This is a genomic window from Agrilactobacillus yilanensis (genome assembly GCF_003946725.1).
Taxonomy (GTDB): Bacteria; Bacillota; Bacilli; order Lactobacillales; family Lactobacillaceae; genus Agrilactobacillus; species Agrilactobacillus yilanensis.
On sequence record NZ_RHOY01000016.1, the window covers coordinates 1 to 81,923 of the forward strand.

Here is an 81,923-nt window from a genome sequence, read left to right on the forward strand (position 1 = left end):
CTAGAATCTTGCAGGGTGTCGTCAGACACACAAGAGATTCGTAGTTAGGTGAGAGCTTTGCTCTAGTGAACGCGTTTAAAGCATTTCAAAAACACTGCCAACTATCAATTAACCAAACTACCATCACAAAGGAGCCTGAATATGCGTACAGCAACCATTCAACGAAAAACCGCAGAAACCCAAATAGAAATCAGCTTAAACCTTGACCAACCTGAACCAATTAATATCGACACTGGTATCGGTTTTTTTGACCACATGCTCAACGCCTTTGCCAAACATGGTCGGTTTGGTCTAACCGTCAAAGCCACCGGTGATCTAGAAGTAGATCCCCATCACACCACTGAAGATGTTGGTATCGTTTTAGGGCAGTGCTTTAAAGAAGCCCTGGGCAACAAAGCTGGCATTGAACGCTTTGGTACCGCCTTTGTCCCTTTAGATGAAACCTTATCTAGAGTCGTGATTGATCTATCTGGCCGCGCTTATTTAGTTTTTGACGCAACTTTAGAAAACCCAAAATTAGGCACTTATGATACTGAAGTCACCCAAGACTTCTTCCAAGCCTTTGCATTTAGCGGTGAATTTAACCTCCATGCCAGCGTATTATACGGTCGCAATACCCATCACAAAATTGAAACTTTATTTAAAGCTTTAGGCAAAGCAATGCGCACGGCCGTCACTTTAAACCCTGAAATCAAGGGCATCCCCTCCACGAAAGGCGTGATTTAATGATTACAGTCATCGACTATGACACCGGTAATACCCTCAATGTCAAAAAAGCCTTAGACTACTTAGGCATTCCCAATGAGCTTTCCGCAGAACCTGACAAAATTTTGGCCGCTGACGGTTTAATTTTACCCGGTGTCGGCGCCTTTCAAAAAGCCATGGCCGCCCTAGATGATCGGCAACTGATTCCAGTGATTCAACAAGCTGCGAATAATGGTAAACCCATCTTAGGGATTTGCCTAGGGATGCAACTGCTGTTTGAAACCGGCTACGAGTTTGGCACCACTGCCGGTCTTGGCATCTTGCCAGGAAGCGTGATTCCCATTCCTAAAAAAGCAGGTTTTAAAGTACCACACATGGGTTGGAATCAAAATACAGCCCAGCGACGCAATGCTTTTGGCACAATTTTTGATCAAAAAAGTACGTATTTTGTCCACTCTTATTATGTTCAAACCGCTGCTAAAAATATTGTCGCAACAACTGATTATAGTGTTCAAATTCCTAGTATCGTGCAACAAAACAACGTCATCGGCATGCAGTTTCACCCGGAAAAAAGTGGTGCCGTTGGCTTAGCCGGTCTCAAAACTTTTAAGGAGGTCATTGAAGATGAACGTTTTTCCCGCAATTGATTTATTAAACGGCCAAAGTGTCCGTCTTTACCAAGGCGACTACCAAAAAGTCACCCCCATCAACGCTGACCCCGTGGCTCAAGCCAAATCTTTTGAAGCTGCTGGATTAAAACGAATCCACATCGTTGATTTAGACGGCGCTAAAGCAGGCCGCCCGCAAAACCAAGCCGTTATCCAAGCCATTCGGACCAACACCAATCTATTCATTGAAGTGGGTGGCGGTATTCGTAATTTAACCGCCATCAATACTTACTTAGATCTAGGCGTCAACCGCATCATCTTAGGCTCCAGTGCCTTAAAGAATCCAGAATTAGTCAAAACAGCCATTCAGAAATTTGGCCCTGAAAAAATTGTCATCGGCATTGATGGTCAAAACGGTCATGTTGCAACTGAAGGCTGGCTGGATCAAAGTACGATCCCAATGACCCAGCTTCTAGATGCCATGATGCAAGTCGGCGTTACACAATTTATTGTCACCGATATTAGCCGGGATGGCACCTTGACCGGTCCGAATTTGGAGCTCCTGGCAAGTCTTAAAGCCACCCATCCCACAGCCACGATTGTTGCTTCCGGTGGTGTTGCCAATTATCAAAATTTGATCGACTTAAAGCAGCACGGTTTAGAAAATGTCATCGTTGGTAAAGCCTTATTTAACGGCAGTCTTAATTTAGCGCAATTAGCGGAAGCGGAGGAAACCCTATGTTAGCCAAGCGAATTATTCCTTGTTTAGACGTGGATCATGGCCGGGTCAAAAAAGGCGTTAATTTTGTGAATCTCACTGATGTCGGTGATCCTGTAGCCATTGCTCAAGCCTATGAGCAACAAGGCGCTGACGAGCTCGTCTTCTTAGACATCACCGCTACAAATGAAAAACGCAAAGCCTTCACGGACACAATCGCAGCGGTCGCCAGTCAAGTGTTCATGCCTTTAACTGTCGGCGGCGGTATCAACGCCTTAGAAGATATGCAAGCCTTGCTTAAAGCCGGTGCAGATAAAATTGCTTTAAATTCTGCAGCCGTTCATAATCCCGATTTGATCCGCCAAGGCGCTGAGAAATTTGGTCAACAATGCATTGTCTGTGCCATTGACGTTCGTTACCAACCCGAAAAAGACCGCTATCAAGTTGTTATTAACGGCGGCCGTAAACCCACTGACCTAGATGCTTTAGATTGGGCCCAAACCGCCGTTTCTGCAGGCGCTGGTGAACTATTGGTTACCTCAATGGATTGTGACGGTACAAAAAAAGGCTTCGATTTAAAATTATATCAAGCCCTAACTGCCGTCGTTGACGTCCCCATCGTTGCCTCTGGTGGCTGCGGCCAAATTTCAGATTTTACAGAACTTTTCAAAGAAACTACAGTTGACGCTGGATTAGCCGCCTCTGTTTTTCATTTTGGAACCTTAACCATTCCCCAAGTCAAAGCTGAATTAAAACAAAACGAGGTGCCCATTCGTGAGTGAAGAAATTGCCTTAGATTTTACAAAAAATGCGGATGGCCTCATCACCACAGTCGTCCAAGATGCCCAAACAAAAGCCGTCCTGATGGTTGCTTATATGAACGCTGAAAGTTGGGCCAAAACACAAGCCACCGGCCAAACTTGGTTTTGGTCCCGCAGCCGTCAAGAACTTTGGCATAAAGGTGCCACCAGCGGCCACACCCAAACCGTCACCGACATCAAAGTTGACTGTGATGCCGACACCCTATTATTACAAGTCATCCCAGATGGCCCAGCCTGTCACACCGGCCACACCAGTTGCTTTTATCGAAATCTCAACTTCAACAAAGGATTGTGATCAAATATGTCTGAAAACCAACAAGATCTTCAAGCACTCTATGAACTTATTTTAAATCGAAAAAAAACACCCATCGCCGGCTCTTACACAGATTATCTTTTTACAAAAGGCTTAGACAAAATCTTGAAAAAAGTTGGTGAAGAAGCCACCGAAGTTATCGTTGCCGCCAAAAATGACAGTGACGCCGAATTCATCTATGAAGTCAGTGACCTCGCCTACCACGTCCTCGTTCTCATGGCCCAACGTGGTATCGACCTAGATCAAATCAAAACCGAACTCGCCAAACGTGAAGGCCTCATGAGTAAAACAAAAGAACGAAATGAAATAAAAAAATTGTAAAAACAAGAGCGTGAACTAGAGCGGGAAAGCCTCGAGCGTAACCTAGACTTACGACATAAGCCCGAACTTGGCTTGTGAGTAAGGCGTAGTTATGTGAGAGCTTTGCCCTAGTAAGCGCGTTTCAAAAACAAGAGCGCGACCTAGAGCGGAAAAGCCTCGAGCGTAACCTAGACTTACGACATAAGCCCGAACTTGGCTTGTGAGTAAGACGTAGTTATGAGAGAGCTTTGCTCTAGTAAGCGCGTTTCAAAAACAAGAGCGTGACCTAGAACGGGAAAGCCTCGAGCGTAACCTAGACTAGCAACAATCCCTAAACCCATCTACCCCCATTCGCCATAGAAAGTAGGCTAAAAATGTTTAAAAATGCCGTTGAAAATATTGAACCGTATACTCCTGAAGTGCCTATAAAAAAACTCCAACAAGAACTAGGCCTTAAAAACATTGTCCGCTTATCCGCTAATGAAAATCCGTTTGGCACCTCTTTGGCCGTTAAAGAAGCTATCTTAAATTGGGACTTTACGACCGCCCGCGAATACCCGGATAGCAATGCCAATGATTTACGCCAAGCCGTCGCTAAATTTCAAAACGTCTTACCTGAACAATTGCTCTTTGGCTGTGGTTTAGATGAAGTTATTGAATTGATTGCCCGAACTTTTTTAGATGAAGGCGATGAAGTCTTAGAACCTTGGCCGACTTTTTCAGAATACAAACTCCACGCGACTATTGAAAATGCCACAGTTGTGGATGTCCCTATCAGAACCTCTGATGGTCAGTTTGATTTAGCGCAAATGTGCCAAAAAATTACGCCTAAAACTAAATTAATTTGGCTTTGTAATCCTAATAATCCCACTGGCACATACATCCCAGTGTCTACTTTAAAGAAATTTATCGACCAAGTTCCAGAAGAAGTTTTAATTTTAGTGGATGAAGCCTATGTTGAATTTGTCACTGAACCCGGCGAAACATCCGCAATTAGCCTATTAAAAGACTGCGATCATCTCGTCGTCATGCGCACTTTTTCTAAAATCTATGGCTTAGCTAATTTTCGAGTCGGTTACGCTGTAATTCCTGAAGCTCTCATCGGTAAAATGCAAGCTGTTCGTCTCCCTTACAATTTAAACGATGTCTCGCAATTAGCTGCCAAAGCCGCTTTAAGCGACCAAAAATTTGTGCAGCAAACGCAAGCACGGGTGGCAACTGCTAGAAATCAATGGCAAGATTTCTTAAGTCAGCAAGGCTTAAAATTCTACCAATCGCAAGCAAATTTCATTTTCTTTGAAGCACCACAAGCTTTGAAATTAAAAGAAACGCTACTGCAAAATGGCTATCTCGTCCGCAGCGGGTTACAACCGGATTGGCTGCGTGTCACTTTTGGTACTACTGCGCAAAATGAAGCTATGCAACAAGTTATTAAAGATTTTTATGAAACACTATAGCTATAAAAAGCTGATCAAATTAAATTGGTCAGCTTTTTTGGTGTACTTAAATATTTAATTTACTAAAAATTTACATCTATGATGCAAAATCACCCGTGTTGGCTCACGCTCTGATTTTATAATGGCCAGCGTCCTTTTTTCATCATGGTGCCAAAATTAGCGTCTTCAAATAAAGACTTATCTGTGATTACCCGTTTCAAAACTTTTGCTCTAAAGCCACTGTATTTTTTCGTTGGACTAAGTTGGGCTACGCCGTCACCTTTGCCTAAAGAGGCTACAGTCCCCATAGATTTATAAGTAAAGTCTTCCAGCTCTCCACCAGAAATTAAAGCGGCTACATTTTTAGCAGCGACGTTGCCTTCTCGTGTTGAAATTTGGGCTGTGGTTGGATAAGGTCGTTCAGTACCTGGATCCATTACGGCAGAAACATCCCCGATAATAAAGACTTCTGGATGATCTTTTAAATTCAATTGATTACTAACCATCACCCGGTTACGCCGTTGTTCAAATCCAGATTTGGTAATGACATCACTACCAGAAACGCCTACTGTCCAAATAATGGTATGCCCATAAATCCGCTCTTCCGTATCGCTACCTTCTAATTTATAAACCACCGCATCTGGTTCAATCTTCGTAATCGCTGCACCCGTATGCATCTCTACACCTTTGCTCTTAAGAAAATTCACAGAATAATCAGCTAAACTTTCATCCAGCATCGGTAACAAACGTGTTGATCGTTCTACTGAAACAATATTTAACTTCGGTGTCCGATATTTTGTTTGTAATTCAGCGGCGGTGTGTACCAACTCACCTAATAATTCGATACCGGTGAAGCCCGCACCAGCGACAATCACTGTTAAATCTTTATGATCTTGGGAAGCTGCGTAGTTGGCCACGTTACGTTCCAACGTTTGATAAATATACTCTGCAGTCGTTACATCTTCCAAAGGTAAAGCGTTTTCCTTGGCACCTTCTAATCCAAAATCTTCAGATTGGAAACCTAACGCCACAATGATATAGTCATAGCTCAAAGTTTCATGATCTTTAAAATCAACGGTTTTTGCTTCAACATTGATTTTATCAACTTCTGCTTGTAAAAAGTGAACCTGATTTGGAATAACCTCTGCAATATGAAATGTAATTCTATTCGCCGGCATCGTTCCGGCAGCGATTTCATGAAGTTGCGTTCTTTCCTCGTGAATTGGACTTTTATCAATCAGTGTAATTGTCGTATCTCTTGGTGCCATTTTCCCCAATACTTTTGCGGCACGAATACCTGCATATCCTGCGCCTAAAATCAATACATCTGTCATTTCGACACGTCCTCTCTAGACAAGTTTATCTATAATAAAAAAATATAATTTTCGATTTAGTTCCTTCTTATATTATAACAACAAATTGCTTATCAATGTTGAAAAGAAGGCTTAAAAGAAAAAAGAAAAAGAAGTTAAAAAACAGTATTAATTTCCTGTTCCTTAACTTCTTGATTTTACCATATTTCATAGCCTGCTGAAATAACAAATAACCAATTACATATTGTAATTATAACCTATTTATTATTTAGCTGTCCAAACATTATATAAGATATTTGTTTGTTCCCGGTCTGGACCAACTGAGAAAGTTGCCAGCGGTACCCCAACCAATTCTTCAATCCGTTTGACATAATTACGGGTGTTTTCAGGTAAATCAGCTAATGTTTTAGCCCCTGTAATATCTTCATCCCAACCAGGTAATTCTTCATAGACTGGTTTACATTCTGCTAATTCCTTAAGACTAGCTGGATAATGATAAATTGTTTCGCCATTACGTTCATAAGCTTTACAGATTTTAACTGTTTTCAAACCTGTTAAAACATCAATACAGTTTAAACAAAGATCCGTTACTCCTGCAACACGTTTCGCATGTCGCAAGACAACAGCGTCAAACCAGCCAATTCGCCGAGGCCGTTTTGTAACAGTACCATATTCATGACCAGCATCGCGAATATAATCGCCTTCCGCATTAAATTGTTCTGTTGGGAATGGGCCATCCCCAACCCGAGACGTATAGGCTTTTGCAACCCCAACGACCCGATCAATTTTTGAAGCGCCGACGCCACTACCAATTGCTACCCCGCCGGCAGGATTAGAAGACGTTACGAAAGGATACGTCCCTTGGTCAATATCTAACATAACCCCTTGAGCACCTTCGAATAAGACATTATGTCCCGCATCTATAGCATCATTTAAAACAACTGACGCATCCGTCACATATTGTTTCAGCTGTTGACCGTAACCATAATATTCTTCAAAAATATCATCGTAATTTAAAGCTTCGCCGTCATACATTTTCGTGAATTGACGATTCTTTTCATCTAAATTGAATTTTAAACGTTCCGCAAAAATTTCTTTATCCAATAAATCAGCCATCCGAATCCCAACACGAGCAGCCTTATCCATATAAGCTGGGCCGATACCACGATTGGTTGTCCCAATCTTTTGATCGCCTTTGCTTGCTTCTTGTAACCGATCTAATTCAATATGATATGGCAAAATTACATGGGCCCGGTTAGAAATTCGTAAATTATCACCGGCGATACCCTGTGTTTTCAAACGAGCTAATTCTTCAACGACAGATTTAGGATTTACCACAACCCCATTACCGATAACACTTAACTTATCTGCATATAAAATACCTGAAGGAATCAATCGTAATTTATAAGTTTTGCCTTCAGATTTAATGGTATGGCCGGCATTGTCGCCGCCTTGGTAACGCGAAATTACATTTGCTGCTTCACTTAAGAAGTCTGTAATTTTCCCCTTACCTTCATCGCCCCATTGCGTCCCAACTACAACAACAGATGTCATAAGTACACCTCATTTTAATTTTCGTATATTATCAAATAATTCACACGTACAAGATAAATTGTACCAATTCTACAGACTTTTTCAATAGGTAGAACAGATAATATTCGGAAATTTTAATTTGATGCCCTGTTATGCTGACCAATGTGCTGTTAATTTTAGTTAGTGCCGTTTATTAGCCCCTTTATTTTTACCTAGGCCATTTTTCCGGCCAAAAATCATCAGTCCTAAGAAAGCGGCGACTAATAAATCTGCGCCTAACCAGCTCAAAAATCTTTGTGTCCGTTCACCGGTGTGCGGGAAACTGGCATGCTGATAAGCCCGGTGTAAATTACGATAATAATGGGTGTGGGCTTTCATTGCTGGCTGGCTCGTGCTTTCTAGAGGTACCATTGTTGCTTTTGTCAGTTTTAATGCCGTAGTGGTTGTTAGTGTCGTAGCTGATTTTGCTTTAAGCGCAACCATTTGACTTGGCTTAGCAGCTGTCGGTGTTTTACCGGTAGTTTTCGCCTGACTTGCAGTGGTTAAGGGTTCATAAACATAAACTACATTTTGAGCCTTAGCGCTAAAAGTGCCGCTGTGATTTGTCGGTGTCGTTGTCAGACTATAACCTGGCAACGCCTTTATTTGTGTTTGATAGTGTGTCCCCATTGTTCCGGTCAAAGTTAACTTTGGTGCAAGGGCTTTACCATTAGGATCCACATACTGCACTTCAATTTGGCCGACTGCTTTTATTGGTTTTTCTGTAGCTGCTATTTTCTTGTAAAGATAGGTAATTTCTTTAGGCAACCGGCTATAAACGCCTTCCATACTGCCACGATAACCAACAAGTGTATAACCGGCAATTATTTTAGGCACGGTTCGATAAGCTGTCCCAATTGATGCCGTCAGCACCCTATCCGGGGCAATAATTTGATTGTCCAAATCACGGTATTGAACGATCACTAGGCCGCTTTTTGCTGCAACTGCGGCAGGTGTTGCAGTATCCGGCGCAGTAGGTCTATTTTCAATAAATACCGGCTGTGTCGGTTTTACGGTCGGTGTGGTTGACGTCGTTGGTGTGGTTGGTTCTGTAGGTGCCGCTTCAATCTTTGAGAAATATAAATTAAGCGTTTGTGGTGTCTGCTGGTACGTCCCGGTCGTAGCACTACTAGCACCAGGTACGAACTGATAATCCTTAATTTTAGTCGTATCTGTCAGATTGAAGGCATCCCCAATCTTAGTAGCCGCCCCTAATGCAACTGCGGTCTGAATGGGCTGATTGGTTTGCCGATCTAAATAATTCACCGTGATCTGAGGATGCGCCTGCCAAACCACTGGCCGCCGAACCATCGCATCATATTTTAATTCCACCCCATTGGCATCACTGACATCAATATATTTACTAGGATCGCCATTCCCATTGACATAACCCGTTTGTGCATAGGCCAAATCATTTGTTGTATTGTTAGGATAGGCTGTCGTAATCGTATATTGATTAGGGCTTGTTTCCGTTAGTGGCGTCATCTTATTTTCCGGATCGCCATTTAAACTATACGCATATTTAGTATCAATATTTTTTCCGTTTGGCCCAATTAATTCATCCCCCGTAAACGATAAAGGTTGCCCAACAACCCCATAAACGGGTTTAGGATTGGTGACAGATTCACCAACCACTAACAACCAAATTTTCTGATTCAAACCGGATAATGGGCTAAAATCGCTGAGCTGATTATCACTCAAATTAATTTCATTAATTGGATAATTCTGGCCGTTATTCCCGATCTTCGTTAACCATGGCCCCAACGTTACCAGCTGGCTGTTCGTTAAACCATTCGTATTTTTTTGGCTGTTGGCTATCGCATCATCTGAATTACTCCCAACCATCTCAATATTTGACATATATTCCGGATCAATTTCCATAAGTTGCTGCAAACTATTATTATCCAAATTCCCTAAATTAGGTCCATCCAAACCGAGCATAGCAAAATTTAAATTTTTTAAAGGTGAAAAATCAAAACTATGCCCAGTAATATTAATATTAGCAAATAACTGAACTAGTGTATCACTAGGCAAATTTTGCAGCGCTTGGATGCCAGAAAATGAGTTAACGGCGGTGTTACCTTGATTAATATCTACCTCAAAGGTACTCCCCCCTTTATAGTCTTTAATTGCAGTCACTGTAACCGGTGCCGTCCCTAATTTCAATGTCTTTTGAACGGCAGCAGCAACGGCTGGATCTGTAAAAGTTACAACATCAGATGGCGTAGCTGGCGGTGTATTAGGTCCAATAGTGACTGTTGTTGTAATTGATGAACCGCCCTTACTTGGTGTTGTGGCCGGCGTTGTCTCACTACCACTTGGTGTTGCCACTGGCGTTGTTTCAGTACCACTTGGTGTTACCGCTGGGGTTGATCCAGTTGCTGTACCAGGTGTTGTTGGTCCGATGGTTGCCGTTGTTGTAATTGATGAACCGCCTTTACTTGGCGTTGTGGCCGGGGTTGTTTCACTACCACTTGGTGTTGCAGCTGGGGTTGTTTCAGTACCACTTGGTGTTACCGCTGGCGTTGGCCCAGTTGCTGTACCAGGTGTTGTTGGTCCGATGGTTGCCGTTGTTGTAATTGATGAACCGCCTTTACTTGGCGTTGTGGCCGGGGTTGTTTCACTACCACTTGGTGTTGCAGCTGGGGTTGTTTCAGTACCACTTGGTGTTACCGCTGGCGTTGGCCCAGTTGCTGTACCAGGTGTTGTTGGTCCGATGGTTGCCGTTGTTGTAATTGATGAACCGCCTTTACTTGGCGTTGTGGCCGGCGTTGTTTCAGTACTCGTCGGTGTACTCAGGGTAGCGGACGCAGCCGGTGCTGAAGCTGGCACTTTTACATCAGCTGTATCCGAACTTGAACTCGCTGTATCCGATGCGGTCGGTGTACTGACTGCTGGTGTTTCTGCCGCCGGTGTGACAGGCGTAATCGGTGGCGTTGTTGTATCAGAAGTTGTCGTCGCAGCCGGCGCTGTTGCGGCCTGTACTGGCGTGGCAGTCGTTGCAAAATGTATTGCTGTTAAAGTCCCAAAACTCATTAATAAACAAAGCTTTTTTGTTAGCTCACTATTTGTTGTTTTTTTCATAATAGCCTCCAAATTTACTAACGGTTTCCTTCAAAAACTACATTTAACTTGTCTTGTGTGCTGTCACAACCTTTATCTATTTTACGGACATTCTAGCAGCCCTTAATTTATTTATCAAATAATTTAACTTTTGATTCAAAAAAACAATCCACCAACGCATAATTATAAGACTATGCATCAATAGATTGCTTTTATTAAATTTATTTATTTAATTATGATTTATTTTCTTCTTCTAACATATAGCTATTTAAATAATTATAGGCAATTTCAACACAATCCTCCAGTTTTAACTGGATCGTCGACAAATGATTGGTCTCGTCCAAAACATGAAATTTGAACTGCTTCCAGTCAAAATCACTAATATAACCTAAATAACTATTTTCACGATCCGCTTTAAACCGAATTCGTAATAAATTGGCATTATTTTCAGCATATTCGACGGTGTCCTGCCACAACCGAAAACTTTTGATCGGCCAGGGCCGTCTTAAAATTGGCTGGACTAATAAGCCCCGTTTCCGGTTTTCTTGTTCATAAAAACGGATTGTCTGCACATAATCAGATTCTGATGCAATGCTGGCAATTTCAGAAAAGCGCAATAATACATAGCCCCCAAATTGCCCGGCCATATCTAATAGCGATAATAACGTGCTATTTTGATCCACCCGACTCACATAGCCCACAAAGAAATTATTCACAACATCTTTAGGTTGCACTGAAATTAACAATTGGTCCGTCATTGCCCGCTGTAAAAACAACGGCAACATGTCGTTAGCTTCAATTCGAATTAAGGGCCGATGTTTTGGTTGTTGCTCATAAAGCAACTTACCTAAATACAAATCCAAGCCACCGAACTCAATAACTTGAATTTTTCCAGCTTCAACCGACATTTTCTTAGATTTACTGTAATCAAAACGATTAAAATTATCAAAAACCAAAGGCTCTGAAAGGGATTGAATGACGCCTTCATAATAGTCCTCATGCCCTTCTAAAGCGATCAAAATCAACTGTCTTTCTCGAAAGGTCAAGGCTAATACTTGATCTAATAATGATCGTTTCGTATCAAAAGGCAATTTACGATACAAAAAATCTGGTACTAAAATATCTTTTTTGGCTACCGTCTCGATTCGAAAAGCCATTGAAGCTAAGTCCGTACTCGCAACCTCAACTTCAGTGACCGCACTTAAACTAAGCAGCACAAAACCATCTTTAATCCCATTTTCATTGTAAGTGGCTAAAACCACACTGTCTTGATCTAAACCGGCAATGACGCCCGTATAAAAATCATCACTTTCATGCTGGTAAACATTCACCAGCTCTCCTTGTGCTTTTGCTTGTTCCAAAGTTGTATATATCTCTGACATTTAACGACCCTCCTTTGAGTTTAATTTTGACTGCATCCTGACTTGCTTAACCTTCTTGGCCATAAGCAATGGATGAAAATTTATTATAGGATTTGATAAATAATAGCTTAACCGTGCCGCGAGCCCCACTCCGGTTTTTTTCAATGATGACCTCAACTTCACCAACACTTTGATCCTCATCATTACCAGGTTGAGACTGGGTATAATCATTACCGCCATTATTATCGCCATCTTCTTCTGAATCTCGATAATAGTCGTCTCGATACAAAAATGCAACAATATCCGCATCCTGTTCAATAGAGCCAGATTCTCGGATATCTGATAGTACCGGCCGCTTATCTTGCCGCTGTTCTACCCCCCGGGATAATTGAGACAATGCAATTACTGGGACATGTAACTCTTTAGCCAATTTTTTGAGCTGCCGCGAAATTGCCGAAACTTCTTGTTGCCGGTTTTCTTGACCACTGCCTTCAATTAATTGTAAATAATCAATAACAATTAACCCAAGATTGCCACTTTCTTTTGCCAAACGGCGACATTTTGCTCGAATTTCAGCCATCTTTACACCAGGTGTATCGTCAATATAAATAGACGCTTGGGATAAACTGCCCATGGCCACGATTAAATTATTCCATTCCTCATCCGTCAATTGACCGGTTCGTAAATGATTAGACTCAATACTGCCCTCTGCACAAAGCATCCGATTGACTAATTGTTCTGCACCCATTTCTAAACTAAATAAAGCAATCGTATTATCAGTTTTTGTCCCAATATTTTGGGCAATATTTAACGCAAAGGCCGTCTTCCCGACCCCGGGGCGAGCAGCTAAAATAATCAGCTCATCTTCATGCAGCCCAGCTGTGATTTTGTCCAATTCTCGATAACCCGTAGGTAATCCAGTAATATCTTGATTGCCCTTAGCTAATTCATCAATATGGGCCAAAGATTCCGGTAAAATATCTTTTAACTGACGAAATCCAGTGTTACCACGTTGCTCTGAAACCGCTAAAATATCTTTTTCAGCATCATCCAACAAATCTGCGACAAGCTCGTCACCTTCATAACCTTTAGCAACGATCTTAGTCGCCACATTAATCAATTGTCGAGTCATTGCCTTATCTTTGACAATTTTAGCATAGTAGCTCACATTGGCGGCAGTAGGCACCGCTACGGCCAATTCTGCCAAATAGCCAATACCGCCAATATCTTCTAATTGATTGCGACTTTCCAGCATGTTTTTGATCGTTACCGTATCGATCCCTTCGCTACGGTCATTTAAATCTAACATCACTTGAAAAATCAATTGATTGGCTTTTTTATAAAAATCTTCTGGGACTAAATAAGCCATCGCTTCTGCCAAAGCATCAGTACTCAAAAAAACAGCGCCCAATACGGACTGTTCGGCTTCATTATCTTGTGGTGGTAAACGATCAAAGACTTCATTATTCATTAATTTTTCGCTCCAACTTTTTCCAGTGTGTCTAAAGTTTACAGCAGCTTCGTAAATGTCACAATATAAAAAATACCACTATAAAGTTAGTGGCATTTTAATAATCTGGATGCGCACAAATTATTTCTGTGCCGTGATGTGAACCCGAATTTTAGCTTCTACACCAGGGAATAGTTTAACTGGCACATTGGTGTAACCTAAAGTACGGATGGGTTCCGGTAATTCAATCTTACGCTTATCAACTTTCATCCCATATTGTTTATCCAACGCTTGGGCCACTTGTTTACTTGGTACAGAACCAAATAATCGGCTGTCTTCTCCAGCTTTTGATTGAATTTCAACAACTGTTTTACTATCTTCTAAACGGGCTTTAAAAGCTTTAGCTTCCGCTAATTCTTCAGCTTTTTGCTTAGCTTCAGCATTTTGTTTGCCTTTTAATTCGCTCATTGCTTGTGCTGTGGCAATTTTAGCTTTTCCCCGCTTGATTAAAAAGTTTTGGGCATAACCGTCTGGTACGTCTTTAACTTCACCACGTTTACCCTTACCGCGTACGTCTTCTGTAAATATTACTTTCATATAATAATACCTCCTCATGCGTGTAAAACGGGTTTGTGCCCGTGTTCTTATTTATTATATCAGTTTTCAGCTTCTTCTTGGGTCAAAACTTTGACTAATGTTTGCCGAACTTGGGCAATACTAGCATCTTCAATTTGTGTGGCCGCATTAGATAAGTGACCGCCGCCACCTAGTTTTTCCATAATGACTTGAACGTTCACTTCACCCGTGCTGCGGGCCGAAATCCCAATTTTACCATCTGGCCGTTTACTGATGACAAAAGACGCTTCAATCCCCGACAGCGATAGCAGTGTATCTGCCGCTTGTGCCGCTGTCACTGGATCATAAGTCCTGCTTTCTTCACCGACACAAAGGGCTAAATTCGGCCGCACCATCTCCACAGAATCAATCAAATGATTCCGCTGAATAAAGTCGTCCACGTTTTCTTTCAATAAGTTCTGAACCATCAGTCCATCAGCCCCAACTGAACGCAAATAGCTGGCCGCATCAAAGGTTCTAGTTCCCGTCCGTAATGAAAAGGACTTTGTATCTACCGTGATCCCAGCCAACATTGCTGTGGCTTCTAACTTATTAATCGCTGGCATATCTTGAGGTTGATACTCTAACATTTCCGTGATCAATTCACAAGTAGAAGAGGCATAAGGTTCAATATAGACTAACATTGGATTTTCTGGGAACTCTTGGCCCCGGCGATGATGGTCAATGATGATCGTCCGAGATTGGAGCTGATCGTACAACTCTGGGCTCGTTGAAATCGACGGTTTTGAATGGTCTACCATCAATAGCAAACTACGGCTGTTCGTCATGGCCAGTGCTCGATCCGGTGTAATCAAACTTTTTTCAATTTCTGGAAAATCTTGGATATCCGTTAATAACCGCTTCACATCAGTGTGTACTTGGCTTTGATCCAAAACGATATAGCATTGTTTATGATTCATCTGAGCAATCCGACGAATCCCTAATGCCGCCCCAATGGCATCCATATCCGGTGCCGCATGACCCATAACAAAAACTTGATCTGCTTGTTGGAAAATATCTTGAATGGCCTGGGCAATCATTCGTGCCCGTACTCGGGTCCGTTTTTCCATTGGATTGGTTTTACCACCATAAAAACGGGCATCTTCATTAGGTGATTTCACAACCACTTGATCCCCGCCTCGACCTAAGGCTAAATCCAAATTATTCTGCGCCGTATTGGCTAAATTCACCAAATTAGCATCCCCATAAGCGATCCCCAAACTCAACGTCACTGGGTAATTCTTTTGTGATGTCTCCTGTCGAATTTCATCTAAAAATTTGAATTTATCACTTTCCATTGCCCGTAACGATTTGGCATAAGTCACTAAAATATGATGATCATCGTCAACACGCTTTAAAAAAGCTTGAAACTCAGTGGCCCAACTTGTCAATTTATTCGTGACATAATTGTTTAAATTCGCAACTTCTTGATCATCCATCGACTGCGTCACTTCATCATAGTTATCAATAAATACTTGGCCGATGACAATTTGTTCATCATAATAACGATCTTCGATTCGCGCATAACGGGTGATATCTAATAGGTAGACAACCCCCAAGCTCTTTTGACTGATGATTTCAAATTGATTTTCGCCCCAATGGACAATTTGTGTTTCTTCAGACTCTTCATTATTCGTTACAATATCTGCCAAATCCGGATCAATCTCAGCCATTGTTTTGCCCAAAACATCGGAATCATCCAAATACTGTTGAATATAAGGATTGGCCCATTGGATCTTTTGATGTTCATCGTATAACAAAATACCGATGGGCATCTTAATCAGCGCTTCTTGCTCCCCACGCTTAATGCGATAGGCTAAATTTGCCACATAGTCACTTGTCTGTTTGGCAATTCGCGTTCCCATATAATACAAACTGAATACCACAACTATCAACAGTGCAATTAATAAGAACCCCAATAAGATCCCCTTAAAAAAGGCGGCGATAATACTTGCCACAGCCAATAAGCCCACAATAATACTGAGGACTTGTAATTGCTTATCCTGAAAAAAGCCTGGCATTTGTATTCTAGAAAAAAATTTTTTCATAATTACCTCAATTTTCAGTGGTTTTCTTGATTATTTTCCTAACCTAAAGATTGTATACGTCACCCATTTTATCACAAAACTTGAAATCTCGGAAAAGTCCGTCTCAAGATGACGTTTAACAACAATAAGCAGCCTTTAGGCAAGTCATATTTTAGTAGAAATTTTTTCCAAAAAAAGCAGCTATTAACCACTATAATTTGTTATTCTATTCAATAGAACAAAGGGGGTTCCTACTTTGAAAGATTACATTGACATAATTATGGCACACATGGAAGTTAAGCCGAATCAAACTTTAGCTGAAGAAGTCTACCTTGGCATGCGTAAGGCAATCATCCAAGGGCATCTTTTATCCGGCCAGCGAATCAACGAAAAAGAATTTTCGAACCGCGCCCACATCAGTCGGACACCAATTCGTGTTGCGTTACACCGGTTAGCGGATGAACGCTTAATTGAGTATGTGACCAACGTCGGCGCTGTTGTTTCCCAAATTACTGCTGAAGATGTGGAAGAAATTTTTGATATCCGGATTGTTTTAGATAGATTGGCAACGTTCAAAGCCGCTGAAAACATGGTTCAAGCAGACTTTGATCGTCTAAATCAACTCATCACACAAACTGAAGCTTTTAATGCGAAAGGTGATGTTGCTGCTGTCATTCAAGGTGTAGAGAACTTTAATGAATTGATTTATGAATTCAGTAATATGCCCCACTTAGTCATGATTGTTGGCCAGTTAAGAGATTATTTAAAACGACTGCGGGATGTTTCTTTAAATGGCGAAGCTAGACGAGTCAAGGCTTTAGCGGAACATCGACAAATCTATGAATTAATGCTGGAAAAAAATCGGCCAGAGCTTGGACAACTACTGGCAGAACATCTCACCTATTCCAAAACATTTATCTTATCTGAAATGGCCCAAAATATTCATGAATAAAACTGCTGAACAAGTCGCCCAAATGGCCACTAATGCCTTGCTCTATGAAGTTAATCTTTACCCTAAACCGGGTTTAGTCGATCCAATAGATAATGGGGCCCATCATGATATGGATGTGAACACCTTTATCCGCAGCGCCACAGCCCTAACCCCTAGCTTTTATCAATTCACTTTAAGCGGCCTAACCTTCTCTAAAACAGCCCCATTAACCGAATTATTTGAAACAGTCCGTCGAATTGGTCAACAAGCTGAAAAAGATATGTTTGCGGCAACGCTCGGTATCAATACTCACAAAGGTGCTATTTTTAGTTTTGCCTTATTTTGTGCGGGCATCGGCTATACCTTGAACACTGAAAAAACAATCTTACCTCAGTGGACTGAACAATTAACCACTAAAACCTTTCAAACCATTCAAGCAATGACCATCCATTTAGATCAAGATTTTCAAAATTTAGACACGAAACCGAATTTAACTTATGGTGAAAAACTCTATTTAGACTACGGTATTAAAGGCATTCGAGGTGAAGCTGCTTCAGGCTATCCGGCGCTACAAACCGTTGGCCTCCCCTTCATGCGTCAAACCCAAGAAGTCGCCTTGCAGCAACGCTTATTAGATTTATTTTTGACTTTACTCGTCAATACAACAGACTCTAACATTATCCATCGTAGTAATTTAGCGACTTTAACAGCCGTTCAAAAAGACGCCGCTGCCTTAATCGCTAAAGGCGGCGCTCAAAAACTGGGCCGCCAGCCTTTTGATGCAATGAATCAAGCCTTTGTTAAATTAAACATCAGTCCCGGTGGTACCGCTGACTTAATTGCGGCTAGTGTTTTTTTCGGGTTCTTAGAACAGCTTTTCTGATTATTATCACTAAACTTGTGTTATCATAAGCTTGCTGATAATAAAAGTTAACCACACCTAAGAAAGGATGTTTTATATGGCAGATAGCCAAAACAATCAACCCATTACCTTAAACCCAAAAGAATTCGCAGAAATGATCGTCAGTTCACACCAAGTTTCTGACACTTTAGACCCTGAGGCCATTGTCAAACGTAAACTCACGATTTATTTAACTGCCCTGATGATCGCTGAAAAATTTAATAGTTTAGAAAAGAAGAATTTGGATTTAAATAATGTAGATCACGAAACTTATCAAAAAATGATTGATCAACTATCTGGCAATACTTTCACGGATTGGTAAAAAATGATGCCTTACAAACTTATTTAAGTTATAACCGAATATAAAATAAGCCAATGAACACGTAACTTTTTGTTCATTGGCTTATTTTTTTATTCGAAAATTTTACAACTTATTATTGTGCGACATACAATGGTACGCCACCTGTTGCAATTGTGACAACCATAAAGATGATAAAGATACCTAAAGCCCATTTACCGGACTCTCTTTGCCAAGCACCCATATCCAAATCGGTTAACCGAAGTAGCAAGTAGATGAAGGCAACTAATGGACTCAATAAGTGGAAGGCTTGACCCATTAAGGAAGCCACACCCATTTGCATGGCGGTGAAGCCGTAATGATACCCGGTTTCTGCCAATACTGGTAACACCCCAAAGTAAAAGGCATCGTTTGAAAGGAAGAACACACCAGGTGCGGAGATAACGGCCACAACAATGCCCCAGAAACTCCCTAAACTATCCGGAATGATGCTCCCTAATGATTTGGCAATAGCTGTTGCCATACCAGAACCTGTGAGTAAGCCCATGAAGATCCCAGCCGCGAAAATCAAGATAATAACTTGAACGGCATCGCCTGCATGTTCTTCGATTCTTTCCCGTTGTTGCTTGGAAGAACGGTAGTTTAGTAACAAAGCAACAGCTGTCCCAACGATGAATAAGAATGGTGATGGGAAGACACCCATGACTAACAAGACGATTAATAAGACTGTCATAATGGCATTTGGCCAAATCATTTTTGGTCTTCTTAATTCTAATAATTTTGGATCCGTTACAACCGATAATTCATTGATTTCTTCAGCGCTTAGATCAATGATCCCTAAACGTTTCCGTTCTTTACGCCCTAAGTAAGCTGCTACAAAAATCATATAAATAATAGCCACAACCATGCCTGGAATAACGGCACGTAAAACGGCACTTTCATCAATCTTCAAGACTGAAATTGCCCGGGCAGTCGGACCGCCCCATGGTAACAAGTTCATGATTGTGTTTTGCAAAATGACGATGACCCCTAAGTTCATCATCTTCAAATTCAATTTTTTGAAAATAGGAATAAACGCAGAACAGCAGATCAAAGTAGTTGTTGTACCATCCCCATTTAAGGAAACCATTGCGGCTACAACGGCCAACCCAACTAAGATTTTAACGGGATCCCCTTTAGCGACTTTAATAACAAAAGCCGTAACAGGATCAAATAAGCCCGCGTCTAACATAATTGAGAAATATAAAATTGCGAATAATAGCATGACCCCGGTAACAGACACACTTTGTAACCCACTAAGTGCCCAAGTCCCGATTTTTTGAGGATATAACCTCAAAGCCAATCCAATTAAGGTGAAAAGCAAAGGTATAGAAATTAATGCGATAAATGGTGATAGCCATTTTTTCATGATTAACACCATGAAAACGACAACCATCGCGTAGCCAAGTGCTGCAAGCATTTAAAAAACCCCCCTGTTTTATATGTGTTTCATTTTTATCTGACTATGATAGTTAAATTAAAATTTTACGTTTTTTTAGAAATAATAGCTTATTTTTATTTAAAAATTATAACTTTTTTTCTATTAATCTGACCAACATATTCAGGTTTATTTAATGTCTATTATATTGTTTGTTTCAACATTCACAATAGTTTCAGGGGTTAAAGAACATTCAAAAAACAATTTGACAAAGTTATTAAAACAAGTTACGCCGTTATTTGGCAACGATTTCATATTGAAGATTGACCCGATAGCCTTTCAGCAAAGAAGACCCTGTTTTTGTGAAGAACATTCAAAGAACAGGAGAAATGCCCAATTTTGTGTATAAAAGTCTTATACTAATTGATAATCGAACTTATAAGTCAGGAGGATTGAAATGTTTAATTGGTTTCGGAAAAAAAATCCGGCAACGACCCAATCAAGTGCGCCGCCGGTCGAAAAAACAGATTCTGTTGTAAAACAGGAAGGCTTACCTATAACCGATGATGAAAAACGCCTAGTCACCTTGATTTGTACCGCAATTGCGGCCGGTGATGCCCCTGAATCAAGTTTTACGGTTAAAAAAGTCACCAAGTTAAAAGATCGCGTAGGCTTACCGATGACCTTTGAAGAAAAAGAACGTGTCACCGCAATTGCCAGTGCGATCTTAGCCGGTGATCAGCCTGAAAGTCACTTTAGTGTCAAATCCATTACTAAAATCAAATAAGGAGTGTTTTAACTTATGTTAAGAAAATTCAAAATCAAAATAGACGGTAACGAATATGCAGTAGAAATGGAAGAATTAACACCAACGCCGGTTGCACCAGTTCAAGCCGCACCCGCTGCCCCAACACCAGAACCTGCCCCACAACCTGCCGCCGCACCAACGACTGGTGAAGGGACTGCCGTAGATGCCCCAATGCCTGGCAATATCATTGATATCAAAGTCAAAGTCGGTGATGCCGTTACTGAAGGCCAAACGTTATTAATCTTAGAAGCTATGAAAATGGAAAATGAAATTGTCGCACCTAAAGCGGGCACAATTACTGGCATTAACACCATTAAAGGCGATGTTGTCAGCACTGGCGATATCTTACTAACCATTCAATAATTTAAAACTTACTAAAAGAGAGGTGTTGACCTAATGGCGTCGATTATCGAAACCGCAGCGTCCATTACGTTCCAACAAGTCATCATGATGATCATTGGTGGCATTTTGATGTATCTAGGCATCAAAAAGAATTACGAACCAACTTTGCTTGTACCGATGGGTCTAGTGGCTATCTTAGTCAACTTCCCTATGACCGGGGTGTTAACGCAAACAATTAACGGTCAAAAAACAGAGGGTGTTTTAGACATTTTATTTAATGCCGGGATTACCACGGAATTGTTCCCGCTGTTAATCTTTATTGGCATTGGCGCCATGATTGATTTTGGACCACTATTATCTAATCCATTCATGCTCTTATTCGGGGCTGCTGCCCAATTTGGTATTTTCTTTGTAGTTATTGTCGCTTTATTCTTTGGTTTTAATATTCAAGAAGCGGCTTCTATTGGGGTTATCGGGGCTGCCGATGGGCCAACAAGTATCTTCGTTTCTAGTCAGCTGGCGCCGAATTTACTGGGACCGATTGCCATTGCCGCGTACTCTTACATGGCTTTAGTTCCGATTATTCAACCAGCTGCCATCAAATTAGTGACGACTAAAAAAGAACGTCGGATTCGCATGACTTATAAAGCAGAATCCGTTTCTAAAAAGACTCGTATTTTATTCCCAATTATCATTACTTTAATTGCTGGTATTGTCGCTCCCGTTTCATTGCCATTAGTTGGTTTCTTAATGTTTGGGAATCTATTAAGAGAATGTGGCGTGTTGGATCGGTTAAGCAATACCGCACAAAACGAATTAGTAAACATCGTTTCTATTTTGTTAGGGTTAACGATCTCTGTGAAATTAACAGCCACTGAATTTTTAAACGTACAAACCTTAATGATCATTGCCTTTGGGCTTGTTGCCTTCATTATGGATAGTATTGGCGGGGTATTGTTTGCCAAATTATTGAACTTGTTCCGTAAAGAAAAAGTCAATCCAATGATCGGCGCTGCTGGTATCTCAGCATTTCCAATGTCCAGCCGGGTGATTCAACAAATGGCCCAAGCTGAAGACAAACAAAATTTCGTTTTGATGTATGCCGTTGGTGCCAACGTTTCCGGTCAGATCGGTTCCGTTATCGCTGGTGGTCTGTTACTAGGATTCTTTAGTTAAGAGGAGGTCATCTTATGAGTCACGCATTAGCGCAAGGTTTTGAATTGATGGGTTTTGAATTGATGGGTTTTGGTATGGGTGGCGTTTTTGCCGTACTATTTTTAATCTATCTTGTCTGCATTGCCTTAAACAAACTCTTCCCCGGTAAAACGGATAAAAAATAATGATGGGTCAAATTCAAGAGATTTTCCCAGAGTCATTTGATCTTTATTATCCCCAATGGCAGACACTATTAAAAAGTCTGACCTTAGCGCCGGACGATCCTGTTGATCATATTTACGGCTTAATTGAAGGGGACCAGCTAATTGGTGCTGTTTCTAATCTAGGGCCCATTATCAAACAAGTAGCCATCCCCAAAGCACACCAAGGCGGTCATGTTTTTAACCAGCTTATTTCTTTTATTATGAACCAGCTGGCTGCCGAAGATGTTTTTCATTACTTTGTTTATACAACCCCTAGTCATCAAAATGCATTCGAACATTTAGGCTTTGACACGATTGCCCAAACGGATGACTTGGTTTTTTTAGAAAAAGGCTTCCATGGCTTTAAATATTATTTAGAGCAGCTGAAAACAAAGCTGCGAGATCAGCCCACCGCAGCGATTGTAATGAATGCCAATCCTTTTACATTAGGGCATTTGCAATTGATTCAAAGGGCTGCTCAAGAAAATCCACAAGTTTTGATCCTTTTAGTTTCCGCACAGCGCTCGTTATTCACTTTTGACGAACGGCTGGCATTAGTAACCCAAGGGACCGCACATTTAGACAATGTTGTGATTGCCCCAACGGATTATTACTTAGTCTCTAACGGCACTTTCCCCACCTACTTTTTAAAAGAACGTGCGCCCTTACAAGTTGCTGAAAAGCAAGCCCGACTGGATGCGGCTGTTTTTACCCAATACAGTACCGTGTTACCCATCACCAAACGCTATGTGGGCACCGAACCTACATCGGCAGTTACTGAAATCTATAATCGAATCATGGCAGAGGCGTTTAAAGATAAATTTCCTTTGGTGATTCAGCCCCGGCAGACTCTTCAGTCTCAAGTGATTAGCGCTTCGAAAGTACGGCAGGCGATTCAAACAAATGATCTGGCGTTGATTCAAGCAATCACGCCATTAACGACTTATCAGTTTATTGTTGCCCATCTCACAGAATTACAGCAAAGAAAGGAATTTTAATATGAATGTTGAGCTTAAACACCAGGCAATTGCTGGCACAACGGAATCTTCTGATATTCAAATTATGATCGAACCAAATACAAATGAAGGTATTGAGATTCAATTAGATAGCAGTGTGCAATTTCAATTTGGCAAACAAATTAAATTAGTTATCATGGATACTTTAGAAAAATTAGATATTACACAGGCTTATGTAAAAGCAACCGATCAAGGTGCGCTGGACTGCACGGTTAAGGCCCGGACACTAACCGCTGCTTTTCGGGCTGCAGATATTGACCAAGACTATGATTGGCAGGTGATTGACTAATGAAACGTTTAAGAACAACAATGATGTTTTTACCCGGTATGAATGCCGCAATGTTAAGAGATGCTGGTATTTACGGCGCTGATGCTTTGATGTTTGACTTAGAAGACGCTGTTTCAATGAAAGAAAAAGATGCCGCGCGCTTTTTAGTCCACGAAGCATTACGCACGATTGATTACGGTCAAGCAGAAACCGTTGTCCGGATCAATGAATTGGATACTTTCGGCCGCCAAGATATTTTAGCGATGGTCGATGCCGGTGTTGAAGTGATTCGGCTACCAAAAACTGAAACGGCTCAAGATATTATTGATGTGGATCAAGCCATTTCCGCCGCTGAAGACCGCTTAGGCAAAAAACAAGGTCAAACACATATGATGGCTGCGATTGAAAGTGCTGAAGGTATTTTTAATGCCCGTGATATTGCTAAAGCTAGTGATCGTTTAATCGGAATTGCTTTAGGCGCTGAAGATTATGTCACTAATTTGCAAACCCGCCGTTACCCAGATGGTCAAGAATTAGCTTTTGGCCGCTCAATGATCTTGCATGCCGCACGTGCTGCCGGTGTTGATGCGATTGATACGGTTTATTCAGATATTGAAAACGAAGCCGGTTTCCGAGAAGAAGTGCAACGGATCAAAGCCCTAGGTTTCAATGGTAAATCCGTGGTCAATCCTCGGCAAATTCCAATCGTTAAAGAAATTTTTGCACCAACTCAAAAAGAAATTTATCAAGCCAGCCGGGTGATCAAAGGGATTCAAGAAGCAGAAGCTAATAATTCCGGTGTCATTTCTGTTGACGGTAAAATGGTGGACAAACCAATCGTTGAACGGGCACAACGGGTGATGCAACTCGCTGAAGCATCCGGTTTGATCAAGAACGGAGGACAAAACTAATGGTCAAAAATGCAATTAATCGTGAAATCCCAGATAACTACGCCGCACAATACGGTGCTTTTGAAGGCGCTTGGGCCAAACAGCCTACTTACAAAACGACCTCTAGACAAGTCCACGCCATACATCCCGGTGATTCTAAACTCGTTGCTTCCATTCATGAAGCCATTGAAAAAGTCGGCTTAAAAGATGGTATGACCATTTCTTTCCACCATCATTTCCGGGAAGGCGACTATATTATGAATATGGTCCTAGCTGAAATTTCTAAAATGGGCTTCAAAAATCTTTCTATCGCCCCAAGTTCTATCGCCAATGTCCATGAACCGTTAATTGATTACATCAAAGACGGCATGATCACTAATATTACCAGCAGCGGCTTGCGGGATAAATTAGGCGCCGCCATTTCTGACGGTATTATGGAAAATCCAGTTGTCATTCGTTCCCACGGTGGCCGGGCCCGGGCGATTGCTTCCGGTGATATTCATATTGATGTGGCCTTTTTAGGAGCCCCTTCTTGTGACGAATATGGCAATATCAATGGTTCCCATGGTAAAGCCGTTTGTGGTTCACTAGGCTATGCCCAAATTGATGCTAAATATGCTGATAAAGTGGTTGCGATCACTGATAATTTAGTGCCTTATCCGAACACCCCCATCAGCATTCCCCAAACTGATGTGGATTACGTCTTACAAGTAGACAAAATCGGCGATCCAGATGGCATTGCTTCTGGTGCCACTCGTTTTACTAAAAATCCTAAAGAACTCATTATCGCTGAATATGCAGCCAAAGTAATTGAAGCTTCTAACTACTTCAAACAAGGCTTTTCTTTCCAAACTGGTTCTGGCGGTGCTTCTTTAGCCGTGACCCGTTTCTTGAAAAAAGCCATGATTGATCAAGATATTAAAGCCAGCCTAGCTATCGGTGGTATTACCCAACCAATGGTAGATTTATTAGAAGCCGGCTTAGTTGATAAGTTGTTGGATGTGCAAGATTTTGATAAAGCTTCCGCCCAATCACTTAGAGATAATGAAAATCATTATGAAATGGATGCTGAAATGTATGCCTCACCATTTTCTAAAGGCGCGGTCATTAACAAATTAGACGTGGCGATTCTTTCAGCTTTAGAAGTGGATACAGACTTTAACGTCAACGTTATGACCGGTTCTGACGGTGTTATCCGTGGTGCTTCAGGTGGTCACTGTGACACAGCAGCTTCTTGCAAAATGACAATGATCGTAGCCCCATTGATCAGAGGTCGGATCCCAACAATCGTGGATCAAGTGAACACAGTCATCACACCAGGCGAAAGTGTTGATGTCGTTGTGACAGAATACGGCGTTGCCATCAACCCAGCCCGCCAAGATTTGATGGCCATGTTTAAAGCGTTAGATGTCCCACAATTCACCATTGATGAATTACGTCAAAAAGCTTATGCTATCGTGGGTACACCGGATCCGATCGTTTATACAGATCGCGTGGTCGCTTTAATTGAATACCGAGACGGCACTTTGATCGACGTTGTCCGCAAACCAGGCCAACAAAATGACTAATCTTTTTGACACTGGTGTCGCCGTCAGCTTGCCCCAGGTCTTAGATGTAAAAGAATATTTGGCCCATCGACAACAGGAAATTCTTACGAACCACCCTAACGAAAGTCTATTATCCTTTCGCCTGAATATTCCCGGGCCGATTAAAACCAATGACGCCTTAGTGCAAGTTTTTGATCACTTTCAAAACCAATTCATTCAAGTTTTAACGGCACAACAGCACCCCTTTGTCATCGAAGAACGGCAAACTAATCCTGCTGGCGACTGGCTGTTACTACGGGTTCAAACACCCCCACTCACTTTAAAAACGATCGGTACTCAATTAGAAGAAGCCAGTGACTTAAGTCGGCTTTGTGACTTTGATGTTTTATATTTAAAAGATCAACAGCTTACTAGTGTTCACCGCACAGAAATCGGCCATGCCAAACGACAATGTTTGATTTGTCATGAAACCGCTAAGGTCTGCAGCCGCAGTCGCCGACACAGTGTCCTTGAAATGCAAACTAAAATTAATCAACTCGTGCAGCAGTTTTTGCTGACCCAGAAATGAGGTGTCCCCTTTTGAAAAAACAAGTTAAAATCATGGAAACCGTTTTACGGGATGGCCATCAAAGTCTGGCCGCCACCCGCATGTCCACCGCACAGATGCTGCCCATCTTAGATAAGATGGATCAAGCCGGCTACTATGCTATGGAAGTTTGGGGCGGTGCAACTTTTGATTCTGCCTTACGTTATCTGAATGAAGATCCTTGGGAACGCTTAAGAATCATTCGTAAACACGTTAAAAACACTAAACTACAGATGCTTTTACGGGGCCAAAATTTATTAGGTTATCGCCATTATGCTGATGATTTTGTTAAATTATTTGTCCAAAAATCCGTTGAAAACGGCATTGATATTGTCCGTATTTTTGATGCTTTAAATGACCCTAGAAATCTCAGAGTTGCGGTTGAAGCTACTAAAAAAGCGGGTGGAGAAGCCCAAACAGCAATTTCTTATACAACTAGTGAAGTTCATAATAATGCCTATTTCTTAGACTTAGCAAAACAATATGCGGCTCTAGGTGCTGATTCCATTGCTATCAAAGACATGGCTGGTATTATGACGCCAGAAAACGCTTATGAGCTAGTTTCGATGATCAAAGATGCTATTGATTTACCTTTGGAGATTCACACCCATGCTACGAGTGGTATCGCACCAATGACTTATTTAAAGGCTATTGAAGCCGGTGCCGATATTATTGACACGGCGGTCTCTCCATTTGCTGGCGGAACTAGTCAACCAGCCACTGAATCTATGGTTTTAGGTTTACGTAGTCTTGGTTATGATATTCCTGTCGACATGGATTTAATCAGTGATATTGCTGATTACTTCAAATCTATCCGTCAAGGCTTTTTAGATGACGGCACGATTAATCCAAAAGTTTTAGCTGTTGAACCTAAAGCTTTGATTTACCAAGTCCCCGGCGGCATGCTCAGTAATTTATTATCCCAATTAACCCAGCAAGGCCAAGCTGATAAATATGAGGCTGTTTTGAAAGAAGTCCCTAAAGTCCGTAAAGATTTAGGCTATCCACCACTTGTCACACCATTAAGCCAAATGGTTGGAACCCAATCCGTTATGAATGTCTTAACTAAAGAACGCTATAAAATGGTGCCTAATGAAATTAAGGAATACGTTAAAGGCTTATATGGTAAGACGCCTGCACCAGTGGATCCAGAAATTCAAGAAAAGATCATTGGCAATGAACCGGTTATCACCCAACGGCCTGCAGATCTGATCAAACCTGAATTACCTGAAATTCGTAAGGAAGCCGCTGCTTTTGCGGATACAGATGAAGATGTCTTAAGTTATGGTTTATTCCCTCAATCAGCCAAACCATTCTTAATGAAACGCAAAGATCCATTTTATGATATTCCAGTACAAAACGTAACCGTAACGACTGAATTTTAAAGCCTAATTTAACATTTTAAGTGCTGATAGCTAAAGTCTATCAGTGCTTTTTTGTGCTTATTTCTAAAATATGAGTATTTACTTTAAATTATAGTTGAAGAGAATTTTTTAATCGCTGCTTATAACTTTGATCAAAATCGTAATCAATAGTTTAAATTAGTATTAAATATATTAATTTAAACTTAAATAAAATAATTATTATCTTAAATATCTAACTTTTTTTAAACTGCTATGCTACAATACAACCAGAGCGATTCATCGATTTGAAATTATTCAGTGTGGGCTATCAGCAACTTAATTAAGGTTGTAGGTAGTCCTATTTTTATACATTGCTCTGTTACTATTAATAATAATTTTATATCTGCTGAAATCTGTTTTTTGGTGATACTCATTGATTTTATTTAAAATTATTAGAATTTAATTTTAAAATCCGCCTTGACATTAACCAAAAACAATATATACTAATCTTAACTTAATAATTATTTAATTTGACGTTGATGAGAAGAGTAGTTAATGGCGTAACTGAACAAGCGACCACCGTTAGTGTGAGGGTGGCAGTGAGAAGTTAACGAAGATGAGCTCTGAGTCTTGAATGGCAGTGCAAGCTAAAATTCCGGTAGGATCCGATAGCATCCCAAGTCTACAAATCAATGAATTTGTGTACTTTTGAGGTAGTTTTTTTAAATTACAAATTTGGGGTGGTACCACGACCACATCGTCCCCGTATCTTAATTGATACGGGGATTTTTTATTGTCATCAAAAGGAGTGATTTCATGACTGTATTTTGTACAAACGGGTTTAACAAAAAAACAAATCGAATTTTACCACTAAACAAAAAGCAAGCGACTTCCATTTTAGTTTTAAACCTAATGCCGGATAAACAAACTACCGAAACGCAACTCAGCAATCTCTGCAATGAACTAAACCGGCCCATTTCATTAACGTTCATGTATCCTAAAACCCATTGTTGGCATCATGGTGATCAAACTAGTTTAGCAAAAAACTACGTTACGTTAGATCAAATAAAAGATCAATACTTTGATAGCCTGTTAGTCACCGGTGCACCGCTGGAACGGCTTGACTTCAATGAAATCGATTTTTGGCAGGAATTTATTGCTATTCGCCACTGGGCTCAAAGTCATACTCAAACCCAATTATTTACCTGCTGGGCCGCCCAAGCCGCTTTATTTGTCGATTATGCCATTCCTAAAATTGACTTAGATGAAAAAATCTTTGGTGTTTACGTTAATGAGTTAAACGACTCAGCTTTACCGCAATGGTTCCAAATGCCACAATCTCGTTTTAGCAAAGTTGATCGGCAGACCGTTCAAAATACGCCTGGTTTACAAGTTCTAGGAGATAACCAGTCCACTGGCCCATTTTTAATGCAATCTGATACAAAGCACAGTCTTTATGTTTTGGGGCATCCCGAATACTTCATGGATACTTTAAGCAATGAATATTATCGGGATTTACACAAAAATATGGCCGTAAAACCACCCATTAATATCTCTTTAACCGCCCCACAGTTTTCTTACGCCCATTGGCGATGTTGCAGTCGTTACTTGTACCAATCTTGGTTAGATCAATCATTTACTTTAAAGGAGCAAAAAAACGATGACAAAAAACAATTACAACTTTGAAACTTTACAAATTCACGCTGGCCAAACCGTTGATGAAACCGGAGCGCGGGCCGTACCCATTTATCAAACAACTTCTTATGTCTTCGATAATCCTCAACAAGCCGCTGATCGCTTTGCACTAAGAGACCCCGGTAATATTTATACCCGCTTGACCAATCCAACCACAGCCGTTGTAGAACAGCGCGTTGCTGCTTTAGAAAACGGCACAAGTGGTGTTGCTTTAGCCACTGGCGCCGCTGCAATTACAGCCGCCATTCAAAATATTGCTGAACAAGGCGACGAAATTGTTGCTGCCAGCACGCTTTATGGCGGGACTTATAACCTATTCAACATCACCTTACCAAAATTGGGCATCACAACGCATTTTGTTAATTCCGACGACCCAAATAATTTTGAAAAAGCTATTAATGAACATACTAAAGCCCTTTATCTTGAAAGTATCGGTAACCCGGACATCAATTTAGTGGACTTACCAAAAATCGCAGAAATTGCCCACAAACATCAAATTCTATTGATTGTTGACAATACTTTTGCCACACCATACTTATATCGCCCCTTAGATTTAGGCGCTGATATTGTCGTTGAATCTGCTACAAAATTCATCGGCGGTCACGGGACAACCATGGGCGGCCTGATTGTCGAAAATGACAAATTTGACTACCGAGCTTCTGGTAAATACCCAAGCTTCACTACCCCAGATGCCCAATATAACGGCCTTGTATTCGCGGATCTAAAAGGTGGCGCCTTCACTACAAAAGTTCGGGCAGAAACATTACGGGACACTGGTGCAGCCATCAGTCCCTTTAATTCCTTCCTACTATTACAAGGTCTAGAAACCTTATCTTTACGTTTAGAACGCCACGTCGCAAATACCCGCAAAGTTATTGAATTCTTAGATGCCCATCCAAAAGTTGCTTGGATCAAATATCCTGAACTTAAAGACAGCCCTTATCACGATTTAGCTGTCCGAGATTTTCCAAAAGGCGTCGGCGCTATCTTCACTATCGGCTTAACAGGTGGCGAAGCAGCCGGCAAAGCACTGATCACCAAACTTAACATCTTCTCTTTACTCGCCAACGTTGGTGACGCCAAATCCTTAATCATCCATCCAGCCTCCACCACCCACGCACAACTTAATGAAGCCGAACTTAGAGCCACCGGCATCACCCCCGACCTCATCCGAATCTCCATTGGCATTGAAAACGCCGATGACCTAATCGCAGATTTGAAACAAGCCCTAGATCAAATTTAATCAGAGCGGGACAAAAGACGGGTTGATTTTGAGCATAAGCCTAGGCTAACGCCGTGAGCGGGCTTCGCTTACAAGTTAGACGTAGCTAAGCGCAGAAATCAGTCTTTTGGAACGCGTTTAATCAGAGCGTGAAGGGACATGATTTTGACTTCGAGCACTAACCTAGAATTATGAAATAAGTGCACTTCGCTTATGAATAATTCGTAGTTAGGTGAGAAGTCAGTGTCCCTGAACGCGTTTTAATCAGAGCGAGAAGCCTCATGGGCTGGCTTCACGTATAACCTAGAATCTTGCCGAGTGTCGCTAGACACACAAGAGATTCGTAGTTATACAAGAAGATAATGAGGCTGAACGCGTTTTTGTAGAGCGGGACAAGCTACGGTTTGACAATGCACATAACCTAGACTTACGACATAAGCCCGGTCTTGGCTTGTGAGTAAGACGTAGTTATGTAAATTGTCAGTAGCTTGGAACGCGTTTAAGCCAGAGCACGAAAGCCTCGAGCACTAACCTAGAAAACCATGGATAAACCGCTTACAAAATTTTCGTTTAACCGGGTGTTTCTCCCTAATTATAAAAACTTCATGCTATACTTAAGATAATAATTGGGGAGGTGATTGGCATGCGAACAACCGCCATCAAAGACAGTATTTTACTCAGCGCCTTACTAGCCATTACTTTAGTTGGTGTTACTTTAACAGATCTATTCCAATCAGATTTTTCGTTAAGATCTATCATCATGGTCAATTTTTACGCAATTATCCTCATCCTAGGTATCTATAGTAATTATCGCTTAAAGTACTTTAATTTGTGTCTCAATGCTTATATTGCCCAACATCACTTATCTCGTTTAACTTTAGAAGAAGTTACCGGTTTTTCTCGATTTGATTTTTCAATCAACCGTGATAAAACGATGACCTTTGCATTTGGGTTACCGAACAAACGTCGGACTGTTTTAAAGAAATTAAAAGCGACGTATGGCCCATTAGCCACTACAAATCCATGAGCGATTTGTCTAATAATTTACAATAATCAACGTGCACCGATATGAAATTTTCATTTTATATCGGTGCTTTTTTATGGTATATTCAGAGAAGTTATCATTTAAAATAATTTAAAATATTTTTTATTTTGTAAATCTGTCATTTTTAGGGGAGAAATTCATCTTGAAATCACTTAGTAATGGCCTGGATAAAGTTATTAAACTTATTTTTGGCCTATTTGCGGCTGCTTCGGTACTCACCGCTTTTAAGACACCAAATTTTAGTTTTCTACCATTTTGGGGTAAATTTTTAGGTTTACTGCTTGTTATTGGTCTCATTATCCTTTTGTTGCAGCCTAAAATCTATCAACGATTTAAAAATTTTGTCCTACCTAAACGTTATCTAGCGCTTGTTTTAGGCCTTTTATTTATTTACCAGCTCTTATTTTATTGGCAACTCACCATTCTTTCTGGCTGGGATCCTGGGGTGATCATTCAAAATGCCGGGGGTGCCTTCAGTCAAGCCTATTTTTCTTGGAACTACAACAACACCTTTTTACTATTAATTGAACACGGTATTTACCGCATGGCTATTGATACCGGCTTGATGCCAACTATTTTAAAAGCATTGCTTGTGGCTAATGCGCTTGTCTTAGATTTAGCCGTTTTGGGCATGTATTTTATCGGCAAACGCCTTAAAGATGCACACTTTGGTACCGTTCTTTTTAGTTTAGGTCTTTTATTTTGGGGCCTATCCCCATGGATTTTGGAATTTTATTCAGATACCCTAGGACTGCTTGCGGTTGTTGGCCTGAGCTTGCTTGCACTGAAAATCAGCCAAGCAACTGCCCACGGTCCGCGCAGCCTTTGGACAATACTTTATGCCCTACTGAGTATTGCCAGCTACTTACTTAAACCAACAACGCTAATCATCAGTATGGCTTTTGTCATCATTCTAATGCTACACGCCTTAAAACAACGTCTAAATTGGCGTCAATTTTTAGTTGGTCTGCTTTATACCATCGGGGCTTTAAGTATTTTTGTAATTGGCAACCAGATGTACACCCATTATGTCTATCATAATTTGACTTTTACCGTTGAAGGCAAAGCTTATAAACTGGATCCTCAACTGAAAACACCCCCTAGTCATTTTATTGCCATGGGGTTAGCGGGTATCGGCGGTTATAATGATGCCGATCCAATTGCGACCCACAATGTCAAAACCTATCAAGCAAGAGATGCCATGAATCGCCGCAAAATCAAGCAACGCTTACACAATTACGGTGTTGTAGGTTATTTAAAATTTTTGCGGGTTAAATTCAACAATAATATTGCCAATGGTAATTTTGTTTGGGACGGTGACATTAACTTTAACCATAAACAGCTGCATTACCCGATCAACTTGATCTCTCGACTCAGTGCCGCTTTTAACTTAATTGACGGTCGTTTCCGTAACCCAATGCGCTGGCTCAATCAAGTAACTTGGATCATCTTATTAAGCTTTAGTTTCATGAGTATTTTTGTGAAACCGACTGAAAAATTTAACTTTCTCCGGTTAAATCAATTGATTATTTTGGGCATGCAAATTTATCTTTTGATCTTTGAAGGGGGCACTAGCCGTTATGTTTTCATGTGGTTGCCTTGCTTTGTCATCACTGGACTTTATGGTTATCATTTCAGTCAAACCGCTCTAAAAAATTGGCGTACTAAACCACATCACTGGCGGTTTTCTAAAAACCAGACTTAAGGCCACAAAAAAGAAGCACGTTAAGTGCTTCTTTTTTTGTAACCTTTTTATAGCGTACATTTTCGATATAAGCCATCACGTAGAAAACTTTATTGATTTATGTGCCTTTTAAAATGGGCGGTCATCTGGGTTTTGAGCTAAGCCAGCAACCCCGCGTAAACCATCAATTGTGGCCATATCTGCAGCATCAATTTCAAAATCAAAAATTTCAGTATTTGCTTTAATTCGGTCAGCGTGAACTGATTTTGGCAATGGTAAGAAACCATGTTGCAAACTCCACCGCAAAACAACTTGGGCCAAAGATTTATGGTATTTGTCAGCGATTGATTTTAAGGCATCAACTTCAAAAATCTTACCGGTACCTAATGGACTGTAAGCTTCATTTAACATGCCGTGGTCTGTATTATAGGCAGTTAATTCAGGCTGTAGATCACTAGGATTTAAGAAGATTTGATTGACAGCTGGTTGAATTTTAGCAGTCTGATACAAAGCTTCTAAATGTGGTTTACGGAAATTAGAAACCCCAATTGCGCGGATTTTACCAGCTTGAACAGCTTCTTCCATGGATAACCACGATTCCGCATTAGCATCAGCCCAACGATCCCGTAAATCCACTGGGTTTGGCCAATGAATTAAATAAAGATCCAAATAATCAATACCTAAAGCACTTAAAGAAGCATCAATGGCTGCTTTTGCTGCTTTACGGCCATGATCTGGATTCCATAATTTGGTCGTTACAAAGAGCTCATCTCGTTTAATGCCACTGCGTTTGATCCCAGCACCAACTGAAGTTTCATTGCCATAAGCAGTGGCTGTATCAATATGCTTGTAACCGGCCATAATTGCATCATAAACGGATTGTTCGGCTACTGCACCGCTTGGTGTCTGCCAAGTCCCAAAACCGACTACTGGTATTTTAACGCCATTATTTAAGGTATACGTATCTGTTAAACTCAAAATAAAGCCCCCTATTTTAGTCATTGTTTTTAGTTTAACACACTTACTTTTATTTAGTAAATAAAAATCAAAAAAAGAAGCCCATTCAAAGGTTAACTTTGAATGAGCTTCTTGGATGTAGTCTATTAATCTTCTACAACGAATGGTAAAAGACCCATGATCCGTGCACGTTTGATAGCAATTGTTAATTTACGTTGGTTCTTAGCACTTGTACCAGTGACACGGCGTGGTAAAATTTTGCCACGTTCAGAAACAAAGCGTTTCAATAAATCAGTATCTTTGTAATCGATGTATTCGATATGGTTAGCGGCGATAAAGTCAACCTTACGGCGACGACGGCCACGACGTTGTTGAGCCATATTTATACCTCCCTTGAAATTTAGTTTATTTAAGATTCAATTTAAGTTTACTTTTCGTTTTGGAAACAACCTGCTTAGAATGGCAGATCGTCGTCAGAAATATCAATTTGTTGGCCATTATCTGCAAAAGGATCTTGCATATCTGACTGATTATTGTTATTTGAGACATTGTTGTTACTGTTATTAGGCATTGAATTATTGTTGTTTGATGTTGGCATACCGGTATTTTGATTGCCATTATTATTTTGATTATAACCTTGGTTCTGGTTATAATTTTGATTGTTATTACCACCGTTATAATTGCCACCGCCATTGTCGGCACCATTATCCCGTTGTTGTGTTGTTGCTCTTGACTCTAGTAAAGAGAAATTATCTACAACAACTTCAGTAACATAAACTTTTTGGCCTTGTTGGTTATCATAAGAACGACTTTGCAGCCGACCTTCTACCCCAACTAAAGAACCTTTACGTGTAAAGTTCGCGAAATTCTCAGCAGCTTTACGCCAAATGACACAGTTAATAAAGTCTGCATCCCGCTCCCCTTGAGCATTCGTAAATTGTCGATTGACCGCTACTGTGAAACTTGCCACAGCAGCACCATTATTGGTGTAACGAAGTTCAACGTCTCGGGTTAGACGACCAACTAGGACAACTCGATTAATCATTTTACAACTGCTCCTCTCCAAACATCAAATTTATCACAATTACGCTTCGCGTCTAACGATCATATGACGTAACATACCGCCATCGATTTTAGCTAAACGGTCAAATTCATCAATTGCCGTTGTATCTTCAGCATTGATATTGACGATATGATAAACGCCTTCGTTATGCTTGTTGATTTCATAAGCAAAACGACGTTTTTGCCAATCTTTAGAATCAACGATTTCAGCACCGTTATCTTTCAAGATTGTATCAAAACGTTCAACCAGTGTGCTCTTACCTGCTTCATCAAGATCAGGATTGATGATATAAGTAATTTCATAATGTACTTTAGCCACTGTCTTGCACCTCCTTATGGACTTTTGGCTGTTTAGATTTGCTAAACAACAAGGAGTTCTCCATCATTTTGACGGATACTCACAAATATTTACTTTAGCATAAATTTAAGCCTTTTACAATGAAAACAAAAAAATAATTGTGTTGCCTAACCCGTTGTTGACTTTATTACAGTCAATCTTAGATTACGCAAAACAATTATTTTTTAACGTTTTAAATTGAAATTTATTTAAACTTGAGGTGCATCATCGTCGTCAGCTTGATCTTGTTGTGCGCGATCTAACAATGCATCGATTTCTGGATGTGCTTCGTCTGTTTCTGTGGCTGGTGCTGTAGCTTCTGATTCAGCCTCATTTTTCTTTTCCGCTTCAGGATCAACTTTGGCCATTGTGGAAACAATCGCTTCATCGTCCACCCGAATCAACCGAACACCTAAAGTAGCCCGACCTGTTTGCGAAATATTTTCTGCTTCAAATCGAATTAAGACACCGGTGTTTGTCATAACCAAAATATCTTCCGTGCCATGGACCGTCGTTACGCCAGCTAATGGCCCATTTTTACTGCTGATATTAGCGGTCTTAATCCCTTTACCGCCACGGCCTTTAATTAGATATTCTGCGGCTGGTGTCCGCTTGCCATAACCTTTTTCTGAAATGACAAAGACATCATAATCTGGCCGTAAAACATCACTGCCCACAACATAATCGGCTTCTCTTAAGCGGATACCCCGGACACCAGCAGCTGTTCTGCCCATTGCCCGAACGTCTGCTTCGCTAAAGGAAACAGCGTAACCTAAGTGCGTGCCAATTAAAATATTTTGTTGGCCGTTTGTTAACAAAACATTGCTTAATTCATCATCATCTCTAAGCGTTACGGCACGCAAGCCACTCTTGCGAATATTTTCAAATTCAGAAACTGCGGTCCGTTTTACCACACCATATTTTGTAATGAAGAACAAATAACTTTCTTCATCTTGGGTCGTCTGGTGTTTTGGAATATGGACAACCGTTTGAATTTTTTCATCAGAGTCAATCCCTAATAAGTTAATAATTGGAATTCCTTTAGCCGTCCGGCCGTACTCGGGAATTTCATAACCTTTCGAGCGATAAACCTTCCCTTGGTTAGTAAAGAATAACAGCACATCATGGGTCGAGGTGATCACCAGATGTTCAATAAAGTCATCATCATGAACACCCATGCCTTGAATCCCACGGCCGCCGCGATTTTGAACTTTAAATTCAGTAGAAGGCATCCGTTTGATGTAACCATTATGGGTTAAGGTAATGGCTGATTCTTCTTCTTCGATCAAATCTTCGTCTTCAATGCTGAGCACTTCACCGACTAATAATTCCGTCCGCCGATCATCGCCATATTTCTTTTGGATTTCCAATAATTCTTCGTAGATGATTTGATTAATCCGTTCCTGATGATTCAAAATTTCTTGATAATCTGCAATATGTGCTTGTAATTCGTTATATTCAGACTCAATTTTATTTCGTTCCAAACCGGTTAACCGAACAAAACGCATATCCAAAATTGCCTGGGCCTGTTTATCACTTAAATGATATTGGCTCATCAATTCATTTTTAGCCACTTCACCCGTTGGCGAGTTACGAATTAAAGTAATAATAGCATCCACATGATCTAAGGCAATCCGCAAGCCTTCCAAAATATGCGCTCTAGCTTGCGCCTTTTTCAGATCAAATTGCGTCCGACGCCGAATAACTTCTTCTTGATGTTTTAAATAATATTCTAAAATCTGCTTTAGATTTAAGACTTTTGGTGCGCCGTCTACAATGGCGACCATGTTAAAAGAAAAAGAAGTTTGCAGCGGTGTTAGCTTATACAAATTATTCAAAACAACCGTTGCGGTCACGTCACGGCGGACATCAATCACAATCCGCATCCCATCACGATCAGACTCATCGTTTAAATCGGTAATGCCTTCTAAACGCTTGTCCCGAGCTAATTCAGCGATACGCTCCACTAATTTTGCTTTGTTCACCATGTAAGGAATTTCAGTAACGATAATCCGTTCCCGACCATTTTTTTGAACTTCTACATCTACTTTTGCCCGCAGAGTAATACTGCCGCGGCCCGTCTTATAAGCTTTACGAATGCCAGATTTGCCCATCACAATTGCGCCGGTTGGGAAATCAGGCCCAGGTACAGCCTCCATCAAGTCTTCAATGCTTGCTTCAGGGTTGTCCATCAAAATATGCAGGGCTTTGATGACTTCTGCCAGATTATGCGGTGGAATATTCGTAGTCATCCCAACGGCAATCCCCGTCGCCCCATTTACTAATAAGTTAGGGAAACGAGCTGGCAAAACAACGGGTTCACGTTCACTGCCATCATAGTTATCTGTGAAATCAATTGTATCTTTATTGATATCCCGCAGCATTTCTGTGGCAATTTTACTCATCCGCGCTTCCGTATAACGCATCGCCGCTGCACCATCACCATCGACAGAGCCAAAATTCCCATGACCATCAACTAACATGTAACGGTAACTGAAATCTTGGGCCATCCGGACCATAGATTCATAAATTGCCGAATCACCATGGGGGTGAAATTTCCCCATAACATCCCCGACAATCCGGGCTGATTTTTTATAAGGTTTGTCCGGAGTTACCCCTAACTCGTTCATTCCGTATAAAATCCGCCGATGAACTGGCTTTAAGCCATCTCGGACATCTGGTAATGCCCGGGCCACGATAACACTCATGGCATAATCTAAAAAAGAACTGCGCATGGTTTTGGATAGATTAACATCTGTGATGCGCCGATCCTGTGCATTATCCATGTACTTTTCAAACTCCCTTCAATAGCACCAAAACCTGTTTAAATATCAAGATTATCAACAAAAGTTGCATTATCTTCAATAAAAATTCGTCTTGGTTCAACTTTATCGCCCATCAACATTTCAAAAACTTGATTGGCTTCTTCCGCATCGGAAACTTGAACCCGCAATAAACGTCGATTTTCAGGGTTCATCGTTGTCTCCCATAACTGTTCTGCATCCATTTCCCCTAACCCTTTGTACCGTTGAATAACCGGTTTAGGACTGGCAGATAGTTGGCCGACAACTTCTTTTAATTCTTCATCCGAATCAATATAGCGTCTAAATTTACCTTGCCGAACTTGATATAGTGGTGGTTGAGCAATATAAACATAACCCGCATCTACAATCGGCCGCATATAACGATAAAACAGCGTTAACAGCAATGTCCGAATATGTGCCCCGTCCACATCCGCATCAGTCATGATAATAAGCTTATGGTATCTTGCCTTTTGAACATCAAATTCTGAGCCAAAACCTGTACCCATGGCTGTAAACAGGGACCGAATTTCTTCATTGCTCAAAATCTTATCCATACTGGCTTTTTCGACGTTCAAAATTTTACCTCTAATCGGCAAAATTGCTTGTGTCAACCGAGACCGGCCAGATTTCGCAGAACCGCCGGCGGAATCCCCTTCGACGATAAATAATTCTGAAATTTCTGGGTCTTTACTAGAATTATCGGCTAGTTTCCCAGGTAAATTACTAATTTCCAAGCCTGACTTTTTACGGGTTACTTCACGGGCCCGCCGTGCAGCGACTCTCGCCCGGGCAGCCAACAGCCCCTTATCAATAATTGACCGGGCAACCGTTGGATTTTCCATCAAGAACTTACTGAACGCTTCAGAAAACATGCGATCCGTTACCGTCCGCGCATCTGAATTGCCCAGTTTAGTTTTAGTTTGACCTTCAAATTGAGGATCCGGATGCTTGATACTGACAATGGCCGTCATGCCTTCTCGGACATCTTCACCAGACAGATTTTCATCATTATCCTTAAACAACCCAGTTTTCTTTGCATAGTCATTGATCACTCGAGTTAAAGCTGTCTTAAACCCAGCTTCATGGGTCCCGCCTTCATACGTGTGGATATTATTGGCAAACGTCATCAGATTACTCTTAAAGCCCATGGTGTATTGAATCGCCACTTCTAACGTAATCCCTTGCTGTTCCCCTTCCACATAAATCGGTTCTGGGAATAAAACTTCTTTATCTTCGTTCAAAAATTCAACGTAGCTCTTTAAGCCGCCTTCATAATGAAATTCCAATTTTTCTTGAGTTTCTTTACGGTTATCCGTGAAGGTTAATTTTAAGCCTTTATTCAAGAAAGCCAATTCTCGAATCCGCGTTGTTAAAATATTGTCATCATAAACCGTTGTTTCCGTAAAGATATCTGGATCTGGTACAAAATGGACTTTTGTGCCATGTTCATGGGCGCCAGCTGTCCCGATGACTTTCATTTCGGTATGCACTTTGCCCCGTTCAAAATCCATATAATATTGTTTTTCATTTTTAGTAACGGTGACATCTAGTTTAGAGGATAACGCATTAACAACAGAAGCCCCCACACCGTGTAAACCGCCGGAAACTTTATATCCGCCGCCGCCAAATTTACCCCCGGCATGCAAAATGGTATAAACCGTTTCTAACGCTGGACGGCCTGTTTTAGCTTGAATCCCTACTGGAATCCCCCGGCCATTATCCGTTACGGTAATGCTATTATCGGCCTCTACAACCACATTGATCTCATTGGCAAAGCCAGCTAAAGCTTCATCAATCCCGTTATCAATAATTTCCCAAACCAAATGGTGTAGCCCTTGGCCGCTTGTGGAGCCAATGTACATCCCTGGCCGTTTACGAACAGCTTCTAAGCCTTCTAACACTTGAATTTGGCTGGCATCATAGCGCTTAGCCAATTTTTCTAAATTAGCCGTCTTTTCTTCTGCGGCTTCAGCACTTAAATCTGGTTGTGCTGCTTCTTCTGCCTTAGCTTCAACTTCAGCCGGCAATTCTAAATTCTTATCTTCAGAATGATCTTCTGGCATTGATTTACCTCCGTTATCCGCTTAACTTGACGGTTCATCTAATACGATGCCGTCTTGAATTGTAAAAATTTTTGGTGTCTTAATAATTTCTTTGGCCACGCTATCCAAGCTCGTCGTCGTCAAAAAAGTCTGCACCTTATCTTGAAAGGCCTTTAACAAATGGGTTTGCCGGACATCATCTAATTCCGACAATACATCATCTAATAATAAAACTGGATATTCACCCGTTTGTGCTTGCATTAAATCAATTTCGGCCAGCTTCACACTCAGCGCCGTTGTCCGCTGCTGACCTTGGGACCCAAACGCCTGAACATTTTGCCCATTTACATAAAACACAACATCATCCCGATGAGGCCCAAATAATGTTGTCCCATGTTCTATTTCACGTTTTTGATTCGTTTCATAAATTGTTTTAATTGCCTGATACAAAACTTCTTCAGAATCACTTAACTGTTCCGTTTTAACAAAGGTTTGATACTTAAAAGTCAATTGTTCTTGCTGATTGGTAATCTCTTGGTGAATAATCTGAGCGAAATTTTGCATCTGCTGCAATAGCTGATGCCGAATTTTAATCACCTTAGCACCAAAAGCGGCCAACTGATCCGATAAAACTTCTAAATAAATCAAATCATTGGCCTCTTTATATTTTAAACGGCGTAAATATAAATTTCTTTGTTTTAAGACCAGCTTATATTGGCTCAGATTCATCAAATAATTCATATTCATCTGACCAAATTCCATATCAATGAATCGGCGTCGATTAGCTGGCGGTCCTTTTACAATTTCTAAGTCCTCTGGTGCAAACAAAACCACGTTAAAGTGGCCTAAATATGCTGAAAGTTTAGCCTGCTCTAAATGATTGACCTTAGCCCGCTTGCCTTGCTTGCTAATAATCAGCTCCAAGGGCAGCTTTCCGGTCTGGCGCTGAACGACACCTTCCAATCTAGCGAAATCCTGCTGCCAGCGAATTAGTGCCTTATCGTTGGCCGTTCGATGACTACGGGTTAATGCTAAAACATAGATGGCTTCCAATAAATTAGTTTTACCCTGTGCGTTCGCCCCGATAAAAATATTAATACCCTGATCAAAATTCAGGGTATTGGTTTCATAATTTCGAAAATTTGTTAATTCTAAACGTTCTAAAAACATATTAAACCTGCTTTTGGATTTCAAAAGTCTGATCTAGAACTTCTAAAATATCGCCAGGATAAAGTTTTCGACCACGACGCTGCTCAGCTTCATGGTTCACAAAGACAACATTTTCTTGTAAAAACCACTTTGCCTGGCCGCCAGTACCTATAATGCCTTCTTCTTTCAAAACTTGCGTCAGTGTAATATAAGGTTGTGAAATAACAACAGTTTTCAGCGACACTTCATCACCTCCAGTGAACAAACTTAAAACCCAATGTTTTAAGCAGCTAAAAAACCGAATATATCAGTAGGATCTCTATACTATTATAGACTTTTATATCTTAAAAAACAAACTATTTGAGGTAAAAACGTCCATTTCAGCCAATTTATTTGTAATAAGTATCTTATGACTAAAACAGGGGAAAACAATTCAAAAAGCAAAATAAGTCCATTTTAGCCAAATTAGCCTTAATTTTTCATTTTGGCTCGCTAAAAACACAAAGCAATAACTTAAATTTCAATCAATTTAAGTTCAAAGCGTTAAAAAACACCTAAAAAAGTGTCCAAACTAGCACAATTTTTCTTGTGTAGTAGGACACTTTTTCGTTATTTAATGACACTCAACTTTTAATACAAACCGCTGAATACAGCATCAGTACAACTGATATACAAGAATTTTAAATTTGGTATACCAATTAAAAAGTCCGGACAGGTGTAATTAATTGAATAAAATTGTCGTCGTCTTCAGAAGGCACTAACGTAAATGGCCGCAATGCTGAAGTGAAGGCGACTTTCACGTTAGTTTGGCCAAAGGACCGCAATGCGTCTTTCATATAATCCGGATTAAATGAAATATCCAAACGTTCACCAGATAAATTTTCGAATTTTAAAGCTTCTTCCACATTCCCGAGTTCTGGGGAATTACTGTAAATCGTTGCCACTTGATCAGCAGGTTCAAAGACTAACCGGACTACGTTGTTTTGACTCGCATGAGACAGTAAAGAAGCCCGTTCAATCGAAGCTAATAAGACATTAGACTCAAATTCAACTTGCGTCGTTGACTCTGTTGGAATTAAACGATCTGTATCCGGATAAGTGCCTTCCAAAAGCCGCGAATAAAATTGAATCGTCCCTGCGGTAAATAAAACTTGGTTTTCGGTAATTCTTAAGTCGACTTCTTCGATATCTTCTGTTAAAATTTTAGCCAGTTCCGTTAAACTTTTACCAGGAATAATGACATCATATTCTAGATTTTGCGTATTTTCTAAAGTCAGCTTCCGTTGAGACAACCGATGACTGTCCGTTGCCACGGCTGAAAGCAATTGATCATTGACTTTCAAGTGAACCCCGGTCAAAATTGGCCGACTTTCTTGGTTTGAAACTGCAATAACCGTTTGAGAAATCACTTGTTTTAAAATATCTGCAGAAAGTGTCAGTTTTTGGGCCGCATTAACTTCTGGCAGTCTAGGATAGCTGTTGGCATCTAAACCATTAATATTAAATGAAGCAGGCCCTGAAGTGATCGTTGTTTGGAAGCCTTCTTCAACAATAATTGTCATTAAGTTATTCGGTAATTTTTTAACGATTTCGCCAAAGAACCGGGCAGGTAACACAATATTGCCGGTTTCTGCAATCACTAATTGGGCATCGGGATCATTAACATCAATGATGGCCTCAATGGAAATGTCCGCATCACTACCCGTTAAAGTAAGGCCATTATGCGTTAATTCTAATTTAAGTCCGGTTAAAATTGGAATGGTAACTTTATTGGAAATAGCCCGTTGAACATCATTTAAAGTTTTTATGAATCTTGAACGGCTAATTGTAAATTTCATGAAGCATCCTCCTAGGGTACAACTTGTTTTTTAGATAAATCTATTAATTAATAATGTAGTAATAGTAGTAGAGCGGTGAATACTGTGGAAAACTAAAAAAAAGAAGGCCTATTTAGTTTTTCACATGTGGATAAAAAAAGGATAACCTTGAGGAAAAGCCAAAAGTTATCCCCAGATCAATTTTTCAAAAGATTCTTTAATTCTGCAATATTATTCTTTAAATCTTGATCATCGCTAAGACTTTGATCAATTTTTTCATGGGCATGGATAACGGTGGTATGATCTTTACCGCCAAACTCCATGCCTATTTTTGGTAGCGAACTATCTGTGAGTTCTCGAGATAGATACATAGCAATTTGTCTTGGCACAACAATGCCTTTATTGCGTTTTTTACCTTTAAGATCTGTCAAAGAAATATGGTAATATTTGGCTACGGTTTCTTGAATTTTAAGAATAGATAAGCCGTTAGCGGCGTCACTCAACTTCAGGCTCTTCAAGGCATCAGCCGCCAGACTAGTGGAAATAACTTCATTTTTCATATTGGCGTAAGCATGTACTCGAATTAAGGCGCCTTCTAGTTCCCGAATATTGGAATCAATCTGGCCTGCGATATAAGACAAAGTATCATCTGGAATGTCCAGTTGGTCCGCATCGGCTTTATTGCGTAAAATAGCAATCCGAGTTTCTAAGTCTGGCGGTGTAATGTCAACAGATAAGCCCCATTTAAAGCGAGAAACTAAGCGGTCTTGCAGTTTTGGAATTTCATTTGGCAAACGATCAGAAGTGAGGACAATTTGTTTTTTTTCTTCATATAAATCATTAAATGTATGGAAAAACTCTTCTTGTGTCGCTTCTTTATCCGCAAAAAACTGCACGTCATCTACCATTAATAGGTCCACGCTACGATATTCTTCACGGAATTGTTTTTGTGTGTTGGTTTGAATCGCACTGACAAGGTCATTCGTAAAAGTTTCGCTGGTTACATATTTGACTTTTGCGTTGGGTTTATTGGTTAACAACTGATGGCCGATAGCTTGCATCAAATGGGTTTTACCCAAACCCACGCCCCCATATAAAAATAGTGGGTTGTATAAAACGCCAGGCTCTTCTGAAACAACTAACGCCGCTGCATGGGCCATTTGATTACCGGTACCCGTGACAAAAGTTTCAAAAGTGTATTTGCTGTTTAAATGCGTATTCGTTAAGAATCGATTGGTTTCGGTCGCTGCTTCAGTTGTTTCTTTTTTGGCCGGTTCTGTGGTGGCTTCCGGTGCTGTTAAATCAGCATCATCTTCAGCGGCAACGATCAAAATTGGATTTAACTCGACGTTAAAATGCGCATAAATGATTTCGACGATTTTTGTTAAAATATTGCTCTCCCAATAATCCTTATGCAATTTCGAAGGTACAGAAATCTTTAGGTTATTACCGACTAAGGCCACAGGTTTTGCAGATTGAATCCAAGTTCGATAACTGACTAAAGTGAAACTTGCTTGAAATTGCTGATCAATGTAGTGCCAAAGCTCCTCTAAATTTGGCAACGATTTTTCCCTCCCCTTCAACTTGATAAAGTGTATTCTAAAAAGTTATGCACATTTTTAGTGTACTGAAATATTTTAGCATTTATAAAAAAAGTTTTCCACAGGAAGATCGCTAAGATTTATTTAAATCACAATTCCCAAAAACAAAAATATTAATGACTGTGGATAGTGGGGATTTTAATAAAATTTTTGAGTTATCCACAGATGACATCTGAATACAAAAGCCTATAGTATACCATTATTAATGGTTATTAACACACAAAAAACGAAGCTGTGGATAGTTTAAAATTAACAGCGTTAACTTGTGGATACTCCTCAAAAAAGGCTGTGGAAAACTTTTAAACTAAAAAATTATATTTTTTTGATAGGCACATCTTTTTAGTGAGCTGTGGATAAAATTGCGCCACAGAATTTAAAATTTTATTTGCGTTCTATCAAAAATGTGATATTATAGGCTAGTGATTGTATTTAACGGTGTATTTCTATGATCTAAACTTAAATAAATTTTCACCGTATCATCCGAGGAGGTGTAGTTTTGACAACAAAACGGACTTATCAACCTAAGAAACGTCATCGTGAACGTGTCCATGGTTTCAAGAAGAGAATGAGTACTAAAAACGGCCGTAAGGTATTAGCTAGACGCCGTGCAAAAGGCAGAAAGGTATTGTCTGCATAAGGCCACTGATGATTCAGTGGTTTTTTATTTAGCTTTTTTAATCATTTCCTATTAATATAGGTAAATTTAGTTAGGATAAGGATAATTATGCGTAAATCGTATCGGATTAAAAAGGAGGCCGAGTTCCAAAACGTTTTTACAACTGGAGCTTCGATGGCCAATCGGAATTTTGTTGTCTGTCATTTAACGGTGCCTGCACAAAAGCATTTTCGTGTCGGCATTTCCGTTGGTAAAAAGGTTGGCCATACTGCGGTCTTACGTAATCAAATTAAACGTTATATTCGACAAAGCTTGTTAGAATTGAAACCTTATCTAAAGCAAGATGTTGATTTTTTAGTGATCGCCCGTAAACCAAGTAAAGATTTAGACTTTTTTGAGACGAAAAAAAATTTGATTCATGTCTTCAAACTGGCGGGCTTGCTAGACAAAGATTTTGAAATGACAAAATCTTAATTGAGACGGGTAATCAAGAAAATGATGAGGGAATGCTTTTGAATAAACGACAACTTAAACGCTTAGCTTTATTTGGCTTTTTGGCGCTACTAATTGTAGTATTATCTGGCTGTACCAATATCACTACGCCAGTAACGAAGGATAGTACAGGTATTTGGGATCATTACATAGTTTATAACTTCTCACAGTTTATTTTATGGATCGCACATATCTTTAATAACAGTTTTGGCTGGGCCATTGTGATCTTTACGATTATTATTCGGTTGGTTTTATTACCATTAAATCATTTCCAAATGAAGAGTATGCGGAAACAAATGGAAATTCAGCCAGAATTAGAAGCACTACGTAAGAAATATGATGCTAAAGATGCGGACACACAGCGTAAATTGCAGACGGAAACGCAAAAGTTGATGTCTGAAGCTGGCGTTAATCCACTGATGGGTTGTTTACCGTTAGTGATTCAGTTACCATTTATGTATGCGTTGTTCCAGGCGATTGCCAGAACGAAAGCTTTAAGTGAAGGTAGTTTCTTATGGATGCAGCTTGGGGCTAAAGATCCGTACTACATTATGCCAATTTTAGCGGCGCTGTTCACTTTAGCCACTTCTTATCTTTCTAGTTTGTCACAGCCAACGCAAAATGCGACAACGCGGATGATGACTTGGGGGATGCCAATCATTATTTTGTTCACCTCCTTGAATTTCCAGTCAGCGATTACCTTATATTGGGTAGTTTCTAACGCTTTCCAAGTTGGGCAGACACTATTATTACAAAATCCTTATAAGATCATTCGAGAAAGAGAAGCAAAGGTACAAGCGAAAAAAGATCGCGAAAAAGCATTACAGAAGGCACGAAAGAAAGCTTATCGGCGAAAACGATAGTAAAGAGGAGGTTTATCCATGCCAACTTTTGAAGGTTCAACAGTTCAAAAGGCCATAAAAAAGGGTTTAAAAGCTCTGAATTTGACCGAAGTAGAAGTTACAGTAAAAGTGGTTTCTGAAGGAAAACGGGGCGGCTTTTTGGGCTTAGGCGGTGATCCAGCAGTCGTTCAGGTGGAAAAAATTCCAGAGCCTGTACCTGAAGCAGAATTAGAACCAGACCGTCAAGCGCAGCCGCTACCAACACCAGCTGTTCAAGATGGGGATGACGTCATTCCCAAAACCCAGTTAACTGAATCTAAAAAACCAGAGACAGCTGAAAAACCAGCTGCTCAACCTGCAACCGTTGTTGACAACGATGAGGTTTTAAAAGATTTAGGTGTTTATATTACCAGTATTTGCGCCACCTTAAAAACACCGGTTTTGATTAAGTTATCTCGGCAGCAAAATGAAGTTGTGTATCAGCTGGATACCAATAAAGAAGGTTTGGTCATTGGTAAACATGGACGGACCATCAACTCTTTACAATATTTAGCGCAGACTTATTTTAATCATTATGGCAAAGGCAAGTTTCGGATTACTTTAAATGTGGGTAATTACCGGCAACGCCGTGAAGAAACCTTAAAACACTTAGCGGATAAGGCCGCGCGAGAAGTCATCGCTTCGGGCAAACCTTATTTGTTAGATGACATGCCTTCTTTTGAACGGAAAGTCATTCATCAACAATTAGCTGATAATACGCATGTTGATACGATTTCAGAAGGTAAAGAACCTCATCGTTATGTGATTATTAAAAGTAAGTTTAATTAAGTTTTGACAAATTGATTTAAAATTAGTATATTATAGACATTTAAATACGGACGAAGTAGTCAAAGTGCTTTCTCCATTGCAAATTGCTTGTTTAGCCTTGCGTTTGTGATGGATTGGCACTTTTTTTATGTTTTGAATCTCGTTGAAAGAAATTATGGAGGTTATTATGGCACATACAGTAACAGAATATGATACGATTGCCGCGATTTCGACACCGATTGGTGAGGGTGCAATTTCAATTGTGCGTCTATCTGGTGAACAAAGTTTAACAATTGCGAATCGAATTTTTAAAGGCAAAGATTTGGCGCAAGTTGCCAGCCATACGATTCAATACGGTCATATTGTGGATCCTGAAACAGATGAAGTGATTGACGAAGTGATGGTTTCGGTAATGTTGGCACCAAAGACTTTTACCCGTGAAGATGTTATTGAAATCAACTGTCACGGCGGCCTCTTGGCAACGAATCGTATTTTACAGTTATTGTTGGCCAATGGTGCTCGGGCGGCAGAACCTGGAGAATATACAAAGCGGGCCTTTTTAAACGGTCGAATTGATTTGACGCAAGCAGAATCGGTGATGGACTTGATTCGAGCTAAAACGGATAAGGCAATGCATGTGGCTTTGAATCAGCTGGACGGAAATTTAGCCCATTTAATTCAGAATTTGCGTCAAGAAATTTTGCAAGTTTTAGCGCAAGTTGAAGTGAATATTGATTATCCAGAATACGATGAAGATGAATTAACGACGAAGATGCTGCTGGAAAAAGCAGATATTGTGGATCAAGCCATTAGTGAGCTTTTGAAGACTGCACAACAAGGTAAAGTTTTGCGGGAAGGCCTAGCGACGGCGATTATTGGCCGGCCGAATGTGGGGAAATCCAGTTTATTAAATTATTTATTACACGAAGATAAAGCGATTGTAACCGATGTGGCCGGGACAACTCGAGATGTGATCGAGGAATATGTCAATATTAACGGGGTCCCGCTAAAATTAATTGATACTGCGGGGATTCACCACACAGAAGATAAGGTTGAAAAAATCGGGGTTGATCGCAGCCGGCAAGCACTGGAGGCGGCTGAATTAGTGTTACTAGTCCTTAACCAAAGCGAAGCCTTAACCCCAGAAGATCAAGAGCTGTTAACTTTAACAAAGGCTAAAAAACGGATTATTTTGTTAAATAAAACAGATTTACCAACGGCACTGACGAAAACAATGTTGCAGCCGTATTTGCATGAAGGCGAGCAGCCTTTAGAAATTTCAATTTTAACGCAGTTAGGCACTAAGGCCTTGGAACGCCGGATAAACGCTTTGTTTTTTGCAGGGATTGAAACCAATCAAAATACGGTGATGGTTACGAATGCCCGGCAAATTGGGCTGTTGCGCCAGGCACAACAGGCTTTAAATGATGTCCGTCAAGGCATTGCTGCCGGGATGCCGGTGGATTTGGTTCAAATTGATATGACAAGCTGCTGGGATAAATTAGGTGAAATTACAGGAGATAGTGCACCAGATGAATTAATTACGCAATTATTCAGTCAATTCTGCCTAGGTAAATAGGTTAAAAGCCTTAAAGGAGTATTTTTAAATAAATGAAAACTTACGATTCTAAAACTTATGATGTGATTATTGTTGGTGCCGGCCATGCAGGCAGTGAGGCGGCTTTAGCAGCGGCACGAATGGGACAAAAAACATTACTGCTGACAATCAATTTAGATATGGTGGCTTTTATGCCTTGTAATCCTTCGGTAGGCGGTCCGGCAAAAGGGACGGTTGTTCGAGAGATTGATGCTTTAGGCGGTCAAATGGGTAAAAATATTGACGCCACTTATATCCAAATGCGGATGTTAAATACGGGTAAAGGCCCGGCTGTCCGGGCTTTACGGGCCCAAGCGGATAAAGGCCAATATCATCGGGTGATGAAAGATACTTTAGAAAATGAAGCCAATCTCACCTTACGCCAAGGTATTGCAGATGCATTAATTGTGGAAGATGGGGTTTGTAAAGGGGTTATCACGAATACAGGCGCCCGTTATTTAGCAGATGCGGTTGTCCTAACAGCGGGTACAGCTTCTCGGGGTAAGATTATTATCGGCGAATTGATGTATTCTTCAGGACCTAATAACTCGATTCCATCTATTAAGCTGTCTGAAAACTTAGAAACATTAGGGTTTAAATTGCGGCGGTTTAAGACCGGGACGCCACCACGCGTGGACGGCAACACGATTGACTACAGCAAGACCGAAGAACAGCCTGGGGATACAACTCCGAATGCATTTAGTTATGAAACGCCAGATGCGGCTTATTTAACCGATCAATTATCGTGCTGGATGACCTATACCAATGCGACAACCCACCAAATTATTCGGGATAATTTAGATCGGGCCCCAATGTTTTCAGGCGTCATTGAAGGGGTTGGCCCAAGATATTGTCCTTCAATTGAAGATAAAATTGTCCGTTTTGCGGATAAGCCACGGCATCAGCTGTTCTTAGAGCCTGAAGGTCGCGATACAGAAGAATATTATGTCGGTGATTTTTCCACATCAATGCCCGAAGAAGTTCAGCAAAAAATGCTGCATTCTGTGGCCGGTCTAGAGCATGCAGAAATGATGCGGCCGGGCTATGCTATCGAATATGATGTGGTGGAGCCTTGGCAGTTGAAAGCAACTTTGGAAACTAAAGTTATTGAAAATCTTTATACAGCGGGTCAAATGAACGGTACTTCTGGTTATGAAGAAGCTGCTGGTCAAGGCATTGTCGCAGGAATTAATGCTGCTTTAAAAGTTCAGGGCAAAGCACCGTTTATTTTAAAACGCAGTGATGCTTATATTGGGGTCATGATTGATGATTTAGTAACTAAAGGTACTAATGAACCTTATCGTTTATTAACCAGCCGGGCAGAATACCGTTTGATGTTGCGCCACGATAACGCCGATTTACGATTGACTCAGCAAGGTTATGAGTTTGGGTTGATTTCAGAAGACCGTTATCAAAACTTTTTAACTAAAAAAGCAGCCATCGACGCAGAATTAGCGCGTTTGGAAAATGTTCGGGTTAAACCGACACCAGAAGTACAAGCCTTTTTAGCCGAAAAACAAGTTGCACCTTTGAAAGATGGTGTTTTGGGTGTTGATTTCTTAAAGCGGCCAGAAGTAACCTATGCAGATTTAGTACGTTTTGTAGGTGCAGCACCAACGGCATTGGATCATCGGGTTATTGAACAAGTTGAAATTCAAGTGAAGTATGCCGGTTATATTCGTAAGGAAGAAGCTAAAATTGCCAAATTAAAGCGGCTAGAAGCGAAAAAGATTCCAGATCGGATCGACTACAGTGCCATTAACGGTTTAGCTACTGAGGCACGGCAGAAGCTAGAAAAAATCCAACCGGAAACGCTAGCTCAAGCCAGTCGGATTAGCGGTGTCAATCCAGCCGACATCGGTATCTTGAGTGTTTATATCCAACAAGGTAAAATTGCAAAAGTAGGTTAAACTTAAAAAACCCAGTCAACGTATTTTGAGGACTGGGCTTTTTTTGTGCACTGATTAAAAAGTCTGCTAGTTTGTATTGCAAGTTAGTTAATCTTAACGTATACTAATTTGTAAAGCAAGATAGTTAGCTAAGGAGACTTTTTTATGACATCCAAAGTGTCTTCACAGATGTTAAAAGGAATTTTATCCGGATGTATTTTAGTTTTATTAAGCCGAGAAACACTTTATGGTTATAAGATCAGTACAGCACTCATGGCGTTTGGCTTTGATGAAGTCCCCATGGGCACCATTTATCCTTTACTATTGTCATTAGAAAAAAAGGGCTTCATTCAAAGTCAGCTACAGCCGTCAGAAAACGGGCCGGACCGTAAATACTATACTTTGACGGCTGCGGGCAAAGCTGAAAAGAAGGCTTTTATCAAACAATGGCAGGTTTTAAGTACAAATGTGGCGCAATTAATTAAGGAGGATGTCTATGAAGACCTCAGCAGTGATCGCACAAAATAATCTATTACGGCAGCAATTAGACAAGGTTAATCGACGTTATTACGAAAATTTACTTATTTATTTTAGATGCCAAACTTTATTTAGAGCGGAACCCCAGGGGGAAGGGCTACTGTTAGAAATTCTGCAAGATATCATTGAGGCACAAAAACATGGGCAAAGTGCTTCAGAATATTTTGGCAGACAGCCTAAAGCCATGGTGGACGCACTCATTGATGAAATACCGCTGCAGCGTAAAAGTATTTGGCAGTTTTGTGGCTTAGTATTGGGTATTTACAGTCTAATCAGTTTAAGCGTGCAGCTGCTGACAACCGCCCATTTTTTAGATTTTGGCTTTTTATTCATTGAAACAGGGCTTGTTTTAGGCTTATGTCTTTTGATTTTTAAAAGTATTGCGGCAGCAACTTACTATTATCAGCATCGAATTTTGAAAATACTGCTGAGTTATGGTGTGATTGGTCTTTGTTTTGCGGCTTTTGTTGGTTTTACAAGCTTAAAGACTTATTTGCATTGGCAGACAGTTTTGAGTTGGCATTGGTGAAATATTATTTCTTGGGAAATAATGCAATTTGAAAATAGAGAAATAGGGGTAAATGTAGATGTATAAGTTAATTGTATGCGATTTGGATGAAACTTTATTAAATGATGCTGGTGTTTTGACAGCGGGCAATATTACGGCGATTAAAGCAGCTATGGCCAAAGGGGTTTATTTTGTACCCAATTCTGGCCGTAGCTATACGTCTTTTCAAGATAATTTAGCGGATTTAGGACTAAAAAATAAAGCCGATACTTATAGTATCAGCTACAATGGTGGTTTGATCATTGAAAATAAAGATAATCGGCCGCTGGCGCAACACACTTTAGATTTTGAGACCGCTAAAGCTGTTTTTGAATTAGCGCTGGCTAGCGGTGGTTCAGTGCATCTTTATACGGCAGATCACGGTTATTTATGTCAGCCTTCTCAATGGGATTTGGCCTATTTAAAGCAACGGGGTGTCCACTTTGAGATTTTAGAAAATCCTAATTTTGAAGATTTCAGAGACGCGTTAATTATGAAAGTGATTGTGGCTTTTCCGAAAATGGCGGACCGGCAAGCGCTAAAAGATAAAGTCTTAACGCAGGTTAAAACGCCGTTAACTGCCACTTTTTCTTCAGACCGCTATATTGAATTTAATGCCGCTGAGGCGGACAAAGGCCGTGCGACACTGGAATTGGCCGAAAAATTAGGCCTCACAGCCGAACAAGTCATTGCGGTAGGTGATAACAGTAATGATTTGGCAATGATTCAGGCAGCAGGCCTAGGGGTTTGTATGGCCAATGGTTTAGACGGTGTCAAAGCCCAGGCCCAGTATGTGACGCAAAGTGACAACAATCAAGATGCGCTAAAAGAAATTATCGAACGTTTTATTTTATAGAGTTGGTGTGGTATCGTCTGAAAAATAAGTCGGGAAGGCGGCGACTAAAGCTTGTTCTTCATCTAACATCAAATGTAGGTGATTAATTGTCAACCGCTCAGCTTCTTCTGGTTCGTGGGCTTTAACAGCGGCTAATAATTGATTGTGGTCGTTAACTAATTTGCTCCAGTTGAGACTGGCAAGATTTAGCCGTAGCCAACGGAAACGATTTAATTGAACATTAATGGTCTGGAGCCAATCCCAGACCATTTTTTTGTCGGTAATTTCATAAAAACTACGGTGAAAAGCTTCATCTAGATCAAAAAAGGCTTCGTAATCATTACTTTTAATGGCCGTATGTTGCGCTTTGACAATATTTTGCAAGGCTCTGATATCTGCAGTTTTGGCTTTAGAAGCCGCTTCAACCATCACTTTACGCTCAATACTTTCACGGACAAAACGGGCGTTGACAGCCACGTCTAAGTTGATTTTTGAAACATAGGTCCCACTTTGAGGGATAACTTCGATTAAGCCATCTTTACGCAGCCGAATTAAGGCTTCACGAATTGGTGTCCGGCCAAGATCTAAATCTTTTTCTAAAGAACTTTCAGAAATTTTATCACCGGGGGCATAACTAGAATGCATGATGCGTTTACTAATTTCTAAATAGGCTTGATGTTGCATATTGTTGCTAAAATTCATCATAAAAATAACGACCTCCACTAATAAAATACTTATGATAATAATATCACATTCACACCAGACAAGGACGGTATCTAAAAAATTCTTCAAATTATTAAAAAAATAGACCAAATCAACGGGCCTTTAATAACTTGTGAATCTGAGCGAACTGGATACGCACGAACTTGTAGCCAACATTAAAATGAGATTAGAAATATAAAAATGACTATTTAACTCATCTTAATTTAATTATATGGTCAATTTGATTAAATAATTACTTTATTATATTTATTCAAATTATTTTTTAAAATGACTATTTTCAATAATAGGCTGAATTAATGCGTTTTTCATAAATTGCAATTAAACAGCGTACAATTAAATTATGAGATTACAAACGATAAAATTAATTTTTAATGATAATATCATATGGTGCGGCTTATTATACATAAATCTCTTAATTTTTCGATATAAATGCTTCTTAATAAAGACTTTAAAACTTCATGGGTCACGCGACATGACCACCTTATTTTGCAGTATAAACAAATTATTTTGAATTTTTAATGAAAATTAGTTGATTTAATTATAATAATGTTTTAATATATTAGAAAAATATTAGAAAAACATTTGGGTGGTTATAATAATGAAAAAATCTAAGATTGCAATTTTGGCAGCTTCAGCATTGATGTTGGCTGCAACATTCACAGGGTGTGCGAACAAAGCCGCTAGTGAAGGGAACTCAGCTTCAGGAAATACGATTACGATTGGCGGGAACTTCGAATTATCTGGTTCTGCTGCCGCTTATGGCAGTGCAATGCAACGTGGGGTTAAATTAGCAGTCAATGAAATTAACAAAAACGGCGGGGTTAAAGTAGACGGTAAGAAGATGAAGTTAAAATTAGTGACGAAGGATAATAAATCCGATAACTCACAAGCTGCCTCTATTGCCACGAACTTAACGACACAGACAAAAGCTTCAGCTGTTATTGGCCCAATTACTTCTGGGGCAGGCTTAGCAGCATTGCCAAACATGACTAAGGCCAAAGTACCTTTAATCACACCCGGGGGAACGCAAGATTCATTAACTTTACAAAAGAATGGTAAAGTTCAGCCTTATATGTTCCGTTCATGTTTTGAAGATAGTTTCCAAGGGGAAGCTTTGGCACGTTACATCTATAATAATATGAACTTAAATCGGGTAGCGATTTTAGGGGATAAATCAACAGATTATGCTCAAGGATTGATCAAGGCGTTCAAGAAAGAATATAAAGGCAAAGTGGTTGTTACAGAATACTATCAATCTGGGGACAAAGACTTTAACACGTTATTAACAAAATTAAAGGGTAAAGAATTTGATGCTTTGTTTGTACCAGGTTACTACTCTGAAGCTGGGTTGATCGTCCGTCAAGCTAGAGAAATGGGTATTACTCAACCAATCGTTGGGGCCGATGGTTTCGCAGATCCTAAGCTTATCAAGATTGCCGGAAAGAAAAATGCTTCAAACATTTATTATACAACGCACTTTGATGCTAAAGCACCAGCGAACGATAAAGTCGGTAAATACTTGAAACTTTACAAAGACACTTACGGTGACGATGCCGGAACATTTGATGCTTTGTCTTACGATGCAGTTTACATGATTAAACAAGCGATTGAAGATCAAGATTCTACAAACTCTGTTAAGATTGCCAAAGGTTTGGCTAAGTTGAAGAACTTTGAAGGGGTTACTGGTTCAATTACGATTGACAAAGATCATAATCCACAAAAACCAGTTATCATTACAAAACTTGAAAACGGGGTTGAAGCAGAAGCAACCGCGGTTAAATAAAAGTTAAAATTTAAGTTTCTGTTTTTCCCAGTTGTGCAGCAATACTGTTAGGTTATTTCTGAGAAAAGCCTAGTCCAAATGATTATTGGTACTGGGCTTTTTTCAAAGTTATGAGTAAATTTAAGGAGCGTGAGCAGTGTGCAGATTTTACAACAACTTATTAATGGGCTGTCCCTAGGGAGTATTTATGCGTTATTAGCCTTAGGGTACACAATGGTTTACGGCATCATTAAGTTAATCAACTTTGCCCACGGTGATGTTTATATGTTAGGGGCCTTTTGGGGTTATTATATGATTAATCAATTCCATGTGGGCTTTTGGACGGCTTTAATTGTATCTATGATCTTTTGTGCCATCGTTGGGGTGGTCATTGAATTCTTAGCTTATCGGCCACTTAGAAATTCACCGCGGATTGTCGTTTTAATTACCGCAATCGGGGTTTCGTTCCTATTGGAAAATGGGATGAGTTATCTCTTTTCTTCTAGTCCGCGGGATTTCCCACAGGCAATGCAGATGGTTCGGTACCATTTCTGGGGCATTTCGATTTCAAATATTCAGATTTTAATTTTAGTAACTTCTATTGTTTTGATGATCTTATTGCAATTAATCATCAAGCGGACCCGGATGGGTAAAGCAATGCGGGCAGTTTCTGTGGATCCAGAAGCGGCGAAGTTAATCGGGATTAATGTGAATCATACAATTTCCTTTACGTTTGCTTTAGGCTCTGCTTTAGCAGGGGCTGCGGGGGTAATGATTGGTTTGTATTACAACTCGATTGATCCATTGATGGGGATGACACCAGGGATTAAAGCCTTTGTTGCTGCGGTTTTAGGTGGTATTGGTTTGATTCCAGGGGCTGCGTTAGGTGGCTTTGTCATCGGGATTGTGGAAACCATTGTGCAAGCATTGGGCTTTTCAGCTTTCCGAGATGCGGCGGTTTATGCCATCTTGATCATTATTTTAATTATTCGACCAGCTGGTATTTTAGGCAAGGTCACACGTGAGAAAGTGTAGGTGTCTGACATTGAAGAAAAATCTTAAATTTAATGCAATTTGGCTTTTGATCGCCATCGCTGGCTGGATTTTGATCAATGTCCTTGAAGGCGTCGGCATTATTGACCAGTTTGCGGAAAATACGTTAGTTTTGATTGGGATTAATATTATTTTAGCAACGGGGTTAAACTTAATTATTGGTTTTTCCGGACAGTTTTCTTTAGGGCATGCGGGTTTTATGGCTTTAGGCGCTTATGCGGCGGCTTTAGTCACGCAGGCGATTCCAACACCGGGTGGTTTTGTGATCGGGATGGTCGCTGGGATGATCTTGGCCGGTGTCGTAGCGTTGATCATTGGGATGCCAACATTGCGCTTAAAAGGTGATTATTTAGCCATTGCCACAATGGGTGCGGCGGAGATTATTCGAATTATTATTGTCAATCTAAAAATTACCAATGGGCCGGCGGGGCTTTATGGTTTACCACAGTTAGCGAATTGGTCGTTAGTTTATGTTTTAGTCGTGGTGACGACGATCTTTACGGTTAATTTTATTCATTCTCGTAATGGCCGGGCAGTGATGTCGGTACGTGAAGATGAAATTGCGGCTGAATCTATGGGGATTAATACGACTAAATTTAAAGTTGCCGCATTTGTCTTCGGTGGTATGACAGCTGCGATTGGCGGGGCGTTACATGCTAGTTACATTCAAACTATCGCGCCGAATGATTTCGGGATTATGCAGTCGATTAATATTTTGATTATCGTCGTTATGGGCGGTATTGGCAGTATTACCGGAACATTTGCGGCCGCAATTTTGCTAGGTATTTTGGATATGGTCATGCAAAGTTTCGGGGCGTTACGGATGGTCCTTTACTCACTGGCTTTAATTTTAATCATGATCTTCCGGCCTAAGGGCTTGTTTGGGACTTGGGAATTTTCAGTGAAGCGTTTGTTCAATCGTAAGAAAAAAGCAAAGGAGGGGGCTTAAATGGCCGTTTTATTGGATGTTAAAGATTTAACTAAAAATTTCGGTGGCCTGGCGGCAGTGTCAGATGTTAATTTGCATTTAGATGATAATGAGCTGGTGGCGCTAATTGGCCCCAACGGCGCTGGGAAAACAACGCTATTTAATTTGATGACTGGGCAGACCCCGCCTTCTGAAGGCTCTATTTCTTTAAGAACCAACGAAGGAATGCAAGTTTTGAATGGTAAAAAACCTTATCATATTGCGGATATGGGTTTAGCAAGAACGTTCCAAAATATCCGATTGTTTAAAGAATTAAGTGTATTGGATAATGTTTTAATTTCGATGACGAGCAAAAACAAAGAGAACTTCTTCGGCAGTTTAATTCGAACGCCTAATTTTTATAAAACTGAGGCGCGTTTACGTAAAGAAGCGCTGGATTTACTAGAAATTTTTGAAATGCAGGACTTAGCGGATACATTAGCTTCCAATATGCCTTATGGGGCACAGCGGCGCTTAGAGATTATCCGGGCTTTAGCAACAAAACCTAAAATTTTATTTTTGGACGAACCAGCAGCCGGAATGAATCCGGAAGAAACGGCAGCTTTAACCGCAACGATTCGACAGATTCAAAAAGATTTTGGGATTACCGTTTTGCTAATTGAACATGATATGTCCTTAGTGATGAATGTGGCGGAACGCATTTATGTCTTGCAGTACGGGAAATTATTGGCGGAAGGCACGCCTAAAGAAATTCAGTCTAACCAAGCGGTTATTGATGCTTATTTAGGAGGTGGCGTTTAATGTTACTACAGGTTAAAGATCTTTCAGTGAATTATGGCGTCATCCAAGCTGTTAAAGGCATTAATTTTGAAGTAAATGAAGGCGAGATTGTTTCGTTAATCGGTGCCAATGGGGCCGGAAAAAGTACGACGTTGCATGCAATTTCCGGTTTAATTCGGCCAAAAGCCGGTAAAATTTTGTATAATGACCGTGAGATTCAAAAAGAGAGTTCACAAAAGATTGTTTCCGGTGGGATTTCCCAAGTTCCGGAAGGTCGACATATATTTCCCGGGTTATCTGTGATGGAAAACTTACAGATGGGTGCTTTTTTACGAAAAGATCGGGATAAGGTAAAAAAGGATTATGCCAATATTTTTGAACGTTTTCCAGTTTTGGAAGAACGTAAAAATCAAGATGCGGCCACGTTATCTGGTGGTGAACAGCAGATGTTAGCGATGGGCCGAGCTTTGATGGCAGCGCCTAAATTATTGCTATTAGATGAACCGTCCATGGGTTTGGCGCCAATTTTTATTAATGAAATTTTTGATATTATTGAAGAAATCAAGCGAAATGGGACGACGGTTTTGTTAATTGAGCAAAATGCGGCTAAGGCTTTGTCAATTGCGGATCGCGGGTATGTGTTGTCGGTCGGCAAGATTGTACTGAGTGGGACTGGGGCAGAATTATTAAGTAATGATGCCGTTCAAAAAGCCTATCTTGGCGGTTAATTAAAGTGATTTAAGGCGATGGCCTGGATGCTTAAAAGGAGGAATAAGGCGATGAGTGTTTCAGATTTTATGACCACAACGTTAATTACGGTAACACCAGATGTGCGCATCAATGATGCCGTTGATTTAATGCGGACACATAAGATTCATCGCTTGCCAGTTGTCGATAATGGGCGATTGGTAGGCTTAGTAACACAGGGGATTATTGAAGCAGCTATGCCGTCAAAGGCGACGAGTTTAAGTGTTTATGAAATGAATTATTTATTAAATAAAACAACGGTTAAAGACGTGATGGAAAAAAGTGTACTGACCATTGCCCCAGCGGCTTCTTTAGAAGATGCCATTTATAAAATGCGTCAATACAATATCGGTGTTTTACCAGTTTTAGATGCTCAAGGCCATTTACAAGGTATTATTACCAATAATGATATTTTTGATGCTTTCTTAGACTTAGCAGGTTACAATGCTGGGGGCACGCAAGTAGCGGTTAAGACGGAAAAAGATGAGGTTGGTTTCTTAGCTAAAGTCGGAGCGGCGTTAGCTGAAAATAAATACAGCATTTTGACATTAGTCGTTAACCGCCGGGCTAATGAGCAGATTATTCAGATTCATGTGGCGGCGACAGATCCGCAAGGCGTTAAAACCGCTTTAGAGGCTGCTGGCTTTGAAGTCGTCCAAGCTGAGCTAGCTAAGAATGAAACAGATTAAAAAGCGCTAGGCGGCTGTTAAATACAGCAATTAAGCTTTTAAAATAATAAACTAAAAAAGATCTAGGCCGAAAAACCGACTTAGATCTTTTTTAAAGCAAAAAAATAAGACTAACAGTAATGTCAGTCTTATTGCTTATGAAATTTAGATGTTTTCAGGAACAAGTTTAACAGAAGGTGTACCGAACCATTCGATATGTTCTTCAACAGTGTTCTTGATAGCTTCTGTACCAGGTGCTAAGACTTTACGAGGATCAAAGCCTTTAGTTTCGTGGTCTTTGTTTTCTTCGATGTATTTACGGATTTCTTTTGCCCAAGCAATTTGTTGTTCAGTATTAACGTTGACTTTAGCAACACCTAAGCCAATTGCTTTTTGAATTTGATCAACAGGGATGCCAGAACCACCATGTAATACTAATGGAATAGAAACAGCGTCTGTTAATTCTTTCAAACGGTCAAAGTTTAAACCTTGCCAGTTTGCAGGGTAAACACCGTGGATATTACCAATACCTGCAGCTAAGAAGTCGATGCCAGTAGCAGCTAATTGTTTAGCTTCTTCAACGTCAGCTAATTCACCAGCGCCGATGATACCGTCTTCTTCACCACCAATAGAACCTACTTCTGCTTCAACAGAAATACCTTTAGCATGTGCTAAAGCAACAAGTTCTTTAGTCTTTTCTAAGTTTTCTTTGAAGTCTAAATCATGACCATCAAACATAACTGAGTTGTAACCAGCAGCGATTGCAGCTTTAGCAGCGTCGTAGTTACCATGATCTAAATGCATGATGATTGGGACTGTGATTTCCATTGATTTGATTGTGTCTTGAACTAAATGTTGTACAAGTTCGTAACCACCCATGTACTTAGCAGCACCCATAGAAGTTTGAATGATGATAGGCGCATTCTTTTCTTGAGCAGCAGCTAAGATTGCACGTGTCCATTCCAAGTTATTTGTGTTAAAAGCACCAATTGCGTAATGACCTTTTTGAGCACCTGCAACGATTTCTGTACCATGAACTAAAGACATTATATAGCCTCCAAATTAAAAAATTTTTATCATCGAGTTTAGTGTAGCATTTTTTTGGAAATAATGAAACAGATTTATGAAAAAACTTATTATCAAAGTCGAATTAAAGCCCTTACATGGCTAAACAACAGCGCTAAAGCCTATGAAAAGACAACACAAATGAAACAGCGTTATAAAGCGCTTAAGTCGCTGCAGATTTCAAAGTGTCTTTAATTTCCCTTTAAAGTCGGCTAATTTGTGATAACCTTTGGCGTTCATTATATCAGCTAACTCGGCAGCAAGGCGAGTAAAAACATCTGGCCCATCTTTCATCAATTGTGTGCCTACCTGGACTAAATCTGCCCCAGCCAATAAGTGGGCAAAAACATCTGCCCCATTTTCAATACCGCCGGTGCCAATAATGGCAATTTCAGGGTTCAAACGTTGTCTAAAGGCATGCACATTGGCCAACGCTGTTGGTAAGACATAAGCGCCGCCTAAACCGCCAAAACCGCCTTTAGGCTTGATCGCAACGGTTTCAGAGTCCACGTCAATATACAAGCCGTTGCCAATACTGTTGATGGTATTGATGTAAGCTAGCGGATATTGATTTAAAATTTGGGCTACAATATCGAATTGGGTTAAATCAAAGTAAGGTGGCAACTTTACCCCTAGTGGCTTGTGGAAACGCTCAAAAGCCGCAGCAAGCATCTTTTCAGTGGCTTCAAAGTCGTAAGCAACTTGTGGTTTACCCGGGACGTTGGGGCAAGATAGATTTAATTCGGTTAAACCATTAAAATCACTTTGATCGATAGTGCTCAGCATGTCCAAATCTTCGGCCATACTAATGCCGGCAACGGATAAAAATAGCGTCGGTACTGTCGGGTCGGCCTGTTTTTTAAGAACGTAGTCTAAATAATAAGCTAAACCTTCATTGGGTAGACCCATAGAATTAATACTGCCTAGGGCTAAATTACGGTAGCGAGGTTCAGGATTGCCTGCTCGGTAATTGATTGTGGCACTTTTAGTCACTAAAGTACCGGCTTTAGAAGCCAGTAAATTATCTAATTCTTCTGTGGTATAACAATAGACACCGGAGGCATTCATCAGTGGTGTTTGGAAAGTATGGTCGTGGAAACTGGCAGTTAAATCAGCCAATAGGAAAGACTCCCTTCAAAAATTAGGTTTAATTGTATTTAAGCATAATGCCCTAAGGCTTGCAATTATTGTTATAATGAAAAAACGAACAATGAAATCAGGTGAATCACAGAGTGAAAGGAAAACAGTTATTTTTAACGATTTTACTAGGGACTTTAAGTGCCTTTGGGCCATTGTCGCTAGATATGTATTTACCGGCACTGCCGGATTTACAGCAAGGGTTACAAACAACCCAATCTTTAGCACAGCTATCAATTACAGCCTGTTTGCTAGGCTTAGCCATTGGACAAGTGATTATTGGGCCAATTAGTGACCATTATGGTCGACGGTGGCCCCTATTAATTGGGGTGGCCTTATTTGCTGTGACCTCATTTGTCATCGCGGGTGTGACGCAAATCAGTACACTCTTAATTTTACGATTTATTCAAGGCTTAGGTGGCTCTTCAGGACAAGTTTTATCCCGTTCAATTGCCCGGGATCAATTTTCGGGGAAACCGCTATCTAGATTTTTGGCGGTATTAATGGCGATTAATGGTATTTTTCCAATTATTGCGCCTTTATTTGGGGGCTTAGCCATCAAATTTACGAACTGGCAAGGGATTTTTGTGATTTTAGGTATTATTGGGATTATTTTAATTCTTTGTGTTTTATTCTTTTTACCGGAGAGTCTCGTCAAAGAAAAACGGACAGTCAGTTCCAGTCGGGCCTATCGAGAAATGGGCCTCTTATTGCGTTCTAGAAACTTTATGACTTATGTACTAACGCAAGGCTTTGTGATGGGCGCATTATTTATTTACATTGCCGGTTCAACTTTTGTTTTTCAAGGGCTGTACCACATGTCACCGCAGCTATTTAGTTTTATTTATGCCATTAATGGCTTATCTATTGTCTTTGGTAGCCGTTTGGTAGGAACGTTGATCAATCGCTTTGAGGAAGAAACAATTTTAAAATATAGTATTTATGCGGGCGTTGGCATTGCGATTTTAATGAGTTTGAGTCTATTATTGCCGCCAAATCAGTATTTATTGATGATCGGTTTATTCTTAATTGTCTTTACTTTAGGCAGTGTGAATACCGTAGCCACCTCAATTGCGATGAATTTAGAAGGCGACAAGGCTGGTGGGGCTTCGGCGTTATTAGGCTTAGCTATGAATGCCATTGGTGGTTTGGCTACACCGTTAGTCGGCTTGTTTAGCACCAACTCACAAGCGCCGATGGTTTTATTGATGTTAGCCACACAAATCATCGGTTTGTTGATTTATCGCTTTTTACCTGAAAAAAGGGCGTGACGGTCAAGGTTTTAGCTGATTTTTCGGGCTATATTTAGAGCTTAATGCAAAAAAAGGCACAAAAAAAACCACCATATGGTGGTTTTTTTAAAATCAGAAATTCTGATTAAAGTTTAGTAACGTTAGCAGCTTGTGGGCCACGATCGCTTTCTTCAACGTCAAAAGAAACTTTTTGACCTTCGTCAAGACTCTTGTAACCGTCACCTTGGATAGCTGAGAAGTGAACGAAAATGTCGTTGCCTTCGTCAGTAGTAATAAAGCCATAGCCTTTGTCTGCGTTAAACCATTTAACTGTACCGTTTTGCATGTTTATAAATTCCTTTCGTACTAACAAACCCTAAGTGACAAACAATATTGTAACCGCTGAAAGAAATCTATAAAGCAAAGACTTATAAAACTCCGTTCCATCAATCACTAATTAGTAGATTAACACACTTGAGAATCTAAAGCAAACTATTTATCGGAAGTTTGCAAATTGCTATGACGAATACCATAACTCATGTAAATGATGACGCCGATAACAAACCAGATAAGGGAAGCAATCCAAGTTGCCACTTGTAAACGGGTCATTAGATATAAACAAAGACCTAAGGAAATTACCGGTAAAACTGGATAAAGTGGTACTTTAAAGCCGTCATTACTGATGTCTTTGCGTTTACGTAACGGTAAAATACCAATGGATACAAATGAAAAGGCAATTAAAGTACCAATATTAACTAGTTCTGCAAGTTGACTAATGTTAAAAAAGCCGCTCATCAAGGAAATAATAATTGTCACCGTAATCAAACTATGATTTGGTAAATGATTTTTATCATTAATTTTACCTAAGAATTTTGGCAATAAGCCATCACGGCCAATTGCGTAAACTAAACGGGAACTACTGTAAATCATCGTGACCATCATCGTAAACATACCAGCCATAGCCCCAATTGAGATAATTCCAGCGACACCGTTTAAGTGAACTAATTGCAAGGCAAAAGAAACAGGATCGGCAACGTTTAATTTTGTATAAGGCACCATCCCGGTCAAAATAACAGAAACAGCCATATATAAAATTGTGGCAATGATCAAAGTACCAATAATCCCAATCGGTAAATTCTTTTGCGGTTCTTTAACTTCCGGTGCGGAAGAAGAAACGGCATCAAAGCCTAAATAAGCAAAAAATACGGTGGCCGCCCCGTTGAAAATCCCGATCTTACCAAATGGCAAGAAAGGAGACCAGTTACTAGGCTTAACATAAAAGAAACCAACAATAATAAACAAAACAATAATTAGGATCTTGACGACAACCATGATGTCATTGATCCGCATTGAAGATTTCATGCCGCGGGATAACATCCAAGTAATCAGCCAAACGACTAAGATGGCGACTAAATTCACGTAAGTCCCTTGACCCGGGGTAAACGCCCCAGAAATAGCCGCGGGTAAATGAAGTCCAAAGCCTTTCAAAAAGGCCCCAAAGTAAGCTGAAAAACCAACAGAAACAGCGGCAACGGCTAACATGTATTCTAAAATTAAAGCCCAGCCGATCACCCAACCGATAAATTGACCGAAGACGATGTTACCGTAAGAATACGCACTGCCAGCAACAGGCAAAGAGGAAGCGAATTCTGCGTAACACATCGCCGCAGTGGCACAAACTAAAGCAGCAACTAAAAAACTTAAAATAATCCCTGGACCACTCGTCGTTGCCGCCACAGTTCCTGGCAAAATAAATATACCAGTTCCGATAACGGCCCCAATCCCTAAAGCCATTAAATCTCTAGCTTTTAAGGTCTTTTGAAATTTAACATCCTCACTTAAATATTGATGGATATTTGCTTTACGGGTCATTTTCTCCCAAACAGACATAAAGAACTCCTTTAATCATTTTTTAATCTTTAGAATAGTGTATAAATACAGTTATGTCAATGTTAAGAGCTATAAAAAAACTCGAAAGTTAGTAAATTCTAACAATTTAAAAGTAAACTTTCTGAACTTCACCAGCATTAAGAATTTGTTGTCCGGCGTCCGTTTGTAAAATTAAAGCACCTTTATCTGTAATATCTACAACGATGCCTTCAGTCGTAGCAGCCCCAATTTTTAAAGCGACCCTTTTATGCGTTAAAAAAGCATGTTGCCGGTAATAGGATAAGTATTTGCCGGTTTGATAAGTTTGGACCATCTGCGGCAAGGTATTGAGCAGGGTTACGCAAAAATCTGTAATATTTCCCGGGACATTAAGGCCACCGACTTTATTTTGCAAAGTAGTGGGTAATGCTGTCGGTGTTTTTAAATTAATACCCATGCCGAGAATCACCGCCACATGACCTGGGGTTGTTGGGATCGTTTCCGCTAAAATCCCGCATACTTTTTTAGTCTGTAAGTAAAGATCGTTGACCCACTTAATTTGGGGTTCCACATGGAACACTTGGGTAATGGCCTGGGCAACGACGACTGCGGCGCTGGTTGTCAATAAGCCTGGCGCTAACTGGGCAATTGGGCAGTCAAAAGTATAGGTTAAATAAATCCCTGTACCCGCTGGTGATAAGAATTGCCGATTTAAGCGACCTTTACCAGCCGTTTGCTGATCAGCTAAAATAAAAAAGGGGGGTGCTGTCTTAGAAACCAGTGTTTTGGCAGTGGTGTTCGTAGAATCAATGGTTTCATAATAAAACAACGCCGGCTGACTTGTTGGACTGAGCTGCGTTTTTTGACGGATCTCTTGAATCGCCACCATCTTAATGATCAGCCTTATTTGGTGCGATTGCTACTTTATGGACAGCGATATGATGGGTTTTCATCAGTTCTACCGCATAAGGGTCGTTATGGTAGTCGTGACAGTAACTAATCGAAACAATGCCAGCTTGAATTAACGCTTTAGTACAATTCAGGCAAGGGAAATGAGTGACAAATAAAGCAGCACCCTTTGTCCGAATCCCATTGGCCGCACACTGTAAAATCGCATTTAATTCAGAGTGAACGGTGCGAATACAATGCCCATGATCCATTAAATGACCAGCATCATCACAATGGGGTTCACCGACAACACTGCCGTTATAACCAGTCGCGATGATCCGTTTATCCCGGACTAAAACACTGCCCACAGTAGCCCGTTCACAAGTTGAACGTTCCGCCACATTGATAGCTAATTTCATAAAATACTCATCCCAAGTTTCCCGATTTTTAGCACGTTTTGATGGTTCAATTGTATAAGTCATTTAAAAACCTCCATAAATTATGTAAAAAAAGAGCGGGCTAATTGCCCGCCCTTTTAGGATTCGTGTTGCTCAATTTCATCTTTTTTAGGTTGAAAAGCCACTTTTGCCTGTAATTCATAAGGCGTGGGTACTTCAGTGATTTGATCAGCATTTAATACTTTTTGTGGGCCGCCGTTAACTTGTAACTTTGCTAAAGCCAAATTATAGTCTTGAACGGCTTGTTCAATAGAGGTTAATCCCACATGGGCTAAATGGCCCACTGGTTTGGCCGTCAAAGCATTCAGACCGGCTAAAATAACGACATGATCACCATTAACTTGTAAATCAAAGAAAGGTAAATCTAAAGGCGCTTCTAAACGCTGAACATTATCATTTTTTAAAAGGCGCTGTTTAATCGAGCCCTCATCTAATTGATCAAAGCCGGCCGTGACTAGACTTTGGCGGACGAGTTCATCCACAATAAGATTTAAGTTAGCTTGCTCGTCAGCTGATATATCAACTGTCGCAGGAACTAAACTATTTTCATTAAATAGGCCTGCGGTGGGGATATTACGAATTTTAGTTTTAGGTGCTGCTTCAGTTGCGTTAGCTTTTTCTAAGGCATCTTTAGGCGGGCCCCCTAATAATTTTTCAATTTTAGGTGAAATGTCAAATTTTACAGTTTTATCTGTAAAGTAATAAATGGCATTTAAGACGCAGAAATATAAAAGAATTAGGAAAACACCTAAATAAATGGCGCCCCGCAGAAAATACTGGTAACGAAAAGCGTGGATGGCTAAGTAAAGTAAATAAAAATTACCAATTGACGCGATTACCGTATAAATTCGGCTCCGAGGCTTACTATTAATACTAAAATAGCCTAAAAAGTGATTGAGCGTATCCAATATACTAAGCATGAAACCACCCTTATAATTTATTCATTTGTTTGTGCAGTTGCATCAGCCGTCTGATCTGTTTGCCCAGTTGTCCCCGAATTATTAGTATCGGTTTGGTTAGTGGTGCTGGAACTAGAAGCCGCATTTGAACTGCTGCTTTGAGCCGTCTGACTGGTACTAGATTGACTGGCTGCACTAGAACTGTGTTCAGCCGCTTGATCACTGGAAGATTGTTCAGAAGCACTGCTCATTGAACGGTCATCCGAGTTAGAACTAGAAGCATCCTCTGAACTAGACAGGCTATAACTAGAATCGTCACTAGGTTTTGACTTAGTTTCAGAAGTGGTGCTGCTTGTTGATTTTGAAACGGAAGAACTTTCAGTTTTTGTATTAGAAGTCTTCACCGGGGAAACTTGATTGACACCGAAGTTGATCACCGAAACAGACAGGATTAAAGAAACAATTGCTGCCGGTGTTAAAAATGGTGGTGTCCGATAAGCCATAATACTTCACCTCATAAACAAGGATATAAACTTCTTGTGAATTTTTAATGTCAAATTACTAAAACTTTTGTTAAGTTATTCTACGGTAACGGTAGCAGTGGTGATGCCGTAACTTGGAATTGCGGCGTTGGGCCAAGCGACGTCAATTTGATTGGGACTACTATAGACAAAAGTCCCGGTGTCATTCACAACCCGGTGAATTTCAGTGCCATCCGCGAACACAATTTTTAATTTAGTGCCTTTTGGATAAACGGCTAAATTTGCGGCAACACCGCCATAGCCCATTGAAGAGCCTAAAACAGCCGGATCATAAAAGGAGATTTTGACGCCTGTTGTTACATTACCACCGGTTGTTGCACTGGGGGTTAAGCCGTCATTGCTAAAGATTGCGGTGCTGTTTTGGGGACTGGTAGAACTTGGCGCACTGGCAGCCGTTAATTCTGATTGGTCCCGGGCCTTTTTTGCATCTTCTTCAGCGGCCAAAGCAGCTTGAACCTGCGTTTTTTCGGTGGATAGTTGGGCCATTTGTGTTTGATTAGCGGTCATAGTTGCTTTTAGATCTGATAAAGTTTGCTGCAGAGCATGGTTTTGGTCCGCCAGCGCTTTTTGCTGATCTAACAGTGTTTTTTGTTGTTCTTCGAGGTTTTGCCGGACTGTTTTTAAGCCACTGTAAGTAGTGGCGGCATTTTTAATCGCCAAATTATCGGCTCTTTGGATTGCTTTAACGGCATAAAGCCGCTGTAACATATCAGTCAAGGAGTCGGCACTGGCAATTAAAGTGAATAAATCTTGGGATGTGTTTTGCCGCTGCATGGTACTGAGCCGTTTTGCCGCATATTTTTTGCGACTTTTAAGCAACTGCTGCTGAGTATGCACATTTTTTTGTGCCCGCCGCATAGCTTGTTGCGTCTGTAAAAGATCGGCTTGTAATTCGTTGGCTTTAACGGTTTGAGTACTGACAGCTGCCATTTGCGTATTTAATTGATCGTTTAACTGTGTTTGCTGTTCTTGAATTGCGCTGATTTGCGCTTGTAAATCGTCCACAGAATCGCCTTGAACCATTTGAGCCGGCCAAAGAAAGGGTAGGCATAGAAATATAAATAGACAGCGGCCTACTTTTCGCAACAGTATCCCTCCGTTCTGTTAAAATCAAACTGTGTTAAATGTCATTATAAGGCATTTTTAAGTCAATGCCAAAGCGTTACCGCATAAATTAATTGTTTTTTAACGCTATGCTCAAAAGGGAAATCAATGTAATTTTATCATAACTATAAATAAATCAATTCAAAAGATACTGTTGGAATACTACTTAGTTATCCTGAAACACATAAATATGTTTTGAATAAGACATTATAATTGCTTTTATAATATAGACATCTTATAGTATAATAAAGTAGCTTGAAACTGTAAGCGTTTTAAGTCCATAGGGAGTAAAAGTCTATGTATAATAATGAATTGAAAGTAAAATTACCAACGGACAATGGTGCTGCACAATTGGCCATTCCCAAAGATATTACCCAAAAGGAATTACAAGTTTTTACTGGGGCGATTCAAGATTTGATGACGCGTTTAGGCGAATTAAATCCGGAGCTTGAAATACAAAGCGAGTCGAAAGTTGAAGATCAAGCTGATGATCAACAACAAATCATGATCACCGGGGATGAAGTCGGTGGTTTTGTCACTTCGACGGCAGATAATCGAGCTGAAATTGCCAAAAAGGCGGGTCTTTTTTTACGGAACTATCGTGAAAAGCGCTCAGTTCAGCGGATGGAGATTTCGGAACAAACCGGGATGTCTTATTCCAGTGTCTTTAATTTGGAAAAGGGGACCAGTGTGCCTTCTGTGGAAACCTTAGCGCGATTTGCAGAGATTTATGGCTGCGATGTTAAGATAGCTTTTATTAAAAATGACACGTATGATGAAAAACTCAATTAGGTACCAATACCAATAGGAGGTTTTATATATGTCAGTTTACAAAGTTACATCAGAATTATTGGATGAGGGCGCACAGGTTCTAACGAAAACAGCAGGCCATCAATTTTTGATTGATGAACCTGTTAGTTCTCATGGGACGGATAAAGCACCAAATCCAGTGGAATATTTATTAGGCTCTTTGGGCGGCTGCTTAGCCATTACCATCAAAGATCAAGCACATAAGCGCCATATTAGCTTGAGCCATGTCACGGTAGCTGTTAGCGGTGATTTGGAAATGGGCGGCTTACGAGATCCTAAAATACATAATCAGTTTACGGATATTGTGTACCATGTGGCTATGACCTCAGATTTATCAGCAGCACAACAAGATCAATTTTTAAATGATTGTGTGGCTTTATGCCCAGTTCATGGGACATTAACGACAGAAGTACCGGTTCACGGCGGGATGGTCAGCGCAATTTCTGAGTAAATCCAAAATTGAGTGTTGCACAATTTAATTTTGCGCGATATAATTAAATTGGTTATGAAACCAAGAATATTTAGGAGGGTATATTATGGCAGTGAGTTACGAAGGTATGAAAAAGATTTCTGTAAAAACGATGGTCAATGATGGCGGTCGTGAAGGCGAAGCTAAGGCACCTAATGGTTCTTTGGCAGTTCGGACTTCAATGGCAGATACACCAGGCACAACAACGCCAGAACAACTTTTTGCGGCAGGCTATGCTTCTTGTTTTAATGGGGCAATGTCTTTTCCAACAGAAGCTGATGGCAAGGGTGATTTAAAACGTACCGTGCGTGCGGATGTTGAATTGTTTAACGGACCTGGCGCTACAGACTTTAAGCTAAAAGTACAGTTGATCGGTCATATTGATGGCTTATCTGCTGCAGAAACTTTGAAGTACATGGAAGCTGCACACCAAATTTGCCCTTATTCTAAGGCAACAGTCGGTAATATTGAAGTTGAATTATCTGCAGAATAATTAATACTTAATTTGAAATAGGTTATATGAAAGTCACAGCAGTTGCTGTGGCTTTTTTTGTTGTTAAATCGGCTCTGGTTTAAACGCGCTCCCAAAGACTGATTTCTGCGCTTAGCTACGTCTAACTTGTAAGCAAAGTACGCTCACGGCGTTAGCCTAGGCTATGCTCAAAATCAACCCGTCTTTAGTCGCGCTCTGGTTTAAATGCGCTTACTAGGGCAAAACGCTCACCTAACTACGAATTATTCATAAGTGAAGTGCACTTATTTCATAATTCTAGGTTAGTGTTCGCGGTTTTCCCGCCCTAGTTTGCGCTCTGGTTTAAACGCGCTCCAAAAGACTGATTTCTGCGCTTAGCTACGTCTAACTTGTAAGCAAAGTTCGCTCACGGCGTTAGCCTAGGCTATGCTCAAAATCAACGCGTCTTTTGTCCCGCTCTGATTTAAACGCGCTCACTAGGGCAAAACTTTCGCCTAACTACGAATTATTCATAAGCGAAGTGCACTTATTTCATAATTCTAGGTTAGTGCTCAAGGTTTTCCCGCCCTAGTTCCCGCTCTACAAAAAAGCCGGAATGCTTGGGGGACATTCCGGTTGTGATCTATATATATTTTAGGGAGGAAGAAATGAAGAAAATCAAAAAAAGTGGGATTACTAGGTTAACTTTCGATAAACATCAGCTCCTTAATATCAAATCATTACAGTATGTTGGATTGGTAATTCTTTCATATTGCTTAAGCTAATTGTGTCTCTTAGCTAACTCACCTCGCTTATTTGATGATGTATACATCATATCGAGAAAATATGAATTTTTTTAGCTGTAATCATTATTGTCTTGTGAAGAAGTCGTAAATAATTTTGGGTTCGTTCGGAAAAAAATAAAACTTTAACGGTTTGATGTCAAAATACATTACATAAATGAGTTTTTGGTTAGAAGAAGTTTAGAATAAATTTTCTTTACGCAAGTGGTATTGTTAGCGTTATCCATTGATATAAGTGGATATAACATGGATTAAAAAGTATTGGTATAATTTTGATTTTGTGTTAGTATTGCTCACAACAAAAAATAATTCAATGGGGGTAATCCTATGAACGGTGCCAATACAGCTTTTGTTTTAATCTCTAGTATTTTAGTCCTCTTCATGACACCCGGTTTAGCGTTTTTCTATGGTGGGTTGGTTTCAAGAAGAAATGTTGTGAATACGATGTTTTCGGTTTTCTTTATTTGTGGTATCGCAGCTTTATTATGGGTCGCTTTTGGTTATGACTTATCCTTTAATGGCAATATTGGTGGGGTGATTGGTAAAGTCTCCCATTGGTTTATGAGTGGTGTTGATCTTACTAGTTTGACGGCGACGAAGATTCCTAGTGGGGTTTATATGTTGTTCCAGATGATGTTTGCGATTATTACACCGGCGCTATTCATCGGGGCGGTTGTAGGCCGGATGCGTTTTAACTTCTTGATGTGGTTTATTGTTTTATGGTCTATCTTAGTCTATTACCCATTGGTGCACTTAGTTTGGAGTCCAAATGGGCTGCTTGCCAGCTTAGGGGTTTTGGATTTTGCCGGCGGGACAGTTGTCCATATCAATGCCGGAGTAACCGCGTTAGTATTATCTATTTTCTTAGGCAAGCGTCTAAATTATGGCAAGAGTGATGAACATTACAATATTCCTTGGGTATTGTTGGGTACCGCCATTTTGTGGATTGGCTGGTATGGGTTTAATGCCGGATCAGCATTAGGCATTAATACAGTCGCTATGCAGGCAGCAATTACATCCACCGTCTCTACAGCGTCTGCGATGATTGCTTGGATGGTCTTTGATATTATTCGGACAGGGAAACCAACGCTAATTGGCGTTTGTACCGGGACACTTTGTGGTTTGGTCGGTATTACACCGGCAGCTGGCTTTGTGACGGTTCTAGGGTCGTTTTGGATTGGGATTTTGGCCACGAGCTTCAGTTATATCTGGGTTAACTTCATCAAAGAACGTGTTGGTGTAGATGATACATTGGATGCATTTGGCTGTCATGGGGTTTCTGGGATTGTTGGTAGTATTGCAACCGGGTTGTTTGCCACTCATGCAGTGAACACAAGTGTGGTGCATAATGGCTTGTTTTACGGTGGTGGCTGGCAGTTGTTTGGGACCCAGTTAATCGGGACTTTTGCAACAATTGCTATCGTAACGGTTATGGTGACTTTGATCACGCTAGGCTTACGGCTTGTTATTAAGATGCGGGTTAATGAGAATGAAGAAAAAGAAGGTTTGGATGTGGCAGAACACGGGGAGACCGTCGACTATACAATTGCGTTATCAAACGAATTGGATAACTTCCGCACCGATCCTGAAGATATCAAACGCTTCCCTAAAGAATTTAAAGGGCAACTCGGTCACTTTGATCAAACCAATAACAATTTGCGGGAAACACCGGTGAGTCACGCTCATAATTTAAAATAGGCGGTTACCGGGAAAAAATACAATGAGGCCTTATAAGGCTAAAAATAAATTACAAAAATGACTGAGCTTACTTTTGGCTCAGTCATTTTTTATGGATGATTCTCAAAAATATTTTGCGTCAGCTAGAATAATCCGCTATTATGAGGAATATATTAGAATCTAGGTGAAATTTGTGTCCAGTATGTTAGCGGGTTATTTCAAAAAAGGATGGCAGCGCAATTTAGCGGTGCTTTGGTTTGGCTGTTTTATCACAGGTTTTGGTAATTCAATGACCATGCCATTTTTACCATTATTTATTGATACATTGGGCCATTTTACATCTTGGCAATTAAATATTTTAAGTGGTTTAGCTTTTTCGATTACCTTTTTAGCTAAAGCAATTGTGTCTCCGTTATGGGGGCGTTTGGCGGATCGAAAGGGCCGAAAACTCATGTGTTTGCGGGCTTCTGGCGTTATGACAATTACAATTACGTTGATTGCCATGACGACGAATGTTTGGGTTTTAATTGTTTTAAGAGCGATTCAAGGTAGTTTTTCGGGCTACATTAATAATGCGCAGGCGATTATTGCTGCTGAAGCACCAAGCGATAAAAAAGGACAGGCCATGGGGACTTTGGCAACTGGGCAGGTTACGGGGACGTTGCTCGGGCCTTTGATTGGGGGCTTTTTAGCCGGTCGGTTTGGTTATCGGGCTTCATTTTTCATTGCAGGGGCTTTGATGTTTGTTGTTTTCTGGACAACTTTATTTTTTGTACATGAGCAATTTAAACCTATTGCGGCAGCGGCGATGCGGCCGATTAAGGCAGTTTTCAGTACGATCAGCGCCCCAAGAGTGTTGATCGGTGTTTTCTTGACGACTTTAGTAGTCCAGGCTTCCGCAACCTCGATTCAGCCAATTGTCAGTTTGTTTGTCCGGCAGCTGTTGGGCGGCCATGGGGATGTGGCGATGATCAGTGGGATTGTTTCGGCGGCGCCGGGGATGGCAACTCTAATTGCGGCGTCCAGTATGGGCCGTGTAATTGATCATGTGGGAGCACAAAAGATTCTAGTGCTCGGTTTAATTGCGGCGGTATTAGTGTTAGTGCCAATGGTCTTTTTGCAAAATGTTAAGGAATTTATTTTCTTAAGATTTTTATTTGGTCTTTCAGATGCGGCAGTTATTCCGGCTTATCAGACTCTGATGACGGTGAATTCACCTAAGGATGCTTTTGGCCGTATTTTCAGCTATTCTCAGTCGTTTCAAGCAATGGGCAGTGTGATTGGGCCAATGTTAGGGTCATTTATTGCCAGCTTGGCCGGCTATCGCAGTGTTTTCTTGTTAACGCTAGTTTTGGAAGTGATTTGTTTGGCTTATGTCGTTTTTGCTGGGAAACATCCTAAAAAAATTAAAATTGAAAATTAAAAGGCGACCATAATAAATAGAAGTTGGATCGAATTATAGGGATCTAACTTCTGTTTTTTTTTGCAGTTTCTACTTATAATTACGCCTTACTCACAAGCCAAGTTCGGGCTTATAACGGTTTTGCTTTCTGAAACGCGTTCCAAAAGACTGATTTTTGTGCTTAGCTACGTCTAACTTGTAAGCGAAAACCGCTCACGGCGTTAGCCTAGGCTATGCTCAAAATCAACCCGTCTTTTGTCCCGCTCTTTTTAATAAACGATAACGGGTGTGCCGGTGGTGACTTGGTCATAAAGTTGGGCCATGATGTTTGGGGGTGTGTTGATGCAGCCGTGGGAGCCGTTGGTTTGATACCAGGTGCCGCCGTATTGGGGTTGCCATGGGGCGTCGTGGATGCCGATGCCGGTGCTGTCAATTGGGAGCCAATATTCTACGGGGGAGGCGTAATCACTGCCATCTTCATTTAGGCCTTTTAAGACGGTATGGCGGTCTTTGTTCCAGATCACAAAAACACCAATCGGCGTATCTTGACCGGGTTTTCCGGTGACGATGGGGGTTTCAAGAACGACTTGGCCTTTTTGATAATACCAAAGATGTTGGGCGCTTTTACTGACTTCGATATAGGTGTCACCAATATCAATACCTTGATCATTGTAGTTGTAGCCTCGCGTTAATGGCTGTCGGGTGAAGTCGGTGCCGTTTAGCAGCTGTTGGCTTAAAATGGCGGCTTCTTGGGCGATTTGTAAGCTCCAGCCATAGGTACCGGCGGGCACTTGCACAACTTGGCCGTCATGGGTTTTGAACGCTCTAGTTTTATCAATGGTGCCAAACTGGTCGGAGAGTTTTTGAATATAAGCGGTGACAGCTGCTCGGTCAATTTCAATGGTGTTACTTTGATAAGTTAACCAACTCATAATTGTTGTTTTAGGAATTTGTACGGTTTTACCAAAGATTTGATAGACGATTTTTTGTTGGGCCAGCTGGTTTAAACGGGTTAAAGCCGCTGTTAGTGCCGGTGGCTTTGGGGATGCCGGGGGTTTTTGATAGGCGGCTTGGATATTAATGGTTGTGCGCCCCTGCTGCAGTTGCCGCTGGATGAGCGGTGTTAATTTCTCTGGGACAAGGACTGCTTGTGTCTTATTTTTTGAAAAAGCAAAGCCGGTCTTTGTTTTCACAATGGTTGGTGCTGAAATGGGGACTGGTTTTGTTTTTGTTTTGGCTAAAACGGCTTGATTGAGCGATTGAAGTGATGTCGAAGAGACTTGATAAGGCAACGGTTGGGCAGCTTTTGAGGCGCTGGGCTTAAAAAGATGCAGCGGCCAGGCCCAAGGATTTTGCTGGGCTTTTAAGATTTTTAACTGCTGGGTATAATCATGTTTTAAATGGAGTGCTTGTCCAGTGGTTTGAACGATTAACTGCTGCTTTTTTACGATGCGAATTGTTTTTTTGGCGAGTTGCTGCTGTAAACTGGTATTGGCTTGAGCAATTGTTTTACCAGCGATGGTTAGACCTGAAAGCGTCGTATTGGGACAAAAGACGGTTTGGTAATGGGTCACGATTAAACCATAAATGAGGCAAAGGCCACCTAATAAACTGGCGAGTTTAATCATAAACGGTAATTTAAAACGGAACAGGGATGTAACCTCCTAAAATGTTGAGTCAGCTGTAAAAAAAGAAACTAGTGCTATCGTCATAGCCCTAGTCCCCCTAATGATTGTTCTGTGAAGTTGGTTAAGTTGGTAATACTTTGAATCTGACAAGCTCACTACTAAAATTGAATACATCAATCCGCGCATAGGATTAAACGAAGTTCGCAAACAGGTCTTTATTTATTCACCACCTTACAGGAGACAATTGTATCATATAAAATATCATTTTACACGTTTTTAATTTAATAATATGACATATCATTGGCGGTGGACACTAAAAAATAGCCTACCAAGTTATTAGCAAAATTACTAATAAAACTTAATAGGCTATTTATTTAACTTTTTTAAAACGCGCTTTAAGATTGTCGTTCTACGATCTTATAATAAGCTTTAGCTGTTAATTGGTAAACGATAAAGTAGATGATAACAAAAATCGCGACAGTAGCGATGGTTGTCCAAAGGATTAAATCACCATTCACTAAACCGAAAACTAATAATAGATTTTTGATAAATGAGAAGGCAAAGACTAAGTGAATGATGGCCATAATGATCGGGAAGAAGAACACGGTCATAATCTGACTATGAATTACTTTTTTAATCGCTTTACGATCCATCCCTACTTTTTGAAGAATTTCAAAACGCTTTTTATCATCTAAACCTTCAGAAACTTGTTTGTAATAAATAATCAAGGCGGTGGCCAAAGTAAAGGCTATACCGAAGATGATACCTAGGAATAAGAAACCACCAGTGATATAGTTACTTGTTTCTTCATACTCGTCTTTTGATTCAAGAAAGGCGGTGGTGTGTGTTTTGGCAAGGTCTTTTTTGATAGTGTCTTTAAAGGCGATCCGCGTTTTATGGTTCGGGGCTTTAAAATCAAAAAAGGTTTTAACAGTTGGGGCTTGGCTAGCTGCTTGACCAGGATAAGCGGCCTTTAGAATTTTGTCGATACTTGCTTGATTCGGCATTACTAACAGGATCATATCAATAGGCGTACGTTGTTGCTTGAAGTTAGGTAGACTGTGGATCGTTCTTTGAACAACTAAGTCCGTGCCGTTAATTTGGAAATGGCGACCAGGTAGACTGCCGCGGACGGGGTAAGCAATTACTTGATGTCCGCTGATATTGGCTTTGTCTTTAGCCAGGCGTTCATAAGTCTGAGTGGTGATGAACTGCATGTTTATAGTATCTGCGTTGTAACTTTTGTTTGGGTCTAAAGTTTGGTAACCTTGCGCTTTTTTTGTAAACGGTACTTCGTAGACAGAAACGCGATTTTTTTCGGTTATCTTGACGTTTGGATATTTATCCTGGGCGTCAGCGATCGCTTTGTCTACAGCTTTTAAACTTGTGGTTGTACCGGGTTCATTAACTTGAATCGAAAGGTCATAAGGGTACAAGCTGGTGACGGTATCCGCACGGCCAATGTACAAGCTGACAGTTGTCGCCATCGTAACTAAAACCATGGTGGATAAAATACAAATACTTGCTAAACCAGCCGCATTTTGCTTCATCCGGTAAATCATGTTAGAGACGGAAATAAAATGATTGGCTTTGTAATAAAAATTAGGCCGGTGTTTCAAAAATTTCAGTAAGGTGACACTACCGGCAATGAATAAGCAGTAAGTCCCGATAATGACTAAAACGATAGCTACAAAAAATAGGCTAATGGCGTCTAATGGTGTTTTGATAGTCACAGCCCAGTAGTAGCCTGTACCTAAAGTAAGGAGACCAATAATAGTGATCAACCATCTAGATTTTGGTTCTTTTTCCCCAGAGCGATCACTGTGCAGTAATTCAATGGGGTTTGTTCGACGAATGCGTAAAATATCAATTAGCAGCAATAAAATATAAATGATTAAGAACATTACGGTAACTAATAAATAAACACTGCCAGCAACATGGAAACCAAAGGCAGATTGTGCACCCAGTAGTTTGCGTAAAATTAAAAAGCTTAATTTACCAAAAACAAAACCGGTGATTAAACCCGCAATAATACTCATCAAATAGCTAAAAACATTTTCCCAAAAAACTAACCGGTATAATTCGCGCTTGCCCATGCCTAAGACATTATAGAGGCCAAATTCGCGCTGCCGTTGTTTAAGTAAGAAACTGTTGGTATAGATAGCAAAGATCACAGAGAAAATAATGATAATGTTGCCGCCTAAACCAAACATCATTTGTGCTGAGGCACCCCCAGGTAGTTTTGCCATATCGGGGTTAGTTATAATCAATTGGGCAACTGTATTTAATGCCACTAGAAAAATCATTGAAATAAAAAACGGTAAATAAGCACGTTTGTTTTTTCGAAGATTTTGGAAGGCTAATTTTACAAAAAACATGTTAGTCCTCCTTTGATAACAAGGCGGTCATCGTTTCGGCGATCATTTCTAAGAACTGCTGATTGGTCATCTCGCCACGATAGAGTTGGTGGAAAACTAAGCCGTCTTTAATAAATAAAACGCGTTTTGCCCGACTTGCTGCAATGGAACTGTGGGTAACCATTACGATTGTCTGGCCTTGTTGATTAATTTGTTGGAAAACTTCCAGTAATTGATCTGAAGTATGGGAATCTAAAGCGCCCGTAGGTTCATCCGCAAGTAGTAATTCAGGCTTAGTGATGATGGCTCTGGCCACAGCGACACGTTGTTGTTGGCCCCCAGATAATTCATAAGGAAATTTTTCCAATAAGGCTTGAATACCTAATGATTTGGCTACTTGATCTAATAGTGGCAACATTTCTTTTAAAGCCATGCGTGATAACACAAGGGGCAATAAAATATTGTCCTTAACGGAAAAAGTATCTAATAGATTAAAATCTTGGAAGACAAAGCCTAAATGCTGGCGCCGAAACGCAGCGGCTTCTTTTTCAGAAACGGTTTTGAGATCGCGGCCATCTAACATCACTTGACCGGAAGTGGGTTTGTCTAAGGTTGCTAAAATATTAAGTAGCGTACTTTTCCCGGAACCAGATTCCCCCATGATTGCCACGTATTCACCGGCTTCAACTTCTAATTGGATATCACTTAAGGCCTCGATGGCAACACCGCTGCGGCGGCTTTGATAGATTTTTTTAAGATTATTGACTTCTAATAACGCGGTCATATTAATGAACCTCCTGATGTTTTGTGGATAAGTCTATCCTACTGTTTTTGGAGGCAAAAACCTACTTACATAAATAGCACCAAACTTACAATAGTGAAAGTTTGGTGCAGCTATTAGATTTGGGCTATTTAAAAGCAGTGGGTTCATGGGTTAACTGTTTTGGAAAAGTTAAGGTGAGGGTAGTGCCTTTGCCTAATGTCGAGGTTAAGACTAAGTGAATGCCGATTCTAGTGGCGGCGGTTTTGCTTAAGTAAAGGCCTAAGCCGCTGGCACGCTGATACTCGCGGCCGTTATAACCGGTGTAGCCTTTTTCAAAAACCCGGGGTACATCTTCAGGACGAATGCCAATGCCGGTATCGCTAATAATTAGCTGCTGGTTGGTAAAGCGAATAGTTAGCTTACCGTGATGGGTGTACTTTAAGGCGTTAAAAATAATTTGTTCTAAAATAAAAGTGAGCCATTTAGCATCTGAGATGACTTTTTGATCTAAGTTTTCTAAAGTCAGTTGAATGTCTTTTTTAGAAAAGAATAAGGCATATTTTTTAACAACGGTCTTAATCAAAGGGGCTAAAGGCAAAGTTTTAATGACTAAATCTTCATGATTAAAGTTTTGGCGCAGATAACTTAACATCATCTGTAAATAGTCATTGACTTGCACGAGTTCTGATTTAATAGCCACAGGATCTGGATGCCGATTAGTTTGGGTGATTAAGTCTAAAGCAGCTAGAGGTGTTTTGATTTGATGCAACCAGAGGCCAAAATCATCTAATAGGTTCTTTTGTGCTTTCATGTAAGTTTCAGTTTGTGCTTCTTTTTGGGCCAATAAATTAGTGACTAATAACTGATAGGCTTTTTCGGTATCGTTGATTGCCACTGGTAAAGTGAGGTGCGCATGCTGATAGAGGGGTCTGGTGGCTAAGAATGCCAGCTGTTTTTGCGTCTTAACGTATTTTGGATAAGCGATCACAAAATCAACGACTAATAAAAAACTGGTGAACAAAAGGCCATCAAAATAAGCGGTTAAGTCTAAGTCGTATAGATAAAAGGTAAATAGAAATAGCCCGCTAATAAGTACGTAAAAGAGATATAATTTTCGTTGCTTATGCAAAAAACTGACAAGATAATGGTTCATTGTTCGGTACCTGAAATAAAGTAGCCTTTGTTTTTAACGGTTTGAATCAGATCTTTAATACCAAAGGCGGTCAGTTTTTTTCGTAGACGCGTTAGATTGACGGCTAAGGTATTGTTGTCGATGAAAGCATCACTTTGCCATAAAGCTTCAATAATCGTTTCTTTAGCAACCACTTGGCCTTGATGCTGGCATAATGTTAGTAAAATACGGGATTCGTTGGGGGATAGAGATAAGCTAGCTTGTTGATCGGGGGCTTTGATGCTGTTTTCTGTAGGAGTAAAAGTGTAGTCTTGAAAATTAAAAGTCACGGCGGCTTGGCCATATTGATAACTGCGGCGTAAGAGTGCCTGGATTTTGGCTAGTAGTAAGTTTAGATCAAAAGGCTTTGCCATAAAATCATCGGCACCCATATTCATTGCCATAATTTGATTCATTTGTTCTTCTGCTGAAGATAAAAAAATGATTGGTACTTCCGACTGAGCCCGAATTGCCTTGCACCAATAAAAACCATTAAAATAAGGTAATGAAATATCAATTAAGACCAATGCCGGTTGTTGTTCGGCAAATTCAATATCAATTTTTTGAAAGTCGGTTGGACTGAAACAATCGTAACCCCACTGGTTCAAAAAGTTCTTTAAAGCAGTGACGATGGTTGGATCATCTTCAATAATAAAAATTTTATTTTCCATAGTTGAACCTCGTTGTTAAGATAGGTCAATTATAGCAAAAAGATAAGGTGAGACAAAAGTGACGTTGTGGCCAAACTAAATAGAGACCAGTTCAAAATTATATTTTGAACTGGTCTCTTATTGTTTGGTTGCGTTTTTCCCGCTCTAAACGCGCTCACCAACACTGATTTCTGCATATAACTACGCCTTACTCACAAGCCAAAACCGGGCTTATGTCGGGTCTATTTTGTGTGAGTTTTCTTAAACGCGCTCCAAAAGACTGATTTCTGCGCTTAGCTACGT

The 81,923-nt window shown here is 40.4% G+C and carries 78 protein-coding genes; 45 read left to right on the forward strand and 33 right to left on the reverse strand.

Going from position 1 to position 81,923, the window contains the following annotated elements; translation table 11 throughout:
* Positions 1 to 141: 141 nt before the first annotated feature.
* The 7 genes from hisB (at position 142) to hisC (ending at position 4,922) form a co-directional block, all read left to right on the forward strand.
* Positions 142 to 726 carry an imidazoleglycerol-phosphate dehydratase HisB gene (gene hisB / locus EKM93_RS10115; protein WP_125715478.1) on the forward strand — a complete coding sequence of 195 codons (585 nt, stop codon included), beginning with the start codon at positions 142 to 144 and terminating at the stop codon, positions 724 to 726.
* Complete coding sequence (hisH, locus tag EKM93_RS10120) at positions 726 to 1,352, forward strand: imidazole glycerol phosphate synthase subunit HisH (RefSeq protein ID WP_125715479.1); 627 nt, start codon at positions 726 to 728, stop codon at positions 1,350 to 1,352. The genes hisB and hisH overlap by 1 nt, the downstream gene beginning before the upstream one ends.
* Entirely contained in the window at positions 1,330 to 2,058 is a 729-nt protein-coding gene (gene hisA / locus EKM93_RS10125) for a 1-(5-phosphoribosyl)-5-[(5-phosphoribosylamino)methylideneamino]imidazole-4-carboxamide isomerase (RefSeq protein WP_125715480.1), read from the forward strand. Before hisH ends, hisA begins: the two co-directional genes overlap by 23 nt.
* Positions 2,052 to 2,813 carry an imidazole glycerol phosphate synthase subunit HisF gene (hisF, locus tag EKM93_RS10130; RefSeq protein ID WP_125715481.1) on the forward strand — a complete coding sequence of 254 codons (762 nt, stop codon included), beginning with the start codon at positions 2,052 to 2,054 and terminating at the stop codon, positions 2,811 to 2,813. The genes hisA and hisF overlap by 7 nt, the downstream gene beginning before the upstream one ends.
* A gap of 4 nt (positions 2,814 to 2,817) precedes the next feature.
* Entirely contained in the window at positions 2,818 to 3,147 is a 330-nt protein-coding gene (gene hisI, locus EKM93_RS10135) for a phosphoribosyl-AMP cyclohydrolase (RefSeq protein ID WP_125715550.1), read from the forward strand.
* A gap of 6 nt (positions 3,148 to 3,153) precedes the next feature.
* A complete protein-coding gene (gene hisE, locus EKM93_RS10140; protein ID WP_125715482.1) occupies positions 3,154 to 3,486 on the forward strand; it encodes a phosphoribosyl-ATP diphosphatase in 333 nt (110 codons plus the stop codon).
* A 353-nt stretch (positions 3,487 to 3,839) separates the two neighbouring features.
* Positions 3,840 to 4,922: a histidinol-phosphate transaminase gene (hisC, locus tag EKM93_RS10145; protein ID WP_125715483.1), complete on the forward strand. Its 1,083-nt coding sequence runs from the start codon at positions 3,840 to 3,842 to the stop codon at positions 4,920 to 4,922.
* 116 nt (positions 4,923 to 5,038) lie between these two features.
* On the opposite strand, the gene EKM93_RS10150 is transcribed toward hisC, so the two are convergent.
* The 7 genes from EKM93_RS10150 to EKM93_RS10180 all read right to left on the reverse strand — a co-directional run bounded on the left by EKM93_RS10150 (position 5,039) and on the right by EKM93_RS10180 (position 16,323).
* The gene (locus EKM93_RS10150) at positions 5,039 to 6,235 is read right to left on the reverse strand and encodes an NAD(P)/FAD-dependent oxidoreductase (RefSeq protein WP_125715484.1); all 1,197 of its coding nucleotides are present in this window, start codon (positions 6,233 to 6,235) and stop codon (positions 5,039 to 5,041) included.
* 243 nt (positions 6,236 to 6,478) lie between these two features.
* Positions 6,479 to 7,768, reverse strand: a complete 1,290-nt coding sequence (locus tag EKM93_RS10155) for an adenylosuccinate synthase (protein ID WP_125715485.1) — start codon at positions 7,766 to 7,768, stop codon at positions 6,479 to 6,481.
* Between the two features lie 159 nt (positions 7,769 to 7,927).
* On the reverse strand, positions 7,928 to 10,870 hold the full coding sequence (locus tag EKM93_RS10160) for a MucBP domain-containing protein (RefSeq protein ID WP_125715486.1): 2,943 nt from the start codon (positions 10,868 to 10,870) through the stop codon (positions 7,928 to 7,930).
* 212 nt (positions 10,871 to 11,082) lie between these two features.
* Entirely contained in the window at positions 11,083 to 12,231 is a 1,149-nt protein-coding gene (locus EKM93_RS10165) for a hypothetical protein (protein ID WP_125715487.1), read from the reverse strand.
* 46 nt (positions 12,232 to 12,277) lie between these two features.
* Positions 12,278 to 13,681, reverse strand: coding sequence for a replicative DNA helicase (gene dnaB, locus EKM93_RS10170; protein WP_125715488.1), 1,404 nt, complete (start codon positions 13,679 to 13,681; stop codon positions 12,278 to 12,280).
* 120 nt (positions 13,682 to 13,801) lie between these two features.
* Entirely contained in the window at positions 13,802 to 14,257 is a 456-nt protein-coding gene (gene rplI, locus EKM93_RS10175) for a 50S ribosomal protein L9 (RefSeq protein ID WP_125715489.1), read from the reverse strand.
* Positions 14,258 to 14,316: 59 nt separating this feature from the next.
* Positions 14,317 to 16,323, reverse strand: a complete 2,007-nt coding sequence (locus tag EKM93_RS10180) for a DHH family phosphoesterase (protein ID WP_125715490.1) — start codon at positions 16,321 to 16,323, stop codon at positions 14,317 to 14,319.
* A gap of 235 nt (positions 16,324 to 16,558) precedes the next feature.
* On the opposite strand from EKM93_RS10180, the gene EKM93_RS10185 reads away from it, so the two are divergent.
* From EKM93_RS10185 to EKM93_RS10195, 3 genes are all read left to right on the forward strand, one after another.
* Positions 16,559 to 17,254 (forward strand): GntR family transcriptional regulator, encoded by a 696-nt coding sequence (locus tag EKM93_RS10185; RefSeq protein ID WP_125715491.1) that lies wholly within the window; start codon positions 16,559 to 16,561, stop codon positions 17,252 to 17,254.
* Entirely contained in the window at positions 17,247 to 18,116 is an 870-nt protein-coding gene (citG, locus tag EKM93_RS10190) for a triphosphoribosyl-dephospho-CoA synthase CitG (protein ID WP_125715492.1), read from the forward strand. Before EKM93_RS10185 ends, citG begins: the two co-directional genes overlap by 8 nt.
* Before the next feature lie 76 nt (positions 18,117 to 18,192).
* The gene (locus tag EKM93_RS10195; RefSeq protein WP_125715493.1) at positions 18,193 to 18,456 is read left to right on the forward strand and encodes a hypothetical protein; all 264 of its coding nucleotides are present in this window, start codon (positions 18,193 to 18,195) and stop codon (positions 18,454 to 18,456) included.
* Between the two features lie 112 nt (positions 18,457 to 18,568).
* Here EKM93_RS10195 and EKM93_RS10200 read toward each other — a convergent pair whose 3' ends face one another.
* Positions 18,569 to 19,891, reverse strand: a complete 1,323-nt coding sequence (locus tag EKM93_RS10200) for a CitMHS family transporter (RefSeq protein ID WP_125715494.1) — start codon at positions 19,889 to 19,891, stop codon at positions 18,569 to 18,571.
* 415 nt (positions 19,892 to 20,306) lie between these two features.
* On the opposite strand from EKM93_RS10200, the gene EKM93_RS10205 reads away from it, so the two are divergent.
* From EKM93_RS10205 to EKM93_RS10270, 14 genes are all read left to right on the forward strand, one after another.
* Positions 20,307 to 20,636, forward strand: a complete 330-nt coding sequence (locus tag EKM93_RS10205; protein ID WP_125715495.1) for a hypothetical protein — start codon at positions 20,307 to 20,309, stop codon at positions 20,634 to 20,636.
* 15 nt (positions 20,637 to 20,651) lie between these two features.
* Positions 20,652 to 21,020 (forward strand): biotin/lipoyl-containing protein, encoded by a 369-nt coding sequence (locus EKM93_RS10210; protein ID WP_125715496.1) that lies wholly within the window; start codon positions 20,652 to 20,654, stop codon positions 21,018 to 21,020.
* A 33-nt stretch (positions 21,021 to 21,053) separates the two neighbouring features.
* Entirely contained in the window at positions 21,054 to 22,175 is a 1,122-nt protein-coding gene (locus EKM93_RS10215; protein ID WP_125715497.1) for a sodium ion-translocating decarboxylase subunit beta, read from the forward strand.
* A 14-nt stretch (positions 22,176 to 22,189) separates the two neighbouring features.
* A complete protein-coding gene (locus EKM93_RS10220) occupies positions 22,190 to 22,339 on the forward strand; it encodes an OadG family protein (RefSeq protein WP_125715498.1) in 150 nt (49 codons plus the stop codon).
* Positions 22,339 to 23,355, forward strand: coding sequence for an adenylyltransferase/cytidyltransferase family protein (locus EKM93_RS10225; RefSeq protein WP_125715499.1), 1,017 nt, complete (start codon positions 22,339 to 22,341; stop codon positions 23,353 to 23,355). The genes EKM93_RS10220 and EKM93_RS10225 overlap by 1 nt, the downstream gene beginning before the upstream one ends.
* Before the next feature lies 1 nt (position 23,356).
* Complete coding sequence (citD, locus tag EKM93_RS10230) at positions 23,357 to 23,662, forward strand: citrate lyase acyl carrier protein (RefSeq protein ID WP_125715500.1); 306 nt, start codon at positions 23,357 to 23,359, stop codon at positions 23,660 to 23,662.
* Positions 23,662 to 24,552, forward strand: coding sequence for an aldolase/citrate lyase family protein (locus tag EKM93_RS10235; RefSeq protein ID WP_125715501.1), 891 nt, complete (start codon positions 23,662 to 23,664; stop codon positions 24,550 to 24,552). The genes citD and EKM93_RS10235 overlap by 1 nt, the downstream gene beginning before the upstream one ends.
* Positions 24,552 to 26,099 (forward strand): citrate lyase subunit alpha, encoded by a 1,548-nt coding sequence (citF, locus tag EKM93_RS10240; RefSeq protein ID WP_125715502.1) that lies wholly within the window; start codon positions 24,552 to 24,554, stop codon positions 26,097 to 26,099. The genes EKM93_RS10235 and citF overlap by 1 nt, the downstream gene beginning before the upstream one ends.
* On the forward strand, positions 26,092 to 26,646 hold the full coding sequence (citX, locus tag EKM93_RS10245) for a citrate lyase holo-[acyl-carrier protein] synthase (RefSeq protein WP_125715503.1): 555 nt from the start codon (positions 26,092 to 26,094) through the stop codon (positions 26,644 to 26,646). Before citF ends, citX begins: the two co-directional genes overlap by 8 nt.
* A gap of 32 nt (positions 26,647 to 26,678) precedes the next feature.
* Complete coding sequence (locus EKM93_RS10250) at positions 26,679 to 28,049, forward strand: oxaloacetate decarboxylase subunit alpha (protein WP_225423698.1); 1,371 nt, start codon at positions 26,679 to 26,681, stop codon at positions 28,047 to 28,049.
* 774 nt (positions 28,050 to 28,823) lie between these two features.
* On the forward strand, positions 28,824 to 29,693 hold the full coding sequence (locus EKM93_RS10255; RefSeq protein WP_125715505.1) for a homoserine O-acetyltransferase/O-succinyltransferase family protein: 870 nt from the start codon (positions 28,824 to 28,826) through the stop codon (positions 29,691 to 29,693).
* Positions 29,668 to 30,945, forward strand: a complete 1,278-nt coding sequence (locus EKM93_RS10260; protein WP_125715506.1) for an O-acetylhomoserine aminocarboxypropyltransferase/cysteine synthase family protein — start codon at positions 29,668 to 29,670, stop codon at positions 30,943 to 30,945. The genes EKM93_RS10255 and EKM93_RS10260 overlap by 26 nt, the downstream gene beginning before the upstream one ends.
* A gap of 622 nt (positions 30,946 to 31,567) precedes the next feature.
* Positions 31,568 to 31,951, forward strand: a complete 384-nt coding sequence (locus tag EKM93_RS10265; protein WP_125715507.1) for a hypothetical protein — start codon at positions 31,568 to 31,570, stop codon at positions 31,949 to 31,951.
* A gap of 160 nt (positions 31,952 to 32,111) precedes the next feature.
* A complete protein-coding gene (locus EKM93_RS10270) occupies positions 32,112 to 33,674 on the forward strand; it encodes a glycosyltransferase family protein (protein WP_125715508.1) in 1,563 nt (520 codons plus the stop codon).
* A 108-nt stretch (positions 33,675 to 33,782) separates the two neighbouring features.
* Here EKM93_RS10270 and EKM93_RS10275 read toward each other — a convergent pair whose 3' ends face one another.
* The 10 genes from EKM93_RS10275 to dnaA all read right to left on the reverse strand — a co-directional run bounded on the left by EKM93_RS10275 (position 33,783) and on the right by dnaA (position 45,383).
* Positions 33,783 to 34,655 carry an aldo/keto reductase gene (locus tag EKM93_RS10275; RefSeq protein WP_125715509.1) on the reverse strand — a complete coding sequence of 291 codons (873 nt, stop codon included), beginning with the start codon at positions 34,653 to 34,655 and terminating at the stop codon, positions 33,783 to 33,785.
* 101 nt (positions 34,656 to 34,756) lie between these two features.
* A complete protein-coding gene (rpsR, locus tag EKM93_RS10280; RefSeq protein ID WP_125715510.1) occupies positions 34,757 to 34,990 on the reverse strand; it encodes a 30S ribosomal protein S18 in 234 nt (77 codons plus the stop codon).
* Positions 34,991 to 35,064: 74 nt separating this feature from the next.
* A complete protein-coding gene (gene ssb / locus EKM93_RS10285) occupies positions 35,065 to 35,655 on the reverse strand; it encodes a single-stranded DNA-binding protein (RefSeq protein ID WP_125715511.1) in 591 nt (196 codons plus the stop codon).
* A 39-nt stretch (positions 35,656 to 35,694) separates the two neighbouring features.
* Entirely contained in the window at positions 35,695 to 35,991 is a 297-nt protein-coding gene (rpsF, locus tag EKM93_RS10290) for a 30S ribosomal protein S6 (RefSeq protein WP_125715512.1), read from the reverse strand.
* Between the two features lie 227 nt (positions 35,992 to 36,218).
* Entirely contained in the window at positions 36,219 to 38,795 is a 2,577-nt protein-coding gene (gyrA, locus tag EKM93_RS10295; RefSeq protein WP_125715513.1) for a DNA gyrase subunit A, read from the reverse strand.
* Between the two features lie 38 nt (positions 38,796 to 38,833).
* Positions 38,834 to 40,747 (reverse strand): DNA topoisomerase (ATP-hydrolyzing) subunit B, encoded by a 1,914-nt coding sequence (gene gyrB / locus EKM93_RS10300; protein WP_225423699.1) that lies wholly within the window; start codon positions 40,745 to 40,747, stop codon positions 38,834 to 38,836.
* 150 nt (positions 40,748 to 40,897) lie between these two features.
* Positions 40,898 to 42,025: a DNA replication/repair protein RecF gene (recF, locus tag EKM93_RS10305; protein WP_125715515.1), complete on the reverse strand. Its 1,128-nt coding sequence runs from the start codon at positions 42,023 to 42,025 to the stop codon at positions 40,898 to 40,900.
* A 1-nt stretch (position 42,026) separates the two neighbouring features.
* Positions 42,027 to 42,248: a S4 domain-containing protein YaaA gene (gene yaaA, locus EKM93_RS10310; protein WP_125715516.1), complete on the reverse strand. Its 222-nt coding sequence runs from the start codon at positions 42,246 to 42,248 to the stop codon at positions 42,027 to 42,029.
* Positions 42,249 to 42,702: 454 nt separating this feature from the next.
* Positions 42,703 to 43,842, reverse strand: a complete 1,140-nt coding sequence (dnaN, locus tag EKM93_RS10315; protein WP_125715517.1) for a DNA polymerase III subunit beta — start codon at positions 43,840 to 43,842, stop codon at positions 42,703 to 42,705.
* Positions 43,843 to 44,018: 176 nt separating this feature from the next.
* Positions 44,019 to 45,383, reverse strand: coding sequence for a chromosomal replication initiator protein DnaA (gene dnaA, locus EKM93_RS10320; protein ID WP_125715518.1), 1,365 nt, complete (start codon positions 45,381 to 45,383; stop codon positions 44,019 to 44,021).
* Between the two features lie 535 nt (positions 45,384 to 45,918).
* Between dnaA and rpmH the strand changes: the two genes are divergently transcribed.
* The 9 genes from rpmH (at position 45,919) to EKM93_RS10365 (ending at position 53,605) form a co-directional block, all read left to right on the forward strand.
* Positions 45,919 to 46,059, forward strand: coding sequence for a 50S ribosomal protein L34 (rpmH, locus tag EKM93_RS10325; protein ID WP_081763026.1), 141 nt, complete (start codon positions 45,919 to 45,921; stop codon positions 46,057 to 46,059).
* 87 nt (positions 46,060 to 46,146) lie between these two features.
* Positions 46,147 to 46,512 (forward strand): ribonuclease P protein component, encoded by a 366-nt coding sequence (gene rnpA / locus EKM93_RS10330; RefSeq protein ID WP_125715519.1) that lies wholly within the window; start codon positions 46,147 to 46,149, stop codon positions 46,510 to 46,512.
* Between the two features lie 32 nt (positions 46,513 to 46,544).
* On the forward strand, positions 46,545 to 47,393 hold the full coding sequence (gene yidC, locus EKM93_RS10335; RefSeq protein WP_125715520.1) for a membrane protein insertase YidC: 849 nt from the start codon (positions 46,545 to 46,547) through the stop codon (positions 47,391 to 47,393).
* Between the two features lie 18 nt (positions 47,394 to 47,411).
* Positions 47,412 to 48,200, forward strand: coding sequence for an RNA-binding cell elongation regulator Jag/EloR (jag, locus tag EKM93_RS10340; protein ID WP_125715521.1), 789 nt, complete (start codon positions 47,412 to 47,414; stop codon positions 48,198 to 48,200).
* A gap of 166 nt (positions 48,201 to 48,366) precedes the next feature.
* Positions 48,367 to 49,758: a tRNA uridine-5-carboxymethylaminomethyl(34) synthesis GTPase MnmE gene (gene mnmE, locus EKM93_RS10345; protein WP_125715522.1), complete on the forward strand. Its 1,392-nt coding sequence runs from the start codon at positions 48,367 to 48,369 to the stop codon at positions 49,756 to 49,758.
* 32 nt (positions 49,759 to 49,790) lie between these two features.
* Positions 49,791 to 51,686, forward strand: coding sequence for a tRNA uridine-5-carboxymethylaminomethyl(34) synthesis enzyme MnmG (mnmG, locus tag EKM93_RS10350; protein WP_125715523.1), 1,896 nt, complete (start codon positions 49,791 to 49,793; stop codon positions 51,684 to 51,686).
* Positions 51,687 to 51,830: 144 nt separating this feature from the next.
* Positions 51,831 to 52,193 (forward strand): PadR family transcriptional regulator, encoded by a 363-nt coding sequence (locus EKM93_RS10355; RefSeq protein ID WP_125715524.1) that lies wholly within the window; start codon positions 51,831 to 51,833, stop codon positions 52,191 to 52,193.
* On the forward strand, positions 52,162 to 52,731 hold the full coding sequence (locus EKM93_RS10360; protein WP_125715525.1) for a DUF1129 domain-containing protein: 570 nt from the start codon (positions 52,162 to 52,164) through the stop codon (positions 52,729 to 52,731). Before EKM93_RS10355 ends, EKM93_RS10360 begins: the two co-directional genes overlap by 32 nt.
* A gap of 58 nt (positions 52,732 to 52,789) precedes the next feature.
* On the forward strand, positions 52,790 to 53,605 hold the full coding sequence (locus EKM93_RS10365; RefSeq protein WP_125715526.1) for a Cof-type HAD-IIB family hydrolase: 816 nt from the start codon (positions 52,790 to 52,792) through the stop codon (positions 53,603 to 53,605).
* Here the strand turns inward: EKM93_RS10365 and EKM93_RS10370 are convergent.
* Complete coding sequence (locus tag EKM93_RS10370; RefSeq protein ID WP_125715527.1) at positions 53,600 to 54,289, reverse strand: GntR family transcriptional regulator; 690 nt, start codon at positions 54,287 to 54,289, stop codon at positions 53,600 to 53,602. The genes EKM93_RS10365 and EKM93_RS10370 overlap by 6 nt on opposite strands.
* A gap of 616 nt (positions 54,290 to 54,905) precedes the next feature.
* Here EKM93_RS10370 and EKM93_RS10375 point away from each other — a divergent pair.
* The 6 genes from EKM93_RS10375 to EKM93_RS10400 all read left to right on the forward strand — a co-directional run bounded on the left by EKM93_RS10375 (position 54,906) and on the right by EKM93_RS10400 (position 60,266).
* A complete protein-coding gene (locus EKM93_RS10375; RefSeq protein WP_125715528.1) occupies positions 54,906 to 56,090 on the forward strand; it encodes an ABC transporter substrate-binding protein in 1,185 nt (394 codons plus the stop codon).
* 144 nt (positions 56,091 to 56,234) lie between these two features.
* Positions 56,235 to 57,104 carry a branched-chain amino acid ABC transporter permease gene (locus EKM93_RS10380; protein ID WP_125715551.1) on the forward strand — a complete coding sequence of 290 codons (870 nt, stop codon included), beginning with the start codon at positions 56,235 to 56,237 and terminating at the stop codon, positions 57,102 to 57,104.
* Positions 57,105 to 57,114: 10 nt separating this feature from the next.
* Positions 57,115 to 58,071: a branched-chain amino acid ABC transporter permease gene (locus EKM93_RS10385; RefSeq protein WP_125715529.1), complete on the forward strand. Its 957-nt coding sequence runs from the start codon at positions 57,115 to 57,117 to the stop codon at positions 58,069 to 58,071.
* Positions 58,072 to 58,851: an ABC transporter ATP-binding protein gene (locus EKM93_RS10390; RefSeq protein ID WP_125715530.1), complete on the forward strand. Its 780-nt coding sequence runs from the start codon at positions 58,072 to 58,074 to the stop codon at positions 58,849 to 58,851.
* The gene (locus EKM93_RS10395; protein ID WP_125715531.1) at positions 58,851 to 59,558 is read left to right on the forward strand and encodes an ABC transporter ATP-binding protein; all 708 of its coding nucleotides are present in this window, start codon (positions 58,851 to 58,853) and stop codon (positions 59,556 to 59,558) included. The genes EKM93_RS10390 and EKM93_RS10395 overlap by 1 nt, the downstream gene beginning before the upstream one ends.
* Positions 59,559 to 59,609: 51 nt before the next feature.
* Positions 59,610 to 60,266: a CBS and ACT domain-containing protein gene (locus EKM93_RS10400; RefSeq protein ID WP_125715532.1), complete on the forward strand. Its 657-nt coding sequence runs from the start codon at positions 59,610 to 59,612 to the stop codon at positions 60,264 to 60,266.
* 144 nt (positions 60,267 to 60,410) lie between these two features.
* On the opposite strand, the gene fba is transcribed toward EKM93_RS10400, so the two are convergent.
* Together fba and EKM93_RS10410 are read right to left on the reverse strand one after the other, a co-directional pair.
* Complete coding sequence (gene fba / locus EKM93_RS10405; protein ID WP_125715533.1) at positions 60,411 to 61,292, reverse strand: class II fructose-1,6-bisphosphate aldolase; 882 nt, start codon at positions 61,290 to 61,292, stop codon at positions 60,411 to 60,413.
* A 198-nt stretch (positions 61,293 to 61,490) separates the two neighbouring features.
* Positions 61,491 to 62,429: a dihydroorotate oxidase gene (locus EKM93_RS10410; RefSeq protein WP_225423694.1), complete on the reverse strand. Its 939-nt coding sequence runs from the start codon at positions 62,427 to 62,429 to the stop codon at positions 61,491 to 61,493.
* 113 nt (positions 62,430 to 62,542) lie between these two features.
* On the opposite strand from EKM93_RS10410, the gene EKM93_RS10415 reads away from it, so the two are divergent.
* On the forward strand, positions 62,543 to 63,718 hold the full coding sequence (locus tag EKM93_RS10415) for a multidrug effflux MFS transporter (RefSeq protein ID WP_225423695.1): 1,176 nt from the start codon (positions 62,543 to 62,545) through the stop codon (positions 63,716 to 63,718).
* A gap of 106 nt (positions 63,719 to 63,824) precedes the next feature.
* Here EKM93_RS10415 and EKM93_RS10420 read toward each other — a convergent pair whose 3' ends face one another.
* From EKM93_RS10420 to EKM93_RS13665, 7 genes are all read right to left on the reverse strand, one after another.
* Complete coding sequence (locus EKM93_RS10420) at positions 63,825 to 64,025, reverse strand: cold-shock protein (protein WP_125715535.1); 201 nt, start codon at positions 64,023 to 64,025, stop codon at positions 63,825 to 63,827.
* A 146-nt stretch (positions 64,026 to 64,171) separates the two neighbouring features.
* The gene (locus EKM93_RS10425) at positions 64,172 to 65,569 is read right to left on the reverse strand and encodes an APC family permease (protein WP_125715536.1); all 1,398 of its coding nucleotides are present in this window, start codon (positions 65,567 to 65,569) and stop codon (positions 64,172 to 64,174) included.
* 106 nt (positions 65,570 to 65,675) lie between these two features.
* On the reverse strand, positions 65,676 to 66,437 hold the full coding sequence (locus tag EKM93_RS10430; RefSeq protein WP_125715537.1) for a biotin--[acetyl-CoA-carboxylase] ligase: 762 nt from the start codon (positions 66,435 to 66,437) through the stop codon (positions 65,676 to 65,678).
* Between the two features lies 1 nt (position 66,438).
* On the reverse strand, positions 66,439 to 66,918 hold the full coding sequence (locus tag EKM93_RS10435; RefSeq protein WP_125715538.1) for a deoxycytidylate deaminase: 480 nt from the start codon (positions 66,916 to 66,918) through the stop codon (positions 66,439 to 66,441).
* Positions 66,919 to 66,971: 53 nt separating this feature from the next.
* On the reverse strand, positions 66,972 to 67,814 hold the full coding sequence (locus EKM93_RS10440) for a DUF6681 family protein (RefSeq protein ID WP_125715539.1): 843 nt from the start codon (positions 67,812 to 67,814) through the stop codon (positions 66,972 to 66,974).
* Positions 67,815 to 67,831: 17 nt separating this feature from the next.
* The gene (locus EKM93_RS10445) at positions 67,832 to 68,296 is read right to left on the reverse strand and encodes a hypothetical protein (protein WP_125715540.1); all 465 of its coding nucleotides are present in this window, start codon (positions 68,294 to 68,296) and stop codon (positions 67,832 to 67,834) included.
* Positions 68,297 to 68,371: 75 nt separating this feature from the next.
* On the reverse strand, positions 68,372 to 69,421 hold the full coding sequence (locus tag EKM93_RS13665; protein WP_225423696.1) for a coiled-coil domain-containing protein: 1,050 nt from the start codon (positions 69,419 to 69,421) through the stop codon (positions 68,372 to 68,374).
* Between the two features lie 315 nt (positions 69,422 to 69,736).
* Here EKM93_RS13665 and EKM93_RS10455 point away from each other — a divergent pair, with 315 nt between their 5' ends.
* From EKM93_RS10455 to EKM93_RS10475, 5 genes are all read left to right on the forward strand, one after another.
* The gene (locus tag EKM93_RS10455) at positions 69,737 to 70,231 is read left to right on the forward strand and encodes a helix-turn-helix domain-containing protein (protein WP_125715541.1); all 495 of its coding nucleotides are present in this window, start codon (positions 69,737 to 69,739) and stop codon (positions 70,229 to 70,231) included.
* A 28-nt stretch (positions 70,232 to 70,259) separates the two neighbouring features.
* On the forward strand, positions 70,260 to 70,700 hold the full coding sequence (locus EKM93_RS10460) for an OsmC family protein (protein WP_125715542.1): 441 nt from the start codon (positions 70,260 to 70,262) through the stop codon (positions 70,698 to 70,700).
* A gap of 85 nt (positions 70,701 to 70,785) precedes the next feature.
* Positions 70,786 to 71,211, forward strand: a complete 426-nt coding sequence (locus EKM93_RS10465; RefSeq protein ID WP_125715543.1) for an Ohr family peroxiredoxin — start codon at positions 70,786 to 70,788, stop codon at positions 71,209 to 71,211.
* 1,088 nt (positions 71,212 to 72,299) lie between these two features.
* On the forward strand, positions 72,300 to 73,670 hold the full coding sequence (locus EKM93_RS10470; RefSeq protein WP_125715544.1) for an ammonium transporter: 1,371 nt from the start codon (positions 72,300 to 72,302) through the stop codon (positions 73,668 to 73,670).
* Positions 73,671 to 73,851: 181 nt separating this feature from the next.
* The gene (locus EKM93_RS10475) at positions 73,852 to 75,072 is read left to right on the forward strand and encodes an MFS transporter (protein ID WP_125715553.1); all 1,221 of its coding nucleotides are present in this window, start codon (positions 73,852 to 73,854) and stop codon (positions 75,070 to 75,072) included.
* Between the two features lie 248 nt (positions 75,073 to 75,320).
* Here EKM93_RS10475 and EKM93_RS10480 read toward each other — a convergent pair whose 3' ends face one another.
* From EKM93_RS10480 to EKM93_RS10500, 5 genes are all read right to left on the reverse strand, one after another.
* Positions 75,321 to 76,679, reverse strand: coding sequence for a L,D-transpeptidase family protein (locus EKM93_RS10480; protein ID WP_125715545.1), 1,359 nt, complete (start codon positions 76,677 to 76,679; stop codon positions 75,321 to 75,323).
* A gap of 395 nt (positions 76,680 to 77,074) precedes the next feature.
* On the reverse strand, positions 77,075 to 79,057 hold the full coding sequence (locus EKM93_RS10485) for an FtsX-like permease family protein (RefSeq protein ID WP_125715546.1): 1,983 nt from the start codon (positions 79,055 to 79,057) through the stop codon (positions 77,075 to 77,077).
* A gap of 1 nt (position 79,058) precedes the next feature.
* A complete protein-coding gene (locus EKM93_RS10490) occupies positions 79,059 to 79,820 on the reverse strand; it encodes an ABC transporter ATP-binding protein (protein ID WP_125715547.1) in 762 nt (253 codons plus the stop codon).
* A gap of 124 nt (positions 79,821 to 79,944) precedes the next feature.
* Entirely contained in the window at positions 79,945 to 80,952 is a 1,008-nt protein-coding gene (locus EKM93_RS10495) for a sensor histidine kinase (protein WP_125715548.1), read from the reverse strand.
* Entirely contained in the window at positions 80,949 to 81,641 is a 693-nt protein-coding gene (locus EKM93_RS10500; RefSeq protein ID WP_125715549.1) for a response regulator transcription factor, read from the reverse strand. Before EKM93_RS10500 ends, EKM93_RS10495 begins: the two co-directional genes overlap by 4 nt.
* Positions 81,642 to 81,923 lie beyond the last annotated feature (282 nt).

What these genes read in the sequence shown, in the direction of transcription:
- hisA (WP_125715480.1), top strand. Translation starts at nt 1,330, where the DNA reads ATGAACGTTTTTCCCGCAATTGATTTATTAAACGGCCAAAGTGTCCGT.
- yidC (WP_125715520.1), top strand. Translation starts at nt 46,545, where the DNA reads ATGCTTTTGAATAAACGACAACTTAAACGCTTAGCTTTATTTGGCTTT.
- EKM93_RS10160 (WP_125715486.1), bottom strand. Translation starts at nt 10,870, where the DNA reads ATGAAAAAAACAACAAATAGTGAGCTAACAAAAAAGCTTTGTTTATTA.
- mnmE (WP_125715522.1), top strand. Translation starts at nt 48,367, where the DNA reads ATGGCACATACAGTAACAGAATATGATACGATTGCCGCGATTTCGACA.
- ssb (WP_125715511.1), bottom strand. Translation starts at nt 35,655, where the DNA reads ATGATTAATCGAGTTGTCCTAGTTGGTCGTCTAACCCGAGACGTTGAA.
- EKM93_RS10220 (WP_125715498.1), top strand. Translation starts at nt 22,190, where the DNA reads ATGAGTCACGCATTAGCGCAAGGTTTTGAATTGATGGGTTTTGAATTG.
- citD (WP_125715500.1), top strand. Translation starts at nt 23,357, where the DNA reads ATGAATGTTGAGCTTAAACACCAGGCAATTGCTGGCACAACGGAATCT.
- EKM93_RS10260 (WP_125715506.1), top strand. Translation starts at nt 29,668, where the DNA reads ATGACAAAAAACAATTACAACTTTGAAACTTTACAAATTCACGCTGGC.
- dnaB (WP_125715488.1), bottom strand. Translation starts at nt 13,681, where the DNA reads ATGAATAATGAAGTCTTTGATCGTTTACCACCACAAGATAATGAAGCC.
- EKM93_RS10360 (WP_125715525.1), top strand. Translation starts at nt 52,162, where the DNA reads ATGAAGACCTCAGCAGTGATCGCACAAAATAATCTATTACGGCAGCAA.
- EKM93_RS10495 (WP_125715548.1), bottom strand. Translation starts at nt 80,952, where the DNA reads ATGAACCATTATCTTGTCAGTTTTTTGCATAAGCAACGAAAATTATAT.
- EKM93_RS10490 (WP_125715547.1), bottom strand. Translation starts at nt 79,820, where the DNA reads ATGACCGCGTTATTAGAAGTCAATAATCTTAAAAAAATCTATCAAAGC.
- EKM93_RS10370 (WP_125715527.1), bottom strand. Translation starts at nt 54,289, where the DNA reads ATGATGAATTTTAGCAACAATATGCAACATCAAGCCTATTTAGAAATT.
- EKM93_RS10255 (WP_125715505.1), top strand. Translation starts at nt 28,824, where the DNA reads ATGACTGTATTTTGTACAAACGGGTTTAACAAAAAAACAAATCGAATT.
- EKM93_RS10225 (WP_125715499.1), top strand. Translation starts at nt 22,339, where the DNA reads ATGATGGGTCAAATTCAAGAGATTTTCCCAGAGTCATTTGATCTTTAT.
- EKM93_RS10475 (WP_125715553.1), top strand. Translation starts at nt 73,852, where the DNA reads ATGTTAGCGGGTTATTTCAAAAAAGGATGGCAGCGCAATTTAGCGGTG.
- EKM93_RS10180 (WP_125715490.1), bottom strand. Translation starts at nt 16,323, where the DNA reads ATGAAAAAATTTTTTTCTAGAATACAAATGCCAGGCTTTTTTCAGGAT.
- EKM93_RS10480 (WP_125715545.1), bottom strand. Translation starts at nt 76,679, where the DNA reads ATGATTAAACTCGCCAGTTTATTAGGTGGCCTTTGCCTCATTTATGGT.
- EKM93_RS10235 (WP_125715501.1), top strand. Translation starts at nt 23,662, where the DNA reads ATGAAACGTTTAAGAACAACAATGATGTTTTTACCCGGTATGAATGCC.
- EKM93_RS10425 (WP_125715536.1), bottom strand. Translation starts at nt 65,569, where the DNA reads ATGTCTGTTTGGGAGAAAATGACCCGTAAAGCAAATATCCATCAATAT.
- rpsR (WP_125715510.1), bottom strand. Translation starts at nt 34,990, where the DNA reads ATGGCTCAACAACGTCGTGGCCGTCGTCGCCGTAAGGTTGACTTTATC.
- hisF (WP_125715481.1), top strand. Translation starts at nt 2,052, where the DNA reads ATGTTAGCCAAGCGAATTATTCCTTGTTTAGACGTGGATCATGGCCGG.
- EKM93_RS10470 (WP_125715544.1), top strand. Translation starts at nt 72,300, where the DNA reads ATGAACGGTGCCAATACAGCTTTTGTTTTAATCTCTAGTATTTTAGTC.
- EKM93_RS10430 (WP_125715537.1), bottom strand. Translation starts at nt 66,437, where the DNA reads ATGGTGGCGATTCAAGAGATCCGTCAAAAAACGCAGCTCAGTCCAACA.
- rplI (WP_125715489.1), bottom strand. Translation starts at nt 14,257, where the DNA reads ATGAAAGTAATATTTACAGAAGACGTACGCGGTAAGGGTAAACGTGGT.
- EKM93_RS10420 (WP_125715535.1), bottom strand. Translation starts at nt 64,025, where the DNA reads ATGCAAAACGGTACAGTTAAATGGTTTAACGCAGACAAAGGCTATGGC.
- citF (WP_125715502.1), top strand. Translation starts at nt 24,552, where the DNA reads ATGGTCAAAAATGCAATTAATCGTGAAATCCCAGATAACTACGCCGCA.
- hisB (WP_125715478.1), top strand. Translation starts at nt 142, where the DNA reads ATGCGTACAGCAACCATTCAACGAAAAACCGCAGAAACCCAAATAGAA.
- EKM93_RS10390 (WP_125715530.1), top strand. Translation starts at nt 58,072, where the DNA reads ATGGCCGTTTTATTGGATGTTAAAGATTTAACTAAAAATTTCGGTGGC.
- EKM93_RS10440 (WP_125715539.1), bottom strand. Translation starts at nt 67,814, where the DNA reads ATGCTTAGTATATTGGATACGCTCAATCACTTTTTAGGCTATTTTAGT.
- hisE (WP_125715482.1), top strand. Translation starts at nt 3,154, where the DNA reads ATGTCTGAAAACCAACAAGATCTTCAAGCACTCTATGAACTTATTTTA.
- jag (WP_125715521.1), top strand. Translation starts at nt 47,412, where the DNA reads ATGCCAACTTTTGAAGGTTCAACAGTTCAAAAGGCCATAAAAAAGGGT.
- EKM93_RS10165 (WP_125715487.1), bottom strand. Translation starts at nt 12,231, where the DNA reads ATGTCAGAGATATATACAACTTTGGAACAAGCAAAAGCACAAGGAGAG.
- rnpA (WP_125715519.1), top strand. Translation starts at nt 46,147, where the DNA reads ATGCGTAAATCGTATCGGATTAAAAAGGAGGCCGAGTTCCAAAACGTT.
- citG (WP_125715492.1), top strand. Translation starts at nt 17,247, where the DNA reads ATGAATAAAACTGCTGAACAAGTCGCCCAAATGGCCACTAATGCCTTG.
- EKM93_RS10365 (WP_125715526.1), top strand. Translation starts at nt 52,790, where the DNA reads ATGTATAAGTTAATTGTATGCGATTTGGATGAAACTTTATTAAATGAT.
- EKM93_RS10265 (WP_125715507.1), top strand. Translation starts at nt 31,568, where the DNA reads ATGCGAACAACCGCCATCAAAGACAGTATTTTACTCAGCGCCTTACTA.
- citX (WP_125715503.1), top strand. Translation starts at nt 26,092, where the DNA reads ATGACTAATCTTTTTGACACTGGTGTCGCCGTCAGCTTGCCCCAGGTC.
- fba (WP_125715533.1), bottom strand. Translation starts at nt 61,292, where the DNA reads ATGTCTTTAGTTCATGGTACAGAAATCGTTGCAGGTGCTCAAAAAGGT.
- EKM93_RS10150 (WP_125715484.1), bottom strand. Translation starts at nt 6,235, where the DNA reads ATGACAGATGTATTGATTTTAGGCGCAGGATATGCAGGTATTCGTGCC.
- EKM93_RS10205 (WP_125715495.1), top strand. Translation starts at nt 20,307, where the DNA reads ATGTTTAATTGGTTTCGGAAAAAAAATCCGGCAACGACCCAATCAAGT.
- hisC (WP_125715483.1), top strand. Translation starts at nt 3,840, where the DNA reads ATGTTTAAAAATGCCGTTGAAAATATTGAACCGTATACTCCTGAAGTG.
- dnaN (WP_125715517.1), bottom strand. Translation starts at nt 43,842, where the DNA reads ATGAAATTTACAATTAGCCGTTCAAGATTCATAAAAACTTTAAATGAT.
- gyrA (WP_125715513.1), bottom strand. Translation starts at nt 38,795, where the DNA reads ATGGATAATGCACAGGATCGGCGCATCACAGATGTTAATCTATCCAAA.
- EKM93_RS10195 (WP_125715493.1), top strand. Translation starts at nt 18,193, where the DNA reads ATGGCAGATAGCCAAAACAATCAACCCATTACCTTAAACCCAAAAGAA.
- EKM93_RS10375 (WP_125715528.1), top strand. Translation starts at nt 54,906, where the DNA reads ATGAAAAAATCTAAGATTGCAATTTTGGCAGCTTCAGCATTGATGTTG.
- EKM93_RS10435 (WP_125715538.1), bottom strand. Translation starts at nt 66,918, where the DNA reads ATGACTTATACAATTGAACCATCAAAACGTGCTAAAAATCGGGAAACT.
- EKM93_RS10465 (WP_125715543.1), top strand. Translation starts at nt 70,786, where the DNA reads ATGGCAGTGAGTTACGAAGGTATGAAAAAGATTTCTGTAAAAACGATG.
- mnmG (WP_125715523.1), top strand. Translation starts at nt 49,791, where the DNA reads ATGAAAACTTACGATTCTAAAACTTATGATGTGATTATTGTTGGTGCC.
- hisH (WP_125715479.1), top strand. Translation starts at nt 726, where the DNA reads ATGATTACAGTCATCGACTATGACACCGGTAATACCCTCAATGTCAAA.
- EKM93_RS10395 (WP_125715531.1), top strand. Translation starts at nt 58,851, where the DNA reads ATGTTACTACAGGTTAAAGATCTTTCAGTGAATTATGGCGTCATCCAA.
- EKM93_RS10200 (WP_125715494.1), bottom strand. Translation starts at nt 19,891, where the DNA reads ATGCTTGCAGCACTTGGCTACGCGATGGTTGTCGTTTTCATGGTGTTA.
- EKM93_RS10275 (WP_125715509.1), bottom strand. Translation starts at nt 34,655, where the DNA reads ATGACTAAAATAGGGGGCTTTATTTTGAGTTTAACAGATACGTATACC.
- EKM93_RS10485 (WP_125715546.1), bottom strand. Translation starts at nt 79,057, where the DNA reads ATGTTTTTTGTAAAATTAGCCTTCCAAAATCTTCGAAAAAACAAACGT.
- recF (WP_125715515.1), bottom strand. Translation starts at nt 42,025, where the DNA reads ATGTTTTTAGAACGTTTAGAATTAACAAATTTTCGAAATTATGAAACC.
- EKM93_RS10355 (WP_125715524.1), top strand. Translation starts at nt 51,831, where the DNA reads ATGACATCCAAAGTGTCTTCACAGATGTTAAAAGGAATTTTATCCGGA.
- EKM93_RS10250 (WP_225423698.1), top strand. Translation starts at nt 26,679, where the DNA reads ATGGAAACCGTTTTACGGGATGGCCATCAAAGTCTGGCCGCCACCCGC.
- EKM93_RS10400 (WP_125715532.1), top strand. Translation starts at nt 59,610, where the DNA reads ATGAGTGTTTCAGATTTTATGACCACAACGTTAATTACGGTAACACCA.
- EKM93_RS10210 (WP_125715496.1), top strand. Translation starts at nt 20,652, where the DNA reads ATGTTAAGAAAATTCAAAATCAAAATAGACGGTAACGAATATGCAGTA.
- EKM93_RS10500 (WP_125715549.1), bottom strand. Translation starts at nt 81,641, where the DNA reads ATGGAAAATAAAATTTTTATTATTGAAGATGATCCAACCATCGTCACT.
- EKM93_RS10215 (WP_125715497.1), top strand. Translation starts at nt 21,054, where the DNA reads ATGGCGTCGATTATCGAAACCGCAGCGTCCATTACGTTCCAACAAGTC.
- EKM93_RS10445 (WP_125715540.1), bottom strand. Translation starts at nt 68,296, where the DNA reads ATGGCTTATCGGACACCACCATTTTTAACACCGGCAGCAATTGTTTCT.
- EKM93_RS10460 (WP_125715542.1), top strand. Translation starts at nt 70,260, where the DNA reads ATGTCAGTTTACAAAGTTACATCAGAATTATTGGATGAGGGCGCACAG.
- EKM93_RS10455 (WP_125715541.1), top strand. Translation starts at nt 69,737, where the DNA reads ATGTATAATAATGAATTGAAAGTAAAATTACCAACGGACAATGGTGCT.
- EKM93_RS10155 (WP_125715485.1), bottom strand. Translation starts at nt 7,768, where the DNA reads ATGACATCTGTTGTTGTAGTTGGGACGCAATGGGGCGATGAAGGTAAG.